The sequence below is a fragment of the Paraburkholderia sp. RHO2 genome (genome assembly GCF_050955445.1).
Classification (GTDB): Bacteria; Actinomycetota; Actinomycetes; order Mycobacteriales; family Mycobacteriaceae; genus Prescottella; species Prescottella agglutinans_A.
Map to the genome: position 1 here is coordinate 1 of NZ_CP162618.1, position 115,343 is coordinate 115,343.

A 115,343-nucleotide genomic window follows, 5' to 3' on the forward strand; every position below is an offset into this window, starting at 1 on the left:
ATGAACGCCCAGAATGCGCCACGGTTCGATATCATCACACCGGGCGAGATCCTCAACGAGGAGTACATCAAGCCCTTCGGAATCACGCAGCACCACCTTGCCGTCGCGATCGACGTTCCGCCGCGCCGTATCAACGAGATCGTGCACGGCAAGCGCCGCATCACCCCAGATACCGCTCTACGATTGGCGCGGTACTTCTCGACCAGTGAGCGGTTCTGGATGAACCTGCAGGACCGCCACGACATCGAAGTCGAGCGCGAGCGCATCGCGCCCCAGCTGGAAGCCATCATCCCGTTGGTCTCTGCTTGAACGACCATCCGGGGGAACCAGCGGGTCGAGGTCGAACTCGGCGACGACCGATTCCACGCGGCGTGGGTTCCGGATCCGCGACGGCCGCCTGGTGCTGCCGAAGGGTGTCTCGGTGCCGGTGGTGTGGTCGCGGGAGTTGCCGTCAGAGCCGACGAGTGTCCGGATCACGCAGGATGCGCTGGGGCACTGGTATGCCTCGTTCGTCGTCCGCCGCGACGTAACCGCCGCACCGACGGCCACGGCCGGGATTGGTGTCGACTGGGGTGTGGCCTGCACCGCCACCACGACGGACAGCGAATTTGATCTTCCCTATCTTGGGCACCGCAAACGGTGCGCCGCAGAAGTGGCCAAGGCGCAACGGAAGATGGCGCGCCGCCACAGCGGCAAGCGCGGCCCGCAGTTGCGGGGCTATCAGCGTGCGCGGCGGGAGGCCGCGAGGCTGCACAAGAGGGCCGCTCGCCAGACCCAACACGACTCCCGTGTGTGGGCGAAGAGGGTCGTCGAACGCCACGACCTGATCGCGGCGGAGGATTTCAGACCGGTCTTCCTCGCCAAGTCCACGATGGCCCGGAGGGCCGCGGATGCTGCGATCGGCGCGGCGAAACGAGAACTTCTCGAGCGTGGTGTGCGGGCCGGCCAGAGGGTGGTGCTGGTGCGGCCCGCCTACACGACGATGACGTGTTCGGGTTGTTTCGCGAGAGCCCACCAGCAACTCGGGCTCGGCGAACGAACCTTCCGGTGCACGGCCTGCGGACACACCGCAGGTCGGGATCGGAACGCTGCCGGGATGATCCTGGCTGTGGCAGAACGCGGCCACACACGTGTCGACGACATCAGACAGTCAGATCGCCTCCCTCGGGTGGATGGTCCGGTTGCGGTCTGAGCGTGAAATCTCCTGCCTTCATGCAGGAGAAGCGTTAAGTGGACAGTATTACCGGCACGACCGACGTCCTACACGCCGCGCCACAACGGCAAGAGGCGCAGCCGCTCCATTTTGAGCGGGCAGCTCGGAGCGGGTGCCGCTCAGGCCGCGGTCGATGTGGATGCAATCGGTGTCGACACCGTCAGCGGAGACGGTCAAGCGGTCGGGGAGTGCGCCCACGGTGACGCGCACGATCCGGGAGTTCTCCCGGTATGCAAGCCAATCCGACACCCACCGAGAATTCACGGGCGGTGCGGAACCCCGACTAAGTTCTAGGTCAAGAGCACCACGTCCCGTTCGTTGTGAGCCTCGTCCACGAGGGAGTCCAGGTCAGTAGGTGCCGTCAGTTTCATCCCAGGTCTTGCGGCCGTGAGTTGCGCCCAGCTGATGAGCACCTGCATGACACGGTCCAGCGCTGCCAGGCTGTCGTACTCGGGTTTGCCACGCAACTCCCGCGCGACCAGCTCGACTGACAGCGGGAGCTTCTGTCTGCCAAGTTTGGGTGTTGCCTGGTAGGTTGACCTGCGCAGACTGAGAAGGATGACGCACCGAGTGCGGTTTACAACATGGGGGGCTTACGTGCCGTACGTCGAGACCGATGCTGGTTCGGTCTACTACGAGGACTCGGGAGGCGACGGCCGGGCCATCATCCTGTCTCACGGGTTCCTCATGGACAATCGGATGTTCGATCCGCAAGTAGAGGCGCTGGGTGACTACCGGTGGATCCGTTGGGACACGCGGCATCACGGCCAAAGCCGGACGGCGGCCGCTGCTTACAGCTATTGGGACCAGGCCCGCGACGGTTTGCGAATCCTCGACGAGCTGGGGATCGAGAGTGCGGTGTTCGGCGGGCACTCTCAGGGCGGATACATCGCGCTGCGGATGGCTCTGCTGAGCCCGAAAGTGTGCGACGGCTTGATGTTGTTCGGAACTGCGGCGCGCGCGTATACCGATCAGGAGCGGGCAGGGTATCGGCGCGTGTTCTCGGAGTGGATCAAGGGTCCGACGCATCCTGCATTCGAGCCGATCGCACTGACGCTGGCCACCACGATGATTGGTGGCGATCGTGACCACCAGCGGCCGTGGAGCGCGCGCTGGCTCGAACGAGATTGGTCGGATTTCGGACCGGCAGTTGACTGCCTGATCGACCATGACTCGGTTGAGTCTCTGGTGGGTGAGCTCACCTGTCCTGCAGTGATTGTGCGCGGCGTGGCTGATCAGGCATTCTCTGATCGCGACGTGCAGGAATTGGCCTCACAGCTGGGAGGGGAGACTGCGGTCCATACAGTGGACCAGGCGACACATGCCGCGAACCTGACGGATCCGGAGTTGGTCAATCCGTTGCTGCGAGAGTGGCTGGCTCAGCTATCGATTGGGACGCCCACCCACACATAGATGTCGTCGGATGGTCGGCGGAGGAAGTATGCGCTGATCAGAGTGATCACTTCTCGCGTTTGGTAGTCGCGGATTCGCATGGTCTCAGCCGGGGGTCTGTCGCCGGTCGGGTCTGCCCACAGTCGGCGGAAGTCGGGGGAGGATTCGTGGAGTCGGTCGATCTGTGCGGTGAGGCCATCATGGTTTGGGTCCCTGGCGAGTCTGCGGCGTAGCCACCACACCGTCGACGACGCTTGCTGTTCCCATTGTTCGTGGACCAGACGTGCGCGCGGATCGAGGAACTGCCACTCGGCCAGCGTCTGGTGGTCATCAACTCCTGAAAAGCTTGATCTGAACTGTGTATTCGCCCGGAATAGGTTCAGTTGCGCGTCGACCGACATCTTCCAGGTCGTGGCCGGCTGAGTGTCGTCGAGCAAAGCTGCGTAGAGCCGATGCCTGTGCGCCGAGTCCGGTGACGTCGGACGCCGGCTCGCTCGGGGAGGCTTACCAGCCAGCACGTACAGCGTTTGCTTGTCGTCACCGTCGAGGTTGAGCGCTGCCGAAAGCTGAGCGAGAACAGGTTCACTCGGATGTGCCAGGCGCCCTGCCTCGATCTTGACCACATAGCTCTTACTGATGTGGGCCGCGGCGGCGAGCAGCTGCTGTGTGAGCCTCCGCTTGGTTCTGTGCGCCCTGATAAAGGCCGCCAACGACTGGTCTGGCACCCCTGCCACCATGCCCTCCCCGGCTGACACTGGGAGTACCACTCATCCATGACGCAACACTAGGAAGTGACACTCCGAACGTTCGCTGTGACACTACCAATTGTCACTCGCCCCACTGAGTGTCACTGTTTTTGTGTCACCGGAAACCACAGGTCAGAGGCGACAACGGTGGACACGATGTGCTTGGGTAGAGCCCGATCGCACAGTGGGAGGGGAAGGGGTTGATGGTTGAGATGAAGCAAGACTGAGGGGGTGTGTCAGGGCTCTTCGTGCCTTCCGGTTGCGGACGCGTTCGTGGGCCGCTCGAATGGCCTCGACAGCGATCGGATCGTCGCGTCGTCGCTCAGCGCGGAACGGCAGATCGTAAGAGAAGGCTTTGGCCCAGCGTTCGGCAAGCTCGTCGCTGAGACCACCTTGGCCGCGTTCGATCGAGCCGACGAGCTGTTCGGAGACTTCAATCCGGTCTGCGAGGTCCTTCTGAGGAAGCCCCGGCGGACGCGCAAGTCACCGAGGTATGCCTGTGAGCGGAATGACGAAAAGGTCGCTCATGTCTCTGCCGAGATTGAATGCGCAGCGCACCAGTGAGCCGGGCGCGGGTGTGAGGTACCGAGTTCCCACTGACTGTAGGTACTGGGACCGATACCCGTTAGGCGTGCCAGTTCGGCGTGGCTAAGTTTCGCAGCTTCACGTGCGATCCGCCGTCGTACATGGTCGAACCCACGCAGCGGCAGGCGCATCACAAATCTTCCTCGTTCATCCGTCGTCAGTGTGCCACTTTCCAGCCGCAATTCTAGAAACGATGTTTACAACGCGCGATTGCATTGCAAGTTCAAACTGTACGTCTTAAATACATTCCTTCCATGGGTTCGAACCATCTGATCGGCGGCCTGTGCCGGCCCGCCCACGCTGGCGGCCAGGTGGCAATCCAGCCACTACATCGCAGACCACTACAACGGGGAGGGGGATGGAATCGTGAACGCGACTTTTCACATTCAGGTGGAGCGTGAGGGGTCGCTCCACCTGAATGTGAACCCCTGGATACGTACGCGACGCGCATCACCGAACGCGCCCGGAAGTCCTGATTCACAACCCAATCGACTGCGCAGCGCGATAGGACGGGGCCCTCAGGTCCTCCGCTGTCGCGTAGGGCAGGAGGTCCCGATGTCATCGGGGACGGAGCTGGCGGCCCTTCCTCATCGTGCGGATGGCATGACGGCGTCATCGATGGCTGTCCAGGACAAGCCGACTCGGTTGTTCTCCCAGACCCGCGTCGGCTGGACACCGTGCGTCGAGTGCGTCGCACCGGGTCTCGCGGCTACCGGACCTGCTCTCTTGGTGATGCCCTCGCAGTACCGGCGCTCAACGATGTGCGAGGTCCGAGGATTCACTGAGCTGGAGCAGCTTTCGGCCTTCCCCGAAATCTGTCGCTAGCTGCTCCGCGATGGCCACCGGGTCGGGGTACCCCGACACCTCGATCCGGTGGCCTTCATGGGGCAGCTGTCGATTTCCCTGAAGACAGTCGATAGCGGCTCCCGAACGGTCACTGGGTCGGGATACCCCGACATCCCGACCTGGTGACCGCCCAATCCCAGACGACCACACCTTCTGGCGTGGTTCTCGACTTCCCAAAACATATGGTGGTTGTTGCACCACAACAGGTTCCCGCGCAGGCGAAGGGTGAATGGCATGGAACTCCTCGGCGAGGATCCGGTTGTAGCGTTTGACCTTTGCCGTTGTGGCGTGGCGTGTAGGGCCGGATGAACTGGTATCGGACCCGGGCGGGTGCGGGTCCGAGCAGAAGGGCTCGTGCTCGACGTCCGTGTTCCAGGTCACCTCATCGCGTGGGCGAGGACGACTTCTCTGGACTAGTCAGAACAGTGAGGCTGGAATCAGTCGTTCGCTGTCGCACTACGGCCCGATCCGGCGCCGACGTCCAGCTCTGTAAAAAGGACCGGTAGACGCCGTCCGGTCCGGCGGACTCGACGAAATCGATGAAGTCCATGTTGGCGATGGAGAGGTTGATCACGGCGGACGCCATCTCCGCAGGGACGACGCGGATTTGGTGTGGGGAGGTTGGAAGGGCCCGCCATCGGACGGAATGCGACGGTGGACCACTGATGTGGTTGTCGATGACGGACCCTCCAACGACCACGCTACCGTATGATAGTCGGCCGCCGCCGCTATCGCGGCCTCGATTGTGCACCAACCTGTTATTGCGACCGGCGTCGGTGAATAAAGGCATGAGGACTGGCGTGCCTCCCAAGTGTGTAGCCGGTACGCGACACTGATCGGTCTGTCGAGCACCGAGTATCTGATCGATCAGCCGTGGTCGTTGATCGAGCCGTTTGCTTCCTCCGGAACAGATAGCCCCCATACCCGTGGGACGAAGAAGGTCGTCAGTTCGCGAAGTGCATCGTCACTGCTACCGGGCTGGGTTCGCATGGCGGGACATTCGCGCGGATTCCCTTCCGTGGCACACGATCTGGAAACGGCATCGCCGCTACGACGGCGACTGGACGGGACGAGATCCTCGCTGACCCGCTGGCGGACGCGAACGCGCACGGGCTGGTCGACTGAACAGTTTCGGCGGACTCGTCACCCTGCCGAGCCCACCAGCACGGCACCACCTCGCCCGGATCTGTCGACGTACACGAACCTTCTCCTCGAGCCGACTGGCCACGGAATCGGTCGGGCGCACGATAAGACCGGCGCGAAGATCCGCCAGCTCACCGATGGGCAGGAGCGGACGCTTGTCCCCATCATCGGGCCTAGTTAGGCCGGTGACTCGCCGATGTTCCCGATCCTGATCCTGTACCGGCGGTGCGCCGGCCCATCCCGGAACCGACCGGACGCCGTTCTCGGTCACCAGCCCCCTCGTCGAAAAGTGAACCGGACCCATCTCCGATCACGGGGCTTCGAAGCAGTGATCGCTGAACCGGACGAGCAGAACCATCATCGCTTCCGCCGGGTGGCTGCGGCAGTCGCCCATCGATTTCGATGCCGTGCACTGGAACGGCGTGTCCAGGCGCATCTGGGTGGCAAGAGGTGGGCTGAGGATCGGCCGAAACCGGCCGCGCGTCCTGATATATGAATGCGGGGTGAAACGAACCCTTGCTGTTGTCGCTGTCTCCTCTGCCGCGTTGCTTCTCGGTGCCTGCTCGAGTTCTGACGAGGAGACGACTGCGGCGTCGACCAGCTCGGCGGCACCGTCGAGTGCAGTGACGAGCGCCCCGGCCGCTCTGTCGACCTCAGTCCCGGCCGCCGCGCCTGCCGCCGCGAAGTCAGATCCTCGGTGCGCACCTGCTGATCCTGCGGTCGTGGCAGCTGTCGAGGCGGGCCTGGCCACGGGCGGCCAGCAGCTCATCAACGGCACCGTGATTGTCGATGGGAATTTGACGTTCCTCGGCGCCACGACCGTCGATAGTGCCGAGAAGATGGTCAACCGGTCCGATGTGTGGGTAATTGACGGTGAAACCGTGTACTCGTCGACCGGTGGAGCACGGAACGGCTCGGAGTGGCCGAAGGCGAGCGATGCACCACTGCGTGTTTCGGCGGGCGATGAGCGTGTGCAAGCCGTCGACACGTGTGTCGTGAACCTGACCCGCGGGTGATGTGCCTCGGCGGGGGCGAGCTTTCGTTGCCGCCCGCCGAACCTCCCCTGAGTATGCCGCGCTATCGAGTGGTGTCCGCGGAGAGGCCGAGCTGGACCCGATCAGTGACCACGAGTGTCCGTGCGAGTCGGTGAGGCGTACAGACTTGGCGAGAAGCGAGTCGGCGTCGTCGCGGTAGACGATCGCCTGGCGGATCACCCGGCGCCGAGTGTCGGCGACGGACGGCAACTGTTGGCGATCGGCAACATGGACCGCAGCGATCTCACGAGTGAGACAACGTCGTCGACCACCTCGCACAGTTCGTCGCCGACCACGGACACGCACGCAAACCCCAGGCGTGGGTCTCCCCGGACGGATTCAGGCTTGGGGCCTGGGCGGGCCGACGGCGATACGAACGACGCTCCGGCACAACGACCCTCACCTCCGCGCGCATCGCCCAGCTCGACGTCCTCGGATTCGAATTGGAGCCGCCACGCGGACCGAGACGTGAGCCGGTTGACTGAACCTGGTGAACGCCGAGCCCGATCGAACACGGTCCTCGCTGCCGCTCAGCGGGCGACGCACCATGCGTATGGAACCCGGGCGTGGCCGTGGTCGTCCACGTACCGCTCGAGGTGCGCGAGTCCGACCTGCCCAGAGCGCGCGGGAGCGTGGATCGCCGTCGCCCTGCCTACCGTGCATCTCGCCCCCAAGCCGAAGCCCCGGCTATTCGTACCAGATGAGGTCAGTCCGACCGTGCGAGCCGGCCGCGGAGGGTTCCTCTGTGTTCGTCGAGTTGGCTCTCACTCGACCACTGGGTTGCCGACGGTGGTGCGGGTTGATGCGGGAAGCATCGGCCCGCACCACTCTTGGGTATCGCGCCGATTCGTGAGTGATCATTGTTCGTCGGTTCAGGACGATGGCGAATCGGCTTCGACGCAGGTCAAGACGATGTCGATTCCGCCACTACGGCGGGTGGCTAGGCTCGCTTGCCGTGACGGACACCAGAACGGCGGCTGGACCGCCGATACCGACCCCTGACAGCGATCGATGCGACGGGAGACCGCCCCCAGGGCGACCCGATCCGAGCCACCTGCGAGTGGTCGCGGTGGTCAGTGCGGTGGTGGGGATTCTTGCGGCGATCGCGGTCCCGTTTCTGCCGGTGCAGCAGACCGAAGCGAAAATTTCGTGGCCTCAGAGCGGTTCGGCCGCTGGCATCACGGCGCCACTCGTGTCGTACACGCCGACCGATCTCGAGATCACCATTCCGTGTGCGGCCGTCGGGGAGTTGGCCGCCGCGGGAGGCGGGGTCCTCGTCTCGACCGCGCCGATCGGGGCGGCTGAGCCGGACCGGTGGGCTCTGACCGCTCGGGTGATCAAACCCGACGGCTCTGCTAAACAACTGGAAGTGGTTGCCCGGAACACGATTTTGGTGTCCGCGCCGATCGCATTGCTGTCCGGCGTGGACTGCGCGGTGTCGATTTCGTCGACTCCGACCCGGACCGTCGCCACGGTCACCGGCAGCGGTGGCGGCGACACGGAGCAGGTGTTCGATCGCGATCTGCGCCCGCAGATGGTCGGTGTCTTTTCGGACTTCGATGGTGCCGCGCCGGACCGGCTGCGGGTCGATGCGACACTCGATACCCGGTTCACGACGTCGCCGACGGCGGTGAAGCTGGCGGCGATGGTGCTGGCGGTGCTGGCCACCACCCTCGCGTTGTGGTCGTTGCACCGGCTCGATGCCGCTGATGGGCGTCGCTCGCGCAGGTTCCTTCCTCGGTCGTGGTGGTCGTTCACCCGCATCGATGCGGTGGTGGTCGGTGCCCTCGTGTTGTGGCATGTCATCGGCGCGAACACCTCCGATGACGGCTATCAGCTCGGAATGGCCCGCGCCGCGGGAGAGTCCGGGTACATGGCGAACTACTTCCGCTGGTTCGGCGTGCCCGAAGCACCCTTCGGGACCCCGTACTACGACATCCTCGCCTGGGTGACGAACGTCTCGACGGCGAGCGTGTGGATGCGCCTGCCCGCCCTCGCCGCGGGAATCCTCTCGTGGTGGCTGATCAGCCGAGAGGTGGCCCCGCGTCTCGGCGTGGCGGTACGCCGAACGTCGCTGCCGCTGTGGACCGGCGCACTGATGTTCCTCGCGTTCTGGCTCCCGCTCAACAACGGGCTGCGCCCGGAACCGATCGTCGCGACAGGTGTGCTGCTGACCTGGTGCTCGGTCGAACGCGCCATCGCCACCCGGCGGCTGCTGCCCGCCGCGGCGGCGATCCTGATCGGCGCGGTCACGATCACGGCCGGGCCATCCGGCATCATCTGCTTCGCCGCACTGATCGCCGGCGCCCGGCCGGTCGCCCGCACCGTCGCCGATCGTGCCCGCGTCGCTGGTTATGCAGCGTTGCTGCTGCCGATGGCTTCGGCGGGTCTGGTCATCCTCGCCGTCGTGTTCTCGGACCAAACCCTCGCCGCAGTGCGGGAGATGCAACGCGTGCACGCGATCAGCCCCAAAGAACCATGGTTCAACGAATACCTGCGCTACCAGTGGCTCATGCAGGACGGCGCCGATGGGTCTCTGGCACGCCGCTTCGCGGTCTTCACCATGGTGCTCTGCCTGATCGTCGTCATCGCGGCGCTCCTCCGGCGCGGCGGCCGGATCCCCGACACCGCGCGAGGGCCGGCAGGTCGGATCGTCGGCACCACCATCGGCGCCATGGTGCTGATGACGTTCGTTCCCACCAAATGGACCCATCACTTCGGGATCTACGCCGGCCTGGCCGGCTCGGTCGCGATCGTCACGGCGGTCGCGGTAGCGCCGACGGTGTTGCGGTCTCGCCGCAACCGGGCCCTGTTCGCGGCCGCGGTAACGGGAGTCGTGGCGATCTCCTTCGCCGGCAGGAACGAATGGTGGTACCTGTCGAGCTGGGGCGTGCCATGGTTCGACAAGCCCCCGTCCATCGCCGGACACGGGTTCGCGGTGACTTTCCTCGCCGTGACCGCCATGCTGCTGGCGGTGGCCGCGTGGTTCCACATCCACCCGGTCGCCTCCACTCGCACCGAGACACCGTCCCGCTGGTGGGCCATTCCGCCACTCACAGTTGCCGCGGCAGCGATGGTGCTGCTTGAGGTCCTGTCGTTCGCCAAGGCCGCCATCTCCCAATATCCGGCGTACTCGGTGGCTCGATCGAACATCGACGCGCTCACCGGGTCGCCGTGCGGACTCGCCAACGACGTCCTGCTCGAGACAGACCCCAACGCGTCGATGCTGCAACCACTGTCCGGCAACATCGGCACCGCGTTGTCGGCTGGTGGAGGCGACGCATTCACCCCGAATGGTGTCGCACCGGACCTCACTCCCGACCAGGAGGAAATCGCTTCCGGTACCGCGAACACTGTCGACCGCACCAATGCCGACCAGAAGATCTCCCGTGGAACCGCGGGCACCGGCGGCGGCCTCGGCGGCGAAGGAGTCAACGGCAGTACCGTGGCCCTGCCATTCGGGCTGAACCCGGCGACCACACCGGTCCTGGGAAGCTTCGAAAGTCCGGGCGCCGCCGCGGTCACCACCGACTGGTACCGGCTGCCCGACGCCGACACCTACGGTTCACGCGGCGACATCGTGTCGATCTCCGCGGCCGGCCGGATCCGCTCCGTCAACGCGGACGGCATCGAAACCTACGGGCAGAAACTCGTACTCGAATACGGCACTATCGGTGTCGGCAACACGGTGACGGCCCTGGGATCGGCCGTGCCGCTCGACATCGGTCCGACACCGTCCTGGCGGAACCTGCGGGTGCCGCTCGACCAGCTGCCTTCCGAGGCGAATGTCGTTCGTATCGTCGCCGCCGACAACGACATCCAAAAGGACCAGTGGCTCGCGTTCACTCCACCCCGAGTGCCCCAGACGCGAACTCTGCAGGACGCCCTCGGCCACGACACCCCGGTGCTCCTGGACTGGGCCGTGGGCCTGAACTTCCCCTGTCAGCACCAGATGCTCCACGCCAACGGTGTCGCGGAGCTTCCCGAGTACCGGATCTCACCGGACCGGCCGGGGGCTGTGGTGACCGGACTGTGGCAGGACCACTACGGCGGCGGCCCGCTCGGCTGGACACAACTGCTGCTCGGCGCCCGCACGATCCCCTCGTACCTGGCCCACGACTGGGGCCGGGACTGGGGCTCGATCGAACAGTTCGTGCCGATCGACCGGGAAGCGGCACCGGCACAGATCCACACCGCCACCGTGACCCGATCCGGGCTGTGGACACCAGGCCCGATCAACATCACTTCCTGAACAGCGGATCCCCACACATGGTGGGCCGAGCCAGTCAGGCTCGGCCCACCAGGGCGTTCCGACGGACTACAACGACTGTTCTGCAAGCTGTCTGAGCCATCGGCGGGGTCGGTTTCCTTGGTCTGGTACTTGTGTATGGCTCGCCAGAGGCGTGTGCGATCTGTCATGTGTGACGGTCCTTCGTTGTCTAGGCGATCTGGAATCGGTCGTCGCCGAATTCGACTTCGACCCGCAGCGTGCCGCCCACGGCGTCGACGTAGCGACGCAGCGTGTCGAGCTGGACGTGCGCCAGGTCGCCGCGCTCGATGTTCGAGACACGGTTCTGACCCACTCCCAGGCGCTCGGCCAACTGCTTCTGCGTCAGTGCCTGTGACTTGCGCAGTTCCTGCAGTCGGTGGGCGCGGACCTGTTCGAGCATCCGGGCCTTGTGTGTGTCGACCGCGGCGCGGTCGACTGGCCTCTTGGCCAGCATGTCGTCGATGCTCTTTGCCATCGTTCTCACTTCCCTTCCAGTCGGTCCAGATGGTCGTCGAAGCGGTCATCGGCGACGGGGATGTTCACCTTGTACTACTTCTCCCACCGCCCGGCCTTGTCGCCTGCGACGAGGAAAATCGCCCCGTCCGGTCGCGGGTCGGAGGGAGACCCTGGGCCACCCTTGCTGGGCCCGGGGTTTCGGCTTGTGTGGGGAGGCCTTCTGTGTTTGGTGCGCGTATGTGCCTGCTCGCCTCATCATGCCGTCTCCGCTCGGAAAGAGTTCGACCCGCGGACGTCCGTCAGGACAGCTTGATACTCAGCCCGTACTGCTCGCGGAGTGCCCTGGTCACGACATATTGGCCCCAGCCGGGCACGGAGAGATCGCTGGTGTAGACGATGTCGAGGGGGAGCGGCCGGCACCGATCGACGAGCATCAGTGCGCGCTCGTCCTTGCCGGGGCGGCACGGGTACCAAACCCCGCGGGCGTCCAGAGTGCTCACCAGGATCTCCGTGCACGTGATCCTGGATTCCCTGTAGTCGCGCCTGGTGCTGGCGACGAGGAAGTTGTCCTGGTTGATCGCGGCGAGTCCGGTCTGGGTGCCGAGGACTGCGATCGCGACGTCCTCACCGAGCGTCATCCTCGTGATCGAGGCCTGGCGGCTATCGCCCCGAACCCGAGCAGGCCGGTCTTCGGGATGTCCGTCCCGCGGATGATGCCCTCCGCCACGACTACGGCGACCGAGAGTCCGAGGTACACGTATCCGCCCAGCCCCTTTCCTCCGGGGGGCAAACGGTCTCGTCGTGGACCGGCTCGAACCGGCCCTGTCTAGGATTCCGTTCCTTCCTGGTGTTCACCGCGAGCCCGTTGTCCAGCGGCGCGATGCCAGCGAGGGTGAAGCTGTTCGCCGGGTGCTCGCTGTCGGTGCGATGGACTCGCCACAGCTCCGTCCCCGCCTCGATGGTGTCCGTGTCCGTGTCCGTGTCCGTGTGCGCGGGTGCTCCGTTGCACTTCCTCACCGGCTCACGTGCGCTGCCGGGCGTCGTCGATCACGTTGTCGACGGCGATCTCGGTGAGCTGTCCCGCTTCGAGGTCCTCGAGCGGGCTGTTCCCGTCGAGCATGTCGACCGCGGTCAACCACCAGCTCGCAGCGTCGTAGGGGTCCTTGTTGACGTAGAGGCGTCGGTTCGCGTGGCGGACGACGTCGTGGATCTTGTGACGCTGGGTGTCGAACTGGAAGACCGGGTACAGGTAGTTCGGGCGGGTGCCGACCGGCAGGCCGATGATGTCGCCGGCCGCGCGGCGCTTCTGGGCGACGCTGCGGACCGCCATGCCGGTAGGCGCCAGGATCCGGGCGACCTCCGTCGAGTCGATCACCTCAAGGGAGTCGAGGATCGACTTCTTGGCGGCATTTAGGTCTGCCTGCCGCGTGCTTTCCGGCCTGGATGCCGAGGCGCCGGCGGTTGCGGTGACGGTGACAGTGGTGCCAGGTGCATCCTCCACGTCGGTCGCGACGGTGGCGAGGAGGAACTGTGCGAGCTGCAGCCGCTCCGGCGCTGACAGGGTTTCGGCGGCGAGCTCGGCGACGGCCGCGACTGGGGTCTCACTGTCCTGGCTGTCCTGCGCCCCAGCACCAAGATGGAGTACCTGCCAGGCGCGGGCGGGGATCAAGTAGTTCCTACCCAGGCCTGACGCGGCCCGCGCCTTCCGCCAGTCCGCCAGGAGGGCCCCAGTGCCGCGGCGCACCCCACAGGTCTGGAGCGAATGCATCAGGGTCGCGACGGCGTCCGCCTCATGCCGGGCGACGGGGTCAGGCTCGATGCTCATCGCATCCTCGCCTCTACTCGAAGTAGTGTGTACCTATCGTACCGGTCGTACCTAGCAGGTGCCAGACCTGCACTTCCCGGCTCGAAGTGCACGACTCGACTAGATGTATGAGGTGCCCCATACACTCCGCACAGTGAGTAACCGCCCAGGTAGCCGACTGTTCGATGCGATCCTCTTCTGTGTCTCCCTCGCCGTGACGCTCGTCTTCTTCTTGTTCGTCCCCCTCGACGGCACCCAGGGCCTTATCGATGCGACCGTCGCCTTCTTCGGCGCGATGGCGAGTGTCGCCGGAGCAGCGCTCGTCGCCGTTCGTTACGAGTATGCGAATCGAGACAGGCGACCGCGGTGGTCGTTCATCTGGATTCTTCCTGTAGCCACCGTCCTGGTGATGGTTCCTTGGCTCCTGTCGCCGGCCTTCTCACTCCCGGAGATCGGCGGCGCCCTCGGTGCCGTCCCGCTCTTCACCATGCTGGCGTATGGCGCGGCCCTTGCCGGGTTGATCATCGCCATGCTCGTCCTCGTCCCCGTCGAGCTCTTCATCCGCGGTGTGGTGAAGCTGGTCACTACCCGGGGCAAGGGTGGCTACGGCAGGCTCATCGTCGGGCTGTACGGCTTCGTCCTGATCGGGTTCATCAGTCTTGGTGTCAAGGCGGCGTCATCCGACATCCGGGTGAACGTCGACGGTCAGCTGCTGGCGGCATTGCTCGGCCTTCCCGGCGACTACACCGTCAAAGACGACCATGCACTGGTGGCTGCGCGTGTGCTGGGCGTCGTGCTGGTGCTGAGCCCCATCCTCTACCAGCTCGTGCGACGGAAGTTCTCGAGCAACATCGTCATCGAAGAGATCGAGGCGCTCGTCCCATGAACCTCGAGTCCTCGTTCGAGGAGGTCAGCGATTCGGCACTGAGCTTCGACAAGTCAGCGCTCTCGGCGCCCGTGTATCGCTCCGTGGTGCATGCAGAGGCGCCACCACGTCATGGCCCGCAAAAACTAGAGCGTCCGAGCTTCGCCGCTGCGGAGGGTCGTGAGCCGGCGTAGTTCGGCGCGCTGCCGGGTGCCGAGTTCGACCAGGATCGGAAACAGCTCATCCTCGGCCGCGGCTTCGGCGGCGTGCCGCATGATCCCGGCGAGCTCATGAAAAGAGCGCCGGTAGGCGGCGGCCACGACGGTCGCGGCGTAGTGCCGGACGGCGCCGGCGGAGCTGCCGAGCGTGAGGACGGTGCGATGGGTCTGGTGGACGGCCTGGGGGACCCGGTCGGTGCCGGCCCGGGCGAGTTCGGCACCGATGCTGACGGGATCGTGCGGTCGGTCATGGGTGACGGCGTCGTGGATGGCGGCGTAGATCGGCCGGTGGAACGGCTGCAGGAAGTCGTCCTCCCGAACGAGACTGGTCACGAACCGCAATTCACCCACGTCTCGGGACCACATTGCGGCGCACAGCAAGTGCGCCTCGGGATCCAGATCCGGTGCGGTCCATTCGGATCCGGGTTCGTCTTCAGGCCCCAGCGGGTCGCCGGTCAACACGTCAGTCATCGACGACGCCACCGAGGATGATGGGGAGGCACACGAGAACAGCGAGCGTGGCGATGACTGCGAGGACCGTTGCGATCTGGAGCTCCCGATTCGGATCGGGCAACGAGCGGCAACGGCGGCGCGGGGCCTGATGTTCGAGATCGCGGAACTCGGCCAGCAGTTGATCGTCACCGGCGCTTCGGGAACCGGTCGACAAGATCCTGGTCAGTTCGTCACGTTTGACGCCAACCACCCCAGCACGATTGAGGCGAGCCTCGATGTTCGTCACGTCGTCCATGTCTTTCCCCCTGTTGTTCGAGCTTCCTAGTCTGCCGGGTTCAGTTGGGCACGGCAGGTGAGGCTGCCACTAGAGCTGCATCCGGTTCATGGCGGACTGCACGGCGGGCCGCAGAATGCGTGTGAGGTGCCGGACGATGTCGTAGAGGCGGACCGTGGCCTGTCCTTCCGGGAAGCGCTTGCTACCCCGAAGTCGCAGGGGATCTGCGCGACGACGCTGAGCAGGTCCCACTGCTGCCGTGCACGTCAGCTGAAGAAATGATCGCGCTGCAATCGCCGGCTAGAGGTGGGCGGTCCCTGCGCAAATCCGGGGACGTTCGTCCTCGGATTCGGGCCAGAACCTGGGATTCCCAGCTGTGGCGTGTGAGGAGCGGCCCACCTCTCGCAGCTACCGCTGACGCTAGCTGGAAGCTCCGACAGGACGGTCTGGAGGCGGACCGGTTCGATGGTCAGCCGGACGAGGGGTTGGGGTGAGCACGCCTGGGCCCGCGCGGTGGCTCCCATTCGAATCCGAGGGCATCGAGCTGCGCGATGCGCGCTGGTGTCAGTGTCTGTGTGCCGGCGCGGCGGTGGGTTCGCTGCTTGGCCGCCCAGGCCCCGAGCCTGAACCCGTCAGGTGACACCCACTTCTGTTGGACCCGGGCATGTCCATGTTCGGCGACGAACTGCGAGAGGTGGTCGACGGCGTTGTCCCACTGCGTCGGCCGCCTCGGCCGCCGGGGTGCAGGGGGAACGCGGGCTGTGCCCCAGTGGAATCCGAGGCGCTCGAGGTGTTCGATCCGGTCGGTGGTCAGCGTTGGCCGTCCGATGCGGCGGTCGGCGCGGCGGTTCATCACCCACGCGCCGAGGTCGAAGCCGTCGGGGCTGGTCCAGTCGGTGGGGACGAGCGCATGCCCGTGTTCGGTGATGAAATCGGTGAGGTGGTCGATGCCGGCGGCCCACAGATCTTGCCGTGTGGCGCGGCTATCCAGTCCCCAGTCGAAACCCAGGGCGTCGAGTTTCGCGATCCGCTCCGGGGTCAGGGCGCGGGCGTCGTCGCGTCGATCGCGGCGCCGATTGCTCACCCAGCAACCGAGCGCGAATCCGTCCTCGCTGACCCACGCGTACGGAACTCGGGCGTGGCCGTGCACGGCCACGTACCGCTCGAGATGCGCGAGTCCTACCACCCACTGCTTGGCGGACGCAGTGATCCGGCCTTGCGGCGGATCCCACACGAATCCGAGCGCGTCGAGCTGCGCAATCCGCTCGTCTGTGAGCGAAGGGACGCCGTGGCGGCGGTCGTCGCGGCGCTTGTTGACCCATCGGCCGAGCCGCATTCCGTCGCTGCACACGAACCCGGCCACGACGCGGGTGTGGCCGTGTTCGGCGATGAAGTCCTCGAGGTGTTCGATCCCGTCTGCCCAGAGCGCGTGTGTGCGTGCGTCACCGCCGCCGCCCTGCCTATCGTGCATCTCGTCCCCCAGTCGAAGCCCCGGCTATTCGTACCAGATGAGGCCGGTCCGACCGCGCGAGCAGGTAGGGGAGGGAAGCCCGCTCAGCCAGGCCCGCGAGCACCTGGTTGCGCTGCTCGGCCCCACCCAGACCGCATAGAGTGGCGCTCCGTGACTGAAGACCTGCCCGACGAGGAACGGCTGCGGCGCGAGCTCGAGATGCTGGCCGACGTCCGTCGACGCCTGCGCGATTCCGAGGGCCCCGACTTTCGGCCACCGACCGGCGCCATCGACCAGGTCCTCGACGAGTACAACGCCGCCCGCGCACGCAACGACGCCGGCGGAGGGCAGCCTCCGGAGGAGGCATGACCGACCCCGACGCTCTCGAGGACGACGAGCTTCCGGTCGACGAGTGGCCAACCCAGATGGGCCGCGTCCGTGTCGGGCCCGCGATCATCATCTACCTCTCCGAGGATGCGAACCGGGCGCTGATCGCGATCGCGGAGCCTTTCGGGACGCGACACCGTAGTGGGGTGGTCCGCGTGGCGATTCGTCGTCTCCTCGCCGACCAGGACGCGCTGCCCGCGATCGTCGCCGAACGCGCACGCAACCGTGCCACCCGGCCACGTTTCCCGGTGCTGATGCGCATGCATCTCGACGAGGAGACCGCCGACCGGCTTTTGCGACTGGCACAGCGGCTCGAAACCACTCGGTCCGAGCTGATCCGGGTCGCCCTCGACCAGTTCCTCGTCGACATCGCCCAGAGCCAGCTCGCCGGCACCCCACTCGACATCGAAGCCGCCGTCACCGACGAACTCTTCCAGGGAGAAGCCAACCGGGACAGGCTGATCAGGCGCAGCCGCCAGCGACAAGCCGAGCGTGCGCGAGCAGGTGAAAAGGATGGACGGTGATTGAAGCTCGAGAGGCCGTCGCACGAGTGATTTACGACAGCGTCGTCAGTGAGCACGGCAAGGACTGTTTCGTCGAGTACGTCTCGGCAGCACTGTCGCGGAACCGTCGCTCGCGTCATCGACGCGGACGGCAACCGTTCCGAGAAGCTCCGGGGTGGCGGCCACGCGACGATGGAATGGCATCGGCTCCGAACCATCATGTCGGACTCCGGCAACCAACCGAGTTGACGCATCCACCGTGCGACAAGACCTATATGTCGCGGACCCCCAAGAAGTTCCCGCGCCCGACCGGATCCCGCGTGGCGCCTCAGCCACTCATCCCGCAGTTCAGGGTGACGCGCGCTCGTGATTCGACCACGCCCACGCGATCGGGTCTACTGCGAGCGCAGGCTTAGGGGACCGCACCACGCGATGCGGCCCCCTCGGACCGGCCCGGCTCGAACGGGCAGCCAACCAGTCGGGGGCGCACTCGTCCGGAGCCTGCGCGCCTTGGGCGGGACACCGGAAACCTACGGGCCCACGAGGCAGAACACAACAGAGATTGCGGCGAGACCCATGAGACGCGTGTTCGCCCGACGCCGACTATCTCTCGCCGCGTGGATCTCGGCCCTCGTGGGGGCTGCCACTCGAACCGAGAGCGGTGAGGGCTGCATGTGACTCTCTCAGCCGCTGCGCCGGGCCCCTGGGCGGCCGGATACATATACCGACGACGTCACGCGGTGATCGTTCGGCCTAACCCTGGTGCCCTGCAGTAGGGCCGCGCGGTCCCGCGGGAGCTGACTGGCGGGCTGGTCCCCGAGGAAACCGAGGTCTCGCGCAACGTCGATCGCTTCACCCCGGGTGTGGACGTCGAGTTTGCGATAGAGAGTGCGTAGGTGCGATTTTATTGTGGGCGTTGCAAGGAGCAGCGCGTCCGCGATCTCGCCAGCAGTCAGTCCTTGTGCGAGTCCATCCAGCACAGCACGTTCGCGGTCAGTGAGGTCGGGGAAGTGGACGTCGGTGGGATAGTGAGGCACGGCTGGGGGGAAGGGGAAGCTCGTTCCGGTGAGGGCTGTAAGTGCAGCAACGGCGTCACCGGGGACGCCTGACTGTGAGGTCGAGCATCCGGTACGGCTAGCCATGTCGCATGCGCGGGTCCACAGGCGGCGCGCGCTGCGCGTATCGCCCGTCTCGTTCAGGGCGACCGCTTCGATGATGAGCGCGTCGAGGTAGAACCGGATGTAAGGACTTGCGAGCCAGTCGTATCGGCGGCAGGTGTTGATCGCGGTGTGGTGTCTGCCGGTCAGTAGATGGGCGCGGGCCGCGGCAACGGTATCCCACGGATGACTGCATCGCATGTCCCTCGCGAGCTTCATGGCGCGGCCACAGTCGCCGAGTGCGAGGTGCATCTCGAGTTCGGTGGCATCGACGAGCGATCGCACGACTTCGCCATTCGCTCTGGCCCGTTCACTCTCGAACTGGGAGAGCGACTCGAAGCCTGCGGCGGGGTTCTGGACAGTGATGGCGTGTCGACCGCGGGCATGGACCACGAAAGGCCACAGTTCCACCACAGGTGGTAAGTCTTCGAGTTGGTTGAGTGCTGCTTCTGCTCGCGCGCTGTCGCCCTTGTCGAGGGCGGCGAGTGCGCGGGCGGTGAGTCCTCCGATCCGGGTGAGTGCATCCGCCCATGTGTCCGTCGCGGAGTGAGCGTGTTCGAGTTCGAGCCACTCGTCGACGCGTGCGTGGTCGCCGGCGAGTGCCCAGAGAAGGGCTGCGTTTCCGGCGGCGTTGCGGGCGATGTAGCTCTGCCCTTGTGCCTCACCAAGCCGGTGTGCGATCCGTAGCTCGGAGACAGCGTCGGGGAACCGCCCGGCTAGTTGGTAAGTAAGTGACCACTGCATCCGAGCGAAGGGCAGGAGATCGGTGAGGTCGTTCGGGGATGATTCCAGGACGGAAGCGGCGGTCAACCGGAGACCGTCCGTCGCCTCGGCGGCTTCCTCGTACGCACCCGACAGGCGGATCACGATCGCGTGGTGAGTGGCGAGCTGTAGATCCGACAGTGTCCCGGGGATCGCCAGGGTGTCGGGTTGTTCTGCCCGGGCGCTCCGCGCCGAGTTGCCATGCAGGAGGGCGAGCAATTCCCGGGCTGCGTTGATATGTGGGTTGCTCGCAAGTGTCCGCGGCGGGAGCGAGCCTAGAGCCTGGCTGAGGACGAGGAGGTCCGTGCCGACGAGGGTCGGTAGATGTTCGTCGACGATCGCGGTGACCAGCCCCCACTGCCGTGCATCGGTGGCGCACCGGAGAGCGGCACCGGGCTCGCCGTTAGCGAGGTGATGATGGGCGAGGTGGATCAGCCGCGCTTCGGGGTGCAGGCCGTCGGCGCGTTGGCTCTCGAACAGGACCCGTCGCACGGCCGGCGGCAGGATCCATGTGTCGCCGTCTGCGGTGTCGAGGTGGTCGACAACACCTGCTTCCGCCAGAGTGCGGAGACGATGCACCGGGTCCGGATCATTGGTGAGGAACTGGGCAATTTTCGTGGTCAGGGAGTGGGCTGTCGCCACCCTCGTCAGGAATGATCGGTGCTTGGTAGCAGCCGCGGTGGCCAGCACGGCGGTCTCGAGGTGCTCGGTGACCGCGGTGGACAGTCGATTCTCGAGAAGGCGACCGCGGCGTGGCAACTGTGGCAGGTCGGCCGCGACCTCGATGGCGACACCGGTCAGCGCCGGCAGGCCTCCTGTGGCGTCGTAGAGGATCTCCAGTTCACCCGGCCGTAGTTCGATACCGGCACGCTCGGCGGCCTCACTCATGTCATCGAGTGTGTGTCGTAGGACTCCGCCATCGATCAGATGGTGCGCTAAATCGAGTGTGCCGAAATAGGGGAACAGCGTGCGGCCGCAGACTGTGACGACGACGTCCACCATCGGGCACACGTCGACCAGATGCTGAACCTGTTCATCGACGCCACGGTCGGTGACCTGTTCGAGGCCGAGTAATGCGAGCCTGATCGGTTGTCGTACGTGCATGAGCACCCGGCGCACATCGTCGGTGGCGGCGCGGTCGCCCGTGACGACGGCATCGGGGGTGATCACACCCGCGATCTTCAGTCTGTCCGCCACGGCCTGCCACAACTGGGCAGTGTCCCAGTCGGTGTCAGCTGGAACGCACACGCCGGTTACGCCGTCTGAGGTGTCTGACGTGGCCCACCACCGAGCCAGATGTCGCTTGCCGAATCCCTGGGGACCGCGGACGACGGTCAGCGGAGCGTCTCGCTGCAGCAGCTTCTGAAGCCGGCGCAGGGGAGTCGGTGTACTCGGAAAGCCACAGGGAACGTCACCGCTGCTCGGGTCGATCATCTGAATCCTTGGAGATGAAGTGCGAGCAGCGACGACGGTCACGACTGCAGGTCTGGCATGAATCGACTCCATCCACCCAGCAGAGAAGGGCGAATTCAAGTTGCTGTGAGCGGGTCGTCGCAATTTCACCCCCGATTCATCCTTTTCGTCCCAATTCACCCGTCCAGTCATCCCCTCGCGCCCGATCGGGGGCATCGGCGCGAGATTCGATGAAGGTCGTCAATATCTCCTCCCGGGATCCCCGCGCATCGGGGGTCGGGATCCTCGGACAACATCGAAGGAAATGTCTTGAGGTCATTCCAGCCCACTCGTCGCCGCAGATCGCTTGTCATCGCCCTGACGGCGAGCGCCGCTGTTGCCCTGTTGGCGCTCAAGGGATCCGGAACCAGTGGCACCGAAATCGAGGTGGCGGCTTCATCCGCGCCGATCCCGACCATCGCACTCACGCAGATGGACGGCACACCGCCGTTCGATCCCAGCACCAGCCTCGGCGGTGACTCGAGTTCGTCGAATGGCATCGTCCGGCCCGGAGACCGTGTGGCCTTCATCGTCGACGTCAACCCTGGCACCACCGGGATCGCCGACGCCACCGTGACTCTTCCTATCTGGAAGGGGCTGACGCTCGAGACAGTTCCTGAGTTCTGCCGACCCGGTTCGCGACTCGTCGACGTGGGTCCGATGACCGTACTCACCTGCAAGCTGGGCGATCTCGCGCCCAAAGCTCGGACGACACGAGCGGTCACGGTCGACGCGTCGCCCGCAACGGTTGCGCCGGGCGCTGCGATCACCACGACAGCGACGCTGAGCGGAACCTCCCCGGTCACATTCGTGATGTCGAACGCCACGGAACTCCGGTTCGTCCAGCGACCGGCAGGATGCGATCCGCACGGTGCAGGCGCGGCGCTGGACCCGGCCATCCGCCCGAACCTGAATGGCGTGCAAGCCAGCGGTCAGATCGCAGACGTCGTCGTCGACGAATCTGGAACTCCGGTGCCCGGCGCGGTCGTGACCCTCACTGGACAAGATCGGTGCGGTGACATCATCAATCGCGAGATCGCGACCGATCACACGGGCCGTTTCGCGTTCGTCGGCCTCGTCGCCGGCCTCTACCATGTCAGCGCGTCGGCACCTCGGCATGACGGCGCGGATCCTCGACTGTCACCGACGGTGACCGTGGCACTGTCCGAGTCGGACATGATGGCCTCGGGTATCGACCTGCGGCTTACCTCCACCAAACTCACCGAGAACGGTTCTCGGTGACGTCATGCGTGAATCGCTGGGCATCGCAGTCGATGCCACCTCCGTCAACGCAGTTCTACTTGATGCACACGCACCGGAACTCGGGCCGATCGATCGACGCAGTGACACCCCAGCATCGGAGGTGGGGTTCGACTCCGTGGTCGAGGCCGCCACCGTCATGATCAGACGTGCCCGTCGCGTCGGCCTCAGCCCGCGGATCACGGGGGTTGTCTCGTGGGACACCAAAGTCGCCTCGATGCTCGCGGCGACGCTGCAGCCACATGGTACGGGAATCGTTACCCTCGTCAGCGCCACCGATGCCCGCATCGCCTACATCCAGTCGATGCCAGAACTACTCGAGACACGCACCGCGATAGTTTTTACTGCCGAGGGCCCCGACATCTTGGCCCTCGCGGTGGACACGTGGACCCGCGGTATCCATCACGCATTCCGATATCCAGCCACCTACATCGGCAGCGATGCCGCCGAGGACATTCTCGACGAACTTCGGGGACGGCTACCGTGGGGCCGCAAGACGGTCGTGACCCTGGGGATCAGCGCAGCACTGAAGACCCGCATCGCGCACCTGGCGGGCGAGCGCCGCATGGACACCATCACGCCCTTCGACGAACGATGGACCCTCGCAATTGGGGCGGCCATCGTGGCCTCCGAACGAGCTGTCTATCGAGTTGAACTACCCGCACCCGGCAAGTCGGATCGATCAAGGATTTCCAGATCGGCACGTCACACGGGCCGTCGCCGATCGAGTCATCCGGGAAGGCAAAGCGTTTGGTCGATCATCAACCGATCGGACAACGTCAGCCGCGATCGGTAGGTCTGGATTCGCCCCAGGTCGTCCAACAGATAGGAGAGAATCACCGCATGAATGCGCCCTTCTTCGCCGCCGTGGTCCTCATCGTGGTTGGGAGTGTGCTCGGCCGGAGCCGATTCAAGGAAAGTGCTGCCGGACGATTGATGCCGCTCGTGATGGCTTTCGGTGCCGGATTGCTGGCGGTGGGCAGCTGGCTATCCCACGACCTGACGATCTGGTCGGCTATCACCATCGTTCTGGCCGTCGCGCTGGCCATCGCGAACACCGCGATGTGGATTCGCGAGTCGCAACTGCGGCGCACAGCTCGCAACGCCTGAATTCCCCCTGCGACTGCACGACGTGTGGCTCTCATCGGTCGATGGCACGGTCCTGATGTTTGAACGTGGCTGCGTAGTCGGGGAACTGCGTGGACGGGCCCCGGCCGCACAATGTGCGCGGTCCGGTTGGCCGCCGGTGTACCGAGCGGTACTTGCGGGCTGGGAGATGATGCCGCTCGGTGGTGCGTCTTGCGGCGCTCGGGACGCTGCTCGGTGCCGTTTACCTCAGAGGAGCGAATCCTGCTGATGCCGGTGTGTGCTTGATCGGAGCTGTGGTCGGGTCGGTTTCGATCGCGGTCGGCCAGGTATGGCCACCGCGGTCGAGAAGGCCAGGTGCGCCCGCCTTGTGGATTCCTCGGGGCGGGCGCACCTGTTCGCTCTACTTGTAGTGGTAGTAGCTGACGAGATCCGGATTATGCAGCGGCCCGTAGATGTCTACGCCGGCACCGCCGTTCCCGCGCGCAGCCCGGTCGATGGACACCTGTGCTGCGTCGCCCGCGCGGAGTCCGCTACCGGACACGCTGACCAGATTCGGAAACACCGGATTCAGAAGCGGCCCCACAACACGAACCTGCGAGAGTGCCACGGCCTCACCATGATTGATTTCGACCTTGGTGCCACCCGCGATCGGCTGCACCGTCAAGGCCGACGCCACGCCGGCGCCGAGCGTCAGTGCCGCACACGCCCCTGCAGTCGCGGCCGCGATCTTCAGCGATACCTTGATGATCCCCACTTGGGAGTCCTCCCTATCCCCGCCGCCGCGAATCAGCGGCGATACCTCGACATCACCACGCCCACAAAGCGGAAAGCAAGCTGACGGGCAGTTTGTGGTCAACCCACGACAACCGCATTGCGCCCAATCTCGTGTCATGCATCCGAGAATGCTCCGGCTCTGGGCGTGGAGGCTGCGTCCTCCACGCGAGCAGGTTCACTAAATCACATTCGGATGCCGTGATCCAAAGCGGTGTGTACGAAATATTCTGTACACCAATGTGGTTCGAAGACGGTGTTTCGCTCTAACGGTGCGGCTGCGGATGAAAACGCGGGTGAAATTGGTGTGTCGACGCCAGCAACGTCTGTGCAGCGATGGCCAGCCGCCCAGCTGGGACGCCTGACCTGTTGCCGACAGGATGAGTTCGGAGGTGAATGTCGCTTCTATCGCGGCGCCGCGATGGGCTATCACGCCGGCATGCTGGATGGCGTGAGTGAATCCGTACCGCCTGTCACGCCACGACTCGGAGTTCGCAATTGCCCTGATGCACAGTATATTTAGAGATCACAGTGGAGCTCGCACCTCGGCTTCGCAGATAGGTGCGTGAGGGTGCCGCATCCGAGAAGTCGGAACCGGCAACCGTGGTGATCGAGTTCGGCTGCGCAAGGCCCCACGTGCGGAGCGTGTAAGACTCGATGCATGGGGGAACGAACGGATCGACGCCAGTTGCTGTCCTTGCTCATTGTGCTACTCACCGCGATTCTGGCAGGTCATACCTCGGGCTGCGCGACGGTCGCCGGCGGCGCCGTATCCTCGGGTCATCCCGTCGCCCAGTCGCCTGAATCGACTCCGGAGCCGTATGCCGCGACGATCCGCGGGCGGCCTCAGATCACCCGGGACGCAAGTCCGGTCGACTATTTGCGTACGCACAATGGTGTCGTTCCTGGTCGCCGTTACACCAATGTCGTAGCCAGGGAAGACTGCTCAAGCGGCTGGATCGTGAAGGGCGGCGACGGCCCACGCGTCATGCTCACTGCCGGTCATTGCGGAAGGGTGGGAGACCGGATCTCTGTTACGACGAAGGGCGGCGTGGAGCTCTATGCCGGCGAGTTCATCGACGAGACGTTCAGTTCTGGGCGTGTGGACATTGCGATGATCAGAATCGCACCCGGCGTTCGGACTGAAGGCGCACCATATGGGCAGGGAAAAGTGGGTGGCTTTGCCACGGCAACCTGGCTGCAGGAGAACCGGCCCCGTATTTGCCGCCTCGGGGCCCAGACCGGGCTTTCCTGCGGGGACTTCATCAGCGTCGACAGAGCAACACACACCGTGTACTTCGACAACATCGTCGACCATGGCGACAGCGGCGGACCGGTGTTCGTGCAGCTCGATGACGGCACCATCATGGCAGTAGGAGTAGCCGCTGCCTACCAGAGCGACGACGCCACCCGAACGTCCGCAACGCTCATCGAGCCCTATCTTCATGACCAGTACACGCTGGTCGGATAGGCAATGGTGCGGGGCATCGGTGGCGCGCCCCCAGGACTGAGGACGTCCGCGGGTCCACAGACTCAGTCCGCTGGTCGGCGAAGTCGTGACACGGACGGCTCCCTGAACGCACGCTGAAGCACTGCGATTGTCCACACGCAGTCGTGCATTGGAGCGTCCTCACGCAACCACCTGCGCATCTATGGAAGTAGCGGCGGGGAGATACGCGTACTGGCGTAGCGACCCGCCCACTACTAAGTGAGGGTCCGGCACCTGGGCGGGGCGCATGTCCGGATCCTTGCGGGGGAGTCACCCGCATGTCTGTGACGGTTCTTGTGGGCGGTGATTGGTTCCAACCCGGACGGCGCGGGCCGTGTCAGGGGCTATCTGGAGGTCGATTTCACCCCTGTTTTCATCCATTGGAACGGCCTAGGTGATGTCGAAACCTGCGCGGCACTCCTGCCGCTAACAGCTGATGCTCAGCGCGTTTGCACCGAATTGGATCTTCTAGCACAACATTTGCGTCCCTCATGGCCGCCTCCTTACCGTGGGGCCGCGGTCGTTGCGGACGGCTGCGGAGAGTCGCTCCCTTGCCGGCCCCCGACCCGGCGGGGGAGCGACTATCGCCGGATGATCCACCTGCAAATGTCCGTTACCTGTGCCTAATCGGTGCTAGGCATCAAGACGACGCGGCTGGGGCACATCGGTTTTCGCCGTTGCGTTCCCCTCCCTGCGGGGCCCTGGGGGTCGGTTTTGGAGTCACGCCGGTGATGCGTTAGTTTGGCAAACTGTACGGTCGGTAAGTTCCGATCACGCGTTGTTGGAACGCTTTCGGGGTGGGAGTCTCTATGTCTGCTGTGTGGAAGAAGTCTGTCGTGGCCGCCGTCGCTGCAAGTGCGGTGGCGTGGGGGACCTGCGGGGTCGCGTCGGCGGAGCCGACGAACCTCGAGTCGAAGTCTGATTCGAAGACGACCGACGACGGTTGGGTGCTGGGGGTGTCTGCGACGGAGTTGTCGGCGAATCCGGTGCCGAATCTTGCGATGTCGCGGTTCACGCGGGAGGGGTTCTTCTCGTCGAAGACGACCGGCACGATCACCGGGTCGGGAACCGTGCCGGTGCGGTCCGGGTACATCGAGCAGGGCCTGCAGGTCGGCTGCGAGATCGACGTTTCCTCCGGTGCGACGGTCGGTCTGGCGATGACCCTTGGTCCGAGCATCGGCATCTCGATGACCGGTCCGAACGGTGGGATCAGCGCGAACGTGGGGCCGTCGATCTCGGCGCAGGTCAAGCCCGGCACGATCACCACGATTCCGCTGGGGAAGAAGGATCTCGAGGGCGCGAAGGCGTCCGTGAGTACCTCGAACCTGCACGTGAAGGTCGACGGTTGCTTCGGCGCGGTGTCGATCCGCTCGTATTCGATGCTGGCGGCGTCGACCGCTACGTCGGACGACAGCCTGTACGTGTACTCCGAGCCGACCTGGCTCTGACCTACAGGCTAATCGGGGAAACTGCGGAGACGGGGGAGGTCTGTCGATGACGCATGCCATGACACACGCGCACGACACCACAAAGAATTTGAACGACGCTCGGGCAGTGGACGACTCGGAGACGAGTACCCCTGCAGGGAGCGCCAACACCCGACTCGCGCGCGCGGCGGCGGCGCTGGTCGCGGGTCTGGTAGTGCTGGCGGTGGTGTTCGCGAGTCTGGACCGGGTCGCGGTGTGGGCGGGCGAGCACGGGCCGGTGTGGGTGTATCTGGGATTCTTCCTGGTGATGTCGATTGCTGGTCGCCTGTTCTGGTGGGGCGTGGACACCATCATCAAGGCCGTGGTCTCCCGGAATCCGGAGGCGGCACGGTGAGCCTGCGCGGTATCGCGGCCGTGATCGGTGTGGTCCTGCTGGCGTCGGGATGCTCGGATGCGGGCGGGGCCACGGACGCCGCGGAGCCTGCGAACCTGCAGGCGTTGGTTTTGGCTGAGTCCGACTTCCCGGCCGGTTCGCAGTACTACCCTGTGCCTGATACGAAGTCATACGGGCAGCAACTCGCGGACGCGATCGCGAACACCACGTTCGGCCAGGCCGAGTGCAAACAGCCCCGTGAGCAGCAGGCCCGGATCCAGAGCACTGCCTCGCAGGCAGCGGTGAACGCGCAGACCCCCACCGGGAACATCTACGTCGCCGCCGTAGCGAACGGCGAGAGCGAGACCCCGGACCTGGTCGATCGAATGCTCTCCGGGCCGTGTGCGATCGTCACGACCGAGCGGACGGTCGACGGTGTGGCGGTGGACTCGACGGTGACGGACACGACTCGGATCGAGGCACCGTCCGACCTGCGCGCGGATGAATCGATCGTCTATCGGCAGCGGGTGGAGGTCCGCTCGCGGCTGGACGGTGAGACAGCTTCTCCTGCTGTGTCGTTCAGGCTTGTCGGCTACGCATGGGTCGGCCCCTACCGCGTGATGATCGAGCAGACCTCAATGGAATCGAACGCCCAAGCGCGTGAAGAGTTCGACGCGCTCTTCCGGACCGCCGTCGCCAAAACCGGCTGACCTGCCTTCATCGCGCCGCGCACGCGCCTGCTCATAGGTGACCGGCTGACCGCAGCCGTGCTTGACGCATTCAATGCCGGTCGCGCACTAGCTGCGACAGCTTCAGCATGCGCCGCGACGACCCGGTCGTCGCCATACGACATCAACCGAACATCAGGGGGACACGTGACGATGACGCAGACCGCGACTCACACCCAGACGAATCGAAGCCGCGACGTCGACCACCGCCGGTCCAGAGCGACCCCGCAGGCGAGCGGCGACGAGCCTTCCGACGGCGCAACCTCCGCAGCGATCCGCGCGGCGCTGTCGCTGGCGGCGGGTCTGGCGGTGTTGGCGGCGGTGTTCGCGAACCTCGACCGGGTCTCGACGTGGGCGAGCGAGCACGGCCCGGTGTGGGTGTATCTCGGGTTCTTCCTGGTGATGTCGATCGCCGGCCGCCTGTTCTGGTGGGGTGTGGACACCCTCGTCAAGAACATGGCCTCGAAGAACCCGGAGGCAGGCCGGTGAACCGCCGACGCCAGGTAGCGCGGTGGGGCGCCGGTGCCGCTGCGGCGGGGCTCGCGGCAATCGCGATTGGTGCGGCCGCTCCGCCCGCGGCGGTGGCGACGCCGGAGGAAGATTGCCAAGCGGTCCGGGATCGGGATCATCAGATCTGGCTCGATCTGATCGCGAATCTTCCTCCCGGGTCGCCGATTCCACCCGAACCGATCAACCCGTGCATCCCCGCGGGCCCGGAGACGACCACCACGGCCCCGGCGCCGCTGCCCGGACAGGGCGGCCAGACCGGGACAGGAGGATCAGGCCCGCAGGTCGGGGCGAACGCACCGACACTGATGCCGCGCTACAACGGCACCGACATCGTCCCCGTCCCCGGCCTGCCCGCTCCGCCGAGCCCCGGCGGAGGCCAGCCCGCCCGCGTCGAGGACGGTCGGGTGACGGTCCCGACCACCGGCGCGCCCTCGCCCACCGCGACACAGACGCCGACGCCCGAACAGTCGGCATCACCCACACCGGCGCCGCCGGTACTTGACAGTCAACTCGGACGGACCCCGCCGCAGGTGCAGCAGGAATCGACCCATGCCGACGAACCCGCCAGTGGCGGAAACCCCCACGCGTTGTTGCTGCTCACCGGACTCGCCGGTGCCGTCGCGGGCGCCACACGCTTCGGGCGCGGCACCCGCGCCGCCGCGGCCGACCCGACAGGGCTGATGGGGCGCACGCCGGAATCGTTTCTGGCGCAGGCAGTTGGCATGGCCGTGGCACCTGTCATGCAGTACGTGCCCGGCGGTACCGAGCGTCTCGTCGTCAGGGAAGGAGAGGGCTTCCGGACTCTCTTCCTCATCAACGACAAGTCCTCGCTGCACGAGGCCGTCATTGAAACCCCGCCGGTGCCCGACGGTGGATCGATCCGCGTCAACGCCAACGGGACGGCATCGATCGTGGATGCGGACGGCTACGAGGTCTCCCGCATGGCCGCCCCTTGGGCCTACGACGCCAACGGGCGTCCCGTCCCGACCCGCTACGTCGTCCGGGGCGGTCAACTGGTCCAGCAGGTCTACGCCGACGCCGACACTGCCTACCCGATTCTCGCCGACCCGAACGACGAAGGTCGCAAGGGACCCGGCAACGCGAACAAAGAAAACAAGAGTGGCTGGAAGACCGATCAGGACACGGCCGGTGGTCAGTTCCTCTCCGGGAACCAGGTGGACCAGGTCCGGCAGAACGCCCAGAACACCTCGAACACCGCCAGTGGTGTGGGCGAGTTGATGGGCCAAGCGCAGAACGCCACCCCTACCTCGTCGCTTGCGGAGACGGGTACAGGAAGCCCCGCCGCAGATGTGGTCTACGCGAACCAGATCGACCAGCCGGTCACATCGAACTACGGCGGTGGCACAACGGCAACAATGTACCCGACCGGTCACGAATCGGGCGTAGCCGCTTCCTACCGGACTGGACCGGATTCGAATGGCGCGTTCGAGGAGGGGACGATCCACGAGGAGGGAGGTCAGTCTCGGAGTCGATTGACACCGGTGCCGGGCTATCCCGACAGCTACGACATCGTCACCGAGAACCCGGACCACACGGTCACCATCGGCCGCCGCACTCCGGACGGCCAGGGCGGATACACACTGTGGACGAGCAATCCGGATGGCTCGCACACGATGTTCCGAGACGGCGTCAGCTACACCGTTCCTGCCGGAATGGATCCGACACAAGCAGCGCCTGTCGTCAGCCGGATCGGCACCGACGGAGTCATCTACACCAGATCGCAGAATGTGGACGGCACAGTCAGCGAAGCCGTCTCGCACCCGATGCCGGGCGGTCGGGTGATGGCTTTCATCACCAACCCGGACGACACTGTGTCCGTGGCGATCTCCGGCCCTATTGACGAGAACGGCCGCAACGACACGACGATTCAGCATCCCAACGGCAACGCGACCCTCATCACGAAGGACGACCGCTTCATCGGTCTCGACCCCGACGGCAGACCCACCGATCTATTCGACGAGAACTACCAAATGGGTACCCGCTGGAACCCCTGGACCGATCAGTGGGAACCAATACCGAAGCCGGACAGCCCTGAACGAGAGGCCCTGACACCCAACCAGGACTTCGGGGACGGTGTGGGCGATGCAATCGTCGACATGGTCAAGGGGATCGCGCCCCTGATTGGCCTCGGCGGGCGCGGCGCACCAGGTGTCGTCGCTTCCTGGCGCGCGGGCCCGGGGACCCTCGTCGGGCTTGGGGGCGAAGGGGCCCCCGGCGTCGCCGACTCGTGGAAGAACTTCGGGAAGAACCTGATCGCGTGGGACGAGTTCGCCTCCGGCGACTACGACTACGCGACTGGCAAGGCCTTGTTGAACATCGGAACCGCGCTGGTCGGGCCCAAAGGAATTACGGGGGGCCTGCGTGGTGCAGCGGAGTCTGCTGTCGGTGCCGCTGGTCGTGGTGCAGCTGAGTCTGCTGTCGGTACCGCCGTACGGGCGGGCGACGAGGTCGCGACCGCACCGCCTGTACTCACCCCACCGAAACCCAGCACGGGCATGGGGGCATATCCCAACGCGCACAGGATCGATCGTGAAGCGGCGCCACTGTTCCCTCCGAATGCGAAACCGTACGGAAAATACACGCCGGATGAATGGCAGGCTGAGTTCGTCGACCCCGCGACCGGGTATTTCAACTATCCGGAGCACACTGGACTGGCGCTCGACGCGGCCCGCAACCCCGTTTACGAAGTCCTCGAGCAGTTCCCACCCGGTGCCCGATTCGACCGCTTCGGTGACGAGGGGGGAAAATTCCTTGGTACCGACGGTGACCCTTTCCCGATGCGGAGCCTTCCGCCCAAAAGCGCGTCCGACGGGTACTTCCGGTACGTACAGGACAAACCGCTGCCACCGAACAGGGCGATCGTCACCGGCAAGATCGCCGAGGCTTTTGGGGCGGACGGTGGGGGCATACAGTTCCAGGTCATCAAGATAGATCCCGTCACCGGGCTCCCTGATCTAATCCCGGGGATGACAGAGTTCATTCCGGAGAACTTCGTCGCACTGAGGATTCGCGAGATGATTGGCGAGGAGATCATCAAGCGGATCTACCCGCCGACGTGACCTGCGTCATCGGTCGTCATCCGCAAATGTCGGTACCAGTAAGTACGGTCGGGTTTCACACATCACGGAAGAGGACATCATGAGGCACCCCCATCCCGCAGCAGAGAAGAACAACCGTTGGGGTCAGGGAGCGCTGACCGATGCGGACATTGCGGAGTTCACCGAGGTGGTCGAGCACCTGCGTGGGGTGTTGCCTGCAGCGCTGGGGGAACAGTGGACCGATGCCGTGTTCTCCGGCGACGGGTACGTGGTCACTGAAATCCCGAGGGGCGAGAGCGGGTATTTCCGCGGCTATCAGGGTGTTCGCAAGACCGCCCAGGGCTACGCGGTGATGTCCGGCGACGAGCGCGGATCCGAAGGCCCGCTGGAAACGTTCAATCGGTTCGAGGACGCTGTGAAAGGCTATGCCGCGGACGTCATCAGCGCGATTCGCTGGGACCACGGCCTCGGCATGGTGGCGTGGATGTGGAACGGCACAGTTGGCCGCGGCGTCGCAGTCGAATCCCTCAATCCGCCGTACGACACGGACTTCCGCTTCTTCCTCAGAGACGACCCGAATGTGTGGGTCGAAGGGATTAAGACCGCCGCGGCACTCTCGCACGGGTTGACCATGCCGGTCACCGACTACATAGCCGCGATGCTGGCCCATCCTCCGGTGACGGCCAAGGACGCGACTGCCTGGCCGAAAACTGGGCACGCATAAGGGAGTGCGGTGAGGCGCCCGCAGGTTTCGCACATCACGGGAGAGGACACCATGAGGCACCCGCATGCCGTAGCAGAGGAGAACAACTGGCTGGGTGAGGGAGCGCTGGCCGATGCGGAGGTTGCGGAGTTCACTGACGCTGTCGAGCATCTGCGTGTGGTGTTGCCAGCATCGCTGGGGGAACAGTGGACCGATGACGTGTTCTCCGGCGACGGGTACGTGGTCACCGAATCCCCGAGGGGCGACGGCGGCTATTTCCGCGGATATCGGGGTATTCGCAAGACTGCCAAGGGTTACGCGGTGATGTCCGGCGACGAGCGCGGATACGAAGGCTTGAGGGAAACGTTCAGCCGGTCCGAGGATGCGGTGAAAGACTATGCGGCAGCAATTGTCAGTACCTTCCGGGGCCGCGGTCCGGGTGCTCTCGGTTCGGTGGCGTGGATGTGGAACGGCACAGTTGGCCGCGGCGTCTCAGTCGAATCTATCAATTCGCCGTACGACACAGACTTCCGCTTCTTTCTCCGAGACGACCCGAGCGTGTGGGTCGAGGGAGACAAGACTGCCGCGGCACTCTCGCACGGGTTGACCATGCCGGTCACCGATTTCATCGCTGCGACACTGGCCCATCCTCCGGTGACAGCGAAGGACGCGACTGCGTGGCCGAGAACAGGGCACGCATAGGGGAGAGCGGTGAGGCGCCGTTGAGCGGTCGCTCGGGCCTCCACTCTTGGTCCGGGTGTGGGGGCTCTTGTTTGATCGACTACGAGACACATTGGTTGTTGGAGGGATGGCTGTTCGGACGCGACCACTCGATCAGCGCGAGCAAGCTGTGAAACAGAGCCTGATGACCCCCGGCCGCCCCCCCTGCGCTCACACCAAAGCCGCTCTGTAGCCGGCAGTGATCACCCGCAGTCCAACGGTCGAGAGTTCTGGTTGTCGAACAACCTATGCGTAGTGCGCAGCTTAGCCCCCCGCGCATATCACCAGTGTTGAACGCTGATGACCGGCAGCGCGCATCCGCCGTACTGGAATATTTGGATTCGTCACTCTGGAAGGTGTTTGCGCCAGACGACGTCGGAGACGCGGATGCGGTGGCTGGTGTCGCCGTTCCAGTCCACCGTCAGGCCTGTGCTTCGAGCGCGTCGACGACGGTGCGGCCGACGACGCCGTCGGTGTGGGCGGCGATCTCCTGCCGGGCGGTCTCGTCGCCGGCGCGCACGGCCGCGATCAGTGCAGGGTCGGTGCCGGGGGCCGGCCGGAATGAGCTGTAGGACAGCCACAGGTCATCGGGTTCGTCGCCAAGGAACGTGGCGTCCTGCATGTCGAAGAACGTGTACGCCCACTGCTTCCACGGGTACCAGCCGTCCATCGGCGGGTCGGCCGGGGTGCGTTCGTCGTCGATCTCGACGGTGCCGCAGCGGACGCAGCAGGTGAAGTTCATTCGCGCGAGAATGCCGCGCTGCTCGAGGTCCGCGAACGCCGCGGCCACCCGCACGTAGTCGCCCGGGGTCGTCCACCGCTTCTGCTCGGCCAGGCGCTCGTTCCACACCTGACGCACGACCGCGTCGACCTCCCGCCCCCGCGCAGTGTGCTCCTCGGCGCCGGCGACACAGCCGCGCGCCGTCTCACAGATCTCGTCGAAGGCTGCGAACCCAGGAACGACGAGAATGCGTGCCTGCTCACGGACCTCAGCGATGTCTGCCGCGGTCAGTGAGGGCTCGGGTGTGCGCCGCCAGGGGAGCCTCACGGGTTGGTCGTGGTGACGGTGCCGTCGCCTTCGACGAACAGCCGATACCCGAAATCCTTGAGGGGATTGTCGGGGCTGTTCCTCGCGTACGTGGCCAGCGCCATCACCGCCGTGCATGGTTTCGTATCGAGCTTGATCTCGAAGAACGCAGCGGAGGTGTCTTTGGCCCGGATCTGGTAGCCATCACCGCTGCGAGTCATGTCGCCGACCTTCTCCGACCCGTCTGTGACGCGGTTGTACGTGAGAGGTTGCCCATTCAAGGCGCTCGTCGAGTCGATCGTGTCCGGCTTGTTCTGAGATTTGTCGAAGTCCATGCAGTCGACTGTCCACAGAAACCACACCACGGCTTCGTCGATCACCTTCTGAGACCCCTTACCAGGCTTGGTGAGGTCGGCAAAGCTAGTCGTCGACAGGTCGTGCCCCGGCCACGACACGATGGACACGGCCTTCTCCTCGGTCCCGAAGAGGACTTTGCTCTCGTCCTTGGTGAGCTCGAAGACGCGCGCACCGTCGGGCAGGTTGGTGGTGAATGTCGCCGTGCCGACGGTGAACTGGTCGGTGTAGGTGGGGCGCTCGGTGGTGGTGGCGGGCCGCAGGCTGTCGTCAAGCAGAACCTGATCGTCCGAGCAGCCAACGAACGAGGCGGCCGCCGCAGCGACGGCGATCGTGGAGGCGACCCGGCCGCGAGTGACGTATCCGAGCGCGGGCATATGCAATGAACTCCCGATTCGATGGGTTGTGGTTACAGCAGTCCGGCGCGGGATGAAGGTTTTGGCTGCGGCGGTGGTGGCAAGGGGCGGGGGCGGTCTATGTCTGTGACGCGCGGACCGGTGCGAGGATGTCCGCCAATTGCTTTCGCGCGCGGTGGATGCGGGTTTTCACGGTGGCTACGGAGACCTGTTGGTGTTCTGCGATGTCGGCGTACGGGAGGTCGGCGAACTCGGCGAGAACGATGGCGACGCGGAAATCCTCGGGGAGTTGCCCCAGGGCGTGCTGGACGGCGTCCGTGGTCGTGACCCGGTCGTCGAACGGGGTGCGATCGTCGGCGAGGTCGATGCCAGGGCCATCATCGTCGGTGTCATCGAGGCTGGTGGTGTACTTGCGACGACGGACCAGGGCGAGGGCAGCGTTGGTCGCGATGCGGTACAGCCAGGTGTGGAAGCGGGCCTCGCCGCGGAACTTGTGGAGATTCTGCCACGCAGCGATGAGGGCGTCTTGGAAGGCGTCTTCCGCATCGTGGGTGTTGCCGGTGATCTGTACACACACATGCCAGACCTTCGTTCGGTAACGGCCAGTGAGTTCGGCGAACGCACTGTGGTCACCGGCACGGCACGCGGCCACGAGTTCCGCGTCGTCCATCGAACCCCCCCAGGTTTTCTCGTTCTGTCAGCACATGCCCCCTGATGCGCCGTGGGGGATCGTACCCGGCAGCACCGAAGCGTCACCGACCACCGTCGGTGACATCCCTTCTCCCTGGCCACAGGCGGATGATCGCGGCGTCGGGGCTTAGTACAGGTCGCCGTCGCCGAAGGCGGTGTCGTCGAGGCCGAGGTCGGGCAGGTCCCCGGTCGTGACGTCGTCAGCGGTGGCGGCCTGGTCGAAGAATGCCGAGTCGATGTCGATGTCGCCGGCCTCGTCGAGGTCCTGGGCGTCGGTGTCGCCGTGGAGGTCGCCGGGCTCGCCCCCATCGTCGCCGAGCACGGGGGCGTCGATGTCGTCGTCGAGGACGATCTCGCCGTCATCGTCGGGGAAGATCCCGCTCTCGTCGGGCACGACAGGGATGTCGTCCATATCGGGTACGAGGTCGGCGTCGGCGTCCGGGGTGGTGGGGTCGAGCGCGATCGACAGGGCACGTTCCCACACGTCGTCGGGCAGAGGCGGCATCGCGTCTGCCATCCCCAGCGTCGTCAGCAGTGACTCGTCCGCGTCCATCGCTCACCTCGTTCTCGGTCGTGTTCGTGTGGCCGGGCAGGTTGTCGGCGCGTTGCTCGAAGTCACAGTCCTGCTTTCCGTGACCATTGTGCCTGGTCCGATCGCTCGGGCGACTACACGCGGATGATCGCGGATGGGCTGCTCGGCGCCGTGGTGGCGGCGGGTGTGTCGAGCAGCGCCGCGTCGGGGGCATCGGTGACCACCATCTGGTGCCCGGAGTCGGCCCAGGCGTCGTCGAACTGTTCGATCGGCACCTCGAGCTGATCACCATTGGGGACACCGGGATCCGAGAGGATCACCACCCCGCGCTCGTCGTCGATGCCGGCGACGACGAGGACGTGGTCGGGGAGATCGTCGTCGTCGGTTTCCTGGTCGGGCTGCCAGATCTCCCCGGAGTCGACCATCGCGATCACCCCGTACCCGGCGTCCAGCTTGGCCCGCAGGTCGTCGAGCGAGCTGCTGGTCAGACTGCACGGCACTCCCTGGTCCTCGAGCAGCTTCTCGATGTTCGGCAAGGTCATGCCCTCGCTCGGGTCGCCCATCAACCCGAGTTCGACGGCGCGGTCGACCAGCTCCTGTGGATCGGTGATGAATGCGCCGGTGTACTGGGCGACGATCTGCCCGACCGCTGACGGCCCGCAGTATCCGTTGATCTGCTGGTAGAACCAGTTCAGCGTCCACGCGGCCGGATTGCCGTGCACGCCATCATCGTCGGCCGTGGCGACGTCGGATTCCGGATCCGCGGCAGTGAGGTCCGGGATGTCGTCGAACGCCTCACCTGCGGCAGCGAGGTCCAGCATTCCGAACGCCTCACCGGTGGTGTCGGCGTCGGGGAGTGCCGGCGCGGGTTCAGCCTCGATAACGGCGGCGAGATCGGAGCAGGCCGGGACGAGGTCGTCGAAGACAGCAGGTTCGTCGATCACCGCGGTGGGCTCGCCGCCGGACCAAGCGTGGGCGGCCAGATCCTGGTCGAAGTCGTCCATAGTCGAACACTCCTCAGATCGTGGGTGAGTCGCGTTGCGTGAAATTGCGGCGGCGGTCAAGATCCCCGTTGTCGCACGCACCGGCGGCGAGAGCGTGCGGTGCGTGCGACGCGGGAAAAGCGTGTGTCGCCCGTCAGACGAGGTCGCCGGGGACCTCGTCGACGACCGGCGGCTCGTAAGCGTCGGTGCCGGCCTGGGTGTGGTAGCTGTCGTCGGCGGGGATCAGTGACTCGTAGGTGCTGATGTCGCCGAGTGCCCCGTCACCCGAGGTGGCGGCGGTCCGGTAGGTCTCCTGGCTTCCGTCACCATCGGCGTCGGAGAGGCTGAGGTCGAAGCGCCCATCCCCATCGGTGTCGACGAGGGTGTCGTTGGTGATGTTGTCCGCGTCGGTGTCGAGGTCCGCGGTGTCGAAACGTCCGTCGCCGTCGGTGTCGATCAGGAAGACATCCGGTTCGCCGTCACCGTCACTGTCGAACTTGCTGGCGGTGATGCGTCCGGCGCCGTCGAACTCGTCCTGGCGGACGCGCTGGGCGGTGGTCGGATCGTAGTAGGTGGCGAGGTCGACCTGGCCGTCGTCGTCGGTGTCCTCGGCGATCCGGATCGTGCCGTCGGGGCGGACCGCGGCGGCCGTCTCGTACGTGCCGTTGTGGTCCATGTCCTGCTCGACGAGGGTGATGCTGCCGTCCTCGCCATAGTGGGTGATCGTGTCGACGCCGTCGACCCGCGAGTGCGCGAGATCGACGCGACCATCACCGTCGACGTCACGGGGGGACAAGTAGTCGACGTTGCCGTAGACACCGACCGCGGGATTCAGATCCGACGCGGGCGCCGACGCGGCTGCGGGATCCTCGACTGCCTGGGCGGGGATCCCGGCTTCCGGAGCGACGGTTCCAGCGGCCGGTGCGGAAGAGTAGCTCGCGGTCGCGGGATCACCGACGACGTCCGCGGTCGCCGACGACTCGCCGGCCGGTGCGGTCTCGGTCGCGGTGGTCGCGCCGGTGGCGGTGGCGGATTCCTCGGCGCCGGTGGTGGTGTCGGCGTCTGCGGTGGTGCCGAGGCCGAGTTCGCTGAGCTCCTCGTTCTTGGCCTTGTCGATTTCGTCGAGCTTCTCCGTGACGGTCAGATCGGGGTCGTTGGCGATGTCGTTGAGCTTGGCCATGTATTCGGCGGCGTCTTCATCGGTGTACTGGTCGGGGTTGCTCATCGTCTCGTCCTCACTGTTGTCATCGGCACGCCTGCATCGGCTGTTGGTAGTTGGATGCAGTGGACGACCCGAAAGGTTCCCGGCGACAGCGAAATTGTTTCTGCCGACGACCGGGAATCAGCGAAACACCAGCTCACGACACATCCGGCTGAGAGCTGACCGGCGAGGTGACCCGGCCCGAGATGTTGCGGGACAGGACGTTGTTGACATCTGTTGATCTGCTCCGGCTATCGATGGCAAGATGCTGACCCGGGTGTTCGTGTCCCTGCCATATGCAGTGTGTCCGAGTTAGAGGGCGGACGAGGAGCCAGACATCCGCCGCGCGAGATCGATGCCTCAGGCCTACATTTGTCCGCTGAGGAAGTTCGACGGCGCTGTCACTGTGCTCTCTTTCGTTGCTGGTATGCGCCGGCCAACTCGCGACAGCCAGATATCACGTGCGGTCGCGAGGCTTGGCGGTGCGGAGTCCAGCGCGAGCGGACAAAAGGAAGCTCGAATGCACGAACTCGATTCACCCTCATCTGCCAACGACTTTCAGCAACGCATCGTCGACGAGTTCCGCGCGAACGCAGGCATCGTTGGTGGCCCCTTCCAGGGCTCGTCCCTGCTTCTGCTGAACACCGTGGGCGCACGGACCCGGCGCCGTCGCACCACTCCGCTGGGCTACGTGGACATCGACGGCACACGCGTGGTCGTCGCTTCTGCTGGCGGTGCGGACTGTAATCCAGCGTGGCTGCACAATCTTCGGGCGCATCCGGTGGTGAGCGTTGAGGTTGGTCCCGAAATCTACCCGGCGATCGCGTCCGTACTATCCGGTGCGGTTCGCGATCGCTTCTGGGACGAGGTGGTGTGCCGGCATCCCGGCTACGGCGATTACCAGCAGATGACATCCCGCGTGATTCCCCTGGTAGAGGTCCAGCCCCTCCCAGCTCGCGATGGGCTCGACCGGGTACGCGGGATGGGAGACTTCCTCAAAGAAGTGCACCAATGGCTGTCCGCGGAAATGGATCTCGTCCTCGCGCAGGTCGACACGCTGATCGCAACGACAGACACCACCACACTGGTGACACTGCCGCCACGAACGCTCCATGCCCAAATGCGCGAGCGGTGCATCGCCTTCTGCGGAGCGCTCGAACGACACCACACGGGCGAGGACTTCGGCGCGTTCCCGATGGTGGCGGAGGCGTTTCCCGCACTCGCGCCGACACTGGAGCAACTCCGTGCCGAGCATGTCGTGGTAGCCGAGATCAACACCTCTATCCGTGACCTGCTCGAGGGGTACACGCCAGGAGCAAGTGATCCGCGTGAGCTGCGCGTCACGCTTCACGGCCTGGTTGCCCGACTGCGCGAACACTTCACGTTCGAGGAAGCGACGATCCTCGACGCACTCAATGCCGTCGCTGACGCACCACCTTCACGCAACGCGGCAGAGCCCGAATCTGATTCGGGCGAGTGCTCAAATGACGCATAGCAACGCCCCGCTCTCAGACCGGTGCTCAACGCCACACCATCAGCCCACCGCCACCGACACCGCGGTCGTCGTCAGGATCGAGGATCTCCGCCGCACCTACACGTGGTCGGCCGCCAGGATCGCCTTCGAGCTACAGATCGAAGGCATCGTTGTCAGTCGCCGGACAGTGTCGCGGCACCTTGCAGCGTTAGGCCTGAACCGCAGACGGTTCATTGACCCCACTGGCGAAGCCAACCGGGAACCACGCAAGATCATCGCCCGACGGCCTGGCCACATGGTCCACATTGACGTGACGAAGGTCGAGCGAATCCCCGCCGGCGGCGCGGATGCCCATACGTATGCTGGCCGCGTGAGCGATATGGCGTACTTTCTTTCGCCGGCTGAGCTGGGGATCCTGCCCGATGTGGACGATGTGGTGGATGCGTTGATCCAGGACGGGATTCTCTTGCCGGTCGACTGGTCCGGCGAGGAGTGGCCCGGACAGATATCGCAGTTCGTGGCGCGTCGGTTGGAAGCTTTCGGGAAGGACCGCGCGGTTGTCGCTGCCGTCGAGTCCGCCGCCAGGGAAGCGGCCGGGGCCGACCTCGAGCGCGGTGAATACGTGCCGGCGATCCTGCGCGCAGTGGATGGCGCACTGGCCGGAGCGGGGTTGGCGCTCGGCGAACTGCAGTCCGGCGACGACACCTATCGTGTCGGCGTCATGTGCCGCACAACGGAGTCGAGTCTGGCATGGGGCCTGGATCGGCCTTCTCCAGAGTGGGAGCTCATCTAGAGCATCTCCGACAAACATCGAGTCCAAGCGATGCGGCGTTCAAAACCAGCTCGGCCCGAGAGGGGCTCCTGTGTTTACGGCGACGTGGCGCCGTGTCAGTTGATCAATCCGGAGCGGGTCAGGAACGCCTTGGCGCCGTCGAGGCCCACGCCGTCGCCGAAGTGCGCCATCACCCCGGTGGCACCGTTGGCGTAGAAGACCGAGTAGGTGTTGTCGGAGTGGGGGCCTTCGATGTGGGCGGCCGCGGTGCGGGCGGTGTTCTCGACGAGGACGTTGTCCGCGTAAGCGGTGTTGGTTCCGAATCCCTGCCGGTACCCGACCACAGTCTGCTTCGCCTCACGGGGGTCGACCGAGACGATGATCGACGAAAAGTCGCCGTCGACAATGCCAGCGGTCAGAGGGCTACCCTTCTTGATCGGACACTGCACCTTCATGCCACCGTTCTCGGTTTCCCCGACGGACTTACAGGGTTCGAGCTCGCTGCGCAGCGCCGGCGGCATCGCCGCCACCACAGCGTCTTTCGTCGTCGGCAGTGAGACCGCGTCACCACCGCCGGAGGACGCCGCCGATGCGGCGTCGCCGCCGGTGGCGGTAGTGGTCGGTCCTCCCGCGGCCGCGGCGGGGTCGGTGGGGGTGTCCTCACCGCCGGTGAGCGCGACGACACCGATGGCGCCGGCGGCCACGACGGTCAGCGCCGCGGCCGCGATGACCGTCCACTTCTTCCCGGTCATGGTCTTCGCCGGAGCGCCGTCCCCGGGGGCGGGCTGCTGCCACGCGGGTGCAGCCGGGGCGGGAGTCGGGTTACCGGTGGGGCGCTGCGGATTCCACGGCTGCGAGGTCTCGGGCGCGGCGGGTGCGGGGAACTGTCGGGTATCCGCCGGTGCCGATGCCGGAGCTGGCGCAGGCACCGGTGCTGGCGCTGGGGCCGCCACCGGCGTGGGTGTGGGTGTGGCGCCGAGGCCGCGCACGATCGGGGCGGCCGCGGCGAGTGCGCCCTGGGCGACGACGGTTTTCGGGTCGTCGAGCGTGGCGATCGGCCCGAGTTCGGCGAGCCGCTCGTGCACGAGTGGGATCCGGGACGAGCCTCCGGTCAGGTACAGCGCCTCGAGCTGGCTCGGGTCGGCGATGCGGGCGTCGGCGAACGTGGCCCCGGTCAGGTTCACCGCCTTGTCCAGGGTCGGGGTGATCAGCTCCTCGAACTCCTCTCGGGTGATCTGGAACTTCTCGGTGCGCCCATCGCCGCCGGTGACGGTGATCGTCGCCGACGGTGCCTCCGACAGCAGTTCCTTGGCGCGGCGGATGGAGTCGTCGAGCGCGTACCGGATGTCCATCGGCGCCTGACGGCGCAGATAGTCGAGCAGGTCCGGGTCGCGGACGTCGAGCTGCTGGTCGACCCACCGCCGCAGGTAGGCGTCGAGGTTCTTGCCGCCGAGCCCGTTGTCGCCGCGGGCGGCGACGACGTCGAAGGTGCCGGCCTCGTTGGCCTCGAGGACGGCGATGTCGAGGGTGCCGCCACCGAAGTCGAACACCGCGATCTTCGCTCCCGGGGCGAGGGTGTTCGCCCGCGTGTAGTAGTGGGCGGCGGCACGCGGCTCGGACACGGTCCGGATCTTCGAGGCGTCGAGCCCGAGGTTGGCGGCGGCGTCGAGCAGCACCTGGATCTCGCGCGGCGACCACGCCTCGGGGTGGGTGAGCACCAGCTCTGCCGGCGCTTTGCCGCCGTGGGCGCCGGTCGCGCGCGTCATCACCGAGTCGAGCACCGCCGCGACCGGCACCGAGGCGGGCAGGTCGTAGCCGTTGACGTTGACCATGCCCTGCGCGACGACCCGCTTCGGGGACGGCATGTAGGCGGCCGGGTTGGCTTCGGCGCGGTCGGTGGCCACGTCTCCGACCGCGATACGGTCCGGAGATTCGACGAACACCGCCGACGACATCGTGGTGCGGTTGTGGCTCAGTTGCAGCGCCTCGACCGTCCCGGACACCGGTCCGGTGTGTGCGGCGGCGGTGTTGGAGGTGCCGAAGTCGATGCCGAGCACCCACTCACGCGACGACATCAGCGGCCGCCCTTCACGCCGACCCGGGACAGAGACGGTATGAGGCAGTGGCACACGCGAGTCGAGGTCATCTTCGGTCCTTCCACGGTCTCGCCGGGGCGGCGAGGACTTCACGGTTCTCGTAGTTAGATGCGCAGCACGCGCAAAAGGTTCCCGCCCGATCACAGTCGATCGGTTTTGCAGGGGACGCAGCCGTGCGGGTGAACGTACGTGCTGGCTCTCTGGCTTAAGCCAGCCAGGGGCGTAGTGATCTGGAAGCTCCAGTTGGGTCAGCGAGCTCGCTGTTCGGAGGCTGCTCTGGCCAGTTCGTCGGCGATCGTCTCATGCGCCCGATACCGAATGCACGCCCGTGCGATGGCCTCTGCCGCCTTGCGGTATCGGGGCTCGTCGAGAACCCGACGGACAGCCGCGCGTATCTCGTCGACGGCTGGGTGTTCGTGGCGTAGGTCGATCCCCACGTCGAAGTAGCGAATGTGCGCGGCGACCTCGCGTTTGTCTTCGCCGCCGGGGGCGATTACGACAGGAATGCCGTGACCGAGGGCGTTCGTCACTCCACCGTACCCACCGTTCGTGACGAAAACATCGACGTGCGCGAACAGTGCTGTGTGTGGGATGAACTCTGCTGCGCGAACATTGCTTGGAAGCACTCCGAGGCGTTCGACTGGTTCACCACCGGTCGTCACGACGACGAGCAGATCGGTATCGGCAAGTGCGTCGATCGTCGGGCGAATCAGCGTTGAAAGGTCGGCATTGGCGGCTGTTCCTTGAGTAACGTGGACGACTCGGCGACTCTTAAGTTCGGGCCACCAGTCCGGCAGATCTACCGAGTCCGGAGCGGGATCGAGCCCGAGGGGACCAACGAATCGGAAGCTCGGTGGGAGGTCGCTGCGAGGGTACTCGAACTCGGCCGGTCCCAGGTGCAGGTAGCGGTCGTAGTGCCGCGCGATTCCGAAGAGTCCGCCGTCCAGTCCCTGTCCGGCCACGGACCGGACCGCATGATCGGTTGCGCGGTCGAGGCCCCGGAAGGCGAAGGCGGTGACCGAATTGAGGGCACGGTTGCGAATGCGACCGAACAGGCCCGGGACAGGTACAAGCCCGGAATTGTATGGTGGGACATCAGGTCCTGGCATTGACAGTGGGGAGACGCCCAAGGCGACGACGGGCACTCGTTCCGGTCTGCGGAGCATGGGCAGGGCGCCGAGGAACATGGAATCGACGATCACAGCATCGGCATCGATCTTCTGGACGGCGTCAGCGACGTCCTGCGCCTGGGTCGGGACAGGGTCGATGAACATTCTGCGCAACTGATACTGAGCCAGTCGCAGCCCGCGGTAGCGATCTCGGTCAGGCAGGAAGGAATCGGGTTCGCGATCGTTGATGTCCGCGTCACCAGTCAGGGACTGGAAGGTGATCCCTGCCCCTTCGACCGCCGAACGGAACCGCGATCCGGTGAGAACCGTGACATCGTGCCCCCGCTCCTTCAGACCGGATGCGACCTGCAACACCGGGTACACGTGGCCCCCTGCCGGGGTGGCGCACAACAAGTAACGAGCCATCTCTACCCCCATTTCGATATAGTCGACTATATCCAAAGTGAGGTCACATGCCACGCCGTTACGACACAACTCGGCGCGCCACCCGCGCCGCCGGCACTCGCGCGCAGATCCTCGATGCTGCCCGAGACCTGTTCACCATCCGCGGATTCGTGGCCACGACCGTCGCGGACATCGCCGAACGCGCCGGCGTCGCAGCAGCGACCGTCCACGCGGCCGGCACGAAAGGCACACTCCTCCTCGACGTCGTGATGCGTGAATTCACCGGCGGCGGGTCGGTTCTCGATACCGAAGACCTGAGCGCTGCGTTCACCGACCCGAACGCCGACCGCGCCCTCGATGCCGCAGCCGCCTTCCTCACCGAAGCACACGCCCGATCCGCGCAGCTGTGGACTGTCACCCACGCCGCCGCAGCGATCGACACCACCGTGGCTCATCGGCTGGGAGAGCTCGAACGCAAACGAAGGATCGAACTACAGAAGGCAGCAGGATGGTTCACCGCACACGGCCTCGCCGCCGCCGGGCAGGAGGGCAGGGTTGCCGATGTCCTGGCATTCGTCACCGATTCGGCGGCATACCAGCACTTCGCTCTCGAATGTGGCTGGTCTGACGACGAGTATCGGGCCTGGCTGCGTAGTCAGCTCGCGACCGTGGGCCAAGGCTGAGTCGATCGCCTTGCCTCACTGAGTGGCTCCGGCGCAATCTGGCCATTCCAACGTCACCAGCGTATTCACCAATGACGGTTCGTTCAGGGCTGCATGCGAATTGGATAGATTGACCAGTTGGTGATCACGCTTAAGGACGGCTCCAGATCACACAAATCCGGATGATTTCCAGCCTTCCGGCGGTTCGGGCGAGGCGAACTGGACCATGACCTCCTCGCCTATGTCGTCACCCGCCGGCAGAACAAGCGCGGCCCGCGCAAGCTGGACTGGATCGGTCGCGTGAAGCCCATTCTGATTGCGAGAGCTGACGCATGGTGTCAGTCGGCGACAGTCGCGTCCCGCTTGCCCGATGCGGGCGCCGAGTCCACTGACCGCTAGTTGAGGCCTGCGTAGGAGTGAAGGCCCGAGACGACGAAGTTGATGGCGAACATGTTGAACAGTGTGGTTGCGAGGGCCGCGACGTTGATCCACGATGCGCGAAGGCTCCCCCATCCGCTGGTAGCGCGGGCGTGTAGGTAGGCGGCGTAGAGCACCCACGCGATGAAGGAAACGGTCTCCTTCGGGTCCCAGCCCCAGAAGCGCCCCCATGCGGCTTCGGCCCAGATCGCGCCACAGATGACCCCAATGGTGTACAGCGGGAAGCCGACGATAGTGGTGCAGTAGGCGACCCGATCGAGTAGATCCGCGGATGGAAGTCGGTCGGCGACCCACGCTAGCGGTCGGCGGGATCGCGTGCGCCCGTGGGCAGCGACGACATGTAGCAGGCTCGCTGTGCTGGCGAAGGTGAGGATCCCGCACGCGGACACGATGATCGTGACGTGGATTGCGATCCAGTAGGAGCGCAGCGCCGGCACCAGGGGAGCGGCGTCGTTGTACATCACCGCTGCTGCGATGAACAGGAGTACGACCACCGGCGCAAGGACGAAGACCGTCAGGTTGCGAATCGGATACTGCCGCACCGCGACCAACCAACACGACACGGTCGCCGCGCACAGGAACAGTGCGTACTCGTACAGGTTGCCTAGTGGCCACCGATCGGCAGCCAGGCCCCGCAATACGATCGCTGCAACATTCAGTGTCAGAGCAACGAGCGTCACGGCGATGGCGGCACGTCCAGCTCGCTCGCTGGGCGGGCGGTTGCCGTCCGCGGCCGCAATCCGCCCCGGCGCGTCCGACGCTGACGCGCCGACAGCGACCACGACCCGCACCTGGGCGTCCGCTGCGGCGTTGCGGCGAACCGATGAGCCCGCAAAGTCGAAGGCCGAAAGACCCAGCGCAAGAACGTATATGGTAAACGCGGACGCGTACGCGAAGTCGCTGTACTGCGCCAGCGTAGTGCTGACCGGCATGTGCCCCCCTAGTGACCAATGGCTACTACGGTGGATAGTAGAGGATGCGGGTTGGCCCTCACTCCGATTGGACATCACGGGCGCGAGGCTGGAGGTACGTCGATAGACGTGTCCCGACTCGTGCCATCCTCGGGTTCGGTCTATTGCGGGCAGCTGATGGTTCCTACGGCAGTGGTCGGTGATCCAGAGTTGCGGTCACTCTGGGCGGCATTGATCATCGAGAAGTCGATGACACGGTCATCGTCGCTCGAATGCACTGCGACGCTGTCGCTGTCCGGGTTGAACATCTGGACGAGGGTGCCCGTTTCATCGGCGAACATGATCACCACCGCGACGGCGGGTTCGCCCTCATCGTCACCGTGCGAATCCTTGTCTTCGACGGAGACCAGGACCGTGTAGTAGTCCTCGCGGGGAAAGTTCTCGGATCCGCGGAAATCTTCCACCGCTTGCGAGGTGACGGTGTATTCGCGCCTTCCGTTCGTCGGGTCGACTGAACACCTGACCCTGGACGGGTCGGTCGTGGACGCGTAGCCAGCCCACAACCCGTCCAGTGTGACTTCGGCGCCGGCCGGAGTTCCTTTCGTTGCTTTCGGGATCGGTGGAAGCTCACGTGGGCCCGCCCCGCGATTCACCCGAAACACTGCTGGCTCCGACTGAGGTTCAATTCTGCCGGGGGGTGCCGTCGAGCACGCAACCAGGAGCGAAACCAGCAGAACTCCTGTGGCGCAGCACATGCCTTTGGCGGTGTTCATTGTGCGCCTAGAATCCCACACCACTCTTGATCTGAGTTTACGCCCGGTGAACAGGCAGCCGACCGGTAGACCGGAAACATGCCGGCTGGCGTTGGGATTCGATGGCAAGGCCGCGGTGGAGTCGTCCTTGGCTAGCAGGTCACGCGCCTCCCGGTTTCCAGGTACGCCGCCGGGTCCATCCTCATCCCAGGACTCGGCTGTAGGTGTTGATGATGGTGACGAGGGCGGCGTCTTCCGCGGCGGTCATCGTCGACAGGGCCTGGGTCTGTGCCCAGGATCGGCGCTGGTGGGCTTGCGTGCGGATCTGTTCGGCGGTGGCATCCGGTGGCAGCCCGAGCTTGCCTGCGAGGGTGGGTTGTTCGACCAGGCGCCGCAGCTCGGCGGTGACGAGGGAGATGGGGTCGGCGTCGAGCATGGCCTTGAGATGCTCGAACAGCACCACCGTGTGCATGGCGGGGTCCGATCGCAGGGCGTCGGTGATGGCGCGGATCTGGTCTCGGGCGGGGTGGGTGTAGGCGAGTTGGTCGAGTTCGCCGATGATCCGGCTGGCCCGATGCACGGCCGCGAACGCGCCCAGGTGGTGGGCCAGGACGCTGCGCAGGCGCGGCACACCGGAGGCGGCGACGAGCCACTCGTTGAGCGCGGCCGCGCCGCGGGCGGCGACCGCGCGGCCGTGGATGGTGCCGTACTCGCCGAGCAGATCGAGCAGTCGGCCCCGCACCGCCGCCGGCACCGCGGCGGGGGCATCGGAGTCGAGCAGATCGATCAAGTCCAGCGGGGCGATCCCACCGAGGGCGGCCAGCGCGCGGGCGTCGTTCTCCGTCAGGGAGCCGGTGTGAGAGGTTTCCGCGAGTAGACCGGCGACCGGCAGCACCGTCATCACCAGGTCTTGCAATCGGGTGGCGAGCTTGGCCGCGTGCTCGGTGGCGTGCTCGAGCGGATCCCGGGACCCCAATGCGCCTTCCCCGAACCCGTCGGCGCGGGAGAGCACCCCGAGCGTGGTCAGCGGGGTGAACCCGAGCTGCTTGAGGAAATCGATCTCGTCGGCGCGGGGGGTGGAGTCGAACAGGAACACCGCCGCGTCGGCGTCGACGGACGCGGCGCGGGTCTGGGCGAACCCGTCGATCAGCGCGCGGCGGGTGCGGGCCTCGTTCTCCGCGGTCAGTGTCGCCAGTCCGGGGGTGTCGACGAGGGTGTGATCGCGGATCGCCGCCGACGGCAACCAGCGGTGCAGGTAGGCAACCTGTTCCGGTGGTGTCGGCAGCGCGGTGACCTGCCCGCGGACGGTGTCGACGGGCAGGCGGCTGCCGTCGAGGAGCACCATTTCGGCGCGGGCGGGGGCGCCGTCCTGGTAGACGGCGACGACGTTGGTGGCCTCGAGCGCGGCGGTTTCGGCGACCGGCGCCCCGATCAGCGCGTTGACGAGGGTGGATTTGCCGGCCTTGAGGCGGCCGACGATCACGATCCGGGGCGGCGACCACAGGATCGCGCCGATTCTGTTGGCGTGCCCGACGAGGTCCGGTCCCAGCGCGGCGAGGGCGTGCAGGGCCCGGTCCAGGCTCGCGCGGACGGGATCGAGGGGAGGTGTCATCGGGGTGATCGTGGTCATCGATCCCCACCTCCCACGACCGGTGCGGGTGCGGTCGGGGCGCCGGCGAGTTCGGCGATCAGTGCTTCGGCGCGGGTGATGTTGCCGGCGACCACCTTCCGGTTCCCCTCCAGCCTGGTGAGTTTCTTCTCCCGGGTCTGCTTGTCGGACCGGGCGATCTCCTCGGCCTCGCTGATCTGCTTCTGCAGGTGCTCGATCGAGGTCTTGAGGTGGTCGCGGTAGCGGATGACGATCTCCGGGCGGGCCAACGCGAGCGCCGATTCGAGCATCCGCGCGGTGGTGGTCTTGGTGGTGGCGATCGTCTCGCGCTGCCAGGCGAGCAGGTTCGTCTTGCCCGCGCGCATGGCCTTGAACCCGAGGTTAAACCCGACCCAGGCGATACCGACGACGGCGCCGACACCGACGACGGTGCTCACTCCGATCAGGCCACCGAGCATCGATGAGCCCATCACACCCATGGTGAGCATCGACGGATCCAGCAGCCCTTGGCGTTTGCCGGTGACCTGGTGGGTGTCGAGTGTGCGGTTCGACAGGGTGGCCACGACCTGCTGGTAGATCTCGTTCCATACGACTTCGGAGTCGAAGCGCGGTTGGACGATCTGGGTGTGGAGTTGGTCGAGGAACACCGAGAGGGAGCCGGCCATCGCCGCCTGGAAGTCGCGTTCCATTTCGGCGGTGAAGTGCTGCGGGTTCTTGCGCAGCACGGCCATCCCGTTCTTGTTGATCCGGGTGGTCCACTTCTCGCGGATCTGGTCGAGGCTGCGTTCGAGGTCGTCGGTGGCGTTCTGCCGGATGAGCGTGAGGTCCCGCTGCAGGTACTGCTCCCACTGCTGGGAGTGGTCCTTGAGGTTTTGCAGTTCCTCGAGCTGCGCGGTCAGGTCCGGGATGGCATGGGCGCTGTCGGTGATAGCACTGATCTGCCTGGTCATGTCCGCTTCGAGGGTGCGTAGTCCCTCCACCGCGGTCCGCAGCCCGTTGGCGGCCGGAAGGTCCTCCGCCCGAGCGAGCTTCGCACCGATCAGCCTGCGTAGTTCGGTGATGCCGGAGAGCTCCTCGGCGCGGTCGCGGTCCGGTCCGGGCGGCATCTCGGCGGCGAGGACCGCACGCAGGCTCGAGACTCCGAGCACCGGAACCTCGCGACCGATGTGCTTGCGCAGCAGCGCCCGGTTCTCCTCGACGATCGGCTTCCACCGGCGCACGTTCTTGTCGGTCTTGGTGACCACCAGGATCAGCGCCTCGACCGCCGACCCGGTCGCGCGCACGAATTCCATCTCCGGTGCCGTGATCGGGGTGGTCGCATCACACACCACGACCAGCACGCAGGCTTGGGCCGCCGACGACGCCGCCAACCCCGCATACGACTGGTCCAGGCCGCCGACACCGGGGGTGTCGATCACCGTGACGTCACCGAGGCGGCTACCGGCAACCGGGACGACCGCTCGCGTCGGGAGCTCGTCGATACGGACGTCGGTGACGTGGACGCCCTCGCAGGAGACCCAGTCGGCGAGTTCGCCGTGGGGGATCTGCTCGGCGCGGTCCGGGAACAACAGCTGCGCGGTACCGCCGGGCTGGTCGTCGGTGGCCTCGGATAGCGCGATCGTCGTCGACGTCGTCACATCCACGCCGACCGGAGACGCATCACGCCACCCGACCAGCGCGTTGACCAGGGAACTCTTGCCGCGCTTGACCTCGCCGACCACGACCACCGAGCGGATCTGTTCGAGACCGGAAACACGTTGCTCGGCAAGGTCGCTGAGCTCGTCGTAGCCGAACGGCCGCAGGATCTTGCCGGTGATCGACGCCAGCAACGTGTCCGCGCGCTGCCGCGCAGACGCGGCACCGTCGGCGGTGTCCTGTTGCCGTGCATCGTCCACGATCGATCCCCCCAATCCCCAGTGCGTTCCCCGGTAGGTGCCCGGCGCGGATGAGACAGTAACGCGGTCCGCCGCCCACGCGAGCGCGCAGGTCACATTCCGCTTCTCCATGATGTGACGCCGGACACATTCACGGCCGGCGCGGGAACCTCTTGCTGTCCCGGGGCATCCAACTTGGTGACATCACCCCCGCCAGAACGCACACGCAGTTCGTGGGGACGACGAGAGGAGCACGAAGGTGCGGACGACGACATGGATGCCGCGGGCGGCGGCAGTGCTCTGCGCGGGCGTGCTGTTGGCCGGGTGCAGCAGCACCGACGCCGAGCCGACGGCTAAGTCCGGTGGCGACGCCGCCCCGGCTATGGATCTGGCAGCACTCGATACCGGCAGCTACCCGACCAGCCCGGCCCCCGAATACAGCCGCGCCACCCCGGACAAGATGGTCGAGGTCGAGGGCCAGCGGTTGGCCGAGTTCACGGTTGTCCCCTTCGAGATCGATCCGGAGCTGACCGTGGGGAAGAAGCCGACGATGGTGATGCGTAGCGGCAAGAACCTCGGCGTGGTCATCAGCAGCCCGGCCGGCGAGATCGCTGCGAACCACAACATGCTCTACGGCCATGTCAGCACTGCCACGATCAACACTCCGAATATCAACGACCCGTCCCGCTCGGTCGTGCACGCGGTGATGCGATTCGGCACCCCGGAGGCGGCCGCCGCGGCCGCCCGCGAGATCCACACCGAGATCACCACCGTCGACGACGGCGCCGGCATCCACAAGCCGGAGACGATCGACATCTTGCCCAACACCCTCGTCTCCACCAGGGAGAACAGCTTCGCGGCCGGTCCCGAAGTGTCCGTCAACGCCCTGACTCCGCACGGCGACTACCTGATCTACACCTTCGCGAAGGCCCCGGCCGCGCAGAAGGACTGGACCGCCCAGGCGGTCGCGAAGGCGCTGAGTCTGCAGGGGCCGCTGATCGACAAGTTCCCCGCCACCCCGACCAAGGACCAGAACGGCGGCAAGGCTCCCGAGCTGCCCATGGTCGACCAGGACAAGATCCTCATCTACGCGATCCCGGAGGAGGACGCACAGGCCCAGCTCGGCGACGACATGGCCGTCTACGGGCCGCGCGGGATGTCGCACCGCTCGACCAACCCGCCGGTGACCTACCGGGTGCTGAGCGAGACCGGCTCCGAGCACAACGCCGTCGCCAAGACCACCGTCTACCGCGCCAAGGACGACGCCGGCGCCCAAAAGATCCTTGAGGAGTTCACCAACGACCTCACCTCCCAGGGCTTCACCGCCGCCCCGGCGCCGCAGGGCCTCCCGAACGCCACCTGCGTCACCAAGGACACCTACAACGGCACCGCGGACTACTGCATGGTCGTCAAGGGCCGCTACGTCGGCGAAGCCAACGGCCTCGACAACAAGAAGGACGTCGACCAGCAGATCTCCGCGCAGTACCTGATCCTCGACAAGGCCGACCAGAACGCCTGACCGCCAGTCGAGTACACCACCAGAAACACGCCTGTGGCCCCCGACGATGCCCGGGGGCCACAGGCGTTCGTGCGCAGAATCTGCTGCCGCCAGGCTCGGTATGACGCCGCGGCGAAGGCCGTGTGGCGTCGGCCCCATTTCCTCGGTTCACATCTGACGGAATGGCGGGTCCTGCCACACTGCCGCGTGAACATTGCTCCTGGACAGACAGTGAACGGACTCCGATGAACCCTCCCGCTGGTTGGCATCCCGACCCCTACGATCCGGCGATCGACCGCTACTGGGACGGCGCACAGTGGACCGGCGACACCAGACCGAAGGACGCCGATCCCGCCACGCAGGTGATCGACATGGACGGGTCCGATCCCGCGACGCACGTCGCTGACGGCGGGGGAGCCGAACCCGCAACAGAGCTGATAAGCACCGGGATTCCCACCGGCGCGTCGGATAGTCAGCCGGAGAAGAGAAAGCCGAAGTGGCCGTGGATCGTCGGCGGTGTGCTCGTGGCGTTCCTCGGACTCGGCGCCATCGGAGCGGCCACCGTGAACGACGAGGCCGACCCTGCGCCGGCTGCCCCCACGACAACCTCATCGGCCGCGCCGACCACGACCACCACCACGACCAAGCCCAGGCCGACGACCACCGTATCGATCGCTCCGCTGGTGCCGCAGACGACGGAAACCGCGACGCCGACATCCACGTTGCCGCCGATGACGACGACCGCCGCGCCCGTACCCACCACAGGGCACACGCTCGAGTACTCGTGCAGCGACGCTACCTGGCGCGAGTCGATGGGAGCCGAGGGCGACGAGCTGTGCGGCGCACCGTGGAAGCCGCGCACCACCCGGCCGGCGCCCGCATACACACCTCCGCCGGCGCCGAAGCCCGCGCCTCAGCAGTCCTCGGGCACCGTGCATCCCGGATCGTTCTGCTCAACGCCAGGGGCCACGGGCATCACCACCACCGGGAAGGCGATGGTGTGCGACACAGCGCGCGACGGAGAGGACCGCTGGATATCCGCTGGCTGACGCTGCTGCTGCGCCGAAGTTGCCCGCGTTGGGAACCTTTGGCGGTCTCGCTGCATCCAACTAGGCGACCGTCATCTAGCGCAGTTCTCCCGAAGCAGAAGGAATCGAGCACGCCATGACCACGCCCACTTCTTCGAACCCCAGCATCCCGAGCGACCCGAGTGCGAGTATCTCGGTCGGCGGCGCGGGATCCGCCGACGGCTCCATCGTCGACGGGTTCTCGATCGACCTCACTGGCATGCTCAACGACCCCGGCGCCGAGGTATCAATCCAGTCGTTCGACGCCGGTATCTCGGCCGGGGGCGGTGTCGCGGTCAGCGGCGGCGTGGACATCTCAGTCGGCGCGACGGGCGGGATTTCGGAGGTCAGCGTCGATGTCGGCGGCCAGTTCGCCACCGAAGGGCAGTTCGACGCGCAGGTCAGCTACGACGACATCGACCTGAGCACCGACGCCGCGACCGGCGCGAGTGACGTGTCAGTCGAGTCGGTCGACGGCGCCGTGTCCGGGCACTCGGGAGTGCAGGCCGGCGGCGAGTTCGGCGTCGACTTCAGCATGAACCCGCTCGACGGGGGAATCCCCGAGGTCGGCCTCGATATCGGGGCCGAGTTCGACGCCGACAACGGATTCGACATCAGCGGCGGCTACGACCACATCGAGATCCACGACGACGGCGGCGTGCTGTAGCCACACGGCGGCCGATGCCGCCGTCGGAAGAGAGACGTGGACGAAGAGCCCGGCGCACTGCGCCGGGCTCTTCGCCTATGCCGGTCATGGAATCTGCCATCGTCGGAACCTTTCGACGCCCCGGCGCATCTAACTCTGTGACAGCTACTGCAACAGAAGGACATTCGCGATGCACCCGAACTACGATCCCGCCGCCATGACGCCCGCCCCGCAGTACGGTGCACCCGTCCAGCCGCTGCCGCCGAAGTCGAACATCGGCTGGGCAGTCGCCGCGCTCATCTTCTTCTGGCCGCTCGCCTTCTCCGCGTTCACCCACGCGACGAACGTCTACCCGCTGTGGGCGGCCGGCGATCGCGCCGGAGCCCAGCGCGCCGCCGAGCGGGCCAAGCGCCTCGGCAAAATCTCCCTGCTCCTGTGGGTCGTGGTGTGGGTACTGCTTGTCATCTTCTACGTCGCAGTCATCGGCTGGGCCATCTCGAACGCCGCCGACACCCCCACCTACAGCACGATCCCGACCACTACCCGCGGACGCTGACCGCGGCTGTGCACGAGATAGGGGAGCTGACGGGAGGATCCGCGATCCGACCGGCGAGGTGGTCTTCGCGGCACCGTGCTGTGAACATCGCGGCGAGCATTGTCCTCTCGGCCGGTGCGGTCGTGTTCAGCGGCTACGCGGCGTTGCTGACCGTGTTTCTCGCGATGGCCACCGGCACATGCGGCCCCGGCGAGTGCAACGTGGACGTCGTGAACTGGACGATCCTGATCGGGCTCGCTGGCGTCGTGCTGATCCTGCTCGCGATGCTCACACTGGTCGTGAGGTCGTTGATGCGCCGGCGGTGCGCCCTGTGGTGGCCGCTGATCGCGGTCATGCTGATCGCCGCGCTGTGGTTTCTCTGCGCCGTGATCGTCTCGGCCGCAGTCGGGAACTGACTGCGCCGAACATCCACCACCGCGGGCCGGCCAAGTGCCGCCCCCACGGCGCCAGGAGACGCCACGACCGAGAACGCCACCGGCGCAGACGGCTCAGCGACCGCGAGGAGACCGGGCTGGAATACCGCTACGAGGTAGCCACGGCCGGTTTGGGGTTGGCGGCGGCCGGAGTCGCGATGTACGCGATCGGGATGACCTTCTTGTTCGCGATGGCCACCGACATTGTCCCGCCGACTGCGACACCAGCCCTGGCAGCCAAGGGATGGCGCTCACCTGGTTCGGCACCGCGGCGATCACCGTCGCGATGATCGCGGGCGTCGTGTGGTCGTGGAGAAACGGGAAGCCGGCGTTCATCTGGCCGCTCCTCGCCTGCCCGGCGATCGTCCGGGTACTGCGGCTTGGTATTTCGATCGCGGAATCCGCGATGGGGCAGTGACCTGCACCGACGACCGCGGCGCGCGCGACGAAAGAGGAGCAGTCGCGGCGGGAGATCTGGCTGCAGCTGACCCCATGACAACGCCGAGACCGCGCGCGCAGAACGAGCCCTCACCTCACCGAAGTAATTGATCCGCACCGCTTTTGGGGATAGCCGCTCTATCCTCTACACTCAGCGGCGAAAGCTTCCGCACCGGTCGTGATCCCCCAGATTAATCCGGTGCGGGTGCGCGGGTTCGTCCCCCCAGGAGGCCCGCGCAGTGCCCCGGCATTCCCCCACGAAAGCCGGGGCACACCCCTTTCAGCACCCGACCAGCGCCAAGACGCGCGGCCACCAGGAATCCCCACCAGTTACACAGCGCAGAACCGACAACGGGAGGTGCGCAGATTCCCCCTACAAGATCCGCGCACCTCCCGCCTATCGACGTTCCACTCCCCACCACTTGGAGGGAGAAACGTCGTCGTGCCCACCGGGCCCCCTGGCTACGCCAGCCCCCTGCCCGCGGACACGTGCGTTCACCTTATCGGACCATCGCGCCCCTGCAAACGGATCAAACACTCGAAAGGGACTGTGATTCAGTCGATCCCAGGATCGAGCCAGCCGCTAGCCCGATCCGCTGCGGACCGCGGCCGGAGATGAACCACGGCCAATCCATCGCGTTCACCTCCTCAGTGCGGTGGATGCCCAGCAGCCAGAGTCGGCAGAGGGACGATGACCGCTATGGCGCGCGGCTCACAGAAGGCCGCCCGACACGGCCGTCAGGTGATCCGGATCGGCCGCTGGACGCCGTCGACACGCGCCTGCTTGCAGTGCGAGCGGATCGGCGATGCGAAGCCGTTGCACGTCCGATGGTAAGTGTGCGACTGCGCCGCGAACCTGGATTGCGACTACACCGCCGCGGTCGATATTCTCGACGCCGCAGGGTTGGCGGAGTCCTTCGTCGCCTGTGGAGGGAGTGCCAGACTGCAGCTCGCTGCAGCAGGTCCGGTGAAGCAGGAACCCGCCGAACAGACCCCACCCAAATGGTGAGGCTGAGTAGGAATCCCGGCCGTTCACCGCCGAGGACCCCAGCACACTCGACAACTTGGAGGAGCCGCGTGGGCCAAGACGAGAGACGCCAGTCGACGGACGCCACCGATATCCGGATGGTCCTCGTCGACGCCGACACCGGAATCGACGACGCACTCGCGATACTGACGGTGTTGCACGAACCGAACACCGAGATCATCGGCGTCGGTTCGGTGTTCGGGAACTGCGGTGAAGATCAAGCTGCCCGAAACGCGTTGGCGGTTCTCGCTGCTGCCGGCCGTGCCGACATCCCGGTGTGCGTCGGAAGTACGAGGCCTGGCCCGCAACCAACTGCACCTTCGCCCCACGGCGCCGATGGCCTAGGCGACCGCGGTCTGCACCCGCGTGCAGGCCAGGATGTGAGCAGTGAGTCGGCCGTCGACCAACTCCTTCGAACTGGCGACGAGCGTACCGGCCAGGTCGACCTGCTGTGCCTCGGCCCGCTCACTAATCTCGCTGCCGCCGTCGACCGAGACCCAAATGCTCTGGAACGGTTCCGGTCCGTGACGATCGTGGGCGGGATGGGAGCTGCGGGCCGCCGGGACAACGTCGTGGCGGCGGTTCCAAATTTCCTGGCTAAGGGAGATACGAACACGAACCACGATCCCGTGGCTGCCGCTCGGGTTGCGTCTGCGCCGGGCCCTGTCACCTGGGTTGGAATGGACGTCACCGGCCGGCTTCAGATGGCGTGGACAGAGCTGGAGGACCTGGCGGGGACCACGGAGATCGCCCAGTTCGTACAGGCGATCACCGCCAACTACCACGTGGACTGCACCAGCACTTTTAACGCTTCTCCTGCCTGAAGGCAGGAGATTTCACGCTCAGACCGCAACCGGACCGTCCCCCCGGGGGAGGCGATCAGATTGTCTGATGTCGTCGACACGTGTGTGGCCGCGTTCTGCCACAGCCAGGATCACCCCGGCGGCGTTCCGATCCCGACCCGCGGTGTGTCCGCAGGCCGTGCACCGGAAGGTTCGTTCGCCGAGTCCGAGTCGCTGCTTGGCTCTCGCGAAACACCCCGAACACGTCATCGTCGTATAGGCGGGCCGCACCAACACCACCCTCCGGCCGGCACCACGCTCGAGAAGTTCACGTTTCTCCGCGCCGATCGCCGCATCCGCGGCCTTACGCGCCATCGGCGACCGCGCCAAGAACCTCGGTGTGAAGTCCTCGACCGCGATCAGGTCGTGGCGTTCGACGACCCTCTTCGCCCACACACGGGAGTCGTGTTGGGTCTGGCGAGCGGCCCTCTTGTGCAGCCTCGCGGCCTCCCGCCGCGCACGCTGATAGCCCCGCAACTGCGGGCCGCGCTTGCCGCTGTGGCGGCGCGCCATCTTCCGTTGCGCCTTGGCCACTTCTGCGGCGCACCGTTTGCGGTGCCCAAGATAGGGAAGATCAAATTCGCTGTCCGTCGTGGTGGCGGTAGTGGACACACCCCAGTCGACACCAATCCCGGCCGTGGCCGTCGGTGCGGCGGTTACGCCGTCGGACGACGAACGAGGCATACCAGTGCCCCAGCGAATCCCGCGTGATCCGAACACTCGTCGGCTCCGACGGCAACTCCCGCGACCACACCACCGGCACACTGATCCCCTTCGGGAGCACCAGGCGGCCGTCGCGGATCCGGAACCCCCGGCGCGTGAACTCCAACGACAAAAGTGCTCTCTTGCGCGGCTTGAACGCCGGCCGGCCCCGACCCTTCACCGTGAACGACTGCTCCAACGCCTGCCCGTACGTCCGCAACGTCTACTGCTGCGCGACCTGGGACCCGTCCCGCAACCACGCATTGCGGGACCGTGCCGCCGTCAACAGCTTCGACAATCTCCCGAACGTCAGCCGCCCGCCCGACTTTTGCTGGTGGACAGCCTCGTTCCATAGAAACCGGCACCGATGCCACTCCTCGGTCAGCACCCGCTGCGCCTGCACCCCCGGACGCAATCGATACGTGTACCGCACGACTTCCTCCACACGCGGCAACCTAGCCGACCCCACCGACAGAAAGGAGGACGGCGCTTCCTCTCCCCGTGAACGAGGGAGTATCCGCGCCAAACATCCGATGACGTCGACCATCCGATCTACACCTCACACGACAGTGTCGCCGCAGCAGTGATGCTCGACCCCACAGTGATCCTTGCCAGTGAGAAGGTCACCGGCGTCGTCGAACGGGCGGCGGATGGTCGCGCGAGCTGGTGGGGCGAAAGTCTGAGTGGTACTCAATCGCTCTGGTTCACCGCGTCGTCACCGAGATTGACTACGAGGCTGTTCGTACGCTGATCAGTAAGACACTCGCAGGCGTCTGAACAGTGGGATCAGTACGATTGCTCGCCGGGAATGCGGCGGTGCCGGTGCGAAACCTGTTCCACCCCTGTGCCGGGTGAAACAGTCAATCAGTCACGGCCATAAGGTCTGTGGTTGGTCGATCACGGCTGTCGTTGTAGCGCAAGTATGGACTCCACATGGTGGAGCGGGGGAGGAGCAGGCAGATGACATTGGTGGCCCTACAGCCAGCAACGCTAACTAAGAAGACGATCGTCGACCACTACCGCAAGACGGTGGTGGAGCCGATCAAACTCTCCGCCTACAGCTCGCAGATCCCTCCGGGGCAGATGGCGGTGCTGCAGGATCGGTACCCCACCGGTGAGGCGCGGCTGTGGGGGTTGAGCCACGGTAAGCGGCAGTCGAAGTTCAATCAGTGGAGTCGGCTCGCACCCGGCGCAAAGGTCCTGTTCTACACAGGAGGCCCGGATAAGTCGTTCACTGCCTTGGCCACGATCACCTATACCGTCGAGAACGACAATCTCGGACGCGCGCTGTGGTCGCTCGATGACGGCGGGGAACCCTTCAAGTACCTGTACTTCATCGACCGTGTCCGGTCGATCGACGTGACGTACAAAGAACTGATCCCTTTCATCCGGACCACGACCGACTGGGGTCACGAATACCTGCGCGCTTTCGACGTACTCACCGCAGAGCAGAGCGCGCGGGTGCTCGATTATCTGGGAATCCCGGATGACGAACGCGCCCCTGCCCTCGATTGGGCGGGCTATTCCGCCGCGGTCCATAAGGGGATAGCTGCGACGGACCGCGCTTACACCGCCATGTCCCGGCAGGAGCAGAAGTTCCTTCGGGCACTGTTGATCCCAGGGGACACCGCAACGTGTGACGTGTGCGGCCGCGTGTTCGCCGGTGAGTACCTCCGGGCGGCCCACATTAAGAAGAGAGCAGCCTGCACCGAGAACGAACGCCTCGACGTGGACAACATCGCCATGATCGCGTGTGTCTTCGGCTGCGACGCGCTCTATGAATCCGGTGACATCGGAGTCAATGCCAACGGCCACATCGTTCTTAGCCCCACCGTCCGGCTAGGCGGTCCCGAAGAAGACTACGTTCGAATTCAGATCAAGGGTCGGCAGTGCGCCAAATGGGTGTCGAGCACAGCCAGCCGCGTCTACTTCGACTGGCACTGGAGAACGACCTACAAGCACATGCTAACCCTCCCCGGCCACTGACCACTCAGAGCGAGGACCGACCGGGCGTATACAGCGACACCGCTGTCGGGCAACGCCGACGGCCCGCTGACGGCGCTGTTCGCGGGCATTCTCACAGCGACGAGAGGAACCACTCGTGACGATTGATGCACTCCCTAGCCTGACCGCCACATCCGACCCGGAACTCGACGAGGTTGCCGCCGAACTGCGTCGCCTCGATCCCGACGGATCTCGGTGGGCCGGGGTGGTCCGACACACCTACGACATGATCTACAACGGCGCGGAGACCGGGCGCTACCGCTGGGATCAGCTGATGAAGACCGAGAGGACGCATTTCGGCACGCTGCTCGAGATCAACGCCCAGCGGGAGTTCGGGTTCGATGACGGCGACGAAACCGACTACCGGATCGCCGGACACCAGGTCGACGCCAAGTGGAGCCAGACACTCGGTAAGTGGATGCTGCCGCCCGAGGTCTTCGATCGGCTGGCTCTTGTGGCGACCGGCAGCGACGAACATTCCTGCTGGTCGCTCGGGCTGGTCCGGGTGAGTGAAGAGTTCCGGGCCGAGAGCGGTAACCGGGACACGAAGGTCAAACTCAATGCGCTCGGAAGGTCGTCGGTGTACTGGCTGTGGAAGGACGCCCCCATGCCGGGCAACATCCTGCTGCAGCTGCCCAGGAATACCGTCGAGAACATTTTCGCCCTCCAGCACGGTACCCAGCGCACCAATGAACTCTTCCGCGTCGCTGAAGGCCAGCTGGTCCATCGGACCGCGGTGCGCACCGTTGCAATGCAGCTTGATGACCAGAGACGTGTCCGCGCGAACGGCGGCGCCCGCACGGCGCTCTCCCCCGAGGGATACATCATCCTGAGCGGCGCATACAACCAGCAGAAACACGCCGCAGCCGACCTCGGAGTCCCCATCCCAGGCCCCCGGGAATACATCTCGGTGAGGGTCGCACCATCGAACGACAACACCGGAACCTTGATCAAGGGAACTCGCTGGCGCCGTGCATTTCCCGGCGAAACGCTGCACCATCCCGCCCCGGTTATCTCCAAGAACGACGAGCAGTCCTTCGGTACGGAACCCAGCACCGCTCCCGATGTTCGGGCCGTGGTGCCTCAACGACAGTCTCATCCTCGGAGCCTGACCGAGATGCTGAACAACACGCCAAACCGTCGTCCCACCAAGCACACGACCACACCCGATGAGGATCCCTGCCGCGGAAACAGCAGAGAACTCGGCTCCTAGCCCCCAGAACCTCGCCGAACACAATCGGCGCGGGCGGCCGATCGCTTCGACCTAGCGTCTTCACCACCCGCTCGGTCCTACAGGGTCGGGCCGATCGGGGGTGATGAATCGTTGTGCGCTGGTGCCGCAGTGTCGGGGGGTGGGGTACCAGCAGTTGTTGTCCCGATCGCCCGGGTGTGCCTGGATTGTGTTCAAACGATGCGATCACGGCCCGGCGTCCAGCGCGGGCGGCGTGTGCGACGGTCTCGGACACCGACGTGCAGAAGCAGGTCGTCACGGAGGCAAGACACGGACGCCGGAGCGAGCGCGGCTCGGTGAGATGGAGTGTGGTGCTGGCGTAGGCGTCGTCAGGACGCGCCGCGCGGGCGTACCGGATCGTCGTCGACTACCTGTCGGAGGCCGACAGGTCGGTGTGCCCGCAGTCCCTGTCTCGCGACAATAACAGGCGGCAGATCCGGTTCACACGCACCGGATTCAGGTCAGCTTGATGTGTGGCTGACGACGCGGCGACGTAAAGGCCGAGTGGTCCGAGAGCTGCCGGCCGAGCGAGGCCGACGAAAGCGCGGCACCGATGGGGTCGATGCCGCGCTCTTCAGCCACGAAGAGCAGCCGAGACCTGGCGGCCCCCAATCGTTGGCGCAGTGGTTGCAGATGGGCGGATCAGCCCTGAACCGTACGTCGAGCTTCCGGATCGAGGCCGTCGACGACCAGGATCCAGACCAGACCTTCGTCAAGCCGGTCGACGAGAATACCCTGGGTTCATACCCATTGCTAGGCGCACGAGTTGATCCCGAAGTAGAAGTCCGGCCACGACGGAACCCTTGGAAAATCGGAATACCAGTCGAACAACTCTTGATCCCTAGGAGACCTAAAAGAATCTCTATACGCGCGGGGGTGCCCGTTCCATCTTCGGTTAGTCGAAGAATTCGCGAGGTTCTGTCGTCGACGCGGTCAACGAAGAAGGAGAAGAGCGCCACGCCTCGTGCGGCTTATCGCGACCGGGCGTGACCGAGTGCTGTTGAGGCCAAAGGAGATCGCGTACACCGGGTGCACCCACAATGACATGGAGGTGTTCCTCAGCGGTGGGAGGTGCACCTCGAACACTCGGCCCGCCGTCGGTGAGCGGTGGGGATACATCGAGCCAACGACGTCGCGTCAAAGAGTCGAGAGAATGCTGTAGACGGGATTGGCGGCGGCTGCTGCCCGGGTCTCCTTGCCGGCTCCCTGCGTGTATCGCTGGGTAGTTGTCATTGACTCATGTCCGAGTAGACGCATCAGGGTATAGACATTGACGTCCGAGTCTGCGAGCGATGTCGCGAAGGTGTGGCGGAGCTGGTGCACGAGTGCGCCTTTCGTGCGCCTTCCGTTGATCCCGGCCCGCCGATACGCCCGTTCGACCCGGTACTGGATCGTCGGTCCCGTGATTCGCTCCCCGTCCAGTCCGACAAACAGCGGGTCCGTCGCACGCAGCCGGCGCCAGGGGAAATCAGTGGGGGAGGACCGTCGCTTCGCTGTCTGGGGGAAGCGGGCCAGCCGCGATTCGAGGTACGTCGTGAGCACGTCCACGAGCCCGGCTTCGGCGGTCAGCACTCGTTCTTTGTTGCCTTTGCCGTGCACCATGATCGCCTTCACCCGGCCGGTGTCGTCGGTGTCGCGGAAGTCGCCGACGTTCATCACCACCAGCTCGGAGAGCCGGCACCCGGTCAGGAGGGTGGTGAGCACAATCGCGAAGTCGCGTTCCTGCCACGCTCGGGCGTTCGCGTCGTCCGGTTCCATGAGGGCCGCCACGAGGCGTTGCACGGCGTCGTTGTCGAACGACTTCGGGACCGTCTTGGGGATCTTCGGCCGCAGCACAGCCGACATCGGGTTCGCCACAATGATGTCCGCGGTGAATAGGTAGTCGCACAACGTGTTCCACGTCGACCAGCAGCGCCGGATCGACGCCGCCGAGTGGGTCTCGGCGTAGCCGGCGAACGCCCCGCGCATGCGTTCCTTGTCGAGCAGCTCACAGCGGAGTTCGCCGACGGATACGCCGGCGACGGCGGCGAGGAGCTCGGCGATAGCATCGAAATCCTGCCGGTAGGCCTTCACCGTGGCCGGAGAGGGCTTCCCCGTGCTTCGGTAGACCAAGAACTCCTCGAACTGCGCGGTGAGGCTGTCGGTGGCAGGCATGTTCTGATTCTGCCTGACGACCATACTGAGCTCGATGGTGATTCCGGCACGCGGCTGGGATATTCGCCACGCACCCCGCTGCATTCGTGGATTCGAGCTGGGGATGCGACCGGGGCTCCGGGGAGGGGTCTAGCGGAGGTTGATAAGAAGTGCTGCGAGCGCGACGCACATGGTGGTGAAGAGGGTGACCAGACCGGCCGTGGCGGCGGGCAATCCTGCGAGGAGCGCGAATGCACCGGGAATAACGAGAATCGAGGCGACGCATATCAGCCAGCCGATCTTGAGGGCTGTTCTGGTTAGGGAAGGTCGTGGTCGGTGTGCGACGTCGGACATCTTGTTCCTCCGGTTTTCGGGATTGCCCGAGCCGTATTGGGGTAGTGGATCAGACCGCTTCGCGGCCGGTGGTGTCGCGCTCTACGTGGCTTCGGTCGCGTCGCCGTTCGGCGATCGATGGGTTGGTGTTGGCGCTCACGGTCTCTGCGTCGATGACCACTTCGGTTACGTCGTCGCGGCTGGGGATCTCGTACATGAAGTGTTGGAGGACCTCCTCCATGATGGCTCGTAGTCCCCGGGCGCCGGTTCCTCGGACAATGGCTTGGGAAGCGATCGCGTCGAGGGCCTCGGGGGTGAAGGTCAGTGTGGCGCCGTCAATGTCGAAGAGGCGGGCGTACTGTTTGACGAGCGCGTTTCGCGGCTCGGTGAGGATCTTGACGAGCGCGTCTTTGTCGAGGGGGCGCACGGTCGTCACGATCGGTAGGCGGCCGACGAACTCGGGGATCAGGCCGAACTTGTGAAGGTCCTCGGGCATGACGTCGCCGAGGTGATCTTGGTTGTCGGTGTCTTTCGAGCGGATCTCGGCGCCGAACCCGATGCCCTGGTGTCCGGTTCGGTTGGCGACGATCTTCTCGAGGCCTGCGAAGGCTCCGGAGACGACGAAGAGAATGTTGGTGGTGTCGATCTGAAGGAAGTCTTGGTGCGGGTGTTTGCGGCCGCCTTGCGGGGGGACGCTTGCTTGGGTTCCCTCGAGGATCTTCAGGAGAGCTTGTTGGACGCCTTCGCCTGAGACGTCGCGGGTGATCGACGGGTTCTCGCTCTTGCGGGCGACCTTGTCGATCTCGTCGATGTAGATGATCCCGGTCTGGGCTCGCTGGACGTCGAAGTCCGCGGCCTGGATCAGTTTGAGGAGGATGTTCTCGACGTCCTCCCCGACGTAGCCGGCTTCGGTCAGGGCTGTTGCATCGGCGATCGCGAAGGGGACGTTGAGCATGCGGGCGAGGGTTTGTGCGAGATAAGTTTTTCCGCAGCCGGTCGGCCCGAGCAGCAGGATGTTCGATTTCGTGAGTTCGACCGTCTCGCTGCCGGGGGTGGTGCTGCTGTCGTGTGCGGCGCGGATTCGTTTGTAGTGGTTGTAGACGGCGACAGCGAGCGATTTTTTGGCATCGTGCTGACCGATGACGTATTGGTCGAGGTGGTTGCAGATTTCGGCCGGTGTCGGCATGTTCTCGCGTTCGACGATGCCGGATTCCGCCAGCTCTTCTTCCAGGATCTCGTTGCACAGGTCGATGCACTCGTCGCAGACGTAGACGCCAGGTCCGGCAATCAGCTTCCGCACCTGCTTCTGGCCCTTGCCGCAGAACGAGCACTTCAGCAGGCCGCCGCTCTCGCGGATCTGCGCCATTCTTCACTCCTCGTCGATGCTGATGCGCTGGGTGGGCGGTGAAGCGTCAGTGGTCTCGAGCGTCCGGGACTAGGGCATTGGCACGCGCGCACGCATCCGGCCCGATGCTGCGCGCGTTGATGTGGCCATCGGAGATGGAGAGGGTGGCCTCGGTGTCGTCGTTGACATCGGGTATCCCGCAGGCTGCCGCGATCTCACCGTTCGGGTCGACGATCACCTGTAGTTGCGGCCACGCGGTGGAGGGGAACGCTTGGCGCAGTGACCGGCACAGATCCGCAAGAGCCAATCGAGCGAGCGGAGCGAGCTCGACCGCATCCGCGGTGACAAGCACGGCGGTGACCGGCGCATCGTCCGGTGCAGTACGGGCCAGGTGTTCGATGTGTTCGAGCCGGTTCATGCCGACCACGGCAACGATCCCGTCGCCGATTGTTGTCGGCTTGCCGCGAACGATATCGGTCGCCCGGGGGTGGCTCCATTCCTCGTGGACGGTCTCGGGCGCGATGCCAGCTGCGGGTGGGGTAGTCCACCGATCGTCGATCTGGATGCTGGTGATGTGCTGGCAGGTTTCGATCACCTTGGCCGGGTCGACGAAGTCGGGTGCGACGAAGGACAACTGGCTGGCGCCGTAGAGGACGGTGAGCACCGACTCGGCGACGCCGACCATACGCTCGGCGGACCGGGATAGTCGCTCGAGGGCCAACCCGAGCAGTACGGCATCGAGCTTCACCAGCTGGGCGAATGGCCGCTGAAACTGTTCGTCGGTGAGGATTTCGGGGATGAGGTCGACACCGAGCATCGGCGAGGTGAGCTGCACCGATCCCTGATACTCGTAGTTGTTGGTCCGGGGCAGTCGATCAACCCAGGTGCTCGCGAACACCCCGAGCGCCTCCACCTGGGTGTCTGCGTGAGTATGTAGGACTTCGCCGGCGTTCTCTGCCTCCTCGGCGAGGACGGCGAGGTACAGGGCACGCTTGCCGGGAAAGTTGGAGTACACCGCACCTCGCGTGAGGTCGGCGCGGATGGCGATCTCGTCGACGGTCGCTTTGCGGAATCCCCGCTCGGAGAACTCGGCTCGGGCTGCGGTGAGCACCCTGCGCCGGTTGAGCTCTTGCTGCTGGACCCTTGTCAGCCGCGCCATCGATCCGATTCCTCCGCTACCTCTGATTTATCCCATTTCAAATGCGGTCATCATCCGAATGTTGTTATCATCCGAATAATACACGGGGGGTGCTCGCCGGGGGCTTAGTTGACCGGACCACTCTCCGCAGAGCTGTCAGCGACGCAGAGGGGGCAGAAGGTGGGGAGCGCAACTGTCGGGCACCTGACCAGTGCATCGAGGACTGCCGACGATGTCCTTGCCGAAGCCCGGGCACTGGTCGAGCCTGCTTACCGTGCCGTTGTGGACACCGCCAGACCGCAGGTTCGCCATGTGGCCGGCTACCACGCGGGATGGTGGGACGAGCACGGTGCCCCGATGCGCAGGTCGGGCAAATCGGTTCGACCAGCCCTGGTGTTCGCCGCAGCCGCCGCGGTGGGCGCTCGGGACATGCAGACGTGTTTGCCCGAAGCGGTCGCGGTCGAACTCGTACACGATTTCTCGCTGATCCATGACGATTTGATGGACGGCGATACCGAGCGGCGCCACCGTCCATCAGCGTGGACGATGTTCGGGACCGGCGACGCGCTACTGACCGGGGACACGCTGCTGGCGTTGGCGATCAACGAACTCGCAGGCCGGGCGAGCATGACAACCCTCGCGAACGCTCTTGTGTCGCTGTGTGCCGGCCAGTCGGACGATCTCGATTTCGAGTCCCGCACGAGCGTCGAGCTCAGCGACTGTATGACCATGATCGAAGGCAAGACTGCGTCTCTATTGGCATGCGCGTGTGAGATCGGCGCGACCGGGGGAGGGGCGGACCACGCACGGGCGGCGCTTCTCGCCCAGTTCGGCCATCATCTCGGGATCGCATTCCAGTTGACCGACGACATCCTCGGGATCTGGGGGAATCCCGTCGTCACTGGCAAGCCGGTCTTCTCCGATCTAGTCAATCGCAAGAAGTCACCGCCTGTCGTCGTTGCCCTCCAAGCGAATGCACAGTTCCGTGAGCTCTACGACACCGACCCCGCCTACGACGATCCCATTCGCCTCCGGACGATGGCTGATCTCATCGAGGCGTGCGGGGCCCGGGCATGGGCTGAAGAGCAAGCCGAGCAAGCACTGACCGAGGCGCGGGTGTGCGTGGATGCGCTCGACTGCGGCGAGGATGCCGCCGATCTTCGGAGGCTCGCGGACTTCATCTGTGGCAGGTCCCGATGATCCTGCACACCAGTCACTCTCGCCGATTCGAGCAGCTGGTGGTGACCTCATGACCGGAGCGGCTTTCGCGTACGACAACGCAGCACCGGCGGGTCTCGATCAGTGGCCGCTGATCGCGTCGCTGCACGCACCCAGCGATGTCAAGCGTCTCGACGCACCGGAACGGCTAGAACTCGCTGCCGAGATCCGGGACTTCCTTATCGACCACGTCAGCGCCACCGGTGGGCACCTCGGAGTCAACCTGGGAGTCGTCGAACTGACCATCGCACTGCATACGGTATTCAGCTCACCCGAGGATGCGATCCTGTTCGATACCGGGCACCAGTGCTATGTACACAAAATCATCACCGGCCGTGCTGCGCGCTTCGGCAGCCTCCGCCGAGCCGGTGGCCTGTCAGGGTACCCCAGCCGCGCCGAGTCAGAGCACGACTGGATCGAGTCCTCACACGCCTCGGGTTCCCTGGCCTACGCGGACGGACTCGCCAAAGGCTTCCGGCTACAAGGCGAGACAGACCGGCGTGTCGTGGCGGTGACCGGCGACGGCGGATTGACTGGCGGCCTCGCGTGGGAAGGCCTGAACAACATCGTCGCCAACGACAGTCGCGTGGTGATCGTCGTCAACGACAACGGCCGCTCGTACGCTCCCACGGTCGGTGGGCTCTGCCGTCAAGGAACCAGCGACGAACACAACCGGATGGCGGTCGGCGACACGTTTCGCGCGCTGGGGCTCGAGTACGTCGGCCCCATCGACGGGCACGACCTGGGGGCGCTGGAAGTCGCACTCACCGCGGCGGCCGAGGCGACGTCACCGGTTGTCGTGCACTGTGTGACCGTCAAGGGAAAGGGATACAAGGCCGCCGAGCAGGATGCACGAGACCGCATGCATGCGGTCGGCACCATCGACCCGAGAACCGGGCGTCCCGTCGCACCACCACAACCGACGTGGACCGGAGAGTTCTCCCGTGAGATCGTGCGCCTGGCATCCCAGCGGCCTGACCTTGTCGCGATCACGGCAGCCATGCTCGACCCCGTCGGCCTCACGCCCTTTGCCGAGACCTTCCCGGAGCGCGTGTTCGATGTCGGAATCGCCGAGCAGCACGCCGTAACTTCTGCCGCGGGACTCGCCATGAGCGGCCTGCATCCCGTGGTGTGCTTGTACTCGACCTTCCTGAGCAGGGCCATCGACCAGGTCCTGATGGATGTCGCATTACACCGCCTGCCCGTGACCTTCGTCGTCGACCGCGCCGGCATCACGGGCCCGGATGGTGCATCGCATCACGGCATGTGGGACACCGCACTATGCAGCGCGATACCTGGCGTGCGCGTCGCTTCTCCTCGAGACGCGCGGCGACTACGGGAACTCCTCGCCGAAGCCGTCGTCTGTGAGGGCCCCACCGTCGTCCGCTACCCGCGCGCGTCGGTCAGCGAGGCGATTCCCTCGATCGCTCATATCGACGACATTGATGTTCTCCACGACAGCTCATCCGGCTCACAAACGGTGTTGATCATCGCAGCCGGCCCACTCGCGTCGGAGTGCGTCGCTGCCGCCCAGGTTCTCGAAATGCACAGAGTACCGGCGACCGTCGTCGATCCCAGATGGACCCAGCCGATCAATCCGAGACTGCTCACCATGGCAGCACGATACGAACTCATCGTCACTGTCGAGGACGCGGTGCGTGGCGCTGGGATGGGGACGGCCTTACTTCGAGACTGCTCGGACGCCGAAATTGCGACTCCCTTTCTGATCCTCGGCCTCGGCGACGAGTTCATCGAGCACGGCGACCGAGCCGGGCTGCTCCGGGAACAGGGGCTCGACAGCGAATCGATCGCCGAGTGCATCCTCGACCGCCTCAGCAACCGGCACCGCGTTGCAACAACGATCGCCCACCTGACGCCACCCTCTTCTTGATCCGAGGCGCATCGACACGTCCGCAGCTAAACCAACTGCATCGGAGGACAACAATCACATGGGAACCATCGACGACATCCCCTTGGCGAAGGGGCACCTGCCTGTTTTCGGGCACGGTGCATCCTTTCTCCGGGACCCGCTCGGTTTCGTCTCCTCCCTGCCCCGAGCCGGGGATCTCGTCCGGATCAAGATGGGGCCGATGACGGTCGTGGTCGTCTGTGACCCGCAGCTGACCCGTGACGTTCTTCTCGACGATCGGACATTCGACCGCGGAGGCCCGCTCTACGATCGGTCCCGCGAGGTCGCCGGAGAGGGACTGGGCACATGCACCTACGCCACTCACCGGCGTCAGCGCAGACTGTGCCAGCCGACCTTCCGTTTCGATCGCTTCCCCGGTTACGCCGAGGTGATGGCCACGGCTGTCGAGGACGTCACCCGGTCCTGGCGCGACGGACAGGTCATCGACCTGAGCTCGGAGATGTCAAAGCTCACCGTCCGTGTCGCCGTGCGCACGATGTTCTCGACATCGTTGCCCGAATCGACCGTCCAGCAGGTCGCGGACGATTTCGGCCTGATCGCCGAGGGGATGTTCCGGCGTATGGTGATGCCTCCGATAGTCAACCGCCTACCGACCCCCGGGACGCGCCGCTACTACCAGGCCAAGGACCGACTTCGACGAATCGGCGGACAACTGATCGCCGAGCGGCGCTCCGATGACCGTGATCGAGGCGATCTACTCTCCTCACTGCTCAGTGCGCGCGACCCCGAGGCCGGCAGCGACAGCGCGTCAATGACCGATACCGAACTCGCCGACCGATACCGAACTCGCCGACCAGATCTTCACCTTCTTCCTCGCGGGCGCCGAAACCACCGCAAGCACACTGGCGTGGGCGCTCTACATGCTCGGCCGCGCACCCGAAGTCGAGCATGAAGTCCACGCGGAGGTCGATCGTCTCCTGACCGACAGAACCGCCGGGTTCGATGATCTCGGGAACCTCCCGACCGTCAGCCGGGTGCTCACCGAGACACTGCGGATGTATCCAGCCGGGTGGCTCCTCACTCGGGTGGTCTCGCGTGACACCGAACTCGCGGGGATACGCCTCCCGGAAGGCACGACCGTGGCGGTCAGTCCACACATCATCCACCGGCGCGAGGACATCTACGAACGAGCGAACGAGTTCACCCCTTCCCGGTGGGACGACGTCAAACCCGACCGGACAACGTACATCCCGTTCGGGGCCGGCGCCCGAAAATGCATCGGTGATCAGTTCGCACTGACCGAGGCCGGCCTCGCTCTCGCCACCATCACCGCCCGTTGGCAACTGACCGCATTGAGTGATCGTCCTGTCTCTGCTTCACTCAAACACCTTCCGGCACCGCGGCATCTGATGATGCGACTCACGAGTCGAATCGGGGCAGACAACACGCCCGGTACGACGGAACATCCGGTGGGGTAAGCCATGACAGTCGACATCAAACCCACCGACACCCGGATAGGGCGCCTCGTGCGTGCACCCATACACGAAGCCAGGATCTGCTGGTCATTCACCTGGGGAGACCTCTCCGCGACAGTGCTGCCGGCAACGACGTTCGCCATCGCAGCCTGGAACAGCACCGGCCTACCCGCGGAATCCCTGCCGACCGTCATCGCGAAGTGCCTGGTGTACTTCTGGCTGTACATCTACACCTTCAACCTGTCGAACCAGCTCATCGGCATCGACGAGGACCGGATCAACAAACCCCACCGGCCCCTAGTGACCGGGATGATCACACCTACTGGTGCCCGCCGCCGCTTGGTCCTGGCTACAGTGGCGTTCCTCGTCGTCGGCGCCGCGCTCGGGGTGCTGTTGTGGACCAGCCTCTGGGTAGCCGCCTGGGGACTCCACAATCACCTCGGATGGGCACGCACCGGGTGGGGCAAGAACACCGCCATGGTCGCGGGAACGATCGCGCAACTCGCCGCCGCGTGGCAGATCGTCACACCACTGACCGATACCGCGTGGACCTGGATCCTGACGATCGCTGTCCCACTGGGCGTCCTCGTCTCCCTCCAAGACCTACGCGACCTTGCCGGTGATGCTGCCATCGGCCGAAGGACCGCGGTCATGGTGATGGGGGAGAGGAGCTCTCGACTGTTCTTCTGCGTCGCCTTCGCCGTCTACCCCGTGCTGACCTACGTCGCGCTCTATCGCGGCGCCCCCGCGGTGGCGCAGTGCATCGGAGCAGCCGCCGGGGCCCTCTCCCTCGCGATCGCGTACCGAGTTGTGCGCCTCCGAGACCGGCGATCGGACAACACGACCTACATGATGTACACGTACTGGTACTGCATCACACTTGCCAGCGCCGTGTTCGCGGTCGGATGACATCGACACTGCCACAGCAAGAAACGAGGATCTGTGCAAACGATTGAAGAACTGGTCGTCCTGCTCGACGACACCGGAAGTCCGATCGGTAGCGCACCGAAAGGCACTGTGCACACGGCGCATACACCTTTACATCGGGCGTTCTCCTGCCATGTATTCGCTCCTGATGGGCGCCTACTGGTCACCCGCCGAGCGCTGACCAAGCCAACCTGGCCGGGGGTGTGGACGAACTCCTTCTGCGGCCATCCGCTACCCGGAGAGTCAGACCACGACGCCATCACTAGACGCGGACAGTGGGAACTCGGCATCACACTGACTAACATCCGACCGCTGCTCCCGACCTATAGCTACCGTGCCGTCGACTCCTCGGGGATCGTCGAAAACGAAATCTGCCCGGTCTTCGCGGCCAACACAACCGCCACGCCCACCGCGAACCCTGCCGAAGTACGCGAGTGGAACTGGGTGTCGGTGCCCGACATCGCAGCGGCGACAGCAAGTGCACCCTTCGCGTTCAGCCCATGGTTCGTCGAGCAGCTCTCCCAAATCGGGCTGTACACCACCGACCCCAGTTCCACTCCGCCGCAGAGCACCTGGCAGACAACCTGACAGTCTTCACCAGACGGGAAGGGGCACGACCTTATGGCTTCCAAGTCCAGCGATTCCGCCAACCCGCAGTTCGACATCGGGGCCGTCCGAGCCAAGTACCGGACCGAGCGCGACCGACGCCTGCACGTCGCCGGCATCCGCCAATACGCGCGATTGGCTGACGACACTCTCCACTCAGGTCCCGCCAGCAGGTCGCCCTCGGCTGACCACACTGAGCCCCAACCGGTTGACGTGGTGATCATCGGTGCCGGCATCGCAGGCATCTTGGCGGCCGTCCGGCTCAAACAGGCCGGGATCGTCGATATACGCATCATCGAGAAGTCCAGCGGCTTCGGGGGAACGTGGCACAGAAACCGCTATCCAGGCGTCCGGTGTGACATCGAGTCCTACATCTACCTTCCGATGCTCGAAGAATCCGGATACTTCCCCACCGAGAAGTACGTCACAGGCGAGGAGATCCGCACCTACCTCACATCGCTCGCGCGCTCGTACGCCTTGACCGACGTGACATCGGTGAACACTCACGTCACCTCAGTCGAATGGATCGACAAGCAGGCTTTGTGGGCAGTATCGACCGACACCGGTGAGGTGATTCGAAGTACGTTCGTCGTTCACGCCGCCGGACTGTTCACCACCCCCAAGATTCCCGCGGTTCCCGGACTTGAGACGTTCGGTGGGCGTGCCTTCCACACAAGCCGATGGGACTACGAGTACACGGGGGAGGACCTGAGCCGGCTGGCGGACAAACGCGTCGGGATCATTGGAACCGGCGCCACTGCGGTGCAGTGTGTTCCACCGCTGGCGGCACACGCTCAACATCTGTATGTGTTCCAGCGGACGCCATCGCCGATCGACACGCGTGGCAATATCCCCACCGACCTGGAATGGTGGGATCAGCTACCAGCCGATTGGCAGATCGAACGGATGATGAACTTCACCCGAATGGTGTCCGGCCACACCGACGGCGACGACCTTGTCGACGACGGATGGACCCGCGTCATGCGCAAGGTCGGGAGCTTTTTCAAGAAGGACAGCCGCACTGCCAGTCCTGAGGAGATGGCTGAGCTACTCGAAGTCGCGGACTTCCATCACATGGAAGACCTGCGCCGACACGTCGAACAGGTCGTCCATGACGCCGACACCGCGGAAAAGCTCAAGCCGTACTACAGATCCTTGTGCAAACGGCCCTGCTTCAGCGACGACTACCTTCCCGCATTCAACCGGCCCAATGTCTCCCTCGTCGACGTCAGCGGCAACAACACCATTACAGCGATCTCGAATAGCGGGATCGTCACCGCGAGTGGTGAATACGATCTCGACTGCATCGTCTTCGCCACCGGGTTCCACATCGGCACGACCGTCGTCGAGCGCAGCGGATTCGACATCACCGGGCGTGACGGAGTCACGTTGTCGCACAAGTGGCAGGCCGGACCGAGGACTCTGCACGGGCTCATGGCCCACCACTTCCCGAACCTGTTCTTCCTCGGCGCGATCCAGACGGGCTCCACCAGCAACTTCACCCACATGCTCTACGAACAGACCGCGCACATGACCAGCATCATCACCGCATGCAACCATCGCGGCGCCAACGTCGTGGAGCCAACAGTGGCCGCCGAAACCCGCTGGGTCCAAACCGTGCAGCAATCCGCCCAGAACAACACCAAGTTCCTGCACGAATGCACCCCGGGCTACTTCAACCAGGAAGGCGACGCAGGCGACCCCAACGGATTGATCGCCTCCCAATACGCGGAAGGCCCCCTCGCCTTCTTCGACATCCTCGAGCAATCACGTAAGAACGGATACGAGGCCGAGCTCGTGTTTTCTTGACGTCCTCCTCGGCCTGAAGGCCGGGGATTCCTACCAGCGCCGTCGGCGCTCTCGGTGGGTTCCTGTTTCACAGAGTCGTGCTCCCCACTCACGCGGGGAGGCTGACCGTCTCTCCGCAGGCGTTTCGTCTCTCCGCCCGTCCGGCGGCGAGAATGTTGATGGCGGCGTTGAGATCCCGGTCGTGGGCCGCCCCACACCGGCACGTCCAGGTGCGCACGTGCAGGGGTTTCGGTCCATCGACCCTGCCGCATGTCGAGCAGATCTGGGACGACGGGAACCAGCGGTCGACCTTCACGACCGTGCGCCCGTACCGGGTGGCTTTCTCCTGTGCGTGACCGGGCTGGCCCGGACCCGCCTCGCGAAGTCGGTGCACGATGCCGGCTGGGGCTTGTTCCTGCGCCTGATAGGTCTGGCCGGTCGCCGCCGGGCCCGCAGTTGCAGGGATGCTGCTGCGGATCGGGCGGCCCTGTCACCCGTCAGACGACAGAAGCAGCGGCTCGATCGATGCCTACTGCTCATCGGTCAGGTATTCGGTCGCGGCACGCCGAGCAGTCGTCGCTAATCCAGCTGCCGCATTTGGGGAGACACACTCTAGGCCTCGAGCCGCACCGAGTACCGCACGGCCGGACGACCTGCACCGCTGGTGACGGTACCGACCGGGTGTGCCAGTCCCGCTCTTTCGAGCTGCTTCAACGTTCTTCGGGCGGAGCGGGGTTCGATCCCGAGTGCCGCCGCCACGTCCGCGGCGGTGACCTCGTTGTCGGGGTGCGCCGCGATTGCGGCGTCGAGCTTCACCAGGGTGGCGCGGGAGAGACCTGCGCGTCGGGCGGCGACGTGCAGGCTCAGCGGCTCGTCGGTGCGGCCGTCCCCGGCTGCGGTTTCGGTGATCACGAAGTCCCGGCCTGAGCCGACCGAGACTACCGCCGCGAAAGGTCCTGCGGTGCGGCAGCGTTCGACGGCTCGTCGGGCGAGGGCCTCGGCATCGGCAGCCGAGCGGCCCACGCCGAGGCCGATCCGGACCCAGTTGTGGCGCTCGGACAGTTGTTCGAGCAGGGGCATGACGGTCCAGTCGCACGTGTGCTGCGCCAGCACACCGCGAGTGCTCACCAGTATGTAGCTGCCGTTTCCGGTGGGAAACACGCTGCCCGCCAGGGCGCGGATGTCGTCGGCGAGGCCGTCGTCGGGGTCGGGGAGCTCGATCATGCCGAGCACCACCTGCGCGTCGGACGAGATGCGCCCTGCCAATTCCATCGTCAGGGCCTCGAGCGCGGTGCGCACCGAGGCGATGGCGGGTGCCAACCGGATCGCGTAGACGTCGTCGCGGATCAGCTCGTACACCGAGCGTACGCAGGTGATCGCCACTGAGCCGGGATGTGCGCGGGCGTGCTCACGGTGGAATGCCGCGAGCCGGTGCGCGTCGATCCCGTTGCGGTACTCCAGGGTTGCGACGTCGTCGGTGGCGATGCCGACGTGGGTGAGGCTTTCGACCACGAGCGGCCGCGCCAGGGTGTCGATCGAGATGTGGGCCGGGTCGTGCCCGGCGGACATCAGTTCCACGAGGGCGCCGTAGAGGGTTGCGCCGGTGTAGTCGATGTAGGTGGCGGGCTTGGTGATCGCTCCCCGGGCCTGAGCGAGCGTGTAGGGGATGACCCCGGTGAACAGCAGCGCGTCGACCTCGGGGTGTTCGGCGATGACCTCGACGGCCTGTTCCTCGTTGCGGTAGGTCAGGGGTACCACCACATGGTCGGCGAACTCCACGGTGGCCACCCGTTTGACCAGCGACACCAGATCGGACGGCCCGACGACCCCGATCCGATACGCGTGTTCAGCATTCGACGACATTGACGGCAAGCCCCCCCAGTGATGTTTCCTTGTACTTGGACTGCATGTCCGCTCCGGTTTCGCGCATGGTCTTGATGACAGTGTCCAGGCTGACGCGATGTGTTCCGTCGCCGGCCAGGGCGATTCGCGCGGCGTTGATCGCCTTCACGGCTCCGACGGCGTTGCGTTCGATGCAGGGAATCTGCACGAACCCGCCGACCGGGTCGCAGGTGAGACCCAGGTTGTGTTCCATCGCGATCTCGGCGGCGTTCTCCACCTGGGCGGGCGTGCCGCCGAGCAGTTCGCACAGGGCGCCGGCCGCCATCGAGCAGGCGGAACCGACTTCGCCCTGGCAGCCGACCTCGGCACCGGAGATGGACGCGTTGCCTTTGTACAGCGCGCCGATCGCGGTGGCCGTGAGCAGGAATCGCCGGATTCCGTCGGCGTCCGCGCCGGGAACGAAGCGATCGTAGTAGTGCAGGACGGCGGGGATGATGCCCGCGGCCCCGTTCGTCGGGGCGGTAACCACCCGCCCCCCGGCCGCGTTCTCCTCGTTCACGGCCATCGCGAAGGCGTTCACCCAGTCCAGCCGGTGCAGCGGATCGGGCTGGGCGCCGGCCTCGAGCCGGCGTCGCAGGGCGGGGGCGCGGCGGCGGACGGCCAACGCCCCGGGCAGGAGGCCGTCGGTCCGCAGCCCCGCGGCGACGCTTTCCTGCATGGCGGACCAGATTCGGTCGAGACCGGCGTCGACGTCGGCTCTGGGTCGAAGCGCGTGCTCGTTGGCCCGCACGAGGGCGCTGACGGGCAAACCTGTTTCGGCGGCGCGGGCAAACAGTTCGTCGCCGGAGCCGAAGGGGTGGGGTACTTCCGGGTCGGGTTCGTTCGGACACGGCGCTTCGGCTTCGGTGACGAATCCGCCGCCGATCGAGTAGTAGGTCCGTTCGTGGTGCGACCCGTCGGCGAACGCAGCGGTCAGGACCATTGTGTTGGGATGGCCGGGCAGCCGGATGCCTCCGTCGAGGACGAGGTCGGTGTCCCGGAAAGGGATGCGGTGTCTTCCGGCCAGGTCGATCGTCCCGCTGTCGGCGACAGCGGCTCGCCACTGCGCCGGCAGGTGTGGGTCGACGGTCCCCGGGTCGGCGCCGCGAAGTCCGGCGACCACCGCTCGGTCCGATCCGTGTCCGTGGCCGGTGGAACCGAGCGAGCCGCACAGCAGGACGTGCACCCGTTGCACCCGTTCGAGGTCGCCGGATGTCTCGAGTTCGGCCACGAACCTCCGCGCGGCCCGCATCGGCCCGACGGTGTGTGAGCTCGACGGGCCGATGCCGATCGAGAACATGTCGAACACGCTGACGGTCACGGCTCCGAGGTTCCTTCCGATTGTGCTTGACACCACACTTCACCATTATTACGGTCCTGACCGAAATAAGTCCATCTGGAGAAGGGCCGGTTGATGTTCGCCGACGAGAAGGATCTCGAGCAGGAGCTGAGTAGGCCGAGCGCGGAACTGGTAGCCGACGCCGCCGCGTGGCAAGGCGACCTGATTGTGCTGGGTGCGGGCGGAAAGATCGGGTCCGGCGTGGCCACGATGGCCCGCCGCGCACTGGACGAGGCGGGTCGTGACGACGTGCGGGTCCTCGCCGTCTCACGGTGGACGGACACCGAAGCGCGGGCACGCCTCGACACCACGGGAGTAGAAACGGTCATAGCCGATTTGTCGGACCCGGCGGCCGTGGACGAACTGCCGGACGCGGCGAACGTGGTGTTCCTCGTGGGGGCGAAGTTCGGTACCTCCACCAACTCCGACGAGGCCTGGATGACGAACACCGTGCTCCCGGCCTACGTCGCGCGGCGCTACTCGCAGTCGCGGATCACCGCGTTGTCGACCGGCAACGTCTACCCGATGACGTCGCCGATGAGCGGCGGGCCGGTCGAGACGGACGAGACCGGACCGGTCGGGGAGTACGCCATCACGTGTCGTGGTCGCGAGCAGGTCTTCACCCACGGTGCCCGCACGCGCGGCACCCGCGTCGCGCTGGTCCGACTCAACTACGCGTGCGAACCCCGGTACGGCGTCGTCGCGGACATCGCCCGCCGGGTGCACGCCGGCGAGCCCGTCGACCTGTCCATCGGCGTGGTGAACGTGGTGTGGCAGCGCTACACCAACGAGGTCGTCCTGCGCGCCCTCGGACACGCGGACACCGCGCCGTTCCTGCTCAACCTGACCGGGCCGGAGACGGCCTCGGTGCGGACCATCGCCACACAGCTCGGCGAGAAGCTCGGCGTCGAACCGGTCTTCGTCGGCGCCGAGGGGGAGACGAGCCTGCTCAACAACGCCTCCAAGTGCCACACCCTGTTCGGATACCCCGACCGCACCCTGGGCCACCTGATCGACATGCAGGCCGCGTGGATCCGGGCCGGCGGGCCCTTGTGGAACAAGCCGACCAAGTTCGAGCGCCGGGACGGACGATTCTGATGACACAGTCACTGTCGGACGCGAAGTCCGCGCTCCTGCACGCGGGCACCGTCATTCCCGCCCATCCGCTGGCGCTCGACGCCGCGCGGACCCTCGACGAGCGGCGCCAGCGCGCACTGACGCGGTACTACATCGACGCCGGCGTCGGAGGCGTCGCCGTCGGCGTGCACACCACCCAGTTCGAGATCCGCCGACCGGAGATCGGCCTGTTGCGGCCGGTCCTCGAGCTCGCCGCCGAGGAACTCGATGCGCGGGTCGGCGATCGCCCGTTCCTGCGGATCGCGGGGGTCGCCGGTCCCACCGGTCAGGCCGTCACCGAGGCGCAGCTGGCCCGGGAACTCGGCTACGACGCGGTACTCGTCTCGCCGGGCGGTCTCGCCGACGAAGACCTGGAGTATCTGCTCGACCGTTCCGCCGCCGTCGGCGAGGTGCTGCCCGTCATCGGGTTCTACCTCCAGGAGGCCGTCGGCGGACGCTATCTGCCACAGGACTACTGGCGCCGGCTCGCGGACCAGGAGTCGACCGTCGCGGTCAAGGCGGCGCCCTTCGATCGCTACCGGACCCTCGAGCTGGTGCAGGGGATCGTCGACTCGGACCGCGGCGCCGATGTCGCTCTCTACACCGGCAACGACGACAACATCGTCGCGGATCTGCTCACGCCGTTCGACCTGCACGGCCCGGCCGGACCGGTGACCCGCCGCTTCGTCGGCGGCCTGCTCGGGCACTGGGCCGTGTGGACCCGGTCCGCGGTGCACCTGCACGAGCTCGTCCAGAAGGCGTGGGCGGGCGACGAACCCGCGCGGATCCGGGCTATGTCGATGGCGGCCGCCGTGACCGACGCCAACGCCGCGGTGTTCGACGTGCGCAACAACTTCGCCGGCGTCATCGCGGGCGTGCACGAGGTGCTGCGCCGTCAGGGCCTCCTCGAAGGGATCTGGTGCCTCGACCCGGCCGAGGGCCTGTCGGCCGGTCAGGCCGATCAGCTGACCAGAATGATCGACGCGTACGAGTGGCTGCGCGCCGAGGACGGCTTCATCGCTGCAGGACTCGAAGGATGGTTGTCATGAGCTCAGCTACGGTCGACGCGTCCGCCGCTCCGCCCGACGAGCAGAAGGCCGCGCGCGCCAAGAAGGCGGTGTTCGGTGCCTGGCTGGGGTTCTACGTCGACCTGTTCGACATCTACCTGCCGGTCATCGTCCTCGCGCCGGCCTCGGTGTACTTCCAGGCCACCGGCGCGTCGGCGGGCACGATCGCGCTGATCAACGGGTCCGTGTTCGCCGCGACCCTGATCGGCAGACCTCTGGGTGCCATGCTGTTCGGGCACTTGGCCGACAAGTTCGGCCGTCGCAGGATCACGGTGGTCTCGGTGACCGGGTTCGGCGTCACCACCATGGCGATCGGATTGCTGCCCGGCTATCAGCAGATCGGCATCCTGGCCGTCATCCTGCTGATCGCGCTGCGCTTCATCGACGGCGTGTTCCTCGGCGGCGAGTACACCTCCGCCACCCCCACGGCGCTCGAGCAGAGCGCGAAACAACGCCGCGGCCTCAACGGCGCGATCATCTCGACCGGCTTCCCGCTGGCGTACTGCTCGATCGCCCTCATCACTCTCGGCCTGCTGCAGATCATGCCCGCCCAGGGCATCGACTCCGCGTACGTCCAATGGGGCTGGCGTATCCCGTTCTTCGTCGGCGCGGTGCTGTCGGTGGGCTTCGCGATCTGGTACTCGCGCAACGTCGAGGACAGTGAGGAGTGGCAGCAGTCGGAGAAGGTCAAGACTCCGCTGCTCGAACTCTTCAAGGGCAAGTCGGGTCGTGACTTCCTCCAGGTGTTCGTGCTCACCACCGGGCTGTGGTTCACCAGCTACATGCTGACCACCGTGTTGCCGGGCCTGATGAAGACCGAGGCGAAGCTGAGCCCCAACTCGACGACCCTGGCCCTGGTGGTCGCGAACGCGATCGTGGTGGCCGTCTACATGGGCAGCGGTCTGCTCTCGCAGAAGGTCGGCCGGCGGCCGATGCTGATCGCGGGTGGGTTGCTGTGCATGTTCGTCGCGCCGATCCCGTACTCGCTCATCGCGTCGGGCAACGTGCACACGTTCGGCACCGTACTCGCTCTCCTGATCTCGGTGACTGTGCTGATCAGCGTCCCGTGGGGGTGCCTGACCACGTACCTGACCGAACGCTTCACCCTCGGCGTCCGCGCATCAGGATATGGGCTCGGGTACTCGCTCGGCATGGTGATCCCCGCGTTCTACGCGTACATCCAGAGTGGACTGTCGACGTTCATGCCCCTGCCGTACACCGCGGTCGTGCTGCTGTGCTTCGGTGGACTGCTCACCGTGGTGGGCGCCGTCCTCAGCCCGGAGACCCGCGACGTCGACATGAACTGACCCGACACGACCGAAGGAGATTGCATGCGGATCGGTTTCGCCGGAGTGGCCCACTCACACCCCTTCAGCGACGCGCTCAGCGCGCGATCGTTCGGGGTGCAAGAGCTGGCCGTCTGGGATCCCGACGACCACTCCCGGCGCCACGACTTCGTCCGGGAGTGGTCCGCAATCGAGCAGCACTCGCTGGCCGATCTACTCGCGTGGGGCCCCGACCTGGTGATCGTCACCCCGAGGCCACACCGGATCGCGACCGTGGTGTCGACAGTCCTCGATCACGGTGCCGCCTGCTTCCTCAACAAGGTCCCGGCCGCGAGCACGGCCGGCCTCGCCGCGCTCGATGCGGCGGTCGGCGCACGGTCCGATCGATTCCTGACCTCCTCGGTGCTGCGATTCGCCCCCGACGTCCGCGCACTGGCCGAGGAACTCGCCGGGCAGGACCCGATCGCCGTGCACGTGTCGGTCCGGCACAGCATCGACATCTTCACCACCCCGGCACGGCAATGGCAGGACGACCCGAACGACGGTGGCGGCACCGCAATCTCGATGGGGCTGCACGCCTGGGAAATGCTCGACGCGCTCCTCGACCGCCCTGTCACCCCGCTCGGCGGAGTGACAGGCCGGATACCGGGCACCCGCACGATCTCGGAGAACACCGCGGCCTTCCACGCGATCGCCGACGCGGGGATCCCCGTCAGCGTGGACGTGGTCGGCGCGGGCAGCGGGGAGGGCTACGACGTCACGGTCCACACCGAGACCGGCGTGCACCGGATGACGCTGGACGGATCAGACCACCACCGCAGCCTCGGGTACCTCGACTGCATGCAGGCCGCACTGGCCATGGCCGACGGCGCCCCCAGCCCGGTGCCCTGGGAACGGAGCCGGGCGGTCATCGAGACCACACTGACAGCGGCTCAGCTTGCGCGCGTGGGCAACTGAGCCCGTGCGAGTCGGCGCAGCGCGGCCAGCACACGGTCACGCTCATCCACCGGGAGCGGGGGCGCGTACGGGTCGGTCAGCAGAGGCTCGGGCAGCAGACCCTGTTCCGCGGCGACCCACATCATCCGCTGGACGTACCCGTCGAACGGTTCGCGGAACGTCGCGGCCGCGAACTCGTCGAGCCGGCGCGTGGCCTCGAGGAAGGCGGGCAGATCGGCACCGGAGAAGCTGTCGAGCACCGCCCGAGTCAGTGTGACTGCCGCGGCAGCGATTCCGACCAGAGCCGCCTCGGCACCCCAGGTCAGCGAGGCCCCGAACATCCGGTCCTCGCCCGTGATCGCAAGCTTGCCGCGCTCACGGACCAGCGAGATCCGATCCTGGCAGGCCACGGCATCGGACAGTCGCGCCAGTTTGACCGCCGCCACCGCCGGATGATCGACCACGGCAGCAAACATCGCGTCCGGATACGGCGCGGTGTACAGATCGAAGGCAATCAGCGGCAGTCCGCCCGCCTCCCAGAGCCGGTCCAGATGCCGCAGCACCGAGACCGCGTCACCGCCCGCCGGGAACACCAGGACGGCACCGGCCCCGGACCGTGCAGCCAGCTCGGCCTCGTCGGCATTCTCGACCCCGACGATCACCGACGCACCGGCCCGGCACGCGATCCGGACCAGCTCGGCCCGCACCGCGGCGGGCAGGTGCGGTCCGCGGCCGGTGTGCGCGGCGATCGCCAGGCCGTCGGCGCCGGCCGCGACGAGTCCGCGGAAATAGCCCGCGGCGAACTCGGGCCGCGCGGTGCCCGTCGCGTCGAACGGCGTCACGGGCGCTGCATACAGCCGGCCGCGAGCGTCGCGTGCCCAGTCCCGTGCCGTCGCAAACCACTCCATGCCGCCAACCCTATCCATCACCAACCATCCATCCCGAAGCCGAGGAGACCCGATGACACTCTCGACCCCCGACCTGATCCTGTTGCGGCGGGACCTGCACCGCAACCCGGAGGTCGGCCTCGATCTGCCCTGGACTCAGGCCCGAATTCTGCGTGCACTCGACGGTCTCGACCTCGAAGTGTCCACCGGGGTCTCGACCACGTCGGTGACCGCGGTGCTGCGCGGAGGCGCGGTGCAGGGCAGCGACAGGCCCACGGTTCTGATCAGGTCGGACATGGATGCGCTGCCGATCGTCGAGAACACCGGGCTCGAGTACGCGGCCACCAACGGCGCCATGCACGCCTGCGGACACGACCTGCACATGGCGATCCTCGTCGGTGCGGCGCACCAACTCGCGGCGCGGCGCACCGAACTCGCCGGCGACGTCGTGTTCGTATTCCAACCAGGGGAGGAGAACTGGGGCGGGGCACTGGCGATGCTGGCCGAGGGCGTACTCGACGCGGCGGGCAGACGGGCCGACGCCGCTCTGGGCCTGCACGTGTTCTCGTACGACCTGCCGGCCGGAGTGTTCGGCATGCGCCGCGGACCCATGATGTCCGCGTCCACCGCCTTCACCGTCACCTTCGAAGGCAGCGGCGGACACGGTTCGGCGCCGCAGACCGCACGTGATCCGATCGTCGCGGCCGCCGACTTCGTCTCCGCCCTGCAGACGGCCGTGACCCGGTCATTCGGCATGTTCGAACCCGTCGTGGCGACGGTGGGACAGATCGCGGGAGGACACAGCGGCAACGTCATTCCCGACACCGCCCACGTCAGCGGCACAGCCCGGGCATTCACCGCGGATCATTCGGCGCGCCTGCGCGAACTGGTGGCGCGGGTTGCCGAGGGGATGGCAGCCGTACACGGCGTCGGAGCGTCGGTGGAACTGGAGCAGGTCACGATACCGACCGTCAGCGCTGACGCCGAGGCCGATTTCGCAATCTCCACCGCACGAGCGACATTCGGGCCGAAGTCTGTGCGCGTGATGGAACAACCCTTCACGGCGTCCGAGGACTTCTCGTGGTTCCTCGACCAAGTCCCCGGAGCATTCGTCCTCCTCGGGGCCTGCACGTCCGACCGTGATCCGGCATCGGCGCCGTCCAACCACTCACCATTCGCAACGTTCGACGACTCCGTGATAGAGATCGGCGTTCAGTTCGAGACGGAGTGGGCGCTGCAGCGTCTGAGGGCTCTCGCCGCCCTCGGGTGAGGGACCCAACATCGCGGCATGTAGAAGACGCGCTCCAACCGCCGCGTTGCCTCGGTTCGCCTGGCGCTACCTCGCCAGTAGACAAGCCGCCAGGCGAATAATGTGACGCGGAATGACGATGCGCTCCATGCGTCACCGAATCAGCTCCTTCTCGAGGAGGAAATCCGAAGGTAAGCAGGAGAGTTCCCATGCTGTGGGCCACTGGCGCGATCCTCGTTGTCCCACTCGCGAACTGGGAACGATGAGGCCGGTTGCGGGGATCACGAGCCATAACGCGATCCGGGTAGCGCGGTCGGGGATCCAGGCGAGTGATGTGACTGTTGCGAGTAGCAGTCCCACGACGAGGCCAATGAGCGGGTACACGAGTGCCGCCGGCCACCACGGGGGACCACCGTGGTATCGAGGTGATCGAGCGTGAGGATGAAGCCGCCTTTGATCGAGTCCGTCGACGGCTGGGGGAGACCCGAACGAGTTGGCGGTGGGCGACGTATCGCCAGCGGATGAGGGAACAACCTGGACGCACTGGAATGGCGTGTACGGGGGCACTACCCGCGGCAGTGGTATCCGTCGTTGGAGAAGCACAAGACGATCTGGATCTCCGGGCAGTTCGCAGAGCGAGGCGCCGACGACAAGTTGGTAGAGCTACCCGCGGTGACGAAGCTCAGTCAGCCGCATCAGTTCCGCTATTGAGGCCCCTCGGTACGCGGGTGAGCGTCCGCACTGTCGGCGCACGCTTCGCCTGCGCCTGCATCGTCGCTCCGTCAGGCTGTCGGGCTGTCGGGCTGTCGGGCTGGTCGCCTAGTGTGCCGCGTACGGGGATAGCCCCGATGGTTGCTCGGCGGCATCACACCGGGCGTCGAGAGAGGAAGCTCATGCTTGATGACTACGACCGTGGTTGGCGCGCTGGACGCAGAGCAGCGGATCGGCACGCCAAGAACCCCCAGCATGAGGTCAACGATCCCAAGGTGCCCTCCCTCGTGGCGGACCCCGCGGTGTACATGCGCGGCTGGCAAGACGGGTGGTTCGACAACCCGTAACCACACTCCGCGTGCTCGCGCCAGCATCCCGATTCTCGACATCTCGGCGCCGGGTCCGGACCTTGTCGGGCCAGATAATCGTCTGCAACACCGCGCGACTGCCGCCGAGACGATGGGCTCACCAACCCCAGGATCACTCGGAGACTGCGATGGCAGCCCTCGTCGCCACACATACCGCGTGGGATGCCACCACGCACCCTCACCGGACTCAGCTTGGCGATACCCCCACCACCCGCAACGACATTCTGGTCGATCTGTTTCAACTGGGCCGGCCGCGAGGTTCATCGGCATTTTGTCGCTGTGGTCACGGGGGGGCGTGGTAACTGAAGTCAACGGTGCTGGCGGACTGCGGATCCGGATTGATCTGGCCGAGGCCGTGAAATCGACTGACTCCAAACGGAAACGGGGAAGGTCAACCAAGGAAACCCTTTGGCCGCCCTGCCCCACTCATCGTCCATGCACCGTCACATGGCTGTCTCCACCTGAATGGTCGCCACGGGGCGACGACCATCAGTGCCGGCCCGGAAGGTCGACCTCTTCGGGGGACTTGTCGTCGCGCAGGCCCTTCCAGCTGGGGTGCCGCAGGCTACCTCGGGTGTACTCGCGGTACTCGAGATCGCCGACAAGTTCCGGCTCAACCCAGTGCGCGCCCTTCGCGTCCCGAGTCGGCGGGGGAGTAGCGAGCGGGCGCGTTGCCCTCTCGCGTGACGCGAGCTGGTCGCGCAGTGATCGCCGGGTCGTAGTACTGAAACCGGTACCCACGCGACCGATGTAGACCAGCCGGCCCTCATCGTCGTACGCGCCGAGCAGCAGCGACCCGATCCCGTCTCGGGCGGTCCCGGTGCCGTAGACCCAGCCGCAGATGATTCCTTCGGTGTTCTTCCTCAGCGGAGTCTTCACCCAGGTCGGAGCCCGCCGACCGGGCCGGTATGTCGAGTCGACGCGTTTCGCGACCACACCCTCGAGGTGGTGCTCGCGGGCCAGCGCGAGCATACGGTCGCCGGCGACACCGGTCCAGAACGGCGGCACCTGCACCTCCCGCCGTGACAGTGCGAGGGCGTCGAGCAGCGCACGTCGCTCGAGATACGGCAAGCCGGTCGTAGATTCACCGTCGAGCGCAAGGAGGTCGAAAACGTAGTAGGTAACAGGAAAGTCGTTGCGCAGCTGCATAGTCGGCCGCAGCACGTGCATTCGACGCTGCAACCGGCTGAACGATGGCCGGCACTTCGCATCCAGGGTGACGACCTCACCGTCCAAGATCACGTCGTGGCCGTCGGCGGCGTCTGCGATCGGGGCGGTGAGTTCCGGGAACGCTGTGGTGATGTCGTTGCCGTTGCGGCTGAACAACCGGACCGTATCGCCGCGGTCCTCGGTGACGGCGCGCTGGCCGTCCCACTTCATCTCGAACGCCCACCCCTCACCGGCCGGTGGCTCGCCGAGCGTGGCCAGCATCGGCGTCGGCGGAGCCTTCGCGGCACTCATAGCCCAGATTGTGCGCGGCCGGCCCGCCCTGCGTTGCGGAACGGATGAAGGATGCTGCGGACGTTGTGAGCTGGCGCATCCGACAGCAGAAACGGCCGTTTCTTGGATGGCGTCCGGGGATGCCAACCGGATAGTGCAAACTGCACCGTGCACCTGGATTCCCGGTCCTTGGGTACGGGTTCACCCACAACACCGCTATCGAAGGACGGGAAGAGACATGACCGGCGAGGAAACACGGTACGAGGTCACTGAGATCAAGGCGATCCGGGGCACTGAGTCGAAAACGATCACAAGCAAGCAGCAGGAAGGCTGGGAGCTGGTCACACAACAGAAGAGCGGCCTGCGAACCACCATGACCTTCCGTCGACCAAAGCCAAAGCCCCCCTGGCGATTGTGGGCCGCACTCGGCGGTGCCGGTGTCATCCTGGCGGGCATCTTTACTCTCGCGGCGCTATTGGAAGACGACAGCGACGCCATGGCAGCTTTGAGCGCCGAGCAGTCCTCCCCGCAGCCTGCTCCGGAACGGGAAGCGGAACCCTCCTCGTCGGCTGACCCGATGATCTGTGAGACGAGCCCATTCGAAAGTTCATGCAAGTTCGGCCAGACCGCGATCTACAGCGACACGGTGCGGTCGGGCGAGGTGAAGCTGGAGATCACCGTGGGCGCACCGGTCGAGTTCACGCCGAGTGAGGACGCGATCATCCCGTATGACCTGCCTCTGCAGCCCGTGAGCGTCTACTTCCCGATCACGGTCAAGAACACATCGCCTGAGTTGGCCCTGCACCAGAGTTCGATCCTTACCCAGGCGACGAACGCCGAACAGGGCGAATACGACGGCATCCGGTGGGTGAGCGACGGCGACGTCGGCCGCCTCACTGGATTTGGCGAACTGCCTGTGGGCGAGTCGTTGAGCGTCAAGGAAGGCTGGACCATGGCCACGCTTGAACGTGCCGAGTACAGCTTGTCGATCGATGGTCTATCCGGCTACGGCATCAAGTTCACGCGTTGATCACCTACGGTGACGGGCTAGCTCGCCGGGAAACGGTCGTTACCGCAGACCCGTGCACACCAGTACCGAAGTCCGCGCAGTCGACTTCCGGCACCGGCAGTACACCGCGGCCGTCCGGCGCCGGACACCTCGCCAGACGACGCGGTTGCACACGGGCACTGGATGTCGGGAAGCGTCAGCAGGCCCGCGAGATTCCGGCCGTCTCCAGGTAGGTGAGAGCGGAGAACTTATGGACGATCTCCATCCGGTGGCGTTCAACGATCCGGACGCGCCGACGGTAGGAGCGCGTCTCGCAGTATTGCCGGCGCGCGTGGTGGGCTCACGGGAAGCGCCGTGACCGGCGGCCCCGACCCGATCGTTGCAGCGGTTCCTCGACCAACGACGCGGCTACGCGGGTGGCGTCGACGGCCAAGAGCTTCTCGGCGTAACGGCATGGGCGACAATCGCGGTAGTCAGCACATGAACGGTTGGCGGGTACTGCTGGTCGCGTTGGTGGGTGCGGGACGCATCGGCTGTACAACCGATGCGGGAGAGGATGATCCGCCTTCGCCGGTGACGACGGGTTCGTCTGCGCCGACGAGCGCTCCCACACAGGAGCCAGTAGTCGAGTCGCCACCGCCGACCGTGACGCCCGAACCGGTTGAGATCACGGTGCAACAGCCCCCGAGCCCGGTAGAGAAACAGCCGACCTCCGTCATCATCGGCTGCCAGGATGGAATGGGACCGATCGAGACGTACTGGTCCGACGGGTCGGTCACCGGGTACTCGGACTACTGCCAGGCGCAACACGACGCGGCGCTCGCCGCCGAGGTGGAGGCCAATCGCAACGCGCCCCGCAGGCAGGAGTCCACCTACACGCCGCTTCCGCAGATCGCGCCGAAGGACGAGTACGGCACCTCGTACCGCTGCACGAACCGGATCAACTACGCGGGTGATCCCTCCGGTCGAACGTCGAAATCAACTCCATCGGTGCCACCACCGGCTACTGCCCCGAACCGATCAACTGACCGCATCAAGCACGTGGCGGCTCGCGCTTCGAATTCCACTCGTACGGGACGTCGAGCCCATGCGTGTGGTCGAATGCACCGTCATCTGCATCAACGTCTATGGAGTCAACTATGGACATCCTGTTCTGGCTGTACGACCTCTTCAATGGCGGTCCGCTGACGCCGTTGAGTGGATCGCTTTCGGGATCGCTTCAAGATTCCGCTGCATCGCTCGAGAGTCTCGCGGGATCGCTCGGCAGTCTCGCTGGTTCCTAAAGGAGTTGTGGCCCATCGGGCCATGGCAGCCATCGGCCAGGGCCGGTCTCACAAAAGCCGATTAGTTCCGCCAGATTGAAGATGAGGTGGCGTCGTGAAGAAACGACGGTGGCCCGCCCGCGATCGGAGGGGCCACCGTCGTCAGGTGCCGGATCAGTACCGAAGAGGCTGCCCAGACTTGACGAGCCGCCTCCGTAGTCTTCTGGCTGTCCCGTCTCGTCACGGTCGACTCCGGTCACCGACAGGAGAGGCGGGCCGTCCGATGGGGTGCCGTCGCCAACAACAACCGGGATCGAGAACTGTCGGTCGTCCGTCGTTCGAACGACGAAGTGGATGCTGCTGTTGTTGTCGCTCTGTCGTCGCTGTGAATCGTCATCGTTGTTGTCATTTCCCGGCGCTCTGACCTGCGGTGTGACAACTACCGTGACGACATCCGGCTGCGATCGTGGTCGAGATCGTTGGCAATTGTTCGCGAACCCGCCGCTTGGACCCGGGCTCGGTCGACGTCTGCGCTGGAACGCCGGAGCGATGCGGCGGTGCCCGTTGGATTAGCCCACCGCAGAACTGCGCCGCTGCTTTACGTCAAAGGTCCCAGTTCGCGCAGATGTCACCACCGGCCGACAGCAGCAGGCCGTCGCCGTTGCTCGTCATATAGTCGGTCGGCATCTGCGAGCGCTGCCCGTGCTGGGTGGCTGCAGTGTCCAGCAACTCATGGATAGAGCGAACACGCAGCTCAATCGGCTCCGAATACGGGCTCTCGTGGGGACCTCACCGTGAAACCGCCGACACCGGTCGGTGCTGGCGGTTGGGAGGTGACGTCGACGCAATTGCATATCCATGGCGCGCGTGCGGATACAGTGAGCTACGTTGCAGTGCTGGTGAATCCGCTCGGCGAGGAGGGGCCATTGCACGATTCCCGTGAGGAGAAGAACTCCGTGGCGATCGCGTCCAACGAGTCGTTTTCCGGATGGACCAAGGCGTTCACGAACCCGCGGCTCTGTGCTGCGATCAGTCGACCGACTGACGTTCGGAGGCGCCATCATCGAAGCCGGCACAGACGGTTACCGGCTCGCTCAAACCAAGGCCGCTACCCAAGCCGCGAGCTGACCGCCCCGTCTCGCCGGCGACCTCTACGACGTCGTCCCGACCGACCCGCGCAGGACGTTACCCTCGACGCCACGACGTCCAACCCGGACATCCCAATCACCCGAACCCCAGCTCACCACAAGCGGTGGGGCCAGTTCGAGCCGACATACCGGGGCCAGATCAGGTTGACAGATCCACTCGGCGTCGTTCCCCGTTCATGTAGCACGTGCTGGGCTTAAACTGGTTTCGCCCGGACTTCACATACAAGTGAGCTACGAGGAGACTGCAATGGCAGACCCCAAGCCGGCAGACCCCAAACCGGCAGACCCTCAACCCGGTGTGACACGTATCGTCAAGCTCGGCGTGGAGACACTCCTTATCACGCGCATTGAGAACGGGCAGGACGTGCCCGACGGTGAATACACAATCAACAAGATCGAGGCTGTACCGGCCTCGACCGCCACCGGCGCCAGCCCCTGCGGGGGGAGATGCGCCCGCCAGTCCATCTGCATCGTCCGGTTTGGCGTAGAGTAGGCCGGCCTCATGAGCGGTGAATTGCAGAGGTCACGATACAACTCGTTCGTGCGCCGGGGTGATGACTGGATCGGCTACAACGCTCGCACAGGCACCTTCGCTCGCCTCTCCGCCGCCGTTGGCGATGCGCTCCAGTCGTGCGAGCCGGTGGTGGAGACGGGCGACACGCCAGACCTGCTCGAGATGGGCTTCCTTCATTACGGTGACGAGCTACAGCAGGTGATCTCCGTCTATCAGAGCGGGCACGCAACTGGCGACGCCATCGGCCTCACGATCGCGCCGACACTCGCTTGCAACAAGGCGTGCACCTACTGCAACCAGAACGAGTACCGCGTCGACCGTGTGATGTCGCCCGAGACTCAGGACGCAACGGTGCGCTATGTGCGCGCGAGGGTTGCTGAGGGCTGGAAGTTGGTCAATTGCACCTGGTATGGCGGTGAGCCACTGATGGCTGCCGATGTCGTCGTAGACCTCTCTGTAAGGCTGCGACAGGTAATCGAGGAGGTCGGCGGAACACTCGAACCGATGGACATCATCACAAATGGCACGCTCCTCGACCGGGCGATGGTGAAGCGGCTGACGGATGTCGGCATCACCACGGCGCAGATCTCGTTTGATGCGCTTGTGGACGAGGGTCGAGAGAGCCGAGGCGTGCTCGATCCCCATGGCGAGCCATCCGTGATCCTGCGGAACGTGATTCACGCCGCGCAGCATCTTGACCTCAAGCTGCGCATCAACGTCCATCGCGGGAATGCCGAGGACGTGCCACGCATCCTGGAGGTTCTGCGCGAATACAAGCTGGACCAACTTGCCAACCTCGCTCGCACCGACGACCTGGGCGGCGAGGCGGGCTGCGTCACTGGACCGGATGGCCAGCGTTTCAGGCCGCCGGTAAAGACCCTGCCGCTACACGTCATCAGTAGCACCAAGCCGCCTGCGCCCGTCAAGGAAAACCCAGAGGTGATGAAGAGGCCGGAGTACGCCCGCTTTGAGGAAAGCCTATTCCCGATGCTGCCGGACTCCCCCCGAACTCTCATCTCGCGGCTGACGCCAACGACGCACTTCTGCGGCGCCACAATGGGAACAATGTTCGTGATTGACCCGGCTGGCGATATCAGCCGCTGCTGGGAGAGCGTCGGTGTCGCGGCTGAGGCGATGGGTAACGTCCGCCAGGTGGACTCGGACATGACGGAAACAGCGATCGCGGAGCAGTGGCGGTCGATGTCGCCGTTCGTTTATCCGTCCTGCACTGCGTGCCCAGTACTGCCGTTGTGCATGGGCGGCTGCTCCCACCCGCGCGTGTTTATGGGCGCCAAGAAGTCCCCGTGCGAGGCGATCAAGTTCCAGATCCGTACCGCGGTGGAAACGATCGGCCAGATCGTCCGACTGCCGGACCTGCAGCCAGCCGGGGGCGAGGAGGACTAGGGATGCCCAAGGAACAACGTTCCTTCCGCGTGCGGCCGGGTCGAGACCGGCTCGTGCAGCTCAAGCCGGATATGATTCCACCGATCACTGGCTTCGGCACGCTGATCGCGCCGAACACGTTGCTCGTCCCGAACGAGCTGGCGGACGAAGCAAACCAGGCACTGATGGGCGATGTCTTCGACAACGTGACGATCGAGTTCCCGCTGGACCCGCCCACCGGGGCGGGGAATGGGTTCGTCGACAACGACGACAACTGGGGAATCGGCCCAGCCGGGCTCCACGCGGCCCGATTCTGGGAACGGGGGTTCCGAGGGCAAGGGGTGCGCATCGGCATCTCCGACAGCGGCATGGAAAGCGCGCATCCGGCGTTTGCGTCGCTGATGGCAGAGAGACGGCTGGTTGCGTTTGCCCACTTCAATAAGCAAGCGGAGAAGCAGCTGCAGCATGGAGCGGACGGCGCGATGCTGGCGGACACGGACGCGGTGCCGACGTTCGGCCACTGGCACGGCACGCACTGCGCCGGCGTGCTTGTCGGCCAGCAAACCGAAGGCAAGGCTCACGGCATGGCACCGGCAGCGGAGCTGGCGGTCTCGCGAGTCTTGGATGAATCGAATGAAGGCTCGCCGGCGGGCATCGGTGCGGGGCTGTGGTGGCTTACGGAGCAGGCTTGCGACGTGGTCTCGCTTTCGCTGGGTTGGCCGGGGAAGCACGAGGAGTGGGCGACGGCGATCTGGGCGCTACTCGATGCCGGAGTAGTCGTGGTCGCGGCGGTGGGCAACGAGTTCTTGTCCGCAGGCGTACCCAAGTCCCGATCGCCAAGCAACTACCTGACCGCGCCGCGCGACACGACATCCGGCATCCTGATCGCCGTCGGCGCTCACGATCAGACCGGCGCCGTATGGGACGAAAGCGGCGGCGAAAAGGTGGACTGGAGCCAGGTGAAGGTGGGACAGACGGACGGCAGCTCGCGGCCGTCGATCTTCTCAAGCCAACCGCCACGGATTCTCCCGTCGCTGGTGGCGCCAGGTGTGGCAATCGTGTCATCCGTGCCCGAGGGCAGGTACTACTCCTCGCCGGGCAGCTCGATGGCGACGCCGCACATCGCAGGCCTACTCGCACTGGTGCTCTCCGGGCTGCGCACACACGACGCGAGAGTGCGCCCCCGCGTCGCCGCGGATCTGGTGCTGGCCAGCCTCGCGGACCTGCAACCAGCCGGCACCGATATCCGTTCCGGCGGCGGCCGGGTTGACTTGGACCGCCTGCTGGATGCGATCGACGCGGCGTCTGGGTGAACACGCGAGCCGGCCCGGACCGCGGGGAGACCGACTGCCCCGATCCCCGCGATGGTGGCGATCTGGCCAAGCTGCTCGTCCGAAGAACCCATGAACGTACTCCTCTTTTGACTGTTTGGTTTACACACCAGTCGCGATGAAACATGTTGCACGACTGGGCGTAACCACATTCATGCCCGGCCGCTTCTCTCGTGGTTCATACCCTCCGGGATGCGCTCGCCGCGCTCGGCAGGCCAGTACGAGATGGCCGCCGCGGCCATCCGCAACACATCGGCGCCGACCGCCACGAACGCACCGACACCCGCACGGGCGCCGCGAGGTGTTGGGCTGACTCACAGAGCGCCATGCAATGGTTCCTTCATGTCGGGGACCGACACGGTCGCCGATTCAGGGAACCCGATCTACACCACCCCTGGGGACTCACCCGAAGGCCAGCATGCTGCAGTAGAGCGCTTGGTTGTAACCGTGATTGCTGAGATTCAGCTATCTGCAGCTTGCTGGTGCCGGCCTGTTGGTTTCGGGGAGCGTATCGAGGCGCTTTGGCGGACTGCAGAACTCATCACACAGTTGCGCCCGGCACGACACATGGCAGTCGGCTGATAACCGACAGACAGGTGCGCAGCAAGCCCGCAGCGAGTAGAGTCCACACCATGCCGCCGAATGGAAATCGGCGAAGTTCGTTGGTGGACTGCAGAACTCATCACACAGCTGCGCCCGGCACGACACATGGCAGTCGGCTGATAACCGACAGACAGGTGCGCAGCAAGCCCGCAGCGAGTAGAGTCCACACCATGCCGCCGAAGGGAAATCGGCGAAGTTCGGTGGCGAACTGGAGGGTTCGAGCGACGGGACCGCGAAAGATCCTCGCCGGTAGGCACCCGAGGCGGCGAGGTTTGCTGAGTGCTCGACGTGGGTCACGACAGCCGATCCCTATGAGTCGCTTAGATCGTGCTCGGTTTGCGAGTAGTGCCGGCTTGAATTGTTGGCCTTCATGTCGGCCAAGGACAGTGCAAGGCCGCATCGAAAACGACTAGAGTGGGAGACAGTCAATGACCACCCACAACCCCTACGCGGACGACCCAGATCGAGGGGGAGCCTTCGAACTCGGCTACCTATGGGGATTCACGAATCCTGCAGACGACAACCCTCCGCCGTATTCACCAGAACTGCTCGAGGTCTACCTAGAAGGTGTCGATTCCGGCAAGGAAGACTGGGGACGCCCCCCTGGTTCCGCCAGCTCGTGGGCGCACTGGTCTGACCTCGAGGGGGAGAGTGATTACGACTGGGTCGAGCATCTGTTTGTTGAGGGGGTCGCCGAATGGCTCGCACATACGTTTCACAACGCAGCATTCGGTCTGGCTGGCCTCGTCATCACTGTGGTCGGCATACCCACCGACACTCCGTTGCATCCGCTCGACGACGACTTTGAAGAGCTATATACCGGCCCCGAAGACGATACGAACGTCTTCTACGTCGCCATGTGCTCCCGAACGGACCATCCGATTCCAGCCATTGGTACAACTCCCGAAGGCTACTGGACAGGGTTGGCATACAACGACTTCGGAGCCGCGATCAAAGAATCCGTTGCGCATGAACATTCCGAAGCATTGGTTGCTCGCTGCAGTCTCACTGACAACACGTGCGGACTTGTCTGGGCGGCGAGGTAGCGGTTCGCGCGGACGTCCCGGGCGGCCAGGTAGGGGCGATGATTCACACCTCATTCAGTGTGTCGTGATGGAAGCCCGCTGACCACACGCAGGGGGATGCTAGTAGATGGTGGCGCCGGTGGGGACTGCCCCCGGTTTGGTTGACATCTGATCTGTGAGGACTGCTCCTCACAGGTGGAAGGATGTTTCCCATGCCGAAGCCGTTCCCCGATGAGTTCCGCCGCGATGTCATCGCGGTCGCCCGCAAGCGCGAGGCCCCGCTGCGCCAGATCGCGAAGGACTTCGGAATCTCCGAGGGCTGCCTGCACCGCTGGCTGAAGATCGCCGATCGCGAGGACGGCATCAGCGCAGGCGGGAAGTCCACCGACTCAGACGAGTCCGCCGAGCTGCGAGAGGCCCGCAAACGGATCAAGCTCCTCGAGCAAGAAGCCGAGGTCATGCGCCGCGCCGTCGCCTATCTGTCCCGGGACGTCAACCCAAAATGATGTTCCCGCTGGTCCTCGACCTCGCTGCTGACGGAGTGCCCGTCACGGTGACCTGCCGGGTTCTCGGATTCTCCACCCAAGCGTTCTACAAATGGAAGAAAGATCCAGTCACACAACGTGATTGGGACGACGCGCATCTGATCAACGTTGCTCGTGTCATCCACGCCGACGATCCGGCCTTCGGCTACCGATTCATTGCAGACGAACTACCCGAATACGGCATCGCCGCCGGCGAGAATCGTGTCGCCAGGCTGTGCTCGCAGGAGCGCATCTGGTCGGTGTTCTCGAAGAAGCGAGGCCTGAACAGAAAAGCCGGCACGCCGGTCCACGACGACCTCGTCGACCGCCAGCTCGCCGCTGGGCGGCCTAACGAGATCTGGCTGACCGACATCACCGAGCACCGCACCGACGAAGGCAAGATCTACCTCTGCGCGATCAAGGATCGTGTACTCGAACAAGATCGTCGGCTACTCGATCGACTCTCGCATGAAGGCCTCGTTGGCGGTGTCGGCGTTGCGTAATGCAGTCGACCAACGCGACCCGATTGGAACAATCGTCCACTCCGACAGAGGGAGCCAGTTTCGATCACGTAATTTCGTACATGAACTCTCGCACAATGGGTTACGTGGCTCGATGGGCCGCGTTGGGGCGTGCGGCGACAACGCTGCGATGGAGTCGTTCTTCGCCCTCTTGCGGAAGAATTCGTCAACATTGTTGGCGATTGGTCAGGATAGTTGGCCAACAACAGGTCGCCGGCCCGCGACACCGCCACCAGTGTGCCTGGTTGCCGGCGACCCGACTCCACGCCGGTGTCACCACCCCGCCCGGAGATGCGGCCGGTCGAGCAACACGCCGATCGGTGATCGAATGCGGCAACTACAACGAGTGGATCGCCCTCGCCGCCGCCGACCAAGGCATCTGCGCCACACCAGCTTCGGCGACGCGGCACTCTCCTGGTCCACTGCTTCGCCGTGATGGAAACCCCGGACGGACATCTGTCGGTGACAGCGAATACTCTCCCCCGCATGCCCGACACACAGCAGATAACGCAGGCTTTGTCCGAGATCGTCGAACTCATCGCACCCGGCTCGAAGCCGAGCCAGCGACGATTGGCCGAGGCAATCGCCGGTCGTGGAGTCACGAGTGGTCAACCATCCTGACGAATGGCCAAGATGTGTGAATTGCCATCGAAGTTGGCATTTCGCGGAGCTCTGACCTGTGGTGTGACAACAAGTATGGCGACGGCACGGTGCGATCGTCGTCATCGAAGTTGGCATTTGTTCGTAGACATTGCTTCGCGCGCCCTCTCGGTGGTGGGGGAGCGCTGGTTTCTACTGATCGTCCGGGAGGCGTTCGACGGCGCGCGCCGGTTCGGGGAGTTCCACTCCCGCCTCAGGATCGCCAGAAAACTCCTGACAACGCGGCTCGACACCTTGATGGACGCTGGAGTGATGCGCCGCGTTCCGTATCAGGAGCCCGGAGATCGGCAGCGTTTCGCCTACGAGCTCACCGCGCAGGGCCGGGCGTTGCGGCCCACGCTCGAGGCGCTCGTGGAATGGGGGTGATACGTACTTCGAGGACCCGCAGGCGACAAGGCCTACACGTCGAAAGCGGACCGGGCTCATCTGTGGTCGAGAGGCATCGAAGCGGTCGTCGCCGAACCGGACGACCAGACACGAGACCGCCTCCGACGGGGCAGCCGCGGTAGCCGCCCCGCCGGGTTCGACGCCGACAAGTACAAGCGCCGCAACGTCGTCGAACGACCCTTCGCCACCCTCAAGCGATGGCGCGGACCGGCAACCCGCTACGACCGTGAGGATGAACGCGTGCCGCCCCGGGCAGTGGTCTGACCCGCGTTGCGATTGGCCTCGATGCCATGTGTTTGATCTGTCGACCACGCGTCCGGGGCGGCGCTTGCTGCTGTCGGGTCGACCAGGCGTGGCTCTGTAGGGGCCTTGCCGCGAACAGGGCACCGTCACAGTCCTGACCGCCTGCGCCGACGCGGCGACGGCCATCCGTCCCGAGCCGTCCGGAGACCAACAACCTTGTCCAGCATGCCTTACCCGACGCCGCTGGTAACTCCGTCCGCCCCAGCCGAGATCGTGCTGGGAGTCGATACGCACAAGGATGTGCACGTTGCGGCTCACTCACCGCGTTGAGTGTCCTACTTGCCGCCGCGACGTTCCCGACCACCGCCACCGGCTACCGCCAGCTGCTTGCTGGGCTCGCGAGTTCGGGCCGGTGCGCCGGGCCGGGTGGAATGCACAGGCTCGTACGGTCCCGCGCTGGCACGCGCTGCGCGAGGCGATGACCGGCTTGGTGGTGGCTCCTACGGCGGCCGGTCAGCTGTTGCAGGTGACGAGACTGAGACTCCAATGCGGTGTGATGGTCACGATTTGGTGGGAGTTGGGTTGAGTTGTGAAAGTTGATGCGCGCGTCGGCCTCAACGCTGTCAGACTCAGTATGGCGAACGCTGTTGGTGCAGTCGTCCGCTCTCTGCAGGAACAACGGTAGTTGACACCACTTCCCTCAGGGGTGGGTGATGAGTTCGTTGCGTGACGTCGTCCGTCAGAGCCCGATCACGAGAGGCACGGTCCTGCCGTCGGCGGTGGTGAGCTTGCTGGATTCTGTGGCTCTCCCGCCAGGGCCCGTGCCCACAGGCCCGGGGCCCGTCTCTGGTGTGGGTACGGGAACGGGCGCAGGCATCGCTGGCGCGTTGGGCGCCGCACTCGAAGGCCCAGTGAACTGGGTGCTGTCCGAACCGCCCGATGGCGGCGACGGTTTCGTACTTCGGGTGACGGGCGCAGCCGCCGGTGTGGGCGCACCCGTCGCTGAAGTGCAGGAGGCTCGTCGCGACGAACTGGCCACCGAACCGGCACGTGCCTCGATGACGCCGATCGGTGGTCCCGTGAAGGTCTCTTTCGTCGGCGATCTCACGATCAGCGGATCGCCGACGCGTCCGGCGGCGGTGATCCCTGGCATCGGAGCCCGCGCGCTGCTTTCGACGCGTCACATGCTGCTACCGGGCGGACTTGGGCTGACCTTGCCGAGTTCCGAGATTGCGCTCAGCGCTCAGGGCGCCCAGTTTGGCGCGGTCGAGTTCATTGCGCCGGCGGCGCTTCCGATCGTCAGTGGCCTGGTGTTGCCAGCCAGCCTCTCCTCGGTGGAAAGTGGCGAGGATGTGACTGTACTGGTTCCGCGCACTCCATCGTCGCCGGACGGACCGCACGTCTCAGGCGATTTGCGACTCCGGCTCGACGCAGATGCGACGCTGGCTGACCTGGTGCCGACGGCTATGTCGGTCGTGCTTGAGCTACCCGGTGGTGGGTCGCCCTTTGGAGATGCGGGTCCACAAGTGCCGGAAACCGTTCGAGTGCGCGTCACCGCGTCCCGCCCGCCTAACGATCCAGCGGCGATCCAGGTCGCGGTGACGGCGGATTCCGACGGCGCCGATGGTCTGGTACGCGTCGCCGAGTCGGAGAATCAGGTTTCGGTCGCCGCTGGCGTAGCCACCGTACTCGGCCCAGCGATGGGGGCCCGGGCGCGGGAGGCGGGGGCGGCAGCGCTGGGCGCCCTGTTCACCGCGGCACGGGATTTCAATCTTGGCCCACGCTTTGCGTCCCTGGGCGGGATGGTCCTGCGGGCTGTGACCTTGGAGGCGTCCACCAATGACGGAAAGGTCCCGGTGACTTTCGACGTCGAAGGGGCGGTACGCGCCAGGGAATGGGAGGTCGGGGACCTGCTGAAGATCGGCATGGAGCGCCCCATGCGGATACGGTGGCGCAACGTTCGATCAGTCATCGACGTCGCCGAAGGAGCAATCGAGGACGCGATTAGGCTCGACCTCCAGGGTGCGAGACCCGATGTGGTCGACCCGGGCGGCTGGCACGTCGAAGGGCCCGGCAGCCTGTTCGAAGTTGTCGGCAGCCGTGGTGGTAGCGGCTCAACCTGGTTCGAGGTGGATCTGCGGTTCACTGTCGACCTCGGCCCGGTTCGAGTGTCGGGCGCGACCATTCGAGCCACCTTCGTCGGCAGCAACCTGGATCCAGACATCGGGTTGCGTGGGTTGGACGCCTCGGTCGATCTTCCGGGTGTCCTGCGTGGCGGCGGAAAGGTCTCGATCACTCAGTCGCTCGACGTGGAGTTGTGGGCGCAGATCGTGCCGCTCCACGTCAACGGATTCGTCGCGGTCGCCATCGACGGGCCGCGGGTGACGCTGTCCGCGGGGGTGGATCTACCGGCACCGATTGTGTTGGGCTCCAATGGACTCGGCCTGTACTCGTTGGCTGCCACGATCGGGACGGACTCGGCACTGCCAGTAACCAGGCCGGCCGACCCAATGAAGTCGCTTCTCGAGTGGAGACCGTGGGAACCCGACGGGCTCGTTCCGCGCCCGGGTGATCTGACGCTCGGTGCGGCCGTTGTGGTCGGCACCGTCGCCGATGACGGTTTCACAGCCAATGCCCTCGGCGTAGTCGGCGTCACAGTGCCCGACTTCGCGCTGCGCGTCGGCCTGGATGCGGCATTCCTGACCGACCGCCATGAGGGACACACACTGAGCGACCGCGACAAGATCCTCGAACACACACAGAATCCGGGACTCTTCGTGCTGGGCGGTCTCTCGGCTACCGCGGATGCCCTCGACGTGGGGTTGGAGGCGCACGTGCTCGTGCCCTACCTGTTGAAGGTCGACATCCCCGCCGCGGGACACTTCGACGCCGCGGAATGGTGGCTCCGTCTCGGTTCCGACGAAGGGATCGGGGGAGTGGCCGCCCGACCGCCAGGACCGATGAAGGCCGTAGTCTTCCCGGGACTCGGACCACTCGAGGTCGAGTCGGGCTGGGCGTTCCTCATGATTCACGGCAACGGGATCGACAACCTTGCTGGATCAAAGGTGCACCTGGACGGGTTCGCTGTCGCCGCCGGAATCGGCTTCCATCAGGTGTATGGCGCCAAACCCATAGTGTGGGCCGAAATCTCAGCCAGCCTGATAGCCGCCATCGGTACCCGACCGATCACCATCTGGGCGCAGGGACGCCTCGACGGCAGCGTCGGACTCGGCCCATTTCGTATCGGGGTGTCCGCGATAGCGACCATCCTGCTGTCGGAGGATCAGGTCGATTTGCACCTCAAAGTGTGTGCCGTTGTCGACCTGTTCTTCACCGAACTCGAAGGATGCATCGAAATCGGCAGCGACACCAAACCGCTGACGAAGGCGCCACCGCCCGACCCCTGGCCGCTGCCCACTGTCACCCTGGCAGACGGTATCGGCCGCCTGCTTACCGACCCCAACAAGCCGGCGGCTGGTCACCTGACCGCTGAGAACGGTGACGCACCCTCCGCCGGGTGGGCCTCGACCCTGACCGTGTGGCCCGACACCATCCCGCTGCTGACCTTCCCGATCGCGCCTGTAGTCGATGCCGGTGCCGGAGTACGAAACGAAGTTCACGCTGGCCTGTCTGGGGCGGGGCGCTTCCAGCACGAGTGGCACCTCACTCAAGTGCTGCTCGAGAAGATCACCCCGGCCGGCGCCGAGGCAGTGCCGTTGGACGCTGCGTCGGCCTGGCAAATCCCCTCCAGTCTCCATGCTGACGCGCCACCGGCGCTCACCTCCGACCAGCGGCAGCTGGCACTGTTGACTGTGCAGCAGGGCCTGTCGCTGGTACACCAGGCCGCCCCCGCCGACGGCAGCATCCCGCCGAATGTCGTGCACGCCGCCGACGCGTGCCACCGGGATCCCTGCGCCGGAGGGGCGTGGACCTTCGGCGCCGACGCCCGTCGACTGCCCGAGCCCCGGTCGTGGCGCACGCTGGCGCGCGAGAGCCTCCTCGTCGGGTCCCCCACCAGCTGGCCGACGTTCACCCGCGGTGTCGGATTCGACGTGATCAGCCCGGCCGACAATCCGGTCGAACTGCTCGCCGGCGTCGCCGCCACCGGGTTGATCGACGACGGCGGCGTCGTCAGCTTCGCCGATCCGATCGAGGTCGACGCGACATCGTTCGACGGCGCTCTGCGTTTGTGGGGCCGCACCGCTGCAGTCCAGGAGGAGCAACCGCCAACGGCCAGCCACACGGTTCTGTTCCGTGAGCCAGTCGCCGAGGGTTACCTGCTCATCGACACCGGCGACGCAGACCGGGTGACGGCGACAGTAGCCACGGCCGACGGCACCCGGTCAGTCGACATCGAGGCGGCTGACGGCCCACATGGCTTGTGGCGGATCATCGTGGCACGCGCCGGCGATTCTCGTGCCACCGCGGTCGAACTGAGTGCGCAGTCGTGGCAGCCAATAGCCATTCTCGGTCTATGGGCCGTATCCGCTTACATGGTCGACAACGCGGCCACCGCTGGGTCGGATTCCGCAGCGCTGGCCGGGCTGCTACCCGAGACGTTGGTCGACGGGTCAGGGCGGCTCGTCCTCGATGCAGACAGCCGCTACCGCATCACCGTCACCGTGGCCTATCACGATCGCGTGGACGGCACGACAGCTCCCACCGAGGCCGACTCGCGCACAATGCGTTGGTTCTTCCGCACCGCGGAGAAAGACCCCAAAGCCAAGGCCGCGCAGACCGGCGGACCCGCAGCCGCCGATGCCACCGAATGGGGCGACACCGTGGCCGCACCCTGGAAGAAGAACAACGTAATCGCCACCGCCAAAGCCGGATTCGCCCGAGTAGACCGGTTCGATCCCGGATTCCTGTCGCGCTACCTGACCGGCTACACGCCCGCGGACCACGAACAGTTCCATTTCACAGGCGACCCGGTGGCGGCGACGTTCCGGGCGCCCCACATCGCGCACCTTGTCGCCAAGCTGGGACGAGATATCGGGCTGGCCGCCCGGCGCACCGACCAACGCGAAAGCGACCACACCTTCCTGTCGAGCGAACTGCTGGAAGCGGTGCTAAACAACGGTGTTCACGGATCCGAACTGTCGGCCGCCGACCTCCTCGGTGCCGCAGCCGCACAGGTCGGCTGCCCGGCGATACCTGACGGCGGCGAGCTCAACGGAACACTGCCACTGCTACCCCAAACCTCATACGAGCTATCGGTCGGGCTGCCGCTGGCAGGCCGGGCGTTCAAACCCGGTGACCCCGAACTCGACGGCATCACCTTCACCACCTCCGCCTACCGCGGACCGGTGGAACTGATCGAGGCATTCAACTTCGGATCCGACACCGTCGCCCTTGCCTCGACACCCACCGCGCACGGCGATCTGGCGATCGGCGCCGGCGGTGACGGCGACCCCGCAGCATTGGCTGGGTTCACTGACGGGGCAATCACCGACGACGCCGAACTCGAACAGACCCTCGCCGGGATCGGCCTGCCGCCACTGCGGCCGGTGACACAACCGCGCAGCACAGTGCTGTGGGCGCGAACAGCCGGACAATGGGGTGTGGCCGGGTTGCTACTGGAAAGTCCCGAACCGCTGAACCGACCCGGACGTATGTGCATCCACAACGCGGCCATTAACGCGGAAGTGTTCCCGATCCAGCGAAGCTCCCTGCCCGGGACTCGGGCGCTGTGGCTACGCCAACACCCCACGACCCTGCCCGGCCCGGCTCCGCTGGCCCTCGCCGCAGACGACAAAGGTGCACCCTTCCAACGCAAAGCGCGGGTCGAACCACAACCACGATTCCTGCAGGGACCGATCAAGGCGGTGCAAGCATGAGTGTGTTCTGCCGGTCTACCGTTGCGCTCGGCGAGGCGGCCTACATCGCCGCTGACCAGGAGGACAGCGTGCCCGACGGCCTGTACTGGCGTATCACTCCCGGGGGCTCGGCCGATCTTCCTGCAGGGCCAGTATTGTTGCGCCACATACAGTTCGAGGATCCCAAGCCAGTCAGTGTGATGGATGCCGCCACCGGTCAGCAACCAGAACCTGGGCGGCAGGTCACCCCTGATTCCCCGGTGCTGCTTCTGCCACGGACTCCGCCCGGTGCGATCATCGGATGGGCCTACGTACAGGGTGAAGGCAACATCCGAGTCGCCGCGATCTCCGGCCGCATCACAGTGGGCGGAGGCTACGTGGAACTCTCGGCACGAGATCGCGAACCCTACGCAGTGGCAGGCCACGACATGGCCGGTCTCGTGGTCACCGGCGACGGCCGCATCATCGAATCCACCTTCTACGCGTTGCCCGCCGAGTTCGTCGGCGACATCGGAGACATCCTCGGCAAGCCGCAGGTCCACTCGATACCCGAAGACGCCATCCCCGTGCGCGGCTATGTCGCTGCGGGAAATGCGGCCCACTGGCAGCAACGAATCGAGCGCGCCGCGCCGTATCGGTCGGTGCCCTACTCGCTGACCGACCCCGGCGGGCCCTGGGGGCCAGGTGAAGAGTTGGACCGTGTCGACCGGATCGCCCGCGCTCAGAGCCACGACGAGGACGGCGTGATGACGGAGTGCTCCGTCAGCGGCTGGTTACGCAAGGCCTACGAGGCGCTCAGCACGGACGCCCGGGGACTCATCGAGGGCGCCAACACTGCGGCAGGCAACCCCTACCGAGTCGTAGCGACACAGGCCGCGCCCGCGGCGTTGGCAATAGGCGCCCTAGACCCTGGAATCGCCCGCTGGCTCGGCCGCTCCGGAACGCTGCCGCACGGAGTAGTCGAAGAAGCCCAGCAGCACGGCCTTCTCGTCGCGACTGTGCCGCTCCACGTCTACTCCCGCCGGCTGCCCGCAGGCGCCCCCACCGTACGAAACGCTGGCGACGATGGCATCTACGATGATCGCATCGGCGCTGGCGGCAGCTACCTGAACCTTCTCCAAGAAGTCCAAGGATGGCCAGAGCATCCCGAATTCGGCCAGCCCGACGTTCTTTTGGCACACATACCTTTGCCCTACTGCTCAGAGATCACACCTGCACGGCCAGTGCAGCCACATGTAACAGGCGCCCCCACAGGTGGCGGCGTACCAGGCGGATCCGGACCACTGTGGGCACCTGACCACCCGCGAAGGTGGGAGCATACGATCGCTATCGGTGCACAACCGACCACGACCTACGCACTGCACGGACCAATACCTCGCGCGCCGGTCGCCTTCCAGCGTACCGACCCATCGCCCGCCACTCTCCATCCAGAGGCCGGCGACACCGGCCTCGCCGCACCGCTACTGCCCGGATGGGACGACACCACAGGCACGGCCACACTGTCAGGTAGCCAAGCAGTCCCAGACCGCGCGCAGGCAGTGCCTGTCACCTGGTCACTGGCCCTCAGCGACTGGACCGGGCGGTGGGGCGAAGCGGCCAGCACCGATGCCATAAATCCGCCCGCACCACCCGCGCCGGCCCCGCCCACCATCGAAGCCGGACTTGACCGTCAGAACCCTCCCGCCGGAGAACCGGCAGCATCCCCCGGAGATGTCCACGTGCTTTTCCGGGTACCCCCGGCGACGCTGCCCGGCTCCCTGCCGCTAAAACGCATCCGATGGACCACCAACGGGACCGCCCGACCCGCACTGGAAATCGCCGGCCTCGTACCTGCAGAACCGGATCCCGCGGCACTGCAGGTACGGGGACAGTTCCCCGCACCGCCAACAGTTCCTGGTCAGCATCAGCAGACAACAATCAAGGCTTATGTGGAGGACAGCAACGGAACACCCTCCAAGACAGAAGAACTAGTCATCGACTTAGATGACGCGCGGCCACTGCGGCCACCCACCGTCGCACCGCACATGCTGGCCACATCGCGTCGCGCGGCCGATCCGAACGTGTCAGTGACACTGACCGTGCGCGCCCCAAGCCACAGCGGGGCGTACCGGCTCTATCTGGCATCGGAATCTGCGCTGCGCACAGCCGCACGAATCCCCCCACCCGGCCCCGGCACCAGATCCACCCGCGCTCAACAACTCAATGAGCACTGCGCGGACACAGCGCGCCAGGCATCGATGCTGGCATTGCCCGAGCCGGTGCCCGTGATATCTGGGCTGGTCACGGCCCGACTGGAAATACCGGCCGGCACCGTCGATATCCTCGCAGTGCGGGCGGTGCCAGTGACTGCCGAAGTAGATACCGCTGGTCGAATCGTGCGCGACGGCGTGGAAGCACCTTTCACCTCAGCCAAGCCAGCGTTCGTTGTCGTGCCACTCGACGACGTCCCTCCCACACCGGAGCTGACCCTGGCCCCAGTGGGCGACCCAGGTGAAACAAGCACCCCGGTCACCGCCACGGTCACCGTCCGCGGCGTTCAATCCGCGGTGCTCAATCGCTACGCACACGAACCGATTCGAGCCCGCATCGTCGAAGCATCCACAGACGGAGACCCATGGTTCTGGCCCCAGGTCGCCACCACTCCATTGACCCAGTCGGCGGCCGACCCCACCGTATTCACCGCCCAGGTGACAATTGAGGTGCCAGCCTGGTCCAGTGCAGGACTGGCAGTCGCCGTGCAATACCCACCCGAAGACACGGTCGTCCCCGGCGCCGACATCATCGACGAACCCGAAATCTTCGCTCGGGGGCCCCAGGGCACCCGGATCGAATCACCGTGGGGCCCGATCTCGGTGCCCGCTTGGGTACAGGTAGAGGGCACCGAACCGCTGATCTCGGCGCAACCCGACGACGCGGGCGGCCTGCGAATTGCAGCTACCGGCCTTCCTCAACTCCGCTCCGGAACGCCCGCCTTCCGAATGCACGTGTACGGCTCAGGGGGACATCAAGAGTTGCTATCAGAAACGGTGACAGCGACTGACCCTGAACTCCTCCTCCCCGCAGATGCCGTCGGGGAGGAGCAACAGCTTCTCGCAGCACTCGAGACACCGTACGGCTCAATTCTGACCCCCCACGACATCTCGAGGTAATGCACACACGATCCAACGAGCTTCCCGGCCGGGTCAGTCCCTGGGGCTACGGTCAGCCACTAAGAAGGTGAGGGCAACATGACCAGGCTGGAGCAGCGCTACAACGAACTCGTGGCGAGCGGATGGGGTCCAGAGATCGACCTGCCCTTCGTCGAGGTCCCGACCGGGGACGGTTTTGGTACGTGGTTCACCTGGACAACGGCAGGTGGCGTCAACGTTGCCCTGTACGACAGCCCAAACACCGCACCTTCTGAGGTGCATGGCGCCATCTTGGTGACCTATCAGGCGCAGCAAGGCCCGTTGGGGAGCCTTGGGTACCCCATTTCCGATGAATACGACGACGTCGTCGGATCGACAGTGGTGGGGCGGGTCAGCGATTTCGAACGAGGGTCCATCTTCTGGTCGAGCGCCGACGGGCAGACCACCGTCATGACGACCGGACCGGTGACCCAGGACTACGAGATCTTCGATGGCGTCGACGTGTCCTACGCACAGGGAAAAATCAACTGGGATAACGCCGTGAATCACGGCGGTGTGCAATTCGCCTATATCAAAGCTACCGAAGGCGACAACCTCGTCGACAACAGGTTCAACGCAAACTGGTCAGCAAGCAGTGGTCGACTTCCCCGCGGGGCCTACCATTTCTTCCGGCCACGGGCCACGCCTGATGCCGCGTTGGACCAAGCCAACAATTTCGTCGGCACCCTCAATGCGGCAGGCGGCATCGGCGAACTGCCGCCCATGGTCGACGTCGAGGATTCCGGCGTCCCGCCCGCAGCCGCCGCGGCGTCGCTACAATTCTTCCTGTCCAACGTCGCGCAAAGCTTGGGACGAGAGCCGATCATCTACACGTTCCCCAGCTTCTGGCGCCACCAAATGGGCGGCACAGCGCAATTCGATCAGAGCTACAAGCTGTGGATCGCCAACTACGGCAAGAAACGCACAGACGGTGGGTACGACACGAAATCGGGGTCGCCGGTACTCCCGCCGGGGTGGAGCAACTGGGCCGTCTGGCAGCACGCCGTGCAACCCGGCGTGGCGGGCATCGCGACCCTAGTCGACCGCGACATCATCATGGTGCCGACGGGGACCTCGATTCAGGACTTCCTCACTAGCTGACCACCCCCTGCTCATGGTTCGGCAAGAGCGAGTTAAACCTGAGCGCAGTTCAGTTGCACCGCAGCTCTATTCGCCGGTAGCATCAACTAGAAGCCAAGTGAGGCAAGCCCGCAACTGTGCATCAGAGGATTGATCTAGCCGTCTGGGCGGAGGGGGCGAAGTGACGAGTTGGGCTCTTTCGGGCGCCGTCGGCCGCAATGCGTCCAATATCGCAATGGATCAGCAGCGGGTTGCTGAACTTCTTGATTCCGCCGGATTACCCTCCGGCGGAACATCTTTGGACTCGTTACCGCCGATATGCGAGCAGGAGGCAAGCCCGGAACTGATCGCCGCGATTGAATACTTTCAATCCGTGCAGCAGGGGCTATCGGTCGACGGCGTGGTTGATGTCGGCGGTGACACTTGGAATCGGTTGGTCGAAATCGCCGACGTTCAGCATATCCCGGATGGGCCCACTGGAATTGTGTTGTCGTCAGCGGATCTGTCCGTTGTGGAGTTGCCGGCATCAGCTTCAGGGTTTCCGGCGCTCACCTACTCGGTCAAGTTCATCAGCGTCGTCTACGAGCTTCCCGGATTCACAGTCGAAGTCAGCGTCTCGGGGCCGATCAGAGTTCAGTGGGGGGCATCGTTCCCGGTGACCTGTGAGCTAGAGCGTGTCTCCTATTTCGTGAGGGACCTCAGCCAGATACAGACCGCTGAGAGGACCACGCCGGCCCGGTAGGTGAGTGCGAGTTTGTCGTAGCGGGTGGCGAGCCCGCGCCACTGTTTGAGGGTGGCGAAGGATCGTTCGACGACGTTGCGGCCCTTGTATTTCTCGGTGTCGAACCCGACCGGGCGGCCTCCGCGGCTGCCCCGCCGGAGGCGGTGACGTTTCTGGTCGTCCGGTTCGGCGATGATCGCTTCGATGCCTCTCGCTCGCAGGTGGGCGCGAATCGCTTTCGACGAGTAGGCCTTGTCGCCGAGCACCGCGTCCGGGCGGGTTCGGGGTCTTCCACGGCCGAACCGGGGCACCGACAACGCGCCCATCAGGATGGGGAACATTGGCGAGTCACCGGCCTGACCTGGCCCGATCAGCAGGACGAGTGGCCGGCCGTGTCCGTCGGCGAGCTGGTGGATCTTCGTGCCGAGCCCGCCACGGGAGCGACCGAGGGCGTGGTCAGCCGGCTCGTTCCGGAGGTTCCTGTAATTCGACAGATCCCCCTGTGTCGCGGGTGAGGTTGGTGCCGTGTTGGTGGGCTCGGCAGATCGTCGAGTCCACCGACACTGTCCAGTCGACCAGCCCGTTCGCATCCGCATGCGCCAGCAGGGAAGCGAGGATCTTGTCCCAGGTGCCGTCCCCGGCGTAGCGGCGGTGCCGCTTCCAGATCGTCTGCCACGGACCGAAATCCGCGGGAACGTCCCGCCACGCAACTCCGGACCGGTAGCGGTAGACGATGCCCTCCACGACCCGACGGTTGTCCCGGAACGGGCGGCCCCGACATCCGTCGGACGTGGGAAGCAACGGCTCGATCAACGCCCACTGTTCATCAGTCAGGTATTCGGTGCGCGACACACGGAACAGTGTCGCCGATCCCACCGCCCGGATTTAGGAGACACGCCCTAGTTCCCGACATAGGAGCTGTTGATGCAGCGGTGAAGTCTGGTAGCGCACGCGCAATCGGGGGCGCTGCCCTTGATAATCTGTGCGGCCGTCTAAAGCTGGAATCGAGCGCTGCAGTCGCCGACTTGTTCATGCGTGTGTCATTGACCGTTTCGCCCGATGGCGGGTTGATACTGGGCGGCTCTATCGGTGATGGCGCCACCTTCCATTCAGTTTCGTTCAATGCAGCCGACGGCTCAGTCAGCTATACCGGTACGACACGGATCAACTCGCCAAGTCCCGTCCCCGGCGGTGAGGTTCAGGTTGCCGGGTCTCTGCAGACCCAGGTGAAGATCACCCCGTTAGATGGTGGGGTAGACCAAGCCAGCGTGATCGCCAGCCTGGCCGTGCTGGTAGCGGCGGGCGTGCTACTGACCCCGGCCATTGAGGTCGAGGAGGTCGCTGAATTGCTCACCACGATCGGGGCAGGTGCCCGGCAGCTTATTCTCAGGTTGGCGCTGACTCCTTGAGGATCGTACTTCCGCGCTCGCTAACTCGTCGCGGACGACGTCCTATTTCGGGTTCGCGGATCGGCACGGCGGTGGCTGTGGGACAAAGAGATCCGACCGAATCGGTTAACGGAGACAGTGGTGGGTGTGCGCAGTTCGCTCGTACTCCGCTTGGAGACGAAGACAGCAAAGCTACACCACACCCAGCGCGACTGTCACGCCCCGCGGCCGAGAACAACGTCCCTGACGCGCTGACGTTCGCCTCTCGCCCCCATCTGGAACGGCGGGCAGACTGCTGGCACTCGGATTCGCGGCGCTGCTCGGGATGTTCGCCGTCGAATTGGGGGCGATCGGCGCAGGCCGCATAATCAGTGGGTGACCAGGTAATTCGGATGGATCGGCAGTTCCGACACCAGTGCGGCGTCGTGGTTGGCGCCGTATCCGTATCCCTACGACACGCCTGTGGGTGGCTGGTTGGCGGACCGGTATCGGCATGTCCTGCAGATCATGCATCCGGCCTACCAGTGGTGCGGCCCCGACCGTGATCCGACACCGGTGTCGTGGACTCAGATCGCTGACGCCCGTGGCACACGGTTGAAGCCTGGAATGAGCTTCTACGACGTGGGGCGTCTGGATGGGCCCGACGAGACCGTCGCCGGCGTGTTCGACATGCGACCGGATGCCGGCTCGATTCCTCCCGAATGGATCGACGTCGTCTATGAGCACTTGTACGATGCACATATGGGTCTGTTGTGGGGCGGGTGGGGGACATTCGTGGACGTGGAGATCAGGGGAGCCGCGCGGGTCGGCGACACGGCAGGCTGGGAATACTTGGTGCTCTCCACGACCCGAGAAATCGACGAGCACACGTTCGTCTCTCGAACACCCAACTTCTGGTGGCCCGAGGATCGTTCGTGGTGTGCCGCCACGGGCGTCGACGAGGAAGACACCCTCGTGGTCTCCAGGGACTTCGCGCGACTCGCCGCGATCCACGCGGACCCGCGGCTGGAGACACAGTTGCACTCTCGCTGATTGGTCTACCGACGGGCCAACCATCTTGAACAATGGCCAACACTGTTGGCGAAGTGGCCAACTATCCTGACGATTGGCCAACAACGTTGGCGATTCACACCTCTCGCTTCCGTCGTCGCTGTGAATCGCCATCGCGTTTGTCATATTCCGGAGCTCTGACCTGCAGTGTGACAACAAGCGTGGCGACGGCAGGGTGTGTTCGTGGTCATCGAAGTTGGCAATTGTTCTCCCCTATCCCGGCTGGATGAGGTTTGGCCGTACTCACTCAGTTCCCGGGTGCCGAGGCCGGCCGGGCCCATCGGATGAGGAATCCGATGGAGGTGATGAACAGGATCGGCGCGAGTGCGGCGGTAGTCGCAAGCAGGACGACTCCAAGCGGTGGTGCGACGGCGAGGAGCAGAAGTGCGAGGGGTGTGACGGCGGCGCTGCAGCCGACGTCACTGAGCCATCCGGCGGCGAAGGCTGGCTGGACACTCCAAGCGCCTGACCAAGTCGCCAACTGCGATGGGACGGCCCCCCGGAACTACCTGCAGCAGTTCGGATTCAGGACGAGACGGAGGGTGGCGGCGTGATCGCGGTGGAAGACGATCACGCCGCGCTTTCGGATTTCACCATCCCAGCCTTGCGGAGTTGACCGAAGTGGTGGCTGACGGTCGACTCGGCAAGGTCGACGCCGTCGGCGAGCCGCACGGGCAGACCGCGCCGTCGGCGAGCAGGACGATGAGCACCTGCTTCCGTGAGGTGTTGCACCGTAGCAATATCCATTCGATAGCACGCGCTGAGGGGCCGATGGCGAGGAGCTACTGCAGTAGGTCCTCCGCGATCTGTTCGACCCTGAGGACGCCGTCGAACAAGTCTTCGCCGATGGCGGCGCGCAGCTTGGCTTCGATGCTTGCAGCGAGATCGTCGGCCTCCTCGATGGCCTTCGCTCCGAGCGTGGTCAGCCGCACCTCTACAAGCTTCTGGTGCATCGGGGACGGTCGACGACTGATGAGGCCCTTGCTCTCAAGAGTGGACAACATCGTGGCGGTCGCTTGTGGGGTGCCCATCCCATTTCGTGCGAGCTGCGCTGCAGAGGTTGGCTCGAGGTGTCTGACCGACAGGAGGGTCGCGTACTGCGGCACGGTGAGATCGAGTGGACGCAGCGCCGCTGCCTTCGCGTCGAGGATCAGCCGTGCGATTCGCCGGATGTGTGTGCCGAGGCGGTCGTCGAGCACCTCGGATAGCGAGTTGTTGCCAGCATCTTCCGCCACCGAGCACTTCTCCTCTATCTACGCATACTTCGATATATCAGGATATTGCCTTCCGCGGGCTCACGCCAGCTCGCTCGCCGCGCAGACAGAATGTTCCAGGCGCTACCCTCGGCGGCCTCGATACGGCCGACCTGGCCCGAAGCATGAACTCTCGGCTACGCGGCGCCGACAGTAGGCCAGTGCCCATGTTGGCTCATATGTAAATAGCCTCATTGTTAACAACTAGTTGCTACTCTCGGTGTCGCTCGATGGAAGGCGACGTCAGAGGATGACCGCGCCACGGGGGCTTGGGTGCGCCACGACGACTCGCCGTCGCCACAGAAGGGAGAAGCAATATGTCCATGTCGATCGAATCCCCAGCAGAGGAAATTACCTACGAAGGGAGCATGAGGGAGGTCACCACCAGCAAGGGGATACTGCGGTATCACGAGGCTGGAGACGGGCCTCCCTTGTTGCTGTTGCACGGCTCGGGGATCGGCGTGAGCGGATGGCGGAACTACCGAGAAAACTTGGCCGTGTTCGCCCAACACTTCCACTGCTACGTGCTCGAGTTTCCAGGGTTCGGTGTCAGTGACCCGGTGAATGGGCATCCGATCCTTACCGCGACCGCGTCGGTGACGCGGTTCATGGACGCCCTCGCAATCGAATCCGCTGCGATCATTGGCAATTCGATGGGCGGGGTGGTCGGTGCGCAGGTGGCGATGCGGCATCCCGGCCGTGTCGAGAAGCTGATCACGATCGGTGGAGTCGGGCCGAACATCTTCAGCCAGGCCCCGAGTGAGGGCACACGCCTGCTGCGGGACTTCGCTGATGACCCCAGTCGCGAGAAGCTGGTGCGGTGGCTCAACTGCATGGTGTACGACCCGGCAGTGGTCACGGAGGAACGTATCGAAGAGCGTTGGGAGACAGCGAAAGATCCTGCGTCCCACAAGACGCTTTCCGCGATGTATGGCTCCGAAGCTGCCGCGACTCAGCAGCGGGCGCTCGACACCTCCGACGCCCCGCCGTACTGGTCGATGATGCGTAAGGTCCAGTGCCCGACATTGTTCACCTGGGGACTCGATGACCGGCAGTGCCCACCCGACATGCCGCTTGTCCCGCTCCGATTGGTTCAAAATGCAGAGCTTCACGTCTTCCCGAACTGCGGCCATTGGGTGATGGTGGAGGCCAAGGAGGCGTTCGAGCGCATCGCCCTCGAGTTCTTGCTCCGGTGACGCCCGGCCGGCACTGACAGACCTCGCCCGTTGCCTCGACACTGTGGTGACCGTCGCGTATCAGCGTGCGCCGTAGACGCGCCACTGCGTGGGGAGTCATGCCGACACGGCCCTGCATCCACAGGTATGGGCGACGAGCGCCGCGTGATCGATATTCGTAGGTGAAAGGAACAGCCCGACACGATCGGGCTGTTCCTTCATCCGGTCCCTGTGCCTACCAAGTCAGTAGGCGCAGCAACCACCCACAACGAGGTTCTTCAGCTCGGTGGTTATCGATTCAGGGCAGGGCATTGCTGCGATCTCGTCGCGCACACGCTGAGCTCCGGCCCTCAGAGACTCCGAGTCCAAGACGGTGAGTACGGCGTCGCGGATCTCGTCGGACGACGCTGCGATCGTATCCAGGGCGATTCCGGCATCGAGGGCCGTCAGCCGCTCGGCATTGAGTTCCTGGTCGGCGCCCATGGGCAGAGCGATCACGGGCACACCGTGGGCCAACGCGCCCATGACACTGCCCGACCCTGCGTGATTGACGACAACGTCGCAGTGCCGCAGCACTGCCGCTTGCGGCACGTACCGTTCGATCCGGATGTTGTCGGCCGCGGTGACGGGGATGGATGCGGGATCGATGTTGCTGCCAACGGTCGCAAGGACCCGGACCGGCAGGTCGCGCAGTCCCTCGAGGACGCGCGTGAACAAGTCACCGGACTCGGTGTTGAAGACAGTTCCCAGCGTCAGATACACCCGCCGCGACTCGTCACCAGTAGAAAACCAGTCGACGGCAGCGTGTCGGCCGGTGTCGGGCCCGGTTTCGGAACGGATGGATACCGCGGTCGAAGGGAGCGGGAAGTCCGGGTGCCGGAACGAACGAGGAAAAGGTGAGACGACGAGATCCCTCGCCAGTTCGGTGCACGCGGGGTCCTCTCGTAGCCCGTGCAACACCCGAAGCCGCGCCAACGGCTCTCGGATGCGGTCAATGCGGGTCATGGCACCGGAAGCGGCAACGTTGACGACCACCCGGGGGACCTGGGCCTGTTCAGCCGCGAGCATTGCTCCGAAGTCCATCTCGTCGCAGATCACCAGCTCCGGTGCCCAACGATCGATGATCGCGCGAACGTGACCGAAGCGGCGGGCGGCGAGAGTACCCGCAAAGTACGTGCCGATCACCGAGAACTCGTGGTCGAGATCAGGTCTGACGAGTCTGCCGGTCGACTCTCCTGTTGGCGCCGACACAGGGGTTCCTACCGGAAAGTAGGCGTCGAATCCGAGGACCCCGTCGATGATGGTCGCCCGACCACACAACCCGACCCTGTGCCCGGCAGTTCGGATTTCACGCGCGATCGGAAGAATCGGATTGAGGTGACCGATCCCGCCCGCGAAGGAGACAAGGACCTTGCTGTCGCGTTGCACGCCTCCAATTCTGCCCTGTGGCGCCTGCGGCACCCCAACTGGAAGGGCTTGCGTCCGACAAGACCCCTGACGAGGTCGACCTGCCGGACCAGCACTGACAGTGGTCGCACGTAGCCTCGGCGCTGTGGTGACCGATCGTGCTGTCCTGGCTGCTCGCATACGCCAAGATCACGGGCACATGTTCCCATCGTTCCTCGATGGCGCGTACGCGAACTCGACGAGCACCGTAACGGCCGAATGGCTCACGACGGACAACGTCGCTCTCGCAGTCACGATCATCCACCGGCAGTTCGATGTCAAACCGCGGCAATGGGATCCAGTTGTCTCCGGAACCTTCGTGACGGTGACGGTCGCGAGCACGGACACGAGGTCGGGTGCCCGCCGGCCTGTGCAGCTGGCCGAGCCGGAGGCGTGGGCGCGGGCAGTCTTCGCCGCCGAGTTCGACGACGACGCGCTAGGTGCGGTGCTGTGAATCGTCATCGTAGTTGGCAATTTCCGGCGCTCTGACCTGCGGTGTGACAACTAAAGCGACGGCGACACGGTGTGGTCGCGGTCATCCAAGTTGGCAATTGTTCTGGGCCAATCCCGACTGGATTCAGTTGACTACATTCACTCCGTTCCCTGGTGTCGGATCAGTCAGGCCCGGATGACCTCCCCACGTAGTCGTGGTCAGCGTAGGTAGCAACTGTTCAGTCACCGGCGATCAGCATCAGGCCCGCCCGCCGTCGGACCCGGGCTGGTCGCTGACTAAGAAGGCCCCCGACTGGTCACCCGACCCTGTAGGCGTGTTTGGTGAGGTCACCTGGTTCGACTGATGACGTTCCCGTTCGCGTCGTATCCGACGAGGGTCGCTATGGGTGCTCCGTCCGGCAGCGGGAACCAACCGAAGAAACGACCTTCCACCAGTACGGTGGGAAACACTTCGCCCGCATCGGTGTGGAGTTCGGCTCGCACGGCGTTGCCCGCTGCGGCGTCGTAGGCGAATACGCCCGACTCCGATATCACCTCGCCGCCTCCGCCTTGGCCGAATGGCCCGGTGTCGGTGGCGGGGCGGCAGTAGTGGTAGAGCCCGGTGAAGTTCGCCGGGCCCGCCTGCTCTGTATCGGCGACCGATTCGAATACAGGAGCGACGCATCTCGTGCCGTCGGTACCGTGTGCGACGAACACACTCATGACGGTGCCGTGCGGACCCGGGATGGAGGCGATCCGCTCGGCGGCGGCGGGGTTGACGCCGCTGCTGTCCGGGTAGGTCAACCAGCCTGAGTACGCGTCGGTGAAGGCCTTCGGCATCAGACCTCCGGCAGCGGCCATGCCGACGCCCCCCGCTGTGGTGATCGCCGCGATGAGAGCGATCGTGCCGACTCTCCGGCGACGCGCCTCGGGGACCACGGGGCCGGTAGAGGTTGCCATGATGCGATCGCGTTCAGCTTCCTGCATATGCTTCGGCCAAATCTCGTCGGCGTGAGCGTCTGGCCGCATCTGTTCGAGGGTGGTCAGCAGGTTTCTGGTCATCGGGCACTCCTGGGTCGGGTGGTGGCGGGCAGCGAGATCGGGGTGACGGGTTCGGCGGATACGCCGGTGCGCAGACGGCGTCGGGCACGGAAGAGTCGGACGTGCATGGCGGGGACTGAGCATCCTGCGACACGGGCCGCCTCGGTGGCGTTCAATCCGTCCCATGCGGTCAGAAGTAGCGCTTCGCGCTCTGCGGGGGTGAGTGTTGCCAGCGCTTCGAGT

The 115,343-nt window shown here is 65.4% G+C and carries 98 protein-coding genes and 7 pseudogenes (1 of these 105 running past the window's edge); 62 read left to right on the forward strand and 43 right to left on the reverse strand.

From position 1 onward, the window contains the following. The 3 genes from ABTV10_RS25110 to ABTV10_RS25120 all read left to right on the forward strand — a co-directional run bounded on the left by ABTV10_RS25110 (window position 1) and on the right by ABTV10_RS25120 (window position 2,626). Complete coding sequence (locus ABTV10_RS25110; protein WP_499035581.1) at window positions 1–309, forward strand: HigA family addiction module antitoxin; 309 nt, start codon at window positions 1–3, stop codon at window positions 307–309. Further along, window positions 302–1,192 carry an RNA-guided endonuclease InsQ/TnpB family protein gene (locus ABTV10_RS25115; RefSeq protein ID WP_499035954.1) on the forward strand — a complete coding sequence of 297 codons (891 nt, stop codon included), beginning with the start codon at window positions 302–304 and terminating at the stop codon, window positions 1,190–1,192. The genes ABTV10_RS25110 and ABTV10_RS25115 overlap by 8 nt, the downstream gene beginning before the upstream one ends. Before the next feature lie 618 nt (window positions 1,193–1,810). Continuing rightward, window positions 1,811–2,626: an alpha/beta fold hydrolase gene (locus ABTV10_RS25120; protein ID WP_499035582.1), complete on the forward strand. Its 816-nt coding sequence runs from the start codon at window positions 1,811–1,813 to the stop codon at window positions 2,624–2,626. On the opposite strand, the gene ABTV10_RS25125 is transcribed toward ABTV10_RS25120, so the two are convergent. The 4 genes from ABTV10_RS25125 to ABTV10_RS25140 all read right to left on the reverse strand — a co-directional run bounded on the left by ABTV10_RS25125 (window position 2,593) and on the right by ABTV10_RS25140 (window position 5,704). Next, a complete protein-coding gene (locus tag ABTV10_RS25125; protein ID WP_499035583.1) occupies window positions 2,593–3,330 on the reverse strand; it encodes a helix-turn-helix domain-containing protein in 738 nt (245 codons plus the stop codon). The genes ABTV10_RS25120 and ABTV10_RS25125 overlap by 34 nt on opposite strands. Window positions 3,331–3,483: 153 nt before the next feature. Continuing rightward, window positions 3,484–3,789 (reverse strand): hypothetical protein, encoded by a 306-nt coding sequence (locus ABTV10_RS25130; RefSeq protein WP_499035907.1) that lies wholly within the window; start codon window positions 3,787–3,789, stop codon window positions 3,484–3,486. Window positions 3,790–3,875: 86 nt separating this feature from the next. Further along, complete coding sequence (locus ABTV10_RS25135; RefSeq protein ID WP_499035584.1) at window positions 3,876–4,067, reverse strand: helix-turn-helix domain-containing protein; 192 nt, start codon at window positions 4,065–4,067, stop codon at window positions 3,876–3,878. Window positions 4,068–5,164: 1,097 nt separating this feature from the next. After that, window positions 5,165–5,704: a DUF6924 domain-containing protein gene (locus ABTV10_RS25140; RefSeq protein WP_499035585.1), complete on the reverse strand. Its 540-nt coding sequence runs from the start codon at window positions 5,702–5,704 to the stop codon at window positions 5,165–5,167. Between the two features lie 943 nt (window positions 5,705–6,647). Here ABTV10_RS25140 and ABTV10_RS25145 point away from each other — a divergent pair. The 3 genes and pseudogenes from ABTV10_RS25145 to ABTV10_RS25155 all read left to right on the forward strand — a co-directional run bounded on the left by ABTV10_RS25145 (window position 6,648) and on the right by ABTV10_RS25155 (window position 11,211). Then, a complete protein-coding gene (locus tag ABTV10_RS25145) occupies window positions 6,648–6,941 on the forward strand; it encodes a hypothetical protein (RefSeq protein WP_499035586.1) in 294 nt (97 codons plus the stop codon). A gap of 293 nt (window positions 6,942–7,234) precedes the next feature. Continuing rightward, a pseudogene (locus tag ABTV10_RS25150) lies at window positions 7,235–7,444 on the forward strand (helicase associated domain-containing protein); the annotation flags it as partial. A 395-nt stretch (window positions 7,445–7,839) separates the two neighbouring features. After that, window positions 7,840–11,211 carry an arabinosyltransferase domain-containing protein gene (locus tag ABTV10_RS25155; protein WP_499035587.1) on the forward strand — a complete coding sequence of 1,124 codons (3,372 nt, stop codon included), beginning with the start codon at window positions 7,840–7,842 and terminating at the stop codon, window positions 11,209–11,211. 187 nt (window positions 11,212–11,398) lie between these two features. Here the strand turns inward: ABTV10_RS25155 and ABTV10_RS25160 are convergent, their stop codons facing one another. From ABTV10_RS25160 to ABTV10_RS25170, 3 genes are all read right to left on the reverse strand, one after another. Then, entirely contained in the window at window positions 11,399–11,704 is a 306-nt protein-coding gene (locus tag ABTV10_RS25160; RefSeq protein WP_499035589.1) for a helix-turn-helix domain-containing protein, read from the reverse strand. A gap of 280 nt (window positions 11,705–11,984) precedes the next feature. Next, the gene (locus ABTV10_RS25165; RefSeq protein WP_499035590.1) at window positions 11,985–12,323 is read right to left on the reverse strand and encodes a hypothetical protein; all 339 of its coding nucleotides are present in this window, start codon (window positions 12,321–12,323) and stop codon (window positions 11,985–11,987) included. A 383-nt stretch (window positions 12,324–12,706) separates the two neighbouring features. Beyond that, on the reverse strand, window positions 12,707–13,510 hold the full coding sequence (locus ABTV10_RS25170; protein WP_499035591.1) for a hypothetical protein: 804 nt from the start codon (window positions 13,508–13,510) through the stop codon (window positions 12,707–12,709). 133 nt (window positions 13,511–13,643) lie between these two features. Here ABTV10_RS25170 and ABTV10_RS25175 point away from each other — a divergent pair, with 133 nt between their 5' ends. Next, window positions 13,644–14,375 (forward strand): hypothetical protein, encoded by a 732-nt coding sequence (locus tag ABTV10_RS25175; RefSeq protein WP_499035592.1) that lies wholly within the window; start codon window positions 13,644–13,646, stop codon window positions 14,373–14,375. Window positions 14,376–14,500: 125 nt separating this feature from the next. On the opposite strand, the gene ABTV10_RS25180 is transcribed toward ABTV10_RS25175, so the two are convergent. The 3 genes from ABTV10_RS25180 to ABTV10_RS25190 form a co-directional block, all read right to left on the reverse strand. Beyond that, window positions 14,501–15,043 (reverse strand): DnaB-like helicase N-terminal domain-containing protein, encoded by a 543-nt coding sequence (locus tag ABTV10_RS25180; RefSeq protein ID WP_499035593.1) that lies wholly within the window; start codon window positions 15,041–15,043, stop codon window positions 14,501–14,503. Then, complete coding sequence (locus tag ABTV10_RS25185; protein WP_499035594.1) at window positions 15,036–15,320, reverse strand: hypothetical protein; 285 nt, start codon at window positions 15,318–15,320, stop codon at window positions 15,036–15,038. Before ABTV10_RS25185 ends, ABTV10_RS25180 begins: the two co-directional genes overlap by 8 nt. Window positions 15,321–15,768: 448 nt before the next feature. After that, window positions 15,769–16,770: a helicase associated domain-containing protein gene (locus ABTV10_RS25190; protein WP_499035595.1), complete on the reverse strand. Its 1,002-nt coding sequence runs from the start codon at window positions 16,768–16,770 to the stop codon at window positions 15,769–15,771. 150 nt (window positions 16,771–16,920) lie between these two features. Here ABTV10_RS25190 and ABTV10_RS25195 point away from each other — a divergent pair, with 150 nt between their 5' ends. Next, entirely contained in the window at window positions 16,921–17,118 is a 198-nt protein-coding gene (locus ABTV10_RS25195; protein ID WP_499035596.1) for a hypothetical protein, read from the forward strand. Further along, window positions 17,115–17,660 (forward strand): ribbon-helix-helix protein, CopG family, encoded by a 546-nt coding sequence (locus ABTV10_RS25200; RefSeq protein ID WP_499035598.1) that lies wholly within the window; start codon window positions 17,115–17,117, stop codon window positions 17,658–17,660. The genes ABTV10_RS25195 and ABTV10_RS25200 overlap by 4 nt, the downstream gene beginning before the upstream one ends. Window positions 17,661–18,322: 662 nt before the next feature. Here ABTV10_RS25200 and ABTV10_RS25205 read toward each other — a convergent pair. Then, window positions 18,323–20,806 carry a helix-turn-helix transcriptional regulator gene (locus ABTV10_RS25205; protein WP_499035600.1) on the reverse strand — a complete coding sequence of 828 codons (2,484 nt, stop codon included), beginning with the start codon at window positions 20,804–20,806 and terminating at the stop codon, window positions 18,323–18,325. Window positions 20,807–21,280: 474 nt separating this feature from the next. On the opposite strand from ABTV10_RS25205, the gene ABTV10_RS25210 reads away from it, so the two are divergent. Genes ABTV10_RS25210 through ABTV10_RS25220 form a run of 3 tightly spaced genes read left to right on the forward strand, consistent with a single transcriptional unit; the run spans window position 21,281 to window position 23,380 of the window. Further along, the gene (locus ABTV10_RS25210) at window positions 21,281–22,252 is read left to right on the forward strand and encodes a carboxypeptidase-like regulatory domain-containing protein (RefSeq protein WP_499035602.1); all 972 of its coding nucleotides are present in this window, start codon (window positions 21,281–21,283) and stop codon (window positions 22,250–22,252) included. A 4-nt stretch (window positions 22,253–22,256) separates the two neighbouring features. Further along, on the forward strand, window positions 22,257–23,066 hold the full coding sequence (locus ABTV10_RS25215) for a DUF7159 family protein (protein ID WP_499035604.1): 810 nt from the start codon (window positions 22,257–22,259) through the stop codon (window positions 23,064–23,066). A 47-nt stretch (window positions 23,067–23,113) separates the two neighbouring features. Beyond that, window positions 23,114–23,380 (forward strand): hypothetical protein, encoded by a 267-nt coding sequence (locus ABTV10_RS25220; RefSeq protein ID WP_499035606.1) that lies wholly within the window; start codon window positions 23,114–23,116, stop codon window positions 23,378–23,380. A gap of 379 nt (window positions 23,381–23,759) precedes the next feature. Here ABTV10_RS25220 and ABTV10_RS25225 read toward each other — a convergent pair whose 3' ends face one another. Next, the gene (locus tag ABTV10_RS25225; protein WP_499035607.1) at window positions 23,760–24,113 is read right to left on the reverse strand and encodes a hypothetical protein; all 354 of its coding nucleotides are present in this window, start codon (window positions 24,111–24,113) and stop codon (window positions 23,760–23,762) included. Between the two features lie 678 nt (window positions 24,114–24,791). On the opposite strand from ABTV10_RS25225, the gene ABTV10_RS25230 reads away from it, so the two are divergent. The 8 genes from ABTV10_RS25230 (at window position 24,792) to ABTV10_RS25265 (ending at window position 33,121) form a co-directional block, all read left to right on the forward strand. Further along, on the forward strand, window positions 24,792–25,601 hold the full coding sequence (locus ABTV10_RS25230) for a chymotrypsin family serine protease (protein WP_499035608.1): 810 nt from the start codon (window positions 24,792–24,794) through the stop codon (window positions 25,599–25,601). An 827-nt stretch (window positions 25,602–26,428) separates the two neighbouring features. Further along, window positions 26,429–27,067 (forward strand): MspA family porin, encoded by a 639-nt coding sequence (locus ABTV10_RS25235; protein ID WP_499035609.1) that lies wholly within the window; start codon window positions 26,429–26,431, stop codon window positions 27,065–27,067. Window positions 27,068–27,173: 106 nt separating this feature from the next. Next, window positions 27,174–27,440 carry a hypothetical protein gene (locus ABTV10_RS25240; RefSeq protein ID WP_499035610.1) on the forward strand — a complete coding sequence of 89 codons (267 nt, stop codon included), beginning with the start codon at window positions 27,174–27,176 and terminating at the stop codon, window positions 27,438–27,440. Continuing rightward, complete coding sequence (locus ABTV10_RS25245) at window positions 27,437–28,129, forward strand: hypothetical protein (protein ID WP_499035611.1); 693 nt, start codon at window positions 27,437–27,439, stop codon at window positions 28,127–28,129. Before ABTV10_RS25240 ends, ABTV10_RS25245 begins: the two co-directional genes overlap by 4 nt. A 165-nt stretch (window positions 28,130–28,294) precedes the next feature. Next, complete coding sequence (locus ABTV10_RS25250; protein WP_499035613.1) at window positions 28,295–28,636, forward strand: hypothetical protein; 342 nt, start codon at window positions 28,295–28,297, stop codon at window positions 28,634–28,636. 326 nt (window positions 28,637–28,962) lie between these two features. Next, entirely contained in the window at window positions 28,963–31,737 is a 2,775-nt protein-coding gene (locus ABTV10_RS25255) for a TNT domain-containing protein (protein ID WP_499035614.1), read from the forward strand. A 79-nt stretch (window positions 31,738–31,816) separates the two neighbouring features. Continuing rightward, a complete protein-coding gene (locus ABTV10_RS25260; RefSeq protein WP_499035615.1) occupies window positions 31,817–32,440 on the forward strand; it encodes a hypothetical protein in 624 nt (207 codons plus the stop codon). Between the two features lie 51 nt (window positions 32,441–32,491). After that, window positions 32,492–33,121, forward strand: a complete 630-nt coding sequence (locus tag ABTV10_RS25265) for a hypothetical protein (RefSeq protein WP_499035616.1) — start codon at window positions 32,492–32,494, stop codon at window positions 33,119–33,121. 439 nt (window positions 33,122–33,560) lie between these two features. Here the strand turns inward: ABTV10_RS25265 and ABTV10_RS25270 are convergent, their stop codons facing one another. The 6 genes from ABTV10_RS25270 to ABTV10_RS25295 all read right to left on the reverse strand — a co-directional run bounded on the left by ABTV10_RS25270 (window position 33,561) and on the right by ABTV10_RS25295 (window position 38,306). Next, window positions 33,561–34,187: a DUF6891 domain-containing protein gene (locus tag ABTV10_RS25270; RefSeq protein ID WP_499035617.1), complete on the reverse strand. Its 627-nt coding sequence runs from the start codon at window positions 34,185–34,187 to the stop codon at window positions 33,561–33,563. Next, window positions 34,184–34,897 (reverse strand): hypothetical protein, encoded by a 714-nt coding sequence (locus ABTV10_RS25275; protein ID WP_499035618.1) that lies wholly within the window; start codon window positions 34,895–34,897, stop codon window positions 34,184–34,186. The genes ABTV10_RS25270 and ABTV10_RS25275 overlap by 4 nt, the downstream gene beginning before the upstream one ends. 97 nt (window positions 34,898–34,994) lie before the next feature. Next, window positions 34,995–35,546, reverse strand: coding sequence for an RNA polymerase sigma factor (locus ABTV10_RS25280; protein ID WP_499035619.1), 552 nt, complete (start codon window positions 35,544–35,546; stop codon window positions 34,995–34,997). 147 nt (window positions 35,547–35,693) lie between these two features. Next, window positions 35,694–36,119, reverse strand: coding sequence for a hypothetical protein (locus ABTV10_RS25285; protein ID WP_499035620.1), 426 nt, complete (start codon window positions 36,117–36,119; stop codon window positions 35,694–35,696). 113 nt (window positions 36,120–36,232) lie between these two features. After that, window positions 36,233–37,102 (reverse strand): C39 family peptidase, encoded by an 870-nt coding sequence (locus ABTV10_RS25290; protein ID WP_499035621.1) that lies wholly within the window; start codon window positions 37,100–37,102, stop codon window positions 36,233–36,235. Window positions 37,103–37,235: 133 nt separating this feature from the next. After that, entirely contained in the window at window positions 37,236–38,306 is a 1,071-nt protein-coding gene (locus ABTV10_RS25295) for a hypothetical protein (protein ID WP_499035622.1), read from the reverse strand. 496 nt (window positions 38,307–38,802) lie between these two features. Between ABTV10_RS25295 and ABTV10_RS25300 the strand changes: the two genes are divergently transcribed. Then, window positions 38,803–39,777, forward strand: coding sequence for a nitroreductase/quinone reductase family protein (locus ABTV10_RS25300; RefSeq protein WP_499035624.1), 975 nt, complete (start codon window positions 38,803–38,805; stop codon window positions 39,775–39,777). Between the two features lie 10 nt (window positions 39,778–39,787). Further along, window positions 39,788–40,480 (forward strand): annotated as a pseudogene (locus tag ABTV10_RS25305) (DUF6630 family protein); the annotation flags it as partial. A gap of 164 nt (window positions 40,481–40,644) precedes the next feature. On the opposite strand, the gene ABTV10_RS25310 reads toward ABTV10_RS25305, so the two are convergent. Beyond that, a complete protein-coding gene (locus ABTV10_RS25310) occupies window positions 40,645–42,603 on the reverse strand; it encodes an Hsp70 family protein (protein WP_499035625.1) in 1,959 nt (652 codons plus the stop codon). A 269-nt stretch (window positions 42,604–42,872) separates the two neighbouring features. Beyond that, window positions 42,873–44,117 (reverse strand): nucleotide disphospho-sugar-binding domain-containing protein, encoded by a 1,245-nt coding sequence (locus ABTV10_RS25315; RefSeq protein WP_499035626.1) that lies wholly within the window; start codon window positions 44,115–44,117, stop codon window positions 42,873–42,875. An 89-nt stretch (window positions 44,118–44,206) separates the two neighbouring features. Between ABTV10_RS25315 and ABTV10_RS25320 the strand changes: the two genes are divergently transcribed. Next, window positions 44,207–44,821 carry a TetR/AcrR family transcriptional regulator gene (locus ABTV10_RS25320; RefSeq protein WP_499035628.1) on the forward strand — a complete coding sequence of 205 codons (615 nt, stop codon included), beginning with the start codon at window positions 44,207–44,209 and terminating at the stop codon, window positions 44,819–44,821. A gap of 374 nt (window positions 44,822–45,195) precedes the next feature. Here ABTV10_RS25320 and ccsB read toward each other — a convergent pair whose 3' ends face one another. The 4 genes from ccsB to ABTV10_RS25340 form a co-directional block, all read right to left on the reverse strand. Then, window positions 45,196–46,170, reverse strand: a complete 975-nt coding sequence (ccsB, locus tag ABTV10_RS25325; protein ID WP_499035630.1) for a c-type cytochrome biogenesis protein CcsB — start codon at window positions 46,168–46,170, stop codon at window positions 45,196–45,198. 140 nt (window positions 46,171–46,310) lie between these two features. Next, the gene (locus ABTV10_RS25330; RefSeq protein WP_499035632.1) at window positions 46,311–46,811 is read right to left on the reverse strand and encodes a hypothetical protein; all 501 of its coding nucleotides are present in this window, start codon (window positions 46,809–46,811) and stop codon (window positions 46,311–46,313) included. A 292-nt stretch (window positions 46,812–47,103) separates the two neighbouring features. Further along, entirely contained in the window at window positions 47,104–48,531 is a 1,428-nt protein-coding gene (locus tag ABTV10_RS25335) for a GTPase (protein ID WP_499035633.1), read from the reverse strand. Next, window positions 48,528–50,405 carry a dynamin family protein gene (locus tag ABTV10_RS25340; protein WP_499035634.1) on the reverse strand — a complete coding sequence of 626 codons (1,878 nt, stop codon included), beginning with the start codon at window positions 50,403–50,405 and terminating at the stop codon, window positions 48,528–48,530. The genes ABTV10_RS25335 and ABTV10_RS25340 overlap by 4 nt, the downstream gene beginning before the upstream one ends. 238 nt (window positions 50,406–50,643) lie before the next feature. On the opposite strand from ABTV10_RS25340, the gene ABTV10_RS25345 reads away from it, so the two are divergent. The 5 genes from ABTV10_RS25345 to ABTV10_RS25365 all read left to right on the forward strand — a co-directional run bounded on the left by ABTV10_RS25345 (window position 50,644) and on the right by ABTV10_RS25365 (window position 54,546). Next, the gene (locus ABTV10_RS25345) at window positions 50,644–51,903 is read left to right on the forward strand and encodes a DUF7373 family lipoprotein (RefSeq protein WP_499035636.1); all 1,260 of its coding nucleotides are present in this window, start codon (window positions 50,644–50,646) and stop codon (window positions 51,901–51,903) included. Window positions 51,904–52,127: 224 nt separating this feature from the next. After that, entirely contained in the window at window positions 52,128–52,931 is an 804-nt protein-coding gene (locus ABTV10_RS25350; protein ID WP_499035637.1) for a DUF2510 domain-containing protein, read from the forward strand. Window positions 52,932–53,046: 115 nt separating this feature from the next. Further along, a complete protein-coding gene (locus ABTV10_RS25355; protein ID WP_499035639.1) occupies window positions 53,047–53,616 on the forward strand; it encodes a hypothetical protein in 570 nt (189 codons plus the stop codon). 169 nt (window positions 53,617–53,785) lie between these two features. Further along, complete coding sequence (locus tag ABTV10_RS25360; protein WP_499035640.1) at window positions 53,786–54,151, forward strand: CD225/dispanin family protein; 366 nt, start codon at window positions 53,786–53,788, stop codon at window positions 54,149–54,151. A gap of 80 nt (window positions 54,152–54,231) precedes the next feature. Beyond that, window positions 54,232–54,546, forward strand: coding sequence for a hypothetical protein (locus ABTV10_RS25365; RefSeq protein ID WP_499035641.1), 315 nt, complete (start codon window positions 54,232–54,234; stop codon window positions 54,544–54,546). A 127-nt stretch (window positions 54,547–54,673) separates the two neighbouring features. On the opposite strand, the gene ABTV10_RS25370 is transcribed toward ABTV10_RS25365, so the two are convergent. Beyond that, window positions 54,674–54,805 (reverse strand): hypothetical protein, encoded by a 132-nt coding sequence (locus ABTV10_RS25370; protein WP_499035642.1) that lies wholly within the window; start codon window positions 54,803–54,805, stop codon window positions 54,674–54,676. A 3-nt stretch (window positions 54,806–54,808) separates the two neighbouring features. Between ABTV10_RS25370 and ABTV10_RS25375 the strand changes: the two genes are divergently transcribed. Beyond that, entirely contained in the window at window positions 54,809–54,982 is a 174-nt protein-coding gene (locus tag ABTV10_RS25375; protein WP_499035644.1) for a hypothetical protein, read from the forward strand. A 1,097-nt stretch (window positions 54,983–56,079) separates the two neighbouring features. Then, on the forward strand, window positions 56,080–56,853 hold the full coding sequence (locus tag ABTV10_RS25380) for a nucleoside hydrolase (RefSeq protein ID WP_499035645.1): 774 nt from the start codon (window positions 56,080–56,082) through the stop codon (window positions 56,851–56,853). An 18-nt stretch (window positions 56,854–56,871) separates the two neighbouring features. Here ABTV10_RS25380 and ABTV10_RS25385 read toward each other — a convergent pair. Further along, window positions 56,872–58,042 (reverse strand): annotated as a pseudogene (locus ABTV10_RS25385) (RNA-guided endonuclease InsQ/TnpB family protein). A 491-nt stretch (window positions 58,043–58,533) separates the two neighbouring features. Between ABTV10_RS25385 and ABTV10_RS25390 the strand changes: the two are divergent. Together ABTV10_RS25390 and ABTV10_RS25395 are read left to right on the forward strand one after the other, a co-directional pair. Next, the gene (locus tag ABTV10_RS25390; RefSeq protein WP_499035646.1) at window positions 58,534–59,559 is read left to right on the forward strand and encodes a hypothetical protein; all 1,026 of its coding nucleotides are present in this window, start codon (window positions 58,534–58,536) and stop codon (window positions 59,557–59,559) included. 115 nt (window positions 59,560–59,674) lie between these two features. Next, window positions 59,675–60,790 (forward strand): NaeI family type II restriction endonuclease, encoded by a 1,116-nt coding sequence (locus ABTV10_RS25395; protein ID WP_499035647.1) that lies wholly within the window; start codon window positions 59,675–59,677, stop codon window positions 60,788–60,790. A 474-nt stretch (window positions 60,791–61,264) separates the two neighbouring features. Here ABTV10_RS25395 and ABTV10_RS25400 read toward each other — a convergent pair whose 3' ends face one another. From ABTV10_RS25400 to ABTV10_RS25420, 5 genes are all read right to left on the reverse strand, one after another. Beyond that, a complete protein-coding gene (locus tag ABTV10_RS25400) occupies window positions 61,265–61,390 on the reverse strand; it encodes a hypothetical protein (RefSeq protein ID WP_499035648.1) in 126 nt (41 codons plus the stop codon). 555 nt (window positions 61,391–61,945) lie between these two features. Continuing rightward, window positions 61,946–62,962 (reverse strand): tyrosine-type recombinase/integrase, encoded by a 1,017-nt coding sequence (locus ABTV10_RS25405; protein WP_499035649.1) that lies wholly within the window; start codon window positions 62,960–62,962, stop codon window positions 61,946–61,948. Window positions 62,963–63,091: 129 nt separating this feature from the next. Further along, complete coding sequence (locus ABTV10_RS25410) at window positions 63,092–63,295, reverse strand: hypothetical protein (RefSeq protein ID WP_499035651.1); 204 nt, start codon at window positions 63,293–63,295, stop codon at window positions 63,092–63,094. A 49-nt stretch (window positions 63,296–63,344) separates the two neighbouring features. Then, window positions 63,345–64,640, reverse strand: a complete 1,296-nt coding sequence (gene clpX, locus ABTV10_RS25415) for an ATP-dependent Clp protease ATP-binding subunit ClpX (protein ID WP_499035653.1) — start codon at window positions 64,638–64,640, stop codon at window positions 63,345–63,347. A 46-nt stretch (window positions 64,641–64,686) separates the two neighbouring features. Continuing rightward, entirely contained in the window at window positions 64,687–65,778 is a 1,092-nt protein-coding gene (locus tag ABTV10_RS25420; RefSeq protein ID WP_499035655.1) for a TetR/AcrR family transcriptional regulator, read from the reverse strand. A gap of 261 nt (window positions 65,779–66,039) precedes the next feature. Here ABTV10_RS25420 and ABTV10_RS25425 point away from each other — a divergent pair, with 261 nt between their 5' ends. The 7 genes from ABTV10_RS25425 (at window position 66,040) to ABTV10_RS25455 (ending at window position 73,662) form a co-directional block, all read left to right on the forward strand. Beyond that, window positions 66,040–66,957, forward strand: a complete 918-nt coding sequence (locus ABTV10_RS25425; RefSeq protein ID WP_499035656.1) for a polyprenyl synthetase family protein — start codon at window positions 66,040–66,042, stop codon at window positions 66,955–66,957. 49 nt (window positions 66,958–67,006) lie between these two features. Beyond that, window positions 67,007–68,866 (forward strand): 1-deoxy-D-xylulose-5-phosphate synthase, encoded by a 1,860-nt coding sequence (locus ABTV10_RS25430; protein ID WP_499035657.1) that lies wholly within the window; start codon window positions 67,007–67,009, stop codon window positions 68,864–68,866. A gap of 58 nt (window positions 68,867–68,924) precedes the next feature. Continuing rightward, window positions 68,925–69,797 carry a cytochrome P450 gene (locus ABTV10_RS25435; protein ID WP_499035659.1) on the forward strand — a complete coding sequence of 291 codons (873 nt, stop codon included), beginning with the start codon at window positions 68,925–68,927 and terminating at the stop codon, window positions 69,795–69,797. Further along, the gene (locus ABTV10_RS25440; RefSeq protein ID WP_499035908.1) at window positions 69,703–70,323 is read left to right on the forward strand and encodes a cytochrome P450; all 621 of its coding nucleotides are present in this window, start codon (window positions 69,703–69,705) and stop codon (window positions 70,321–70,323) included. The genes ABTV10_RS25435 and ABTV10_RS25440 overlap by 95 nt, the downstream gene beginning before the upstream one ends. Window positions 70,324–70,437: 114 nt before the next feature. Next, on the forward strand, window positions 70,438–71,229 hold the full coding sequence (locus ABTV10_RS25445; protein WP_499035660.1) for a UbiA family prenyltransferase: 792 nt from the start codon (window positions 70,438–70,440) through the stop codon (window positions 71,227–71,229). A gap of 33 nt (window positions 71,230–71,262) precedes the next feature. Continuing rightward, entirely contained in the window at window positions 71,263–71,835 is a 573-nt protein-coding gene (idi, locus tag ABTV10_RS25450) for an isopentenyl-diphosphate Delta-isomerase (protein WP_499035661.1), read from the forward strand. A 33-nt stretch (window positions 71,836–71,868) separates the two neighbouring features. Further along, window positions 71,869–73,662, forward strand: a complete 1,794-nt coding sequence (locus ABTV10_RS25455) for a flavin-containing monooxygenase (RefSeq protein ID WP_499035662.1) — start codon at window positions 71,869–71,871, stop codon at window positions 73,660–73,662. Between the two features lie 88 nt (window positions 73,663–73,750). Here ABTV10_RS25455 and ABTV10_RS25460 read toward each other — a convergent pair. The 3 genes and pseudogenes from ABTV10_RS25460 to ABTV10_RS25470 form a co-directional block, all read right to left on the reverse strand. Next, window positions 73,751–73,990, reverse strand: a pseudogene (locus tag ABTV10_RS25460) (zinc ribbon domain-containing protein); the annotation flags it as partial. A 263-nt stretch (window positions 73,991–74,253) separates the two neighbouring features. Then, window positions 74,254–75,504 carry a hypothetical protein gene (locus tag ABTV10_RS25465; protein WP_499035663.1) on the reverse strand — a complete coding sequence of 417 codons (1,251 nt, stop codon included), beginning with the start codon at window positions 75,502–75,504 and terminating at the stop codon, window positions 74,254–74,256. Continuing rightward, window positions 75,488–76,843: an L-serine ammonia-lyase gene (locus ABTV10_RS25470; protein WP_499035664.1), complete on the reverse strand. Its 1,356-nt coding sequence runs from the start codon at window positions 76,841–76,843 to the stop codon at window positions 75,488–75,490. The genes ABTV10_RS25465 and ABTV10_RS25470 overlap by 17 nt, the downstream gene beginning before the upstream one ends. 93 nt (window positions 76,844–76,936) lie before the next feature. On the opposite strand from ABTV10_RS25470, the gene ABTV10_RS25475 reads away from it, so the two are divergent. Genes ABTV10_RS25475 through ABTV10_RS25490 form a run of 4 tightly spaced genes read left to right on the forward strand, consistent with a single transcriptional unit; the run spans window position 76,937 to window position 81,287 of the window. Beyond that, window positions 76,937–77,959, forward strand: coding sequence for an NAD-dependent epimerase/dehydratase family protein (locus ABTV10_RS25475; RefSeq protein ID WP_499035665.1), 1,023 nt, complete (start codon window positions 76,937–76,939; stop codon window positions 77,957–77,959). Continuing rightward, window positions 77,959–79,026 carry a dihydrodipicolinate synthase family protein gene (locus tag ABTV10_RS25480; RefSeq protein WP_499035666.1) on the forward strand — a complete coding sequence of 356 codons (1,068 nt, stop codon included), beginning with the start codon at window positions 77,959–77,961 and terminating at the stop codon, window positions 79,024–79,026. Before ABTV10_RS25475 ends, ABTV10_RS25480 begins: the two co-directional genes overlap by 1 nt. Then, entirely contained in the window at window positions 79,023–80,351 is a 1,329-nt protein-coding gene (locus ABTV10_RS25485; protein WP_499035667.1) for an MFS transporter, read from the forward strand. The genes ABTV10_RS25480 and ABTV10_RS25485 overlap by 4 nt, the downstream gene beginning before the upstream one ends. Window positions 80,352–80,375: 24 nt before the next feature. Beyond that, window positions 80,376–81,287, forward strand: coding sequence for a hypothetical protein (locus tag ABTV10_RS25490; RefSeq protein WP_499035668.1), 912 nt, complete (start codon window positions 80,376–80,378; stop codon window positions 81,285–81,287). On the opposite strand, the gene ABTV10_RS25495 is transcribed toward ABTV10_RS25490, so the two are convergent. Beyond that, window positions 81,263–82,174: a dihydrodipicolinate synthase family protein gene (locus ABTV10_RS25495; RefSeq protein ID WP_499035670.1), complete on the reverse strand. Its 912-nt coding sequence runs from the start codon at window positions 82,172–82,174 to the stop codon at window positions 81,263–81,265. The genes ABTV10_RS25490 and ABTV10_RS25495 overlap by 25 nt on opposite strands. Window positions 82,175–82,226: 52 nt before the next feature. On the opposite strand from ABTV10_RS25495, the gene ABTV10_RS25500 reads away from it, so the two are divergent. Next, complete coding sequence (locus tag ABTV10_RS25500) at window positions 82,227–83,423, forward strand: M20 metallopeptidase family protein (RefSeq protein ID WP_499035672.1); 1,197 nt, start codon at window positions 82,227–82,229, stop codon at window positions 83,421–83,423. 872 nt (window positions 83,424–84,295) lie between these two features. Further along, window positions 84,296–84,460, forward strand: coding sequence for a hypothetical protein (locus ABTV10_RS25505; protein ID WP_499035673.1), 165 nt, complete (start codon window positions 84,296–84,298; stop codon window positions 84,458–84,460). Window positions 84,461–84,970: 510 nt separating this feature from the next. On the opposite strand, the gene ligD is transcribed toward ABTV10_RS25505, so the two are convergent. Further along, window positions 84,971–85,942, reverse strand: a complete 972-nt coding sequence (ligD, locus tag ABTV10_RS25510; protein WP_499035675.1) for a non-homologous end-joining DNA ligase — start codon at window positions 85,940–85,942, stop codon at window positions 84,971–84,973. A gap of 217 nt (window positions 85,943–86,159) precedes the next feature. Between ligD and ABTV10_RS25515 the strand changes: the two genes are divergently transcribed. After that, complete coding sequence (locus ABTV10_RS25515) at window positions 86,160–86,951, forward strand: hypothetical protein (RefSeq protein ID WP_499035677.1); 792 nt, start codon at window positions 86,160–86,162, stop codon at window positions 86,949–86,951. A 1,844-nt stretch (window positions 86,952–88,795) separates the two neighbouring features. Here ABTV10_RS25515 and ABTV10_RS25520 read toward each other — a convergent pair. Then, window positions 88,796–88,921: a hypothetical protein gene (locus tag ABTV10_RS25520; protein WP_499035678.1), complete on the reverse strand. Its 126-nt coding sequence runs from the start codon at window positions 88,919–88,921 to the stop codon at window positions 88,796–88,798. 209 nt (window positions 88,922–89,130) lie between these two features. On the opposite strand from ABTV10_RS25520, the pseudogene ABTV10_RS25525 reads away from it, so the two are divergent. From ABTV10_RS25525 to ABTV10_RS25580, 12 genes and pseudogenes are all read left to right on the forward strand, one after another. Then, a pseudogene (locus tag ABTV10_RS25525) lies at window positions 89,131–89,320 on the forward strand (ATP-binding protein); the annotation flags it as partial. Between the two features lie 267 nt (window positions 89,321–89,587). After that, the gene (locus ABTV10_RS25530; RefSeq protein ID WP_499035679.1) at window positions 89,588–89,833 is read left to right on the forward strand and encodes a hypothetical protein; all 246 of its coding nucleotides are present in this window, start codon (window positions 89,588–89,590) and stop codon (window positions 89,831–89,833) included. Window positions 89,834–89,842: 9 nt separating this feature from the next. Beyond that, window positions 89,843–91,258, forward strand: a complete 1,416-nt coding sequence (locus tag ABTV10_RS25535) for a radical SAM protein (protein ID WP_499035680.1) — start codon at window positions 89,843–89,845, stop codon at window positions 91,256–91,258. A gap of 2 nt (window positions 91,259–91,260) precedes the next feature. Beyond that, entirely contained in the window at window positions 91,261–92,550 is a 1,290-nt protein-coding gene (locus ABTV10_RS25540) for a S8 family peptidase (protein ID WP_499035681.1), read from the forward strand. A gap of 1,049 nt (window positions 92,551–93,599) precedes the next feature. Next, window positions 93,600–94,217 carry a hypothetical protein gene (locus tag ABTV10_RS25545; protein WP_499035682.1) on the forward strand — a complete coding sequence of 206 codons (618 nt, stop codon included), beginning with the start codon at window positions 93,600–93,602 and terminating at the stop codon, window positions 94,215–94,217. 191 nt (window positions 94,218–94,408) lie between these two features. Beyond that, window positions 94,409–95,404 (forward strand): annotated as a pseudogene (locus ABTV10_RS25550) (IS3 family transposase); the annotation flags it as partial. 533 nt (window positions 95,405–95,937) lie between these two features. Further along, the gene (locus ABTV10_RS25555; RefSeq protein ID WP_499035683.1) at window positions 95,938–96,267 is read left to right on the forward strand and encodes a winged helix-turn-helix transcriptional regulator; all 330 of its coding nucleotides are present in this window, start codon (window positions 95,938–95,940) and stop codon (window positions 96,265–96,267) included. Window positions 96,268–96,288: 21 nt separating this feature from the next. Then, a pseudogene (locus ABTV10_RS25560) lies at window positions 96,289–96,552 on the forward strand (transposase); the annotation flags it as partial. Window positions 96,553–98,129: 1,577 nt separating this feature from the next. Beyond that, window positions 98,130–102,368, forward strand: coding sequence for a hypothetical protein (locus ABTV10_RS25565; RefSeq protein ID WP_499035684.1), 4,239 nt, complete (start codon window positions 98,130–98,132; stop codon window positions 102,366–102,368). Further along, the gene (locus ABTV10_RS25570) at window positions 102,365–105,496 is read left to right on the forward strand and encodes a hypothetical protein (RefSeq protein WP_499035685.1); all 3,132 of its coding nucleotides are present in this window, start codon (window positions 102,365–102,367) and stop codon (window positions 105,494–105,496) included. Before ABTV10_RS25565 ends, ABTV10_RS25570 begins: the two co-directional genes overlap by 4 nt. A gap of 78 nt (window positions 105,497–105,574) precedes the next feature. Then, window positions 105,575–106,615 (forward strand): GH25 family lysozyme, encoded by a 1,041-nt coding sequence (locus ABTV10_RS25575; protein ID WP_499035686.1) that lies wholly within the window; start codon window positions 105,575–105,577, stop codon window positions 106,613–106,615. 214 nt (window positions 106,616–106,829) lie between these two features. After that, entirely contained in the window at window positions 106,830–107,336 is a 507-nt protein-coding gene (locus ABTV10_RS25580; protein WP_499035687.1) for a hypothetical protein, read from the forward strand. Here ABTV10_RS25580 and ABTV10_RS25585 read toward each other — a convergent pair. After that, window positions 107,276–108,167 (reverse strand): IS5 family transposase gene (locus tag ABTV10_RS25585; RefSeq protein WP_499035397.1). Its coding sequence is split into 2 segments (ribosomal slippage): window positions 107,276–107,806 and window positions 107,808–108,167, totalling 891 coding nucleotides; the frame shifts between segments, so codons are not numbered across the junction. The two genes, ABTV10_RS25580 and ABTV10_RS25585, sit on opposite strands and share 61 nt — an antisense overlap. A 173-nt stretch (window positions 108,168–108,340) precedes the next feature. On the opposite strand from ABTV10_RS25585, the gene ABTV10_RS25590 reads away from it, so the two are divergent. Further along, window positions 108,341–108,724, forward strand: a complete 384-nt coding sequence (locus ABTV10_RS25590; RefSeq protein WP_499035688.1) for a hypothetical protein — start codon at window positions 108,341–108,343, stop codon at window positions 108,722–108,724. Between the two features lie 441 nt (window positions 108,725–109,165). After that, window positions 109,166–109,735 carry a hypothetical protein gene (locus ABTV10_RS25595; protein WP_499035689.1) on the forward strand — a complete coding sequence of 190 codons (570 nt, stop codon included), beginning with the start codon at window positions 109,166–109,168 and terminating at the stop codon, window positions 109,733–109,735. A 588-nt stretch (window positions 109,736–110,323) separates the two neighbouring features. On the opposite strand, the gene ABTV10_RS25600 is transcribed toward ABTV10_RS25595, so the two are convergent. Both ABTV10_RS25600 and ABTV10_RS25605 read right to left on the reverse strand, forming a co-directional pair. Continuing rightward, entirely contained in the window at window positions 110,324–110,500 is a 177-nt protein-coding gene (locus tag ABTV10_RS25600; protein WP_499035690.1) for a helix-turn-helix domain-containing protein, read from the reverse strand. Between the two features lie 35 nt (window positions 110,501–110,535). Then, window positions 110,536–110,988: a MarR family winged helix-turn-helix transcriptional regulator gene (locus ABTV10_RS25605; protein WP_499035691.1), complete on the reverse strand. Its 453-nt coding sequence runs from the start codon at window positions 110,986–110,988 to the stop codon at window positions 110,536–110,538. Between the two features lie 335 nt (window positions 110,989–111,323). Here ABTV10_RS25605 and ABTV10_RS25610 point away from each other — a divergent pair, with 335 nt between their 5' ends. Then, the gene (locus ABTV10_RS25610) at window positions 111,324–112,202 is read left to right on the forward strand and encodes an alpha/beta fold hydrolase (RefSeq protein WP_499035692.1); all 879 of its coding nucleotides are present in this window, start codon (window positions 111,324–111,326) and stop codon (window positions 112,200–112,202) included. Window positions 112,203–112,424: 222 nt separating this feature from the next. Here ABTV10_RS25610 and ABTV10_RS25615 read toward each other — a convergent pair whose 3' ends face one another. Continuing rightward, window positions 112,425–113,609 carry a glycosyltransferase gene (locus ABTV10_RS25615; protein WP_499035693.1) on the reverse strand — a complete coding sequence of 395 codons (1,185 nt, stop codon included), beginning with the start codon at window positions 113,607–113,609 and terminating at the stop codon, window positions 112,425–112,427. A gap of 178 nt (window positions 113,610–113,787) precedes the next feature. Between ABTV10_RS25615 and ABTV10_RS25620 the strand changes: the two genes are divergently transcribed. Next, the gene (locus ABTV10_RS25620) at window positions 113,788–114,081 is read left to right on the forward strand and encodes a hypothetical protein (RefSeq protein WP_499035694.1); all 294 of its coding nucleotides are present in this window, start codon (window positions 113,788–113,790) and stop codon (window positions 114,079–114,081) included. Window positions 114,082–114,407: 326 nt separating this feature from the next. Here the strand turns inward: ABTV10_RS25620 and ABTV10_RS25625 are convergent, their stop codons facing one another. Next, the gene (locus ABTV10_RS25625) at window positions 114,408–115,121 is read right to left on the reverse strand and encodes a hypothetical protein (RefSeq protein ID WP_499035695.1); all 714 of its coding nucleotides are present in this window, start codon (window positions 115,119–115,121) and stop codon (window positions 114,408–114,410) included. Then, window positions 115,118–115,343, reverse strand: partial view of an RNA polymerase sigma factor gene (locus ABTV10_RS25630; protein ID WP_433604918.1) — the 3' portion only. 341 nt of this gene lie beyond the right edge of the window; only the last 226 of its 567 coding nucleotides appear in the window; its start codon lies beyond the right edge, outside the window — the gene reads right to left on this strand; its stop codon occupies window positions 115,118–115,120. Before ABTV10_RS25630 ends, ABTV10_RS25625 begins: the two co-directional genes overlap by 4 nt.

Bases quoted from the DNA above. Each gene is read 5' to 3' on its own strand.
- ABTV10_RS25110 (WP_499035581.1), top strand. From the start codon at position 1: ATGAACGCCCAGAATGCGCCACGGTTCGATATCATCACACCGGGCGAG.
- ABTV10_RS25135 (WP_499035584.1), bottom strand. From the start codon at position 4,067: ATGCGCCTGCCGCTGCGTGGGTTCGACCATGTACGACGGCGGATCGCA.
- ABTV10_RS25140 (WP_499035585.1), bottom strand. From the start codon at position 5,704: ATGGGGGCTATCTGTTCCGGAGGAAGCAAACGGCTCGATCAACGACCA.
- ABTV10_RS25155 (WP_499035587.1), top strand. From the start codon at position 7,840: ATGGCGAATCGGCTTCGACGCAGGTCAAGACGATGTCGATTCCGCCAC.
- ABTV10_RS25160 (WP_499035589.1), bottom strand. From the start codon at position 11,704: ATGGCAAAGAGCATCGACGACATGCTGGCCAAGAGGCCAGTCGACCGC.
- ABTV10_RS25165 (WP_499035590.1), bottom strand. From the start codon at position 12,323: ATGACGCTCGGTGAGGACGTCGCGATCGCAGTCCTCGGCACCCAGACC.
- ABTV10_RS25170 (WP_499035591.1), bottom strand. From the start codon at position 13,510: ATGAGCATCGAGCCTGACCCCGTCGCCCGGCATGAGGCGGACGCCGTC.
- ABTV10_RS25180 (WP_499035593.1), bottom strand. From the start codon at position 15,043: ATGACTGACGTGTTGACCGGCGACCCGCTGGGGCCTGAAGACGAACCC.
- ABTV10_RS25185 (WP_499035594.1), bottom strand. From the start codon at position 15,320: ATGGACGACGTGACGAACATCGAGGCTCGCCTCAATCGTGCTGGGGTG.
- ABTV10_RS25190 (WP_499035595.1), bottom strand. From the start codon at position 16,770: ATGCACGATAGGCAGGGCGGCGGCGGTGACGCACGCACACACGCGCTC.
- ABTV10_RS25200 (WP_499035598.1), top strand. From the start codon at position 17,115: ATGACCGACCCCGACGCTCTCGAGGACGACGAGCTTCCGGTCGACGAG.
- ABTV10_RS25215 (WP_499035604.1), top strand. From the start codon at position 22,257: ATGCGTGAATCGCTGGGCATCGCAGTCGATGCCACCTCCGTCAACGCA.
- ABTV10_RS25220 (WP_499035606.1), top strand. From the start codon at position 23,114: ATGAATGCGCCCTTCTTCGCCGCCGTGGTCCTCATCGTGGTTGGGAGT.
- ABTV10_RS25230 (WP_499035608.1), top strand. From the start codon at position 24,792: ATGGGGGAACGAACGGATCGACGCCAGTTGCTGTCCTTGCTCATTGTG.
- ABTV10_RS25235 (WP_499035609.1), top strand. From the start codon at position 26,429: ATGTCTGCTGTGTGGAAGAAGTCTGTCGTGGCCGCCGTCGCTGCAAGT.
- ABTV10_RS25255 (WP_499035614.1), top strand. From the start codon at position 28,963: ATGCCGCGCTACAACGGCACCGACATCGTCCCCGTCCCCGGCCTGCCC.
- ABTV10_RS25260 (WP_499035615.1), top strand. From the start codon at position 31,817: ATGAGGCACCCCCATCCCGCAGCAGAGAAGAACAACCGTTGGGGTCAG.
- ABTV10_RS25265 (WP_499035616.1), top strand. From the start codon at position 32,492: ATGAGGCACCCGCATGCCGTAGCAGAGGAGAACAACTGGCTGGGTGAG.
- ABTV10_RS25275 (WP_499035618.1), bottom strand. From the start codon at position 34,897: ATGCCCGCGCTCGGATACGTCACTCGCGGCCGGGTCGCCTCCACGATC.
- ABTV10_RS25280 (WP_499035619.1), bottom strand. From the start codon at position 35,546: ATGGACGACGCGGAACTCGTGGCCGCGTGCCGTGCCGGTGACCACAGT.
- ABTV10_RS25285 (WP_499035620.1), bottom strand. From the start codon at position 36,119: ATGGACGCGGACGAGTCACTGCTGACGACGCTGGGGATGGCAGACGCG.
- ABTV10_RS25290 (WP_499035621.1), bottom strand. From the start codon at position 37,102: ATGGACGACTTCGACCAGGATCTGGCCGCCCACGCTTGGTCCGGCGGC.
- ABTV10_RS25295 (WP_499035622.1), bottom strand. From the start codon at position 38,306: ATGAGCAACCCCGACCAGTACACCGATGAAGACGCCGCCGAATACATG.
- ABTV10_RS25300 (WP_499035624.1), top strand. From the start codon at position 38,803: ATGCACGAACTCGATTCACCCTCATCTGCCAACGACTTTCAGCAACGC.
- ABTV10_RS25310 (WP_499035625.1), bottom strand. From the start codon at position 42,603: ATGTCGTCGCGTGAGTGGGTGCTCGGCATCGACTTCGGCACCTCCAAC.
- ABTV10_RS25320 (WP_499035628.1), top strand. From the start codon at position 44,207: ATGCCACGCCGTTACGACACAACTCGGCGCGCCACCCGCGCCGCCGGC.
- ccsB (WP_499035630.1), bottom strand. From the start codon at position 46,170: ATGCCGGTCAGCACTACGCTGGCGCAGTACAGCGACTTCGCGTACGCG.
- ABTV10_RS25335 (WP_499035633.1), bottom strand. From the start codon at position 48,531: ATGACCACGATCACCCCGATGACACCTCCCCTCGATCCCGTCCGCGCG.
- ABTV10_RS25350 (WP_499035637.1), top strand. From the start codon at position 52,128: ATGAACCCTCCCGCTGGTTGGCATCCCGACCCCTACGATCCGGCGATC.
- ABTV10_RS25355 (WP_499035639.1), top strand. From the start codon at position 53,047: ATGACCACGCCCACTTCTTCGAACCCCAGCATCCCGAGCGACCCGAGT.
- ABTV10_RS25360 (WP_499035640.1), top strand. From the start codon at position 53,786: ATGCACCCGAACTACGATCCCGCCGCCATGACGCCCGCCCCGCAGTAC.
- ABTV10_RS25375 (WP_499035644.1), top strand. From the start codon at position 54,809: ATGGCGCTCACCTGGTTCGGCACCGCGGCGATCACCGTCGCGATGATC.
- ABTV10_RS25390 (WP_499035646.1), top strand. From the start codon at position 58,534: ATGACATTGGTGGCCCTACAGCCAGCAACGCTAACTAAGAAGACGATC.
- ABTV10_RS25405 (WP_499035649.1), bottom strand. From the start codon at position 62,962: ATGCCTGCCACCGACAGCCTCACCGCGCAGTTCGAGGAGTTCTTGGTC.
- ABTV10_RS25410 (WP_499035651.1), bottom strand. From the start codon at position 63,295: ATGTCCGACGTCGCACACCGACCACGACCTTCCCTAACCAGAACAGCC.
- clpX (WP_499035653.1), bottom strand. From the start codon at position 64,640: ATGGCGCAGATCCGCGAGAGCGGCGGCCTGCTGAAGTGCTCGTTCTGC.
- ABTV10_RS25420 (WP_499035655.1), bottom strand. From the start codon at position 65,778: ATGGCGCGGCTGACAAGGGTCCAGCAGCAAGAGCTCAACCGGCGCAGG.
- ABTV10_RS25430 (WP_499035657.1), top strand. From the start codon at position 67,007: ATGACCGGAGCGGCTTTCGCGTACGACAACGCAGCACCGGCGGGTCTC.
- ABTV10_RS25435 (WP_499035659.1), top strand. From the start codon at position 68,925: ATGGGAACCATCGACGACATCCCCTTGGCGAAGGGGCACCTGCCTGTT.
- ABTV10_RS25455 (WP_499035662.1), top strand. From the start codon at position 71,869: ATGGCTTCCAAGTCCAGCGATTCCGCCAACCCGCAGTTCGACATCGGG.
- ABTV10_RS25465 (WP_499035663.1), bottom strand. From the start codon at position 75,504: ATGTCGTCGAATGCTGAACACGCGTATCGGATCGGGGTCGTCGGGCCG.
- ABTV10_RS25475 (WP_499035665.1), top strand. From the start codon at position 76,937: ATGTTCGCCGACGAGAAGGATCTCGAGCAGGAGCTGAGTAGGCCGAGC.
- ABTV10_RS25480 (WP_499035666.1), top strand. From the start codon at position 77,959: ATGACACAGTCACTGTCGGACGCGAAGTCCGCGCTCCTGCACGCGGGC.
- ABTV10_RS25485 (WP_499035667.1), top strand. From the start codon at position 79,023: ATGAGCTCAGCTACGGTCGACGCGTCCGCCGCTCCGCCCGACGAGCAG.
- ABTV10_RS25490 (WP_499035668.1), top strand. From the start codon at position 80,376: ATGCGGATCGGTTTCGCCGGAGTGGCCCACTCACACCCCTTCAGCGAC.
- ABTV10_RS25495 (WP_499035670.1), bottom strand. From the start codon at position 82,174: ATGGAGTGGTTTGCGACGGCACGGGACTGGGCACGCGACGCTCGCGGC.
- ABTV10_RS25500 (WP_499035672.1), top strand. From the start codon at position 82,227: ATGACACTCTCGACCCCCGACCTGATCCTGTTGCGGCGGGACCTGCAC.
- ABTV10_RS25505 (WP_499035673.1), top strand. From the start codon at position 84,296: ATGCTTGATGACTACGACCGTGGTTGGCGCGCTGGACGCAGAGCAGCG.
- ligD (WP_499035675.1), bottom strand. From the start codon at position 85,942: ATGAGTGCCGCGAAGGCTCCGCCGACGCCGATGCTGGCCACGCTCGGC.
- ABTV10_RS25515 (WP_499035677.1), top strand. From the start codon at position 86,160: ATGACCGGCGAGGAAACACGGTACGAGGTCACTGAGATCAAGGCGATC.
- ABTV10_RS25530 (WP_499035679.1), top strand. From the start codon at position 89,588: ATGGCAGACCCCAAGCCGGCAGACCCCAAACCGGCAGACCCTCAACCC.
- ABTV10_RS25535 (WP_499035680.1), top strand. From the start codon at position 89,843: ATGAGCGGTGAATTGCAGAGGTCACGATACAACTCGTTCGTGCGCCGG.
- ABTV10_RS25540 (WP_499035681.1), top strand. From the start codon at position 91,261: ATGCCCAAGGAACAACGTTCCTTCCGCGTGCGGCCGGGTCGAGACCGG.
- ABTV10_RS25545 (WP_499035682.1), top strand. From the start codon at position 93,600: ATGACCACCCACAACCCCTACGCGGACGACCCAGATCGAGGGGGAGCC.
- ABTV10_RS25555 (WP_499035683.1), top strand. From the start codon at position 95,938: ATGGCGACGGCACGGTGCGATCGTCGTCATCGAAGTTGGCATTTGTTC.
- ABTV10_RS25570 (WP_499035685.1), top strand. From the start codon at position 102,365: ATGAGTGTGTTCTGCCGGTCTACCGTTGCGCTCGGCGAGGCGGCCTAC.
- ABTV10_RS25575 (WP_499035686.1), top strand. From the start codon at position 105,575: ATGACCAGGCTGGAGCAGCGCTACAACGAACTCGTGGCGAGCGGATGG.
- ABTV10_RS25580 (WP_499035687.1), top strand. From the start codon at position 106,830: ATGGATCAGCAGCGGGTTGCTGAACTTCTTGATTCCGCCGGATTACCC.
- ABTV10_RS25600 (WP_499035690.1), bottom strand. From the start codon at position 110,500: ATGGATATTGCTACGGTGCAACACCTCACGGAAGCAGGTGCTCATCGT.
- ABTV10_RS25610 (WP_499035692.1), top strand. From the start codon at position 111,324: ATGTCCATGTCGATCGAATCCCCAGCAGAGGAAATTACCTACGAAGGG.
- ABTV10_RS25620 (WP_499035694.1), top strand. From the start codon at position 113,788: ATGTTCCCATCGTTCCTCGATGGCGCGTACGCGAACTCGACGAGCACC.
- ABTV10_RS25625 (WP_499035695.1), bottom strand. From the start codon at position 115,121: ATGACCAGAAACCTGCTGACCACCCTCGAACAGATGCGGCCAGACGCT.